The sequence below is a fragment of the Prochlorococcus marinus str. MIT 9313 genome (assembly GCF_000011485.1).
In the GTDB taxonomy this organism is placed as follows: Bacteria; Cyanobacteriota; Cyanobacteriia; order PCC-6307; family Cyanobiaceae; genus Prochlorococcus; species Prochlorococcus marinus_D.
In genome coordinates this window covers 803,448-917,784 of sequence record NC_005071.1, presented here as the reverse complement: position 1 = coordinate 917,784, position 114,337 = coordinate 803,448, and the positions used below count along the sequence as shown (strand labels likewise).

The 114,337-nt window shown below is 47.6% G+C and carries 109 protein-coding genes, 3 tRNA genes and 3 pseudogenes (1 of these 115 running past the window's edge); 53 read left to right on the top strand and 62 right to left on the bottom strand.

The features are described from left to right. Positions 1–381: 381 nt before the first annotated feature. A complete protein-coding gene (locus AKG35_RS04390; protein ID WP_041384997.1) occupies positions 382–837 on the top strand; it encodes a pyrimidine dimer DNA glycosylase/endonuclease V in 456 nt (151 codons plus the stop codon). 47 nt (positions 838–884) lie between these two features. On the opposite strand, the gene AKG35_RS04385 is transcribed toward AKG35_RS04390, so the two are convergent. Beyond that, positions 885–1,097, bottom strand: coding sequence for a hypothetical protein (locus tag AKG35_RS04385; protein ID WP_155728080.1), 213 nt, complete (start codon positions 1,095–1,097; stop codon positions 885–887). 583 nt (positions 1,098–1,680) lie between these two features. Between AKG35_RS04385 and AKG35_RS12285 the strand changes: the two genes are divergently transcribed. Further along, positions 1,681–2,025 carry a DUF1651 domain-containing protein gene (locus AKG35_RS12285; RefSeq protein WP_011130219.1) on the top strand — a complete coding sequence of 115 codons (345 nt, stop codon included), beginning with the start codon at positions 1,681–1,683 and terminating at the stop codon, positions 2,023–2,025. On the opposite strand, the gene AKG35_RS13620 is transcribed toward AKG35_RS12285, so the two are convergent. After that, positions 2,006–2,134: a hypothetical protein gene (locus AKG35_RS13620; RefSeq protein ID WP_268869577.1), complete on the bottom strand. Its 129-nt coding sequence runs from the start codon at positions 2,132–2,134 to the stop codon at positions 2,006–2,008. The two genes, AKG35_RS12285 and AKG35_RS13620, sit on opposite strands and share 20 nt — an antisense overlap. 4 nt (positions 2,135–2,138) lie before the next feature. Continuing rightward, positions 2,139–2,444: a hypothetical protein gene (locus AKG35_RS04380; RefSeq protein WP_011130218.1), complete on the bottom strand. Its 306-nt coding sequence runs from the start codon at positions 2,442–2,444 to the stop codon at positions 2,139–2,141. A 104-nt stretch (positions 2,445–2,548) separates the two neighbouring features. Here AKG35_RS04380 and AKG35_RS04375 point away from each other — a divergent pair. Further along, positions 2,549–3,085 (top strand): annotated as a pseudogene (locus AKG35_RS04375) (hypothetical protein); the annotation flags it as partial. Positions 3,086–3,154: 69 nt separating this feature from the next. On the opposite strand, the gene AKG35_RS12760 reads toward AKG35_RS04375, so the two are convergent. Further along, complete coding sequence (locus tag AKG35_RS12760; RefSeq protein ID WP_157859811.1) at positions 3,155–3,310, bottom strand: hypothetical protein; 156 nt, start codon at positions 3,308–3,310, stop codon at positions 3,155–3,157. 17 nt (positions 3,311–3,327) lie between these two features. Next, a complete protein-coding gene (locus AKG35_RS04370; RefSeq protein ID WP_080502879.1) occupies positions 3,328–3,591 on the bottom strand; it encodes a Nif11-like leader peptide family natural product precursor in 264 nt (87 codons plus the stop codon). 60 nt (positions 3,592–3,651) lie between these two features. Between AKG35_RS04370 and AKG35_RS13750 the strand changes: the two are divergent. Then, positions 3,652–4,174, top strand: a pseudogene (locus AKG35_RS13750) (DNA-3-methyladenine glycosylase). Positions 4,175–4,401: 227 nt separating this feature from the next. Here the strand turns inward: AKG35_RS13750 and AKG35_RS04365 are convergent. Next, a complete protein-coding gene (locus AKG35_RS04365; RefSeq protein WP_011130214.1) occupies positions 4,402–4,647 on the bottom strand; it encodes a Nif11-like leader peptide family natural product precursor in 246 nt (81 codons plus the stop codon). Between the two features lie 240 nt (positions 4,648–4,887). On the opposite strand from AKG35_RS04365, the gene AKG35_RS13465 reads away from it, so the two are divergent. The 4 genes and pseudogenes from AKG35_RS13465 to AKG35_RS04350 all read left to right on the top strand — a co-directional run bounded on the left by AKG35_RS13465 (position 4,888) and on the right by AKG35_RS04350 (position 8,075). After that, a complete protein-coding gene (locus tag AKG35_RS13465) occupies positions 4,888–5,076 on the top strand; it encodes a hypothetical protein (protein WP_236069658.1) in 189 nt (62 codons plus the stop codon). A 782-nt stretch (positions 5,077–5,858) separates the two neighbouring features. Further along, a complete protein-coding gene (locus tag AKG35_RS04360) occupies positions 5,859–6,620 on the top strand; it encodes a C-type lectin domain-containing protein (protein ID WP_157859810.1) in 762 nt (253 codons plus the stop codon). Between the two features lie 309 nt (positions 6,621–6,929). Further along, positions 6,930–7,202, top strand: coding sequence for a DUF1651 domain-containing protein (locus AKG35_RS04355; RefSeq protein ID WP_011130212.1), 273 nt, complete (start codon positions 6,930–6,932; stop codon positions 7,200–7,202). 78 nt (positions 7,203–7,280) lie between these two features. Continuing rightward, positions 7,281–8,075 (top strand): annotated as a pseudogene (locus AKG35_RS04350) (transposase). Positions 8,076–8,342: 267 nt separating this feature from the next. Here the strand turns inward: AKG35_RS04350 and AKG35_RS04345 are convergent. After that, positions 8,343–8,606, bottom strand: coding sequence for a Nif11-like leader peptide family natural product precursor (locus AKG35_RS04345; RefSeq protein WP_011130210.1), 264 nt, complete (start codon positions 8,604–8,606; stop codon positions 8,343–8,345). Between the two features lie 1,090 nt (positions 8,607–9,696). Between AKG35_RS04345 and AKG35_RS04330 the strand changes: the two genes are divergently transcribed. Together AKG35_RS04330 and AKG35_RS04325 are read left to right on the top strand one after the other, a co-directional pair. Continuing rightward, positions 9,697–10,035: a DUF1651 domain-containing protein gene (locus AKG35_RS04330; protein WP_011130209.1), complete on the top strand. Its 339-nt coding sequence runs from the start codon at positions 9,697–9,699 to the stop codon at positions 10,033–10,035. Positions 10,036–10,047: 12 nt separating this feature from the next. Next, entirely contained in the window at positions 10,048–10,842 is a 795-nt protein-coding gene (locus AKG35_RS04325; RefSeq protein ID WP_011130208.1) for a transposase, read from the top strand. A 228-nt stretch (positions 10,843–11,070) separates the two neighbouring features. Here the strand turns inward: AKG35_RS04325 and AKG35_RS04320 are convergent, their stop codons facing one another. Beyond that, on the bottom strand, positions 11,071–11,349 hold the full coding sequence (locus AKG35_RS04320; protein ID WP_011130207.1) for a Nif11-like leader peptide family natural product precursor: 279 nt from the start codon (positions 11,347–11,349) through the stop codon (positions 11,071–11,073). A 137-nt stretch (positions 11,350–11,486) separates the two neighbouring features. Between AKG35_RS04320 and AKG35_RS04315 the strand changes: the two genes are divergently transcribed. After that, on the top strand, positions 11,487–11,783 hold the full coding sequence (locus tag AKG35_RS04315) for a hypothetical protein (protein WP_236069657.1): 297 nt from the start codon (positions 11,487–11,489) through the stop codon (positions 11,781–11,783). 285 nt (positions 11,784–12,068) lie between these two features. Here the strand turns inward: AKG35_RS04315 and AKG35_RS04305 are convergent, their stop codons facing one another. Further along, positions 12,069–12,332: a Nif11-like leader peptide family natural product precursor gene (locus AKG35_RS04305; RefSeq protein WP_011130205.1), complete on the bottom strand. Its 264-nt coding sequence runs from the start codon at positions 12,330–12,332 to the stop codon at positions 12,069–12,071. 137 nt (positions 12,333–12,469) lie between these two features. Between AKG35_RS04305 and AKG35_RS04300 the strand changes: the two genes are divergently transcribed. Both AKG35_RS04300 and AKG35_RS12750 read left to right on the top strand, forming a co-directional pair. Then, positions 12,470–12,760, top strand: coding sequence for a hypothetical protein (locus AKG35_RS04300; RefSeq protein WP_236069656.1), 291 nt, complete (start codon positions 12,470–12,472; stop codon positions 12,758–12,760). Between the two features lie 45 nt (positions 12,761–12,805). Beyond that, complete coding sequence (locus AKG35_RS12750; RefSeq protein WP_157859809.1) at positions 12,806–12,997, top strand: hypothetical protein; 192 nt, start codon at positions 12,806–12,808, stop codon at positions 12,995–12,997. Positions 12,998–13,233: 236 nt separating this feature from the next. Here AKG35_RS12750 and AKG35_RS04295 read toward each other — a convergent pair. The 4 genes from AKG35_RS04295 to AKG35_RS04280 all read right to left on the bottom strand — a co-directional run bounded on the left by AKG35_RS04295 (position 13,234) and on the right by AKG35_RS04280 (position 15,487). Next, positions 13,234–13,307, bottom strand: a tRNA-Met gene (locus AKG35_RS04295). 48 nt (positions 13,308–13,355) lie between these two features. Next, complete coding sequence (locus AKG35_RS04290) at positions 13,356–14,333, bottom strand: asparaginase (protein ID WP_011130203.1); 978 nt, start codon at positions 14,331–14,333, stop codon at positions 13,356–13,358. Positions 14,334–14,490: 157 nt separating this feature from the next. Continuing rightward, positions 14,491–14,859 (bottom strand): ribosome silencing factor, encoded by a 369-nt coding sequence (rsfS, locus tag AKG35_RS04285; protein WP_041384343.1) that lies wholly within the window; start codon positions 14,857–14,859, stop codon positions 14,491–14,493. After that, positions 14,852–15,487, bottom strand: a complete 636-nt coding sequence (locus tag AKG35_RS04280; protein WP_011130201.1) for a DUF3318 domain-containing protein — start codon at positions 15,485–15,487, stop codon at positions 14,852–14,854. The genes rsfS and AKG35_RS04280 overlap by 8 nt, the downstream gene beginning before the upstream one ends. A gap of 120 nt (positions 15,488–15,607) precedes the next feature. On the opposite strand from AKG35_RS04280, the gene carB reads away from it, so the two are divergent. Together carB and AKG35_RS04270 are read left to right on the top strand one after the other, a co-directional pair. Beyond that, on the top strand, positions 15,608–18,916 hold the full coding sequence (gene carB / locus AKG35_RS04275) for a carbamoyl-phosphate synthase large subunit (RefSeq protein ID WP_011130200.1): 3,309 nt from the start codon (positions 15,608–15,610) through the stop codon (positions 18,914–18,916). A 35-nt stretch (positions 18,917–18,951) separates the two neighbouring features. After that, the gene (locus AKG35_RS04270) at positions 18,952–19,626 is read left to right on the top strand and encodes a DUF3386 domain-containing protein (RefSeq protein ID WP_011130199.1); all 675 of its coding nucleotides are present in this window, start codon (positions 18,952–18,954) and stop codon (positions 19,624–19,626) included. A gap of 561 nt (positions 19,627–20,187) precedes the next feature. On the opposite strand, the gene AKG35_RS04265 is transcribed toward AKG35_RS04270, so the two are convergent. Together AKG35_RS04265 and AKG35_RS04260 are read right to left on the bottom strand one after the other, a co-directional pair. Beyond that, positions 20,188–20,424 carry a DUF6447 family protein gene (locus AKG35_RS04265; RefSeq protein WP_196757459.1) on the bottom strand — a complete coding sequence of 79 codons (237 nt, stop codon included), beginning with the start codon at positions 20,422–20,424 and terminating at the stop codon, positions 20,188–20,190. A 125-nt stretch (positions 20,425–20,549) separates the two neighbouring features. After that, positions 20,550–22,328 (bottom strand): ABC transporter ATP-binding protein, encoded by a 1,779-nt coding sequence (locus AKG35_RS04260; RefSeq protein WP_011130197.1) that lies wholly within the window; start codon positions 22,326–22,328, stop codon positions 20,550–20,552. 37 nt (positions 22,329–22,365) lie between these two features. On the opposite strand from AKG35_RS04260, the gene AKG35_RS04255 reads away from it, so the two are divergent. From AKG35_RS04255 to folP, 3 genes are read left to right on the top strand one after another with little or no spacing between them, the layout of a single operon-like run. Further along, positions 22,366–22,563 (top strand): RNA-binding S4 domain-containing protein, encoded by a 198-nt coding sequence (locus tag AKG35_RS04255; protein WP_041384988.1) that lies wholly within the window; start codon positions 22,366–22,368, stop codon positions 22,561–22,563. Positions 22,564–22,596: 33 nt separating this feature from the next. Then, positions 22,597–23,328 (top strand): triose-phosphate isomerase, encoded by a 732-nt coding sequence (tpiA, locus tag AKG35_RS04250; RefSeq protein WP_011130195.1) that lies wholly within the window; start codon positions 22,597–22,599, stop codon positions 23,326–23,328. Continuing rightward, positions 23,282–24,148 carry a dihydropteroate synthase gene (gene folP, locus AKG35_RS04245; RefSeq protein WP_011130194.1) on the top strand — a complete coding sequence of 289 codons (867 nt, stop codon included), beginning with the start codon at positions 23,282–23,284 and terminating at the stop codon, positions 24,146–24,148. Before tpiA ends, folP begins: the two co-directional genes overlap by 47 nt. 23 nt (positions 24,149–24,171) lie before the next feature. Here folP and AKG35_RS04240 read toward each other — a convergent pair whose 3' ends face one another. Next, positions 24,172–28,215, bottom strand: a complete 4,044-nt coding sequence (locus AKG35_RS04240; RefSeq protein WP_011130193.1) for a magnesium chelatase subunit H — start codon at positions 28,213–28,215, stop codon at positions 24,172–24,174. A gap of 115 nt (positions 28,216–28,330) precedes the next feature. Between AKG35_RS04240 and dapB the strand changes: the two genes are divergently transcribed. From dapB to AKG35_RS04220, 4 genes are all read left to right on the top strand, one after another. Then, a complete protein-coding gene (gene dapB / locus AKG35_RS04235) occupies positions 28,331–29,182 on the top strand; it encodes a 4-hydroxy-tetrahydrodipicolinate reductase (RefSeq protein ID WP_011130192.1) in 852 nt (283 codons plus the stop codon). 17 nt (positions 29,183–29,199) lie between these two features. Next, positions 29,200–29,856, top strand: a complete 657-nt coding sequence (locus AKG35_RS04230) for a hypothetical protein (protein WP_011130191.1) — start codon at positions 29,200–29,202, stop codon at positions 29,854–29,856. 371 nt (positions 29,857–30,227) lie between these two features. After that, a complete protein-coding gene (locus AKG35_RS04225; RefSeq protein ID WP_157859808.1) occupies positions 30,228–31,418 on the top strand; it encodes an FAD-dependent monooxygenase in 1,191 nt (396 codons plus the stop codon). A gap of 21 nt (positions 31,419–31,439) precedes the next feature. Beyond that, entirely contained in the window at positions 31,440–31,652 is a 213-nt protein-coding gene (locus tag AKG35_RS04220) for a DUF2949 domain-containing protein (protein ID WP_011130189.1), read from the top strand. Here the strand turns inward: AKG35_RS04220 and AKG35_RS04215 are convergent. Next, positions 31,643–32,206 carry an adenine phosphoribosyltransferase gene (locus tag AKG35_RS04215; RefSeq protein WP_236069654.1) on the bottom strand — a complete coding sequence of 188 codons (564 nt, stop codon included), beginning with the start codon at positions 32,204–32,206 and terminating at the stop codon, positions 31,643–31,645. The two genes, AKG35_RS04220 and AKG35_RS04215, sit on opposite strands and share 10 nt — an antisense overlap. On the opposite strand from AKG35_RS04215, the gene AKG35_RS04210 reads away from it, so the two are divergent. From AKG35_RS04210 to AKG35_RS04200, 3 genes are all read left to right on the top strand, one after another. Next, complete coding sequence (locus AKG35_RS04210) at positions 32,205–32,804, top strand: DUF3038 domain-containing protein (RefSeq protein ID WP_011130187.1); 600 nt, start codon at positions 32,205–32,207, stop codon at positions 32,802–32,804. The genes AKG35_RS04215 and AKG35_RS04210 overlap by 2 nt on opposite strands. Next, a complete protein-coding gene (locus AKG35_RS04205; protein ID WP_011130186.1) occupies positions 32,804–33,421 on the top strand; it encodes a DUF4335 domain-containing protein in 618 nt (205 codons plus the stop codon). Before AKG35_RS04210 ends, AKG35_RS04205 begins: the two co-directional genes overlap by 1 nt. A 130-nt stretch (positions 33,422–33,551) precedes the next feature. Further along, entirely contained in the window at positions 33,552–33,953 is a 402-nt protein-coding gene (locus AKG35_RS04200; protein ID WP_011130185.1) for a hypothetical protein, read from the top strand. Here the strand turns inward: AKG35_RS04200 and AKG35_RS04195 are convergent. Continuing rightward, entirely contained in the window at positions 33,950–34,423 is a 474-nt protein-coding gene (locus AKG35_RS04195) for an EF-hand domain-containing protein (protein ID WP_011130184.1), read from the bottom strand. The two genes, AKG35_RS04200 and AKG35_RS04195, sit on opposite strands and share 4 nt — an antisense overlap. Before the next feature lie 193 nt (positions 34,424–34,616). On the opposite strand from AKG35_RS04195, the gene AKG35_RS04190 reads away from it, so the two are divergent. The 4 genes from AKG35_RS04190 to AKG35_RS04175 all read left to right on the top strand — a co-directional run bounded on the left by AKG35_RS04190 (position 34,617) and on the right by AKG35_RS04175 (position 39,663). Then, positions 34,617–35,342 (top strand): response regulator, encoded by a 726-nt coding sequence (locus tag AKG35_RS04190; protein ID WP_011130183.1) that lies wholly within the window; start codon positions 34,617–34,619, stop codon positions 35,340–35,342. Further along, positions 35,342–36,664, top strand: coding sequence for an ATP-binding protein (locus AKG35_RS04185; RefSeq protein ID WP_011130182.1), 1,323 nt, complete (start codon positions 35,342–35,344; stop codon positions 36,662–36,664). Before AKG35_RS04190 ends, AKG35_RS04185 begins: the two co-directional genes overlap by 1 nt. Positions 36,665–36,796: 132 nt before the next feature. Next, entirely contained in the window at positions 36,797–37,726 is a 930-nt protein-coding gene (gene ppk2 / locus AKG35_RS04180) for a polyphosphate kinase 2 (RefSeq protein WP_011130181.1), read from the top strand. A gap of 341 nt (positions 37,727–38,067) precedes the next feature. Continuing rightward, positions 38,068–39,663: an iron uptake porin gene (locus AKG35_RS04175; protein ID WP_011130180.1), complete on the top strand. Its 1,596-nt coding sequence runs from the start codon at positions 38,068–38,070 to the stop codon at positions 39,661–39,663. A 448-nt stretch (positions 39,664–40,111) separates the two neighbouring features. Here AKG35_RS04175 and fldA read toward each other — a convergent pair whose 3' ends face one another. Beyond that, positions 40,112–40,636, bottom strand: a complete 525-nt coding sequence (fldA, locus tag AKG35_RS04170) for a flavodoxin FldA (protein WP_011130179.1) — start codon at positions 40,634–40,636, stop codon at positions 40,112–40,114. A 949-nt stretch (positions 40,637–41,585) separates the two neighbouring features. On the opposite strand from fldA, the gene AKG35_RS04165 reads away from it, so the two are divergent. The 3 genes from AKG35_RS04165 (at position 41,586) to AKG35_RS04155 (ending at position 45,400) form a co-directional block, all read left to right on the top strand. Next, complete coding sequence (locus AKG35_RS04165) at positions 41,586–41,999, top strand: hypothetical protein (RefSeq protein ID WP_011130177.1); 414 nt, start codon at positions 41,586–41,588, stop codon at positions 41,997–41,999. Positions 42,000–42,767: 768 nt separating this feature from the next. Next, the gene (locus AKG35_RS04160; RefSeq protein WP_041384336.1) at positions 42,768–43,511 is read left to right on the top strand and encodes a type 1 glutamine amidotransferase; all 744 of its coding nucleotides are present in this window, start codon (positions 42,768–42,770) and stop codon (positions 43,509–43,511) included. Between the two features lie 803 nt (positions 43,512–44,314). Continuing rightward, positions 44,315–45,400: a fatty acid desaturase gene (locus tag AKG35_RS04155; protein ID WP_011130175.1), complete on the top strand. Its 1,086-nt coding sequence runs from the start codon at positions 44,315–44,317 to the stop codon at positions 45,398–45,400. Between the two features lie 874 nt (positions 45,401–46,274). On the opposite strand, the gene AKG35_RS04150 is transcribed toward AKG35_RS04155, so the two are convergent. Further along, positions 46,275–46,361: transfer RNA gene (locus AKG35_RS04150), tRNA-Ser, on the bottom strand. A 257-nt stretch (positions 46,362–46,618) separates the two neighbouring features. On the opposite strand from AKG35_RS04150, the gene AKG35_RS04145 reads away from it, so the two are divergent. Next, positions 46,619–47,071: a hypothetical protein gene (locus AKG35_RS04145; protein WP_011130174.1), complete on the top strand. Its 453-nt coding sequence runs from the start codon at positions 46,619–46,621 to the stop codon at positions 47,069–47,071. 43 nt (positions 47,072–47,114) lie between these two features. On the opposite strand, the gene AKG35_RS04140 is transcribed toward AKG35_RS04145, so the two are convergent. From AKG35_RS04140 to nrdJ, 3 genes are all read right to left on the bottom strand, one after another. Beyond that, positions 47,115–47,372 (bottom strand): hypothetical protein, encoded by a 258-nt coding sequence (locus AKG35_RS04140; RefSeq protein ID WP_011130173.1) that lies wholly within the window; start codon positions 47,370–47,372, stop codon positions 47,115–47,117. A gap of 356 nt (positions 47,373–47,728) precedes the next feature. After that, positions 47,729–47,995 (bottom strand): spectrin repeat-containing protein, encoded by a 267-nt coding sequence (locus tag AKG35_RS04135; protein ID WP_011130172.1) that lies wholly within the window; start codon positions 47,993–47,995, stop codon positions 47,729–47,731. 172 nt (positions 47,996–48,167) lie between these two features. Next, on the bottom strand, positions 48,168–50,510 hold the full coding sequence (nrdJ, locus tag AKG35_RS04130) for a ribonucleoside-triphosphate reductase, adenosylcobalamin-dependent (protein WP_197524598.1): 2,343 nt from the start codon (positions 50,508–50,510) through the stop codon (positions 48,168–48,170). Between the two features lie 126 nt (positions 50,511–50,636). Between nrdJ and AKG35_RS04125 the strand changes: the two genes are divergently transcribed. The 4 genes from AKG35_RS04125 to AKG35_RS04110 all read left to right on the top strand — a co-directional run bounded on the left by AKG35_RS04125 (position 50,637) and on the right by AKG35_RS04110 (position 54,472). Further along, the gene (locus AKG35_RS04125; protein WP_011130170.1) at positions 50,637–51,317 is read left to right on the top strand and encodes a class I SAM-dependent methyltransferase; all 681 of its coding nucleotides are present in this window, start codon (positions 50,637–50,639) and stop codon (positions 51,315–51,317) included. A gap of 410 nt (positions 51,318–51,727) precedes the next feature. Further along, positions 51,728–53,410, top strand: coding sequence for a peptide chain release factor 3 (locus tag AKG35_RS04120; RefSeq protein WP_370520991.1), 1,683 nt, complete (start codon positions 51,728–51,730; stop codon positions 53,408–53,410). Between the two features lie 76 nt (positions 53,411–53,486). Beyond that, positions 53,487–53,738 carry a hypothetical protein gene (locus AKG35_RS04115; protein WP_011130168.1) on the top strand — a complete coding sequence of 84 codons (252 nt, stop codon included), beginning with the start codon at positions 53,487–53,489 and terminating at the stop codon, positions 53,736–53,738. Positions 53,739–53,776: 38 nt separating this feature from the next. Beyond that, complete coding sequence (locus AKG35_RS04110) at positions 53,777–54,472, top strand: CPP1-like family protein (RefSeq protein WP_011130167.1); 696 nt, start codon at positions 53,777–53,779, stop codon at positions 54,470–54,472. A gap of 377 nt (positions 54,473–54,849) precedes the next feature. On the opposite strand, the gene AKG35_RS04105 is transcribed toward AKG35_RS04110, so the two are convergent. Next, positions 54,850–55,482: an ABC transporter ATP-binding protein gene (locus AKG35_RS04105; RefSeq protein WP_011130166.1), complete on the bottom strand. Its 633-nt coding sequence runs from the start codon at positions 55,480–55,482 to the stop codon at positions 54,850–54,852. 117 nt (positions 55,483–55,599) lie between these two features. Between AKG35_RS04105 and AKG35_RS04100 the strand changes: the two genes are divergently transcribed. After that, positions 55,600–56,049: a DUF3531 family protein gene (locus tag AKG35_RS04100; RefSeq protein ID WP_011130165.1), complete on the top strand. Its 450-nt coding sequence runs from the start codon at positions 55,600–55,602 to the stop codon at positions 56,047–56,049. A gap of 8 nt (positions 56,050–56,057) precedes the next feature. Next, positions 56,058–56,834 (top strand): 16S rRNA (uracil(1498)-N(3))-methyltransferase, encoded by a 777-nt coding sequence (locus AKG35_RS04095; protein ID WP_011130164.1) that lies wholly within the window; start codon positions 56,058–56,060, stop codon positions 56,832–56,834. 39 nt (positions 56,835–56,873) lie between these two features. Here AKG35_RS04095 and AKG35_RS04090 read toward each other — a convergent pair whose 3' ends face one another. Beyond that, positions 56,874–57,080 (bottom strand): hypothetical protein, encoded by a 207-nt coding sequence (locus AKG35_RS04090; RefSeq protein WP_157859807.1) that lies wholly within the window; start codon positions 57,078–57,080, stop codon positions 56,874–56,876. A 61-nt stretch (positions 57,081–57,141) separates the two neighbouring features. Between AKG35_RS04090 and AKG35_RS04085 the strand changes: the two genes are divergently transcribed. Then, positions 57,142–57,894 carry a DUF92 domain-containing protein gene (locus tag AKG35_RS04085; RefSeq protein ID WP_041384980.1) on the top strand — a complete coding sequence of 251 codons (753 nt, stop codon included), beginning with the start codon at positions 57,142–57,144 and terminating at the stop codon, positions 57,892–57,894. Between the two features lie 4 nt (positions 57,895–57,898). Here the strand turns inward: AKG35_RS04085 and AKG35_RS04080 are convergent, their stop codons facing one another. The 6 genes from AKG35_RS04080 to AKG35_RS04055 form a co-directional block, all read right to left on the bottom strand. Next, positions 57,899–58,615 (bottom strand): sigma-70 family RNA polymerase sigma factor, encoded by a 717-nt coding sequence (locus tag AKG35_RS04080; protein WP_236069653.1) that lies wholly within the window; start codon positions 58,613–58,615, stop codon positions 57,899–57,901. A 166-nt stretch (positions 58,616–58,781) separates the two neighbouring features. Further along, positions 58,782–59,459 carry a GDSL-type esterase/lipase family protein gene (locus AKG35_RS04075; protein WP_011130161.1) on the bottom strand — a complete coding sequence of 226 codons (678 nt, stop codon included), beginning with the start codon at positions 59,457–59,459 and terminating at the stop codon, positions 58,782–58,784. A 22-nt stretch (positions 59,460–59,481) separates the two neighbouring features. Then, positions 59,482–61,047: a phosphonate ABC transporter gene (locus AKG35_RS04070; protein WP_011130160.1), complete on the bottom strand. Its 1,566-nt coding sequence runs from the start codon at positions 61,045–61,047 to the stop codon at positions 59,482–59,484. Next, complete coding sequence (locus AKG35_RS04065) at positions 61,044–61,787, bottom strand: phosphonate ABC transporter ATP-binding protein (protein WP_011130159.1); 744 nt, start codon at positions 61,785–61,787, stop codon at positions 61,044–61,046. Before AKG35_RS04065 ends, AKG35_RS04070 begins: the two co-directional genes overlap by 4 nt. Continuing rightward, positions 61,784–62,683 carry a putative selenate ABC transporter substrate-binding protein gene (locus AKG35_RS04060; protein WP_011130158.1) on the bottom strand — a complete coding sequence of 300 codons (900 nt, stop codon included), beginning with the start codon at positions 62,681–62,683 and terminating at the stop codon, positions 61,784–61,786. Before AKG35_RS04060 ends, AKG35_RS04065 begins: the two co-directional genes overlap by 4 nt. A gap of 23 nt (positions 62,684–62,706) precedes the next feature. Further along, on the bottom strand, positions 62,707–63,885 hold the full coding sequence (locus AKG35_RS04055; protein ID WP_011130157.1) for a pyridoxal phosphate-dependent aminotransferase: 1,179 nt from the start codon (positions 63,883–63,885) through the stop codon (positions 62,707–62,709). Between the two features lie 309 nt (positions 63,886–64,194). Between AKG35_RS04055 and AKG35_RS04050 the strand changes: the two genes are divergently transcribed. From AKG35_RS04050 to AKG35_RS04040, 3 genes are read left to right on the top strand one after another with little or no spacing between them, the layout of a single operon-like run. Beyond that, positions 64,195–64,794 carry a uracil-DNA glycosylase gene (locus AKG35_RS04050; protein ID WP_041384334.1) on the top strand — a complete coding sequence of 200 codons (600 nt, stop codon included), beginning with the start codon at positions 64,195–64,197 and terminating at the stop codon, positions 64,792–64,794. Continuing rightward, entirely contained in the window at positions 64,791–66,011 is a 1,221-nt protein-coding gene (gene ispG, locus AKG35_RS04045; RefSeq protein ID WP_011130155.1) for a (E)-4-hydroxy-3-methylbut-2-enyl-diphosphate synthase, read from the top strand. The genes AKG35_RS04050 and ispG overlap by 4 nt, the downstream gene beginning before the upstream one ends. 37 nt (positions 66,012–66,048) lie before the next feature. Further along, a complete protein-coding gene (locus AKG35_RS04040; protein WP_011130154.1) occupies positions 66,049–67,410 on the top strand; it encodes a S41 family peptidase in 1,362 nt (453 codons plus the stop codon). 91 nt (positions 67,411–67,501) lie between these two features. On the opposite strand, the gene AKG35_RS13615 is transcribed toward AKG35_RS04040, so the two are convergent. The 8 genes from AKG35_RS13615 to AKG35_RS04000 all read right to left on the bottom strand — a co-directional run bounded on the left by AKG35_RS13615 (position 67,502) and on the right by AKG35_RS04000 (position 79,166). Further along, positions 67,502–67,624, bottom strand: a complete 123-nt coding sequence (locus AKG35_RS13615) for a hypothetical protein (RefSeq protein WP_255454360.1) — start codon at positions 67,622–67,624, stop codon at positions 67,502–67,504. A gap of 129 nt (positions 67,625–67,753) precedes the next feature. Then, positions 67,754–71,335, bottom strand: a complete 3,582-nt coding sequence (gene mfd / locus AKG35_RS04035) for a transcription-repair coupling factor (RefSeq protein ID WP_011130153.1) — start codon at positions 71,333–71,335, stop codon at positions 67,754–67,756. A gap of 146 nt (positions 71,336–71,481) precedes the next feature. After that, complete coding sequence (locus AKG35_RS04030) at positions 71,482–72,792, bottom strand: aromatic ring-hydroxylating dioxygenase subunit alpha (RefSeq protein ID WP_011130152.1); 1,311 nt, start codon at positions 72,790–72,792, stop codon at positions 71,482–71,484. Positions 72,793–73,688: 896 nt separating this feature from the next. Then, a complete protein-coding gene (locus AKG35_RS04020; protein WP_011130151.1) occupies positions 73,689–74,420 on the bottom strand; it encodes a hypothetical protein in 732 nt (243 codons plus the stop codon). A gap of 203 nt (positions 74,421–74,623) precedes the next feature. After that, positions 74,624–75,658, bottom strand: a complete 1,035-nt coding sequence (fmt, locus tag AKG35_RS04015; RefSeq protein ID WP_041384332.1) for a methionyl-tRNA formyltransferase — start codon at positions 75,656–75,658, stop codon at positions 74,624–74,626. After that, a complete protein-coding gene (locus AKG35_RS04010; protein WP_011130149.1) occupies positions 75,655–77,043 on the bottom strand; it encodes a TldD/PmbA family protein in 1,389 nt (462 codons plus the stop codon). Before AKG35_RS04010 ends, fmt begins: the two co-directional genes overlap by 4 nt. Continuing rightward, positions 77,043–78,488 carry a TldD/PmbA family protein gene (locus AKG35_RS04005; RefSeq protein ID WP_011130148.1) on the bottom strand — a complete coding sequence of 482 codons (1,446 nt, stop codon included), beginning with the start codon at positions 78,486–78,488 and terminating at the stop codon, positions 77,043–77,045. The genes AKG35_RS04010 and AKG35_RS04005 overlap by 1 nt, the downstream gene beginning before the upstream one ends. 168 nt (positions 78,489–78,656) lie before the next feature. Further along, on the bottom strand, positions 78,657–79,166 hold the full coding sequence (locus AKG35_RS04000) for a DUF2996 domain-containing protein (RefSeq protein ID WP_011130147.1): 510 nt from the start codon (positions 79,164–79,166) through the stop codon (positions 78,657–78,659). Between AKG35_RS04000 and AKG35_RS12745 the strand changes: the two genes are divergently transcribed. Then, a complete protein-coding gene (locus AKG35_RS12745; RefSeq protein ID WP_157859806.1) occupies positions 79,150–79,542 on the top strand; it encodes a hypothetical protein in 393 nt (130 codons plus the stop codon). The two genes, AKG35_RS04000 and AKG35_RS12745, sit on opposite strands and share 17 nt — an antisense overlap. A 232-nt stretch (positions 79,543–79,774) precedes the next feature. On the opposite strand, the gene AKG35_RS03990 is transcribed toward AKG35_RS12745, so the two are convergent. The 7 genes from AKG35_RS03990 to recJ form a co-directional block, all read right to left on the bottom strand. Further along, a complete protein-coding gene (locus tag AKG35_RS03990) occupies positions 79,775–80,383 on the bottom strand; it encodes a flavin prenyltransferase UbiX (protein ID WP_011130145.1) in 609 nt (202 codons plus the stop codon). Between the two features lie 3 nt (positions 80,384–80,386). Next, on the bottom strand, positions 80,387–82,780 hold the full coding sequence (locus AKG35_RS03985; RefSeq protein ID WP_011130144.1) for an RNB domain-containing ribonuclease: 2,394 nt from the start codon (positions 82,778–82,780) through the stop codon (positions 80,387–80,389). Between the two features lie 118 nt (positions 82,781–82,898). Next, positions 82,899–83,207 carry a TMEM165/GDT1 family protein gene (locus AKG35_RS03980; RefSeq protein WP_011130143.1) on the bottom strand — a complete coding sequence of 103 codons (309 nt, stop codon included), beginning with the start codon at positions 83,205–83,207 and terminating at the stop codon, positions 82,899–82,901. A gap of 8 nt (positions 83,208–83,215) precedes the next feature. Continuing rightward, positions 83,216–83,515, bottom strand: coding sequence for a TMEM165/GDT1 family protein (locus tag AKG35_RS03975; protein WP_011130142.1), 300 nt, complete (start codon positions 83,513–83,515; stop codon positions 83,216–83,218). A 52-nt stretch (positions 83,516–83,567) separates the two neighbouring features. After that, positions 83,568–83,942: a YkgJ family cysteine cluster protein gene (locus AKG35_RS03970; protein ID WP_011130141.1), complete on the bottom strand. Its 375-nt coding sequence runs from the start codon at positions 83,940–83,942 to the stop codon at positions 83,568–83,570. A 194-nt stretch (positions 83,943–84,136) separates the two neighbouring features. After that, on the bottom strand, positions 84,137–85,504 hold the full coding sequence (locus tag AKG35_RS03965; protein ID WP_011130140.1) for a chloride channel protein: 1,368 nt from the start codon (positions 85,502–85,504) through the stop codon (positions 84,137–84,139). Continuing rightward, on the bottom strand, positions 85,501–87,399 hold the full coding sequence (gene recJ / locus AKG35_RS03960; protein ID WP_011130139.1) for a single-stranded-DNA-specific exonuclease RecJ: 1,899 nt from the start codon (positions 87,397–87,399) through the stop codon (positions 85,501–85,503). Before recJ ends, AKG35_RS03965 begins: the two co-directional genes overlap by 4 nt. Positions 87,400–87,468: 69 nt before the next feature. On the opposite strand from recJ, the gene AKG35_RS03955 reads away from it, so the two are divergent. From AKG35_RS03955 to AKG35_RS03945, 3 genes are read left to right on the top strand one after another with little or no spacing between them, the layout of a single operon-like run. Continuing rightward, positions 87,469–88,227: an HAD-IA family hydrolase gene (locus AKG35_RS03955; RefSeq protein ID WP_011130138.1), complete on the top strand. Its 759-nt coding sequence runs from the start codon at positions 87,469–87,471 to the stop codon at positions 88,225–88,227. Further along, entirely contained in the window at positions 88,224–88,559 is a 336-nt protein-coding gene (locus AKG35_RS03950; RefSeq protein WP_011130137.1) for a DUF565 domain-containing protein, read from the top strand. Before AKG35_RS03955 ends, AKG35_RS03950 begins: the two co-directional genes overlap by 4 nt. Further along, entirely contained in the window at positions 88,522–89,580 is a 1,059-nt protein-coding gene (locus tag AKG35_RS03945; protein ID WP_011130136.1) for a kinase, read from the top strand. The genes AKG35_RS03950 and AKG35_RS03945 overlap by 38 nt, the downstream gene beginning before the upstream one ends. Here the strand turns inward: AKG35_RS03945 and rpmF are convergent. Further along, complete coding sequence (rpmF, locus tag AKG35_RS12265; protein WP_011130135.1) at positions 89,544–89,720, bottom strand: 50S ribosomal protein L32; 177 nt, start codon at positions 89,718–89,720, stop codon at positions 89,544–89,546. The genes AKG35_RS03945 and rpmF overlap by 37 nt on opposite strands. A gap of 86 nt (positions 89,721–89,806) precedes the next feature. Here rpmF and ftsH point away from each other — a divergent pair, with 86 nt between their 5' ends. Together ftsH and AKG35_RS03935 are read left to right on the top strand one after the other, a co-directional pair. Further along, the gene (ftsH, locus tag AKG35_RS03940; RefSeq protein WP_011130134.1) at positions 89,807–91,666 is read left to right on the top strand and encodes an ATP-dependent zinc metalloprotease FtsH; all 1,860 of its coding nucleotides are present in this window, start codon (positions 89,807–89,809) and stop codon (positions 91,664–91,666) included. 32 nt (positions 91,667–91,698) lie between these two features. Then, on the top strand, positions 91,699–94,551 hold the full coding sequence (locus tag AKG35_RS03935) for a UPF0182 family protein (RefSeq protein WP_041384329.1): 2,853 nt from the start codon (positions 91,699–91,701) through the stop codon (positions 94,549–94,551). Positions 94,552–94,573: 22 nt separating this feature from the next. On the opposite strand, the gene AKG35_RS03930 is transcribed toward AKG35_RS03935, so the two are convergent. Next, positions 94,574–95,176 carry a peroxiredoxin gene (locus AKG35_RS03930; protein ID WP_011130132.1) on the bottom strand — a complete coding sequence of 201 codons (603 nt, stop codon included), beginning with the start codon at positions 95,174–95,176 and terminating at the stop codon, positions 94,574–94,576. Positions 95,177–95,347: 171 nt separating this feature from the next. On the opposite strand from AKG35_RS03930, the gene AKG35_RS13460 reads away from it, so the two are divergent. After that, complete coding sequence (locus AKG35_RS13460) at positions 95,348–95,641, top strand: hypothetical protein (protein ID WP_011130131.1); 294 nt, start codon at positions 95,348–95,350, stop codon at positions 95,639–95,641. A gap of 348 nt (positions 95,642–95,989) precedes the next feature. On the opposite strand, the gene AKG35_RS03920 is transcribed toward AKG35_RS13460, so the two are convergent. The 8 genes from AKG35_RS03920 to AKG35_RS03885 all read right to left on the bottom strand — a co-directional run bounded on the left by AKG35_RS03920 (position 95,990) and on the right by AKG35_RS03885 (position 102,370). Next, a complete protein-coding gene (locus AKG35_RS03920) occupies positions 95,990–97,063 on the bottom strand; it encodes a peptidoglycan DD-metalloendopeptidase family protein (protein ID WP_011130130.1) in 1,074 nt (357 codons plus the stop codon). Positions 97,064–97,753: 690 nt separating this feature from the next. Beyond that, positions 97,754–97,827: transfer RNA gene (locus tag AKG35_RS03915), tRNA-Met, on the bottom strand. 37 nt (positions 97,828–97,864) lie between these two features. Continuing rightward, positions 97,865–98,872, bottom strand: a complete 1,008-nt coding sequence (locus tag AKG35_RS03910) for a M23 family metallopeptidase (protein ID WP_011130129.1) — start codon at positions 98,870–98,872, stop codon at positions 97,865–97,867. A 119-nt stretch (positions 98,873–98,991) separates the two neighbouring features. Beyond that, positions 98,992–99,492, bottom strand: a complete 501-nt coding sequence (locus AKG35_RS03905; protein ID WP_011130128.1) for a tRNA (cytidine(34)-2'-O)-methyltransferase — start codon at positions 99,490–99,492, stop codon at positions 98,992–98,994. After that, on the bottom strand, positions 99,489–100,049 hold the full coding sequence (gene cobU / locus AKG35_RS03900; RefSeq protein WP_011130127.1) for a bifunctional adenosylcobinamide kinase/adenosylcobinamide-phosphate guanylyltransferase: 561 nt from the start codon (positions 100,047–100,049) through the stop codon (positions 99,489–99,491). Before cobU ends, AKG35_RS03905 begins: the two co-directional genes overlap by 4 nt. Beyond that, positions 100,036–101,184: a proton extrusion protein PcxA gene (gene pxcA / locus AKG35_RS03895; RefSeq protein WP_011130126.1), complete on the bottom strand. Its 1,149-nt coding sequence runs from the start codon at positions 101,182–101,184 to the stop codon at positions 100,036–100,038. Before pxcA ends, cobU begins: the two co-directional genes overlap by 14 nt. Before the next feature lie 10 nt (positions 101,185–101,194). Next, positions 101,195–101,878, bottom strand: a complete 684-nt coding sequence (gene psb32, locus AKG35_RS03890) for a photosystem II repair protein Psb32 (RefSeq protein ID WP_011130125.1) — start codon at positions 101,876–101,878, stop codon at positions 101,195–101,197. A gap of 33 nt (positions 101,879–101,911) precedes the next feature. Then, the gene (locus tag AKG35_RS03885) at positions 101,912–102,370 is read right to left on the bottom strand and encodes a tellurite resistance TerB family protein (protein ID WP_011130124.1); all 459 of its coding nucleotides are present in this window, start codon (positions 102,368–102,370) and stop codon (positions 101,912–101,914) included. A 17-nt stretch (positions 102,371–102,387) separates the two neighbouring features. Between AKG35_RS03885 and AKG35_RS03880 the strand changes: the two genes are divergently transcribed. Beyond that, positions 102,388–103,011: a cofactor assembly of complex C subunit B gene (locus AKG35_RS03880; protein ID WP_011130123.1), complete on the top strand. Its 624-nt coding sequence runs from the start codon at positions 102,388–102,390 to the stop codon at positions 103,009–103,011. On the opposite strand, the gene lptC is transcribed toward AKG35_RS03880, so the two are convergent. Together lptC and metG are read right to left on the bottom strand one after the other, a co-directional pair. Further along, complete coding sequence (lptC, locus tag AKG35_RS03875) at positions 102,983–104,167, bottom strand: LPS export ABC transporter periplasmic protein LptC (protein WP_011130122.1); 1,185 nt, start codon at positions 104,165–104,167, stop codon at positions 102,983–102,985. The two genes, AKG35_RS03880 and lptC, sit on opposite strands and share 29 nt — an antisense overlap. Then, positions 104,167–105,711 (bottom strand): methionine--tRNA ligase, encoded by a 1,545-nt coding sequence (gene metG / locus AKG35_RS03870; protein WP_041384974.1) that lies wholly within the window; start codon positions 105,709–105,711, stop codon positions 104,167–104,169. Before metG ends, lptC begins: the two co-directional genes overlap by 1 nt. A gap of 657 nt (positions 105,712–106,368) precedes the next feature. Here metG and AKG35_RS03865 point away from each other — a divergent pair. Beyond that, positions 106,369–108,180, top strand: a complete 1,812-nt coding sequence (locus AKG35_RS03865; RefSeq protein ID WP_052646168.1) for an FAD-dependent oxidoreductase — start codon at positions 106,369–106,371, stop codon at positions 108,178–108,180. A gap of 42 nt (positions 108,181–108,222) precedes the next feature. On the opposite strand, the gene AKG35_RS03860 is transcribed toward AKG35_RS03865, so the two are convergent. From AKG35_RS03860 to rpmG, 3 genes are read right to left on the bottom strand one after another with little or no spacing between them, the layout of a single operon-like run. Next, complete coding sequence (locus AKG35_RS03860) at positions 108,223–110,274, bottom strand: ribonuclease catalytic domain-containing protein (protein WP_041384328.1); 2,052 nt, start codon at positions 110,272–110,274, stop codon at positions 108,223–108,225. An 11-nt stretch (positions 110,275–110,285) separates the two neighbouring features. After that, positions 110,286–110,507, bottom strand: coding sequence for a 30S ribosomal protein S18 (gene rpsR / locus AKG35_RS03855; protein WP_011130118.1), 222 nt, complete (start codon positions 110,505–110,507; stop codon positions 110,286–110,288). 38 nt (positions 110,508–110,545) lie between these two features. Beyond that, entirely contained in the window at positions 110,546–110,740 is a 195-nt protein-coding gene (rpmG, locus tag AKG35_RS12260) for a 50S ribosomal protein L33 (protein WP_011130117.1), read from the bottom strand. Between the two features lie 123 nt (positions 110,741–110,863). Between rpmG and pheT the strand changes: the two genes are divergently transcribed. Next, positions 110,864–113,311: a phenylalanine--tRNA ligase subunit beta gene (gene pheT, locus AKG35_RS03850; RefSeq protein WP_011130116.1), complete on the top strand. Its 2,448-nt coding sequence runs from the start codon at positions 110,864–110,866 to the stop codon at positions 113,309–113,311. Here pheT and rlmD read toward each other — a convergent pair. Then, positions 113,301–114,337, bottom strand: partial view of a 23S rRNA (uracil(1939)-C(5))-methyltransferase RlmD gene (gene rlmD / locus AKG35_RS03845; RefSeq protein ID WP_011130115.1) — the 3' portion only. The gene runs 361 nt beyond the window's last position; the window shows 1,037 of its 1,398 coding nt (coding positions 362–1,398); its start codon lies off the right edge, out of view — the gene reads right to left on this strand; it ends in the stop codon at positions 113,301–113,303. The genes pheT and rlmD overlap by 11 nt on opposite strands.

Sequence of the window (114,337 nt, the reverse complement as noted above, 5' to 3'; positions counted from 1 at the left end):
TTTTTGGTCTCCTCAGTTCAATTAAGTTTTACGTCGCAGTTAGCTGGATCGTCATATTGAAGTGATCAATGGTCGATCGATGGAAATCAACAGTCCCTTGGAGGGCTCTTAGTCACTTCAGTCATTGATTGAGTAGAAAAGTGGTACTGACAATCAACAGAATGATCTTTCCTCTAGCTACCGTGTTTGCCGCTCTATTGCTGTGCACTCCCATTCACGCGATGGGGTGTTCTGGAGATCACTTTCTCAAGCACGACGGTGTTTCAACAGAGAAGACGTCTGAGTCGACTGACACCACCACCAAGACAAGCATCGATGCTTCTAAGGCCAAAGTTTCAGAGAGCTCGAATAACTGAACCCTTTTCAAATAAGATCTTTTGTATGACAAGAATAAATTTGGTCAAGCCAAGTGAATTATCTGATCAACATTTAGTTGCGGAATATAGAGAAATTTTTATGGTTGGCTCCGCACTCCAACGCTCATTAAAGTCAAAAAACTGGCAGAGAACCAAAGAACAGCTACCCAAAGAATTCACCTTAAATATTGGTCACGTTAAGTTCTTCTACAACAAAGGTAAGTATTTGCATAAAAGATATTTAGACCTGATCAAGGAAATGAAATGCAGAGGTATGCGTCCAGATCCAGAACGTCAATTCAAAAAAGAGCAGTGGCCAAGTGACCTTTATAAAGACTGGGAGCCTAATGCAAAAGACATTGAGCTAATAAGAAAAAGAATCAAAGAAAAAATCAATCAAAAGCCCACTTGGTATCGCTGGACAAAAAACCAAGATGGTGATTCACCAGGGAATACGTCTGAGTCTGGGTTTTTGCTTTAGAAGATAGGTGCTGATTCGCGGATCTCGATGCCGGGATCTGCGTGGTGTCAGCGTATGGGTCTAGGCTTCAGTACCTCAACCACAGGCAGCCTAGTGGCAGCGTGGATTCTTTCCATCTCATGCATGCCTTCCAGCTGGCGATGGATGCAACGTAATTGATGCCTGAGAGACTCAGCGTCTTCTAGGTGAGCAACACCAACCATTGCCGCTTCGATGTGGTTCTTTGATTCGATCAGATGCAGGCAGGTCGCCGATCCCATCTCAACGCTCATAACTCTCCTTTGGTTGCCCCTATTCAGCCAAACTTTTTTGACTTATGTTGTGACAACGATCACGAAATGATGTCGCTCTTGGCCAATATCTGGAGGTTCTCATAAAGGTTGCCGTAACTGAAACTTTTTATGGCTTATGTCCTCACTTGAGTGTACCGGGCTCTGATTGCTCTGGTAGGCGCAACTACCAGACCTACGGTGAGCATTGTTTTTTTCTGTCCTTTTAGCAGCACTTTGCTGGGTCTTGTCAGTCTTAGAACTTCGCAGTTCAGGTCAATAAAACAGTGCCTTTTTGAGGCCCTGTCAAGAGTTTGATTTGGTAGCGGGGGGGAGATTTGAACTCCCGACCTTCGGGTTATGAGCACGAAGAAGTATGGTCAGATCCATTGGTATCAGAAGGCCGAAATTATGGGTTCCCGCCTTAAGTGCCCCTGCGATTCGGGCCCCCTCCCCATCATCCACGGGGTGTGTCTCTTGCCCTTAGCTATTCCGAGCTACACGTACTAGGCATTTGCACTCATAGAAGGCCTGGCTTCCTTGATAGAACATAAGTACTGATCGATGATGCTCGATGCTGGGGGCCGCACGACATGGCCAGACGCACTGGCTATCTGACCCTGAGGGTTATTGGTATCTCAAGTTCAAAGATGTTTTAGGTCGTAGTTACCTTGAACGCCACATTGAAGTGATCAAAGGTCGACCGATCAAAGGTGAACCAGCTCTCTTAAAAACCAGAACGATTTATCACCATGTTGATGATGCAAGAGAGTTATGGAAAAGACTTCAACGTGAAGGGTGGAGGGTCACGTCAGCCCAATGGTCAGAAATATTTTTAAGCCTCAAGTTCAGATGCATTCTTGTTAATAAAAAACCCCTCCCGGAGGAGGGGTTGTGTATCAGCTGCGTGGCGTGGTGAGCGTCCAACTCTCAGATCTGAGGATCTTGATGGCCTCGGCCTTCGGATCTCCCTCTGCTTCCAAGTCGGCTTGTAATTCGTCCAGGAGCTTGGTGGTTCTCCCCACCATGGCCTCAAGTTTCCGCACGTCCGCTCTGGAGATAAGCCTCGTCTGCATCGATCATCGCTTCCGCATCGTCGTGGAACCAGCAGCCATACATCAAGTTGAGCACCCGATCCACATCAAGATCGCGATCGCTCACGTCCTGCCATAACCTCTGCGTCAGCTCAGCATCAGCCAGTTGAAACTGAGCGTTGGCCAAATTCCTTGCAGATGAGAAGTAAATTTCACGTTCACGTGCCGCAGGCGACGTATAAGTGAGAGGTTTGGTTTGGATCGCTTGCGAAAAAACCACCGTTGTCAAAACAGCTGGTTCCATCTTGAGTATCGATGAATACAAGTACAACCAGCATTAACGCTTGTTCAAGAAGGGCAAAAAAAGACCCCCGAAGGGGCGGGTAGCTGTCGCTTGGTTAAAGAGCGTCAACCATGGCCTTGAACCGCTTGAACGGTCGTTATGGGCACTTCTGGGAGGCCAGGTATTTCTCAACGCCTATCCACCCAAAAGATCACCGGCGAATGCTGAATACCTTGAGGTATATCCATGCCAATCCCAAAGCAACAGGGCTAAGGAAAGGTTTTTATGACCCCTATTCCAACTATGGCCACTACGGCAGGTTGCAAGCAGACGGCATCAGTGAATGGAGCCCTGCCTTTTTAAAGCTCTCGGCAACGCTCGATGGATGCTCCAGGCGATATGAGCGGTTCTGCCAAAAGTATCGCCATCACAGCAAAGGGGTAGCTAAGTGCCATTGGGGCTCAAGGATGCTGAAGCGATTTGTTCAGAGCAGCAGGAGCAACAGAAGCAAGAGAAATCGAATATCACCAGGTCAACAGCAACTCCCTTTTGCTTTTGATGTTCGCCCCAATCAAATCCCAGAGGGGTGGCATCAGGTTGCGGTGAGATTTCGCAAGACGAATGGCATCCGTGATGGTGATTCACGTCTGTTGCTGTGGTGATTAAGTTAGGAATATAAGTAGTTTTAGGGTAAAAGAAGTTGAAGGTGAATTTATGATGAATGCGAAAAACTATTGATGATTTTTACCTGCTAAATAAAGCATCAAGGCAACTTTCTGCAAGGCAATGGTGCCAGGTATCGGATGCCGTTTAAAGCGAATATGGAAGTCGTTGATGAAATAGAAAGTCCCTGTCAATTCAGGGGCTTTTGAGGGTGTAATTTCCATCACAGCTCTTAAAGTTCTCAGCGGCAGCAGGGATTGAATGTGCAGCCGCCCCCAGCGTCAATTGTGGCTTCAGTTACCCCGGCACCCCCAGCGACGCTTTCAAGCTCTTCTTCAGAAATCTCTGATTGAGCGTTCTTCAAGTCATCAGCAGAGATGCTAAAGCCAGCGTCTTTCGCAATCACAAGAACTGCGTCTGAATCAGCAGCTGCTTTCAGCTTCTCCTGCAGGCTGGTGTCTGCTTTGACTTTTTCGAGGAACGCTTTGAGTTGCTCTTCTGACATCTGAAAGAAGGGAATAGATAATTCAATTGTCTCTTCTGCAAGCAGCATTGTCAGCCTTGGTTGAAGAAGGTTGTTGCTTCAGCCACTCCCATAGCCAGCCAGCTCATCGCCAAGGATTTCCCCGCTCTACCCAAGACCTTCTTCTGCCTTCCTGCCGAGATGGTGGGACCTGAATTGGTGGGCTGCCGTTTGGTCAAACGCCAAGCAGATGGACGTTTGCTCTGGGGCGTGATTGTAGAAACGGAGGCGTATTCGCAGGATGAACCTTCCTGCCACGGCTATAGGCGCCGTTCACCGCAAAACGAAACCCTGTTTGGAGAATCAGGGCGGCTTTGCCAGAAGTATCGCCATCACAGTAAAGCTGCTACCAAGTGCCATTGGGGTAGTCGCATGCTTAAACGGCTAGTCATTCATTCAAGAACTAGAAGCAGGAAAAAAGAGGGTTTCTCCAGGTCAATTACGAATACCGTTTGCGTTTTATATTCGCCTCAACCAAATCCCTGAGGATTGGCATCAGGTTGCGGTGAGATTTAGCAAGACGAATGGAATCAGAGATGGAGATCAAACTCTCAGGCTGTGGTGATTAAGTTAGGAATATAAGTAGTTTTAGGGCAAAAGGATTTAGAGGTAAATTTGTGATGAATACGAAAAACTATTGGTGGTTGTTGCCTGCTAAAGAAGACATCAAGGCAACTTTCTGCAAGTCAATTGTGCCAGGTATCGGATGCCATTTTAAGCGAATATGGAAGTCGTTGAGGAAATAAAAAGCCCCTGCTAATGCAAGGGCTTTGAGTGTGTAGGCTGGTTAAATCAACTGCAGCAAAATGCAATGCTTTCAGTGTCTACCCCAGTGAAAGCAGTAGTGCCCCCAGCCACACCCTCAAGCTCTCTATCAGACAGGGTTTGACGATGAGTGTTTAGGTCTTCTGTGGTAATCGAGAACCCAGCAGCTTTGGCAATGGCTACAACATCAGCACCTTCTGCTTTGAGCTGTTCCTGCAGTGAAGTATCGCCTTGAACCTTGGCGATGAATGCCTTCAGTTGTTCTTCTGACATCAGATGTAGTTGTCTATTCTTTATCTATAGACCAATCTAAGGCTGATGAGTTTAAGCATCGATTGAATTGTATGAAGCTTTCACTACAGCAGGCTGCAATCAGACGGCATCAGTGAATGGAGCCCTGCCTTTTTAAGGCTCTCGGCAACGCTCGATGGTTGTGCCAAGCGCTATGAGCGCTTCTGCCAGCGCTATCGCCATCACAGTAAAGCTGCTCCCAAATGCCACTGGGGTAGTCGCATGCTTAAACGGCTGGTGAGCAGTGTAAGAACTAGAAGCAAGAAGAATAGTGTTTCTCCAGGTCAACAACGATTGCCTTGGGCTTGGGATATTCGCCTCAACCAAATTCCCGAGGAGTGGCATCAACTTGCCGTGAAGTTTAGAAAAACAGACGGAATCAGGGATGGTGATATTAAGTTCAGATTCTGAGAGTGAGTTGAGGAGATATAGGTATTGGTTAGAGGCGAGAAGTTGATGGTTAGCTTTTCAGTCGCATTTAACTATTCTTAGAGCCTGCTTCTATCAACTACACGCCTTTTCAAGCATCTTATTGGTAAGAAGGTGCCAGGTATCTGTGGCTTTCAAATCGCCTACAAGGCGGTCCCAAGTGCTCTGCGATCTTTTAGGTCGTCCTGCTGCCATGTGCCTCTTAAAGCCCCTTTTTAGCCTTCCGTACAGGGGCACTTGTGCCCACGTTAACGGTAAAACTGGGTGCAAATAGGGGCAACTAGAACAGGTTGGGCCTTCCTGTCTGTTTTAGAACTTCCTAGTCCAGGACATTAAAAAACCCCTCAGAGAGGGGCTTTTAAGTGGTGGCGGGGGGGAGATTTGAACTCCCGACCTTCGGGTTATGAGCCCGAATAGACAGGGGCAGATCCCAGTGGGTCACTGACGCAAATTTTTGACCGGGTATTTAAACCGGGTACGTAGAAAAGCCCCATTCCCAACAGCCAAGAAGCGAGTATTCCTATTTTCACGCAGTCATTGCTATATTAAGAAAACCTTAAGCCCAGGTGATTCTTCTGCCTGGGTAGGCAGTTATGCCTAGAACGCGCAGTATTCAAGACAAATCATGCTTAGCGAAAAATGCTGGGTGCGGAATTGCATGGCTCATAACGCAAGGTCTGTCTGGCAGAGGCTCTAAGAATGGTTTTTGCGCCCCTAATGGCTACACCCTTACATCTGTTCTTATAACAGCCGTAATCATGGGGATGATTACTGTTCCCTTGATGAAAATCTCCATGCAGGTAGGTCGTACTCAACGCAGATCACTCAATAGGGAGAAAGCTCAATTTAATGCCTTGGTGATCTCTCAAGTAGGACGCAAAAGTAATGATATCTCTGAGGTTGAAGCGTTTGCAAAACAGAAGGATTGCACGCTTGAGAGTGCTGATGGAGTCTATCTAGCAACTTGCACAGTAGGAGTTACTAGGCAAACGTTAGGCACTGGTTCAAAAGCATTTGTTATGTGTGATTCATTATCTGATTCCAGCAAGCATCGTTTGAGCGAGTTAAGGAAAAAAGTTAAGCCCGGCAGAGAAATCCTTGAAAGAGGTAATAGTTTTTATACCATCGTAGATGGACCCAGTTGGGTAGAAGCCGAAGCCAATGCAGTGAAGTTAGGTGGTCACCTAGTAACGATCAATGATGAGGAAGAAAATAAATGGCTAGCAGAAAATTTTGACTATATAGGTAAGTGGATTGGACTTACAGATTCGGCTCATGAGGGTGTATTCAAATGGGCAAGTGGAGCTTCAGTTGATTTCACTAACTGGGCCGCTGATCAGCCAGATAATTACCATGGTATTCAGCATTATGCTATTTTTTCCGGTCATTGGAATTATAAAGGGATTAAATATGGCTGGGATGACCTACAGGATATGAAAAACGACGAAAATGTAAATCAAGGGATTGCCGAAATTCCCCGTAATTCAGCGTCTAGTGATAATCACGCGCAAAATTGTGAGGGATAGGATCTACAAAAGCCTGCAAAATTATTTCCATTAAAGGCCCCAGACCAAGTTCCAGAAACTAAAAGACCCCTGCTGGACAGGGGTCTTATTTGGTGGCGGGGGGGAGATTTGAACTCCCGACCTTCGGGTTATGAGCACGAAGAAGTATTGTCAGACCCATTGGTATCAGAGGGCCGAAATTATAGGTGCCCCCCTTAAGTGCCCCTGCGATACTTGCCCCCTCCCCACTCTGGCCCGGGGATCAGCTCTCTTGCCTTAGCTATTCCGAGGCTCTTGCTGTAGAACATGAGTACTAATCGATGACGCTCGATGCTGGGGGCTGCACGACATGGCCAGACGCACTGGCTATCTGACCCTGAGGGGTATTGGTACCTCAAGTTCAAAGATGTCTTAGGTGGTAGTTATCTGGATCGTCGCATTGAAGTGATCAAAGGTCGACCGATAAAAGGTGAACCAGCTCTCTTAAAAACCAGAACGATTTATCACCACGTTGATGATGCGAGAGAGTCATGGAAAAGACTTCAACGCGAAGGTTGGAGGGTCACGTCAGCCCAAAAGAATTTATCCGCAGAGCTTTGGTGAAGCTGGCTGTGCTCTCAGACGACGAGTGATTTAGCGATCAGTGGAATAACAGCTCTGAGGCTGTAGATGTTCGAGCAAATGAGGGCAAAGGTGAGAGCAAAACGCTTACTGCCATCTGGCTGCAGTTTTCATATCACGCTGCGCTGCAATAGCAGGCAATTCTTAATTGCCAAAGGCCTTAGGCGTGATGTGTTGTTGGCGGTACTTAAAAAGGCCAAGCAGAAATTTGCTGTGAGGGTGTATGGGCTCTGCCTGATGGCTAACCACCTTCACTTGCTCATCAAGCCAACCGATGCCAAGGAGCTGCCGAGGTTGATGCATTGGTTTGCGTGGTACTCCGCCATGGCCTTGAACCGCTTGAGCGGTCGTTGTGGGCATTTCTGGGAGGCCAGGTATTTCTCAACGCCAATCCATCCCAAAGATCACCGGCGAATGCTGAATACCTTGAGGTATATCCATGCCAATCCCAAAGCAGCAGGGGTAAGGAAAGGATTCTTTGATCCCTACTCCAACTATGGGCACTACGGCAGGTTGGCGTGTGATGGCATCAGCGAGTGGCACCCCAGCTTCCTGCAACTGGCATCAAGCCTGAAGGGCTGTTCCAGGCGTTATGAGCGCTTTTGCGAGCGGTATCGCCATCACGCCAAAGCAGGAGCCAAATGCCATTGGGGCTCACGGATGCTGAAGCGATTTGTTCAGAGCAGCAGGAGCAACAGAAGCAAGAGAAATCGAATATCACCAGGTCAACAGCAACTCTCTTTTGCTTTTGATGTTCGGCTCAATCAAATCCCAGACGAGTAGCATCAAGTTGCGGTGAAATTTAGAAAAACAAATGGAATCAGGGATGGCGATCAAACCCTCAGGCTGTGGTGATTAGTTGGGCAATATAAGTAGTTTTCTGGTAGATAAAGTTGACGTTAGATTTGTCATGAATGCGAAAAGCTATTGCTGATTTTTACCTGCCAAAGAAGACATCAAGGCAACTTTCTGCAAGTCAATGGTGTCAGGTATTGAAGAACGATTTGGGCGAAAATTTAGATCTAATTAAGAAATAAAAGCCCCTGCAGATGCAAGGGCTTTGAGTGTGTAGCCTGTGGGTTATGCTGCATCGTTTGTGTTAGCATAGCGCAGCAGAATACACTATGCGCGGCACATTTTGGTCCCGCCGTAACATCCAGCCGTGTGCAGCACCGCTTGGATGCCGGTATCGCCTCCGCCGCTAGCGGCTTCCAGCTCTTCGTCTGACAGTTCAGAAGCGGCAGCATTAAGATCCTGTTGTTTGATTGTAAAACCAGCAGCTTTGGCAATAGCAACAACATCAGCGCCTTCTGCCTTGAGCTGTTCCTGTAGTGAACTATCGCCTTGAACTTTGGCGATGAATGCCTTGAGTTGTTCTTCTGACACTTGTTTTTAGTTGCATATGCATAGCCCAGCCTAAGGCTGATGAGTTCAAGTATCGATTGAATTGTATGAAATTTCCACAACAGCTTGAGAACAGACGGCCTCAGTGAATGGAGCTCTGATTTTAAAGCTCTCTGCCTCTCTATTAGATTATCTTTGGATGTAAGCTCTCTGCCTCTCTGGATGGATGCGCTAAGCGCTTTGGCGTTTCTGCCAGCGCTATCGCCACAAGAGCAAAGGCGCTCCCAAGTGCCATTGGGGTAGTCGCATGCTTAATCGGCTCGTGAGCAGTGCAAGAACTAGAAGCAAGAAAAAGAGGATCTCACCAGGTCAAGAACGATTGCCTTGGGCTTGGGATATTCGCCTCAATCAAATTCCAGAGGAGTGGCATCAACTTGCCATGAAATTTAGAAAGGCAAATGGAATCAGAGATGGTGATATACAGTTCACGTTCTGAGAGTGAGTTGAGGAGATATAGGTATTGGCTAGAGGCAAGAAGTTGAAGGTTAGCTGTTCAGTAGCGCATGACTATTCTCAGAGCCTGCTTTTATCAATTACACGCCTTTTCAGGCATCTTATTGGCAAGAAGGTGCTAGGCATCTGTAGCCTTCAAATCGGCCACACAGCGGTCCCAAGTGCTCTGAGATCTTTTTGGTCGTCCTTGTGCCATGTGCCTCTTAAAGCCCCTTTTTAGCCTTCCGTAAAGGGCACTTAGTGCCCCTGTTAACGTTAAAACTGGGTGCAAATAGGGGCAACTAGAACAGGTTGGGCCTTCCTGTCAGTTTTAGAACTTCCTAGTCCAGGACATTAAAAAACCCCTCAGAGAGGGGCTTTTAAGTGGTGGCGGGGGGGAGATTTGAACTCCCGACCTTCGGGTTATGAGCCCGACGTTCTTGGCTGACTTCCCTTGCAGTGACTGGGTCGGTTCAACTGCCTACCACACCTAACTACCACAGTAAAACCCCCTCCCCACTCTGGCCCGGGGAACTGCTCTCCTGTTCTTAGCTATTCCGAGGCTGTCTGAGCTAGGCATTTGCACTCATGAAAAACCTGGCTTCTTCTGTAGAACGTAAGTACTGGTTCTCTATACCCGATGCTTGGGGCTGCACGTCATGGCCAGACGCACTGGCTATCTGATCCTGAGGGTTATTGGTATCTCAAGTTCAAAGATGTCCTTGGTCGTAGTTACCTGGAACGCCACATTGAAGTGATCAAAGGTCGACCGATAAAAGGTGAGCCAGCTCTCTTAAAAACCAGAACGATCTATCACCACGTTGATGATGCAAGAGAGTTATGGAAAAGACTTCAATGCGAAGGTTCGAGGGTTACGTCAGCCCAAAAGAATCGATCCGCAGAGCTTTGGTTGAGCTGGCTGTGCTCTCAGACGACGAGTGATTTAGCGATCAGTGGAATAACAGCTCTGAGGCTGTAGATGTTTGAGTAAATGAGGGCAAAGGTGAGAGCAAAACGCTTACTACCGTCTGGCTGCAGTTTCCATATCACGCTGCGCTGCAATAGCCGGCAGTTCTTAATTGCCAAAGCCCTTAGGCGTGATGTGTTGTTGGCAGTGCTCAATAAAGCCCAGCAGAAGTTTCCTGTGAGGGTGTATGGGCTGTGCTTGATGGCTAACCACCTTCACTTGCTCGTTAAGCCAACCGATGCCAAGGATTTGCCGAGGTTGATGCATTGGTTCGCCTGGTATTCCGCCATGGCCTTGAACCGCTTGAGCGGCCGTTGTGGGCACTTCTGGGAGGCCAGGTATTTCTCAACGCCGATCCACCCCAAAGACCACAGAAGGGAGTTGAACACCTTGAGGTATATCCATGCCAATCCCAAAGCGGCTGGGGTAAGGAAAGGCTTTTATGACCCCTATTCCAACTATGGCCACTACGTCAGGTTGCAATCAGACGGCATCAGCGAGTGGCACCCCAGCTTCCTGCAACTGGCATCAAGCCTGAAGGGCTGTTCCAGGCGTTATGAGCGCTTTTGCGAGCGGTATCGCCATCAGGCCAAAGCAGGAGCCAAATGCCATTGGGGTTCACGGATGCTGAAGCGATTTGTTCAGAGCAGCAGGAGCAACAGAAGCAAGAGAAAGCGAATATCTCCAGGTCAACAGCAACTCCCTTTTGCTTTTGATATTCGGCTCAATCAAATCCCAGAGGAGTGGCATCAGGTTGCGGTGAGATTTCGCAAGACGAATGGCATCCGTGATGGTGATTCACGTCTGTTGCTGTGGTGATTAAGTTAGGAATATAAGTAGTTTTAGGGCAAAAGGATTTAGAGGTAAATTTGTGATGAATACGAAAAACTATTGGTGGTTGTTGCCTGCTAAATAAGACATCAAGGTAACTTTTTGCAAGTCAATGGTGCCAGGTATCGGATGCCGTTTTAAGCAAATATGGAAGTCGTTGATGAAATAAAAAGCCCCTGCTAATGCAAGGGCTTTGAGTGTGTAGGCTGTGGTATGTCACTGGTGGAAGCAGCTGCAAGGGACAATTGTATTGTCTGCGACAGTTTGTTTGTCAGTAATCCTGATACCGTCACAGCCTCCCCCTCCCCCAGCCACACCTTCCAGCTCATCATCAGACAGATTTTGGCGATGAGAGTTTAGGTCTTCTGTGGTAATCGAGAAGCCTGCAGCTTTGGCAATGGCTACAACATCAGCTCCTTCTGTCCTTAACTGTTCCTGTAGTGAAGCATCGGCTTGAACTTTGGCAATAAATGCCTTGAGTTGTTCTTCTGACATCAGATGTAGTTGTCTATACTTTATGTATAGCACAATCTAAGGCTGATGAATGCACAAGTATCGATTGAATTGTATGAAACTTCAACTACATCAGGTTGCAATCAGACGGCATCAGTGAATGGAGCCATGCCTTTTTAATGCTCTCGGCAACGTTCGATGGTTGTGCCAAGCGCTATGAACGTTTCTGCCAGCGCTATCGCCATAAGAGCAAAGGCGCTCCAAAGTGCCACTGGGGTAGTCGCATACTTAAACGGCTGGTGAGCAGTGCAAGAACTAGAAGCAAGAAAAATAAGATCTCACCAGGCCAACAACGATTGCCATGGGATTGGGATGTTCGCCTCAATCAAATCCCTGAGGAGTGGCATCAGGTTGCGGTGAGATTTAGAAAAACAAATGGAATCAGAGATGGAGATCAAACTCTCAGACTGTGGTGATTAAGTTAGGAATATAAGTAGTTTTAGGGCAAAAGGATTTAGAGGCAAATTTGTGATGAATACGAAAAACTATTGGTGGTTGTTGCCTGCTAAATAAGACATCAAGGTAACTTTTTGCAAGTCAATGGTGCCAGGTATCGGATGCCGTTTTAAGCAAATATGGAAGTCGTTGATGAAATAAAAAGCCCCTGCTAATGCAAGGGCTTTGAGTGTGTAGGCTGTGGTATGTCCTGTCAGAGGCAGCTGCAAGGGACAGCTGAATATATGTCTGCGACAGTTTGTTTGTCAGTAATCATCCTCCCAGTAATCCTGACACCCACAGCTCATGTCTCTTCCGCGTACAGTCATTTTCCCCCCTCCCCCAGCCACACCTTCCAGCTCATCATCAGACAGATTTTGGCGATGAGAGTTTAGGTCTTCTGTGGTAATCGAGAAGCCTGCAGCTTTGGCAATGGCTACAACATCAGCTCCTTCTGTCCTTAACTGTTCCTGTAGTGAAGCATCGGCTTGAACTTTGGCAATAAATGCCTTGAGTTGTTCTTCTGACATCAGATGTAGTTGTCTATGCTTTATGTATAGCACAATCTAAGGCTGATGAATGCACAAGTATCGATTGAATTGTATGAAACTTCAACTACATCAGGTTGCAATCAGACGGCATCAGTGAATGGAGCCATGCCTTTTTAATGCTCTCGGCAACGTTCGATGGTTGTGCCAAGCGCTATGAACGTTTCTGCCAGCGCTATCGCCATCACGGCAAAGGCGCTCCAAAGTGCCACTGGGGTAGTCGCATACTTAAACGGCTGGTGAGCAGTGCAAGAACTAGAAGCAAGAAAAATAAGATCTCACCAGGCCAACAACGATTGCCTTTGGCTTGGGATATTCGCCTCAATCAAATCCCTGAGGATTGGCATCAACTTGCCGTGAAATATAAAAAAAATGGAATCAGAGATGGTGATATTCAGTTCACGTGCTGAGAGTGAGTTAAGGAGATATAGGTATTGGCTAGAGGTGAGAAGTTGATGGTTAGCTTTTCAGTAGCGCATGACTATGTTCCAGACGGGCTTGTAGTTGAGAACCCGGATTACATAGTTCCGTTTCCTCCTGACCATCCGGAACCGACACCTAGAGGTAACGAGAGCGTTGGCCTAGGTGTCGAACTCGTTGAGCTTCTTCTGCGTTCCTTTTGGCATCCTCTCGACCCCTCTAGCTGATGTGGCACTAACTTGAGAGGCACACCTCGAAATGTTCGGCATTGAACATTTTGATGGCTGTTTTCCTCACTTAAGTGTACCGGGATCTGCTTTTACTGTGGTAGGCAACTACCACACCAAACTGGTTTATTGGGGTTTATCTTGTGCGATTAGGGACAGCTTGCTCACTCCTGTCAGTTTTAGAATTTCCTAGTCCAGGACATTAAAAAACCCCTCAGAGAGGGGCTTTTAAGAGGTGGCGGGGGGGAGATTTGAACTCCCGACCTTCGGGTTATGAGCCCGACGAGCTACCAGACTGCTCTACCCCGCGGTGACCCTCAAAGCATACCTTTTGAGGCTTGTGCAACCTGGTCTTTGTTTAGGTTTCCTGGTATCGAAGAGCGCCGGCCACTTCCAGCTGCACACCTGGAGCAATGAGCAACACCTGTTCCTCTAATTCTTGCAGTCCGGTTGGGGTGAGCCAATCAAGTTGGCGAAGTAGGTGGAGCGCTACAGCGTGTTTTGCTCGTTTGGATCCGTCTTCTACTTTGATCGCTACACCCATCCCTTCACCAACGCGGCTTAGACATTGGACACCTTCTGCTCCACCCTTGCTCACGATTTGTCCGTGAGCTCGTCGCATGAGCTCAGTGTCAAATCGGCCTTCCCCTGCTACGAGTTCAGGATGGGCCAACATCGCCCTGATCACTTGTTCCATTTCTGCCTGACGTGATGCCCCGAGATGGGCATAGAGCAGAGCGATTTGGTCTAGCCGTAGGCGAAGGGTTGGTGCTCCACAGTCATCCCTGGCAGCTACGAGCTCGTCGGCCGGTAGCCCAAGCAGTTCGGCTATGCGTCGATTCACTTCGACTTGCAGAGGATGGTTGCCTTGCAGGTATGAATCAAGGGGCCAACCCATTTTCTTGCTCGTCGCAAGAAAGCCAGCATGTTTCCCGGAGCAGTTGTGCTCTAGCGGGCTCGTGCCTCCCCTTGGAATGGGGCATTGCAGCAGGCTTGGGTCTAGCTCGGCATTCCAAAGCAACCTGAAGGCTTCGCGGGCATGGGCGGGTGTCCCTGAATGGGATCCACAGCAGATTGCTAATCCTTTTTCTCCACAGTTCATTTGCTCCGCTGCACCACTACTCAAAAATGGCAGTGCTTGAAAGGGCTTTAGAGCTGAACGGATGAAGGTTTCAAAGTCTGCACAACCCGCTCGCATCAGGACGCGCCCTCGCCCATCGCAAACCACAGCATGCACGCGATGGATCGACTCCACGCTGGAGCCACGCTTAAGGCTTACTTCAAGAGGCGTTGTGCTCGAACGCTGGGAGCTTCCGAACCAGGTTGGAAGATTCATGCTCAAGCAGACTTTTGGGCTTCAGAGAGCCTGGCAGAGACTCGCCCCCTTGGATGATGAAGCTTGTGATGAAGTCCATGGTTCGTGCCAAATAACCAAGCAATGGAACTTCGAGTTGGTGTTAATTGCTACTCATTCAAAGTGGTGTTTTTAAGTCTCAGGATGCTTGAGAGAGATTCGAGCTCATGAAGCCGTGATGCTTTCCATGACTCCAGAAGGCTTCCAGGTCGTAAAAGCCTCGTTCGCTTGGCTGTAGAACATGCACGATTAATTCGCCGTAATCGAGCAGAGCCCATTTCCCTTCATTAAGACCTTCGCTTCTCAATGGCAATCGATCGGCTTCTACCTCAAGGCGATCTTCCACAGATTTAGCAATTGCTCGTACTTGGACTTCAGACAGTCCTCCGGCAATCACCATCCAGTCCGCCAGGCTGGAGACCTCATCGATTCGGATCAGTTGAATGTCTGTAGCTTTGCGATCGTCGCAGGCTTCAGCGGCCATTTCTGCTAGCTGTTCACTATCCATAGACGTTCTCACTGCTTACGGATTGGCGAGATCCTTCCTGTTCAGCCATCTCTGCTCGAGCTTTTTCAGCACTTTTTCTAAGGGCTTCCAATCGATCTTCATAGAAGCTTCGCTTCTTCTTTTTGCGGGTTTGTTCCACAAGCTCCTTTAGCGCTCCCCCAAGGCTCTTGTAGGCATTCGGCACGCTGTAATTAAAACGACAGGCCAGATCAATAGCCCGTTCATCGGCAGCGATTGCATCCTGAAGCCGCTTTTCAGAGTTGTTTTTTAAATAGAGCCGATATCCAGCGAAGCCCGAAAGACCTAGGGCCATTAATAGCAACAATCCGTCTTGAACCCAGAGTTCACCAATTGCACCGCCGAGGCCGATGGCTAGAGCAGCCATTTCCCAGCCATCGCGAGGAATGGTGTCGTTCTGGACTCGACCAACTTCATGCCAAAAAAGCAAGTTGCGATGGTCGAGCGCGAAATTGTCCCATTGTTCGAGATCGATTTGGATCTCGACCTCATCGCGTCCGATTTCCTCGAGGGTGATGAGCGGTGGATCTACCGCTGCTGCCGCCTCCACGAACACCCAGCTCTGCATCTCTGGCGGCAGCTGCCCCTTAAGGCGCTGGAGTTCGCTCATGGTCTTGATCTCTCTCCGTACTCATCAAGCTAGCGACTACATGGCGCCTGGGTGTTTTCCCTGAGCTATCTCTGACGTTGCGTGGGAAGCTAGTCGCGTTTGGCCAACACCCGAAATTCCATGCCCCGTAGGTCTGATCTGCGTCGCATCCTTCTGCTGGGGTCAGGTCCGATCGTGATTGGCCAGGCCTGTGAATTTGATTATTCCGGCACTCAAGCATGTAAGGCCTTGCGGGATGAAGGTTTTGAGGTGGTGTTGGTGAATTCCAATCCGGCCTCAATCATGACGGATCCGGAGATGGCTGATCGCACCTATATCGAGCCGCTCACGCCCGAGGTTGTGACTCGCGTCATTGAGTTAGAGCGCCCTGATGCGTTGCTGCCAACCATGGGCGGCCAGACGGCTCTTAATTTGGCGGTGGAATTGGCTGAAAACCACACACTCGAACGTTTTGGCGTTGAGTTGATCGGTGCAGATCTAGCTGCAATTCGAAAGGCCGAAGATCGCCAGCTGTTTAAGCAGGCGATGGAGCGTATAGGAGTCAACGTTTGTCCTTCAGGGATTGCTTCCAGCCTCAAGGAGGCAGAAGAGGTTGGTGAAGTGATTAATAGTTTTCCGCGCATCATCCGACCGGCCTTCACTCTTGGTGGCAGTGGTGGTGGCATTGCTTACAACCCTGAAGAATTTGCAGCGATCTGCAAAAGCGGTCTTGATGCCAGCCCGGTTTCTCAGATCTTGATCGAAAAGTCGTTGTTGGGTTGGAAGGAGTTCGAGTTAGAGGTGATGCGTGATTTGGCGGATAACGTTGTGATCGTCTGTAGCATTGAAAATCTCGATGCAATGGGTGTTCATACAGGAGATTCAATCACTGTTGCTCCTGCGCAAACTCTCACCGATCGTGAGTATCAGAGGCTTAGAGATCAATCCATTGCCATTATTCGTGAGATAGGTGTTGCTACGGGGGGTAGCAATATTCAGTTCGCGATCAATCCAGATGATGGCGAGGTGGTTGTTATTGAAATGAATCCGCGCGTTAGTCGATCATCAGCGCTGGCAAGTAAGGCCACGGGGTTTCCAATTGCCAAGATTGCTGCTCGTCTTGCTGTTGGTTATACCCTTGACGAAATTATCAACGACATCACGGGTAAGACACCAGCGTGTTTTGAACCCACAATTGATTATGTTGTCACGAAGATTCCACGATTTGCATTTGAGAAGTTTAAGGGCAGCCCTGCTGTTCTCTCTACGGCAATGAAGTCTGTGGGAGAGGCAATGGCGATCGGTCGCTGTTTCGAAGAGTCTTTTCAGAAAGCGATGCGTTCTCTAGAAATTGGGCGGGCTGGTTGGGGTTGTGATCGGCAAGAGCCAGAATTTACGCCTACAGAAATTGAGCGTTTGTTGCGCACGCCTTCTCCTGAGCGGATCATGGCAGTGAGAACAGCGATGTTGGCCGGACGCAGTGACCATGATATTTACGCTTTGAGCAAAATTGATATTTGGTTTTTAGCCAAATTACGCCACATGATCAATATTGAGACAACGCATCTGCATGGCCGCACATTAGATGAATTGGATCAGCAGTCTCTACTCTGCTTGAAGCAGCTTGGCTATTCCGATCGTCAGATTGCTTGGGCGACAGGTTCTGAAGAGCTCGCTGTACGTGCACGTCGTGAACTGTTAAATATCAAACCTGTTTTTAAGACAGTCGATACTTGCGCTGCCGAATTTTCATCTACTACTCCATATCATTATTCAACTTATGAGCGACCCCTGTACCGTCTTGATTCTGATGACCAATTGTATAAACTTGAGCCGGAAAGTGAGGTCGTTACAGACAACCGCGCAAAAGTGATGATTCTTGGCGGCGGTCCTAATCGTATCGGCCAAGGAATTGAGTTTGACTATTGCTGTTGCCATGCTTCATTTGCTTCGCAGGACAAGGGATTTGTCACTGTGATGGTTAACAGTAATCCCGAAACTGTCTCCACTGACTATGACACCAGTGACAGACTTTATTTCGAACCTCTTACTCTTGAGGATGTACTCAATGTGATCGAGGCTGAACGGCCTAATGGTGTCATTGTTCAGTTTGGTGGTCAGACCCCACTCAAGTTGGCGATTCCCTTGCTTCGTTGGCTAGAGAGTTCGATCGGAAAGTCAACAGGCACACGGATATGGGGTACATCACCAGAATCAATTGATCGGGCTGAAGATCGTGAACAGTTCGAGGCGATCCTGCGGCAGCTTCAAATTCGCCAGCCACGTAATGGCTTGGCTCGCAGTGAAAAAGATGCCCGAGCCGTAGCACTTCGCATTGGTTATCCCGTTGTTGTTCGTCCCTCTTATGTGCTTGGAGGCCGAGCCATGGAGGTGGTGTTTGATGAACAAGAGTTGAATCGCTATATGGCTGAAGCGGTTCAGGTCGAACCTGATCATCCAGTGCTCATCGATCAGTATCTGGAAAATGCTGTGGAAGTTGATGTTGACGCTCTCTGTGACTCTGATGGAGTTGTAGTGATTGGCGGTTTGATGGAACACATTGAGCCTGCTGGAATTCATTCTGGTGATTCCGCTTGCTGCCTTCCCTCCATCTCTCTTGGTGAGCAAGCCCTTCGCACGATTCGTCTCTGGAGTGAAGCGTTGGCCCTTGCGCTCAAAGTTCAGGGGTTGATCAATCTGCAGTTCGCTGTCCAGCGGGATGAAGCGGGTGATGAACAAGTGTTCATCATCGAGGCCAACCCTCGTGCTTCTCGTACCGTTCCTTTTGTGGCTAAAGCCACAGGAGTACCCCTGGCCAGGATCGCAACTAGGCTCATGGCAGGAGAGACTTTGGCGGCTATTGGACTTACGCATGAGCCTCAACCGCCTCTTCAGTCTGTCAAGGAAGCCGTATTGCCATTCCGTCGTTTCCCTGGGGCCGATTCGGTGCTTGGCCCGGAGATGCGGTCCACTGGAGAAGTGATGGGTTCAGCTTCCAGTTTTGGCATGGCGTTTGCCAAGTCTGAAATTGCAGCTGGTGATTCCCTCCCTATTCGTGGCACTGTCTTTCTCTCTACTCATGACCGGGATAAGCCAGCACTAATACTTGTCGCTGAAAGGCTGATTGAACTTGGCTTTGATCTCACGGCCACCTCCGGAACTGCTCAAGCCCTTAATCGGGCTGGATTGAACGTTCAGCCAGTACTTAAGGTTCATGAGGGACGTCCCAATATCGAAGATTTGATTCGCTCTGGTCAGATTCAGTTGGTGATCAACACACCTATTGGCCGTCAGGCCGCTCATGACGACAAATATTTGCGACGAGCAGCTCTTGATTACTCCGTGCCTACCCTTACGACGATTGCTGGAGCACGAGCTGCTGTTGAGGGAATTACGGCACTTCAACAACAGTCATTATCCGTAGCGGCGCTTCAAGACATCCATGTTTGATCTCCCATTAGGCTTGCTCAACTGAAATTCTTGCCGTGATCGCTAACGCTTCCCCTATTGTTTTGGCTCCTGGTAGTGATTGTCGAGAACTATTTCAGGCGGCTTATGAGAATCGCTACACCTGGGATCCGGTCTTTTCTGGTTATCGGGGTCGGTGTCTCTGGGTCAAGGATGATCGTGTCGTGGAAGGGAAGTTTGAGTTGGGAGCAGATCTTAAGGCCCATATTGATGGTATAGAAGATGAATTGATCGCTAAGGCTGTCTCTTCCCAGCTTTGGGAAGTTGCCATACATCGAGTACGACGCAGTTTTGAAAAGACCCATGGTGAAAACACTTTTACCGCAGGTGAAAACGATGAGGTTGGCTTAGAAGTGATCGTTGGAGGTAAAAATCTTGGTGATCGTTATCGGATCAAAAATGATGTGGTGACGATGGTTCATCGCCATATTCACGGAACAGTGGTGACCATTTTTACAAAAAGTACGACGGATACAGGTTATGGCTACCTAAGTCATACTTACAGCAGTCAATACCACGACCCAAAAACAAATGAGCCTACCAGTGGGTTAAGTCAGTTCACTGATACTTTTGTGCCCTTGGCTGATGATGGCTTGTGGGTATTGAGTGAAAGGTTAGTGAAAAAAGATGCTTTTGCTGGAATGGCTGCTGAACAGCATTTGTTTAAGTTCGTAGATCTTGAGCAGCTTTAAAATAATTGATAATGGTTGCCAATTTTTTTGAGATTAATATAGGTGCTCTTTGCTTAATTGTCAGTGATGACAGCATTGATTTTATTGGAAAAGCTAATTAATTCTTTTAAGTCTATCTGTTTTTAGGTGTTATTGTACTTAGTTTACTCGAGTAAAACTTTCATCTGTGGTTGACCAATTGTCATCCTTGTCTTGCTTACAGCCAGCTTGATGATATTAGGGGTGGGCTTTATGCCCTTGATATGCCAATGCTATTGCTGTTCATCATGCAGGTCATTCGGCTTTGCCTTTTATGAGGCTAGATCAATAGCTCGCTGAATTTACTGACTCCACATTGGGTCACCATGGCCATGGAGATGACACTGGCACTATTTCAAGTTTCGCTGGTGCAATCCCTGTTGCTGATCGAGGGTTTGTCTGGGCTGTTGCTCATACACTTATGGGCTCATGCTTGTTCTAAGCCTGACGGGCTTACTAGTGAGTGCGATAGCGAATATTCTTTGGCATAAACAAAAACTATCGATTTAAAAAAGGGGTAGATGTGAGGCTGAAAACGTCACTTCAAGACGCGTCTGGCATAGGACTGACGTCTTTGAGCTTTTCATTCAATTGCATTGCCAGAGTCTGACGTCCTACTGCCAGCACTTTTAGTGTGTCTTCGTGCATGCGTAGTTGGGCATCAGCAACTTGCATGCCACGGATCAGTTCCTTCAGTTCATCTGGTAGTGCATTCAGGTCGTAGCGCTTGCCTTCGAAGGTGAGCACTGGGTCAGATTTATTGGCGGCAGAGTCAGTCATTGTGTTTGAGTTCTGTTCTTGAGTGTCATTTGTACTTTTGGACCTACCTAAGGGCCATTTGGGAGCCATTGTTAGGGGAAACAGAGCATTATCTTTAGCATTGAACCAAAGATTGGATCTTGATCCTATGGGATGCGTACAATCCCTTTGTCTTTCTTTGAGACACTCTGCAAATCACGAATGAACTGTCGTTCGCAGAGCTCTCTATAGCGTCCCGTACGGGCCATTAGTTCGTCATGGCTGCCACGATCACTGATACGTCCTTGTTCTAAGACAACAATCTGATCGGCTTCCTGAACAGTTGCCAGACGATGGGCAATCACTAGAACGGTTCGTCCTTGCATGGCACGACGTAGTCCAAGTTGTATCGCTGCTTCCGCTTCTGCGTCTAGTGCACTAGTGGCTTCATCTAACAGCAGCACGGCTGGATTGCCGAGCACGGCTCTGGCAATGGCGATGCGTTGCAGTTGGCCACCAGAAAGGTTTGTGCCGCGTTCTTCCAATTGAGTGGAATATCCTTCCGGTAAGGACATGATGAAATCGTGAGCGTTGGCAAGGATTGCTGCTTCTTTGACCTTCTCTTTACTCACATTTCGACCGAAAAGAATGGCTTCTTCGACGCTGCCAGAGAAGACTGTTGTTCGTTGCGGCACCAAGGCCACCTGATGTCTTAGCTCCTGGGCTTTGACCTGGATGAGCTCATGACCATCTAGAAGAATCTTTCCTTGCTGGGCCGTGTTGAAGCGTAAAAGTAATGAAAACAGAGTGCTCTTTCCAGCACCAGATGGACCCACGAGTGCAACGGTCTGGCCAGCCTTCACTTCTAGAGACAGATCGTGTAGCACCTGTTTCTCATTGACATAGGCAAAACTGACGTGACGAAGCACTAGATCACCTTTTAAGCGACCCAGTGGTTCAGCCTCGTCAATGTCAGGAGGTTCCTGTGGTTCGCGTTCAATTTCTCGCAGGCGTCGTAGTGAGGCCTGGCCTTGCTGGAATTCATTGAAATTCGTGGTGAGGTGGCTAATGGGATCGATCAGCATCAGCAAGGCAGCCACATAGCTGCTGAAACTTTGCCCATCCATTCCGCCGGTTTGAATCCGAGCGGCACCAATCGCCAAGACTGTGAGGATGCCAGCGGCTTCGATGAAGCCAACGACAGGATGCTGTAGAGCTAGCAGACGCAGGGTTTGGTATCGCGCTTGACGATGAAGATCAACTTCGGCATCAAAGCGCTTCTGAAGCCAGGGTTCTGCAGCAAAGGCTCTCACCAAAGGCAACCCTTGGATTGCTTCACCAAGTAGCCCTGCAAGATCGCTCACCTGACGCTGGCTGCGTTCGGCAGCTCTCATGACTCTGGCACCAAACTGGCTTACCAAGATCGCCACCATTGGCGCTAGCAGCAGGGTGGCTAGTGATAGTTGCCAGTCAAGAAAAACCATATAGCCAAATACCGCTACCAATTGCAGAGCACTTGGTGTGGTGTCTTGAATGGTCTTGTAAATCACTTCTCCCACCCGATCGGCATCCTCAGTGAGCCGATAGGTCAGATCTCCTGAAGACAGTTTCTCGAGGGCCCCTAGTTCGACTTGTTGCAGCTGTGCAAACAAATCACGACGCAGGTCTTGGCTCACTCGCAATGCTGGCCCGGCAAGCATGGTGTCCTGTCCGAATTGAGCCAGTTTTTGAACCAGAAAAACAGTGAGTGCTATGGCAATCACTTGGACGACCTGGGCCAGCTTGCCTGCCCCGATCGCTGGAATCAGCTGCCCAGCAAGCCATGCCAGTAGCGGCCAGCATCCTACGTAAATCAGCATGCACACACCTCCCCAGATCAGCCTGCGCAGGTGAGGGCGTAAGAGGGGAAGCAGTCTGCGGAAGCCGGCTTCGGAGGAGGAAAACATCGAGTCACACTAGTTGCGTGAACGCTCTGCTTATTCAATGAAGTTGGATCAATTTCTTAAATGGCAGGGCTGGGTGGCCACTGGAGGCGAGGCGAAACAGCTGATCCAGTCAGGGCAGGTGTTTGTCAATGGCTCTGTTGAAACAAGGCGTGGCCACCATTTGAGTTCAGGCAACCGGGTTCGACTGGGCACAGATGAGGCGGTCTTTGTCGGCAATGCTTCGACAGGGCCGTAAGTTAGCCCCTGCGGAACTTCAGAGGACCCGAGCGTGCGTAAACCCGTGATCGCTGGCAACTGGAAGATGCATATGACCTGTGCTCAGGCACGGGAGTACACGGCCATGTTCCTGCCATTAATCGAAGCCACTCCCAATGACCGTCATGTAGTGATTGCCCCACCATTCACCGCTATCTCCTCAATGGCAGAGTCCGTTGGCGGCACTCGTCTGGAATTGTCAAGCCAGAATGTGCATTGGGAGGATGATGGTGCTTATACCGCAGAGGTTTCGCCAACGATGCTTCTGGAGCATCAAGTGCGATACGCGATTGTTGGGCATAGTGAACCACGCAAATACTTCAGTGAGAGCGATGAACAGATCAACCGTCGTGCTCGTTCAGCCCAAGCGCATGGTCTGATCCCGATTGTCTGCGTGGGTGAAAGTGATGAGCAGCGTGAACGAGGAGAGGCTGAGCGTGTGATTCGACGACAGGTGGAACAGGGACTCGAAGACACCGATCCAGACAAGCTTGTGGTTGCTTATGAGCCCATCTGGGCCATTGGCACGGGCAAGACGTGCGAAGCATCGGAGGCGAATCGTATCTGTGGCCTCATTCGTCGTTGGGTCGGTGCTTCAGAACTAATCATTCAGTACGGCGGTTCGGTCAAACCAGGAAATATTGATGAGTTGATGGCAATGAGTGATATCGACGGAGTGTTGGTGGGTGGTGCCTCCCTTGACCCAGAGAGTTTTGCGCGCATTGCCAATTATCAAACCAGTTAAATCTCCTTGGCCTCAGGAATGGGGACAGCGAACGAACGTGATGGGTGTGATTAATATCACGCCCGATTCTTTTAGCGATGGTGGCAATTATCTAGAGCCTGCTAGTGCCCTAGCACAGGCAACTCTTCTTATACAGGAAGGGGCTGATGTACTAGATCTTGGTGCTCAGAGCACGAGGCCTAAGGCCGAGGAGGTTGGCTGGCAAGAGGAGCTGAACAGAATGATGCCTGCTCTTCATGCAATACGTGCAGCTCACCCGCAGGCGTTGATCTCTGTGGATACATTCCTTTTGGAGGTGGCGGAGGCGGCTCTGCAAGCAGGTGCAGATTGGATTAATGATGTCAGCGGCGGCAGGCGTGACCCTGAGTTGCTGAGGGTTGTTGCCGAAGCAGGATGTCCCTATGTGTTGATGCATAGCCGTGGCAACAGTCAATCCATGGATCAACTTGCCACTTATAGCAATGTGATTGAAGAGGTTCGCCTTGGCCTACTTCGTCGAACGGATCAAGCTTTGGCTGCTGGTATTCGATCTGATCAGTTGATTTGGGACCCAGGCTTGGGTTTTGCTAAAACCACTGAACAAAATCTGATGTTGTTGAAGCATCTAGAGAGGATTTGCTCTGAAGGCTTCCCTGTTTTGGTTGGGCCCTCAAGGAAACGCTTCATCGGAGATGTTTTGCACCAACCTGACCCAGAGGCTCGTATATGGGGTACTGCCGCCGTGGCCTGCCGTTGTGTGCAGGCGAAGGCGGCAATGGTGAGAGTGCATGATGTGGGCCCAATCCATCAGACCCTTCAAATGGGTAGCAGACTCTGGTAATTAGGGTTTGAGTTACTTTTTAATCATTCGCCAGACGATTGGTTGTCTGGCGTTGTTACTCCTTCAATTCGATCTTCAATTTCCTGGTAAAGCTCTTGCAATTGCTGAATATTCTCATCAGATGTTTCCCAGTAACCTCTGCCATTAACTTCTAATAAGGTGCCAACAATACGACGGAAACTATGTGGATTAAGTTCCATGAGACGCTTACGCATCTCTGGATCATTGATGAAGGTTTCGTTTGACTCTTCGTAGACAAAGTTATCTACCTGTCCGCTAGTTGCGCTCCAGCCGAGGGTAAAGTTCAGGCGCTTGGCGACTTCGCGAACGCCTTCATAGCCTGAGTTGACCATGCCTTCATACCATTTTGGATTAAGTAGCTTTGTACGGGAATCCAATCGAATCGTTTCGCTCAGTGAGCGGACCTGCGCATTTGCTGTTGTTGTATCTGCGATGTAACTGGCGGGAGCTTTGCCATCATCTCTAAGACCCTTGATTAAATTTGTGGGGTCTGAGTCGAAGTAGTGGCTGACATCAGTAAGCGAAATTTCAGCAGAATCAAGGTTTTGGAAAGTGACATCTGCTGTTTTCATAACAGATTCAAATACTTCTCTGTTTTGGTTCATCTCTCCTGGGTTGTCAGCATTAAAGGCAAATGTCTTGCGTGAAAGATACATCTCTTGAAGTTCATTCTCTTCTTCCCATGTTGAGTTCTCTACTGCAAGATTTACGTTTGAGCTATAACTTCCACTTGAATTAGAAAATACACGGCAAGCGGCATCCCTAAGGCTTGTGCCTTGTTCCTTTGCTTGTTCAAGGGAGTGTTTGCGTACGAAGTTTTGATCCAGTGGTTCATCGGCCTCAGCTGCCATCTTGACGCCTTGATCGATTAATGCCATTTGGTTGATAAACAGATCTCGAAATACTCCTGAACAGTTCACAACCACATCAATCCTTGGTCGACCAAGCTCTTCAAGGGGAATGAGTTTTAGCTTGTTAACACGGCCTACAGAGTCTGGTACTGGATTTACACCAATAAACCAGAGAATTTGCGCAAGTGATTCGCCGTAGGTTTTGATGTTATCTGTACCCCAAAGAACACAGGCAATTGTTTCTGGCCAATCACCCTGTTCTTGGCGTTGACGTTCAATTAATTTATCGACGACTCCTTTTGCTGCAGCAACGGCAGCTCTGGTAGGAATGGCCTGTGGATCGAGAGCGTGAATGTTTTTGCCACTTGGCAGAACCCCTGGATTTCTAATTGGGTCTCCACCTGGACCAGGAAGCACATATTCTCCATCGAGGGCACGCAGAAGGCTCTGCATTTCCATGTCTGCGCATATCTTTTCAAGGCAACCGCGCAAATAAGAAAACAGTTTGTCAAGCTCAATGGAATCAATGTTGCCGAATCCAGCTTTTCTACAGGCTTGCAGCCATGCATTGGGGCGTGTTACACCAAAACGCTGAAGTAGATTAAAAAACCAATCCAAATACCAGTTGGAATTATCTTTCATATTCACGCGTCCGTCTCGTCCAGTGAGAGATTGCACCATCGCCCTAACGGCGACACGAGATGCCTCAGTGATAGTGCGATTTAGCTCTACATCAGCAAGAATGCCGTCATCATTTCCTTTGTAAATATCTTCTATTTTGCGATCTATTGCTTCTGCTAACAGCCCAGGAAGCGAGCGAAGACCGTCGTCTTCACGTTCAAGGGCGGCGATGCTTACCAGAGTCGCTATCGCTTCTTCTGCCGTGGGTGGTTTGCCGATCGTGTGAAGTCCACATGGCAGAAGGCGACTCTCGATTTCCATCAATTGGCTATACACCGCGCCTACAACGGCATCCCGTTGGTCGAGATCTAGCTCTGCCGCGTCTTGTTCTGGCAGGTCTACGTCGCGATCAAGATTGCATTGGCGTGCGGTTTCAATGATGGTATTGACGATTTGCACACCACGACCGCCTTCACGCAGTTGTTGGTAGGAACCCACCAGTTCGCCTAGCTCTTTTAGACCTTTGTAAAGTCCTGCATTTTCTGCTGGAGGAGTGAGGTAGCTGATTGTGGAGGCATAACCACGCCTTTTTGCAATCGTTGCTTCGGAGGGATTGTTTGCTGCGTAGTAATAAAGATTTGGCAGCCCTCCGATCAATGAATCTGGATAGCAGGTTTCACTCATGCCCATCTGCTTGCCTGGCATGAATTCGAGAGATCCGTGGGTGCCAAAATGGAGCACAGCATCAGCTTTCCAGATCTTTTCGAGATAGGTGTAGTAAGCAGCAAAGCCGTGATGAGGACTGGCGCTTCTTGAGTAGAGCAAGCGCATTGGGTCTCCTTCGTAGCCGAAGGTGGGTTGAACGCCTACAAAGATGTTGCCGAAGTGACGTCCATAGATCAGTAGGTTTTGACCATCACTATTGAGTTCTCCTGGCGGCTTGCCCCAGTTTTCTTCAAGGCGCTCTGAATAAGGTGTCAGGTGCTCGTACTCAGCCACACTCATTCGGTGTGCAATGGCCAGTTCTGGTGCTCCTTCTAGTGCTTCAGGATCATTGATTACCGCCTCCATCAGTGCTTTGGAGTCTTTGGGGAGGTTTTGGATGTCGTAGCCCTGAGCCTTCATTTCCTCCAAAACACGATGGATGGAACCAAAAACATCGAGGTAGGCAGCACTGCCAACATTTCCTTTATCTGGAGGGAAACTAAAAATAGTAATTGCTAATTTTTTCTCAGCTCTTGATTTGATTCTTAGAGATGACCAACGGATTGCTCGTTCAGCAATCGCATCAACCCGGTCTTGAAGTGTGTGGGCTTTGCCGGTGGCATCATCCCTACCAGAGAGCACGATTGGCTCGATGGCTCCGTCTAATTCGGGGATGGCGATTTGTAGTGCAACCTGAACTGGATGCAGGCCTAAGTCACTAACTTCCCATTCCTGAGTTGTCTGGAAGACAAGCGGGAGCGCAACCATATAAGGGCGGCTAAGGCGCTTGAGAGATTCGATAGCCTTGGGGTGATCCTGTCTGGCAGGGCCACCTACAAGGGCAAATCCAGTGAGGGAAACCACCCCATCGACTAGGGGTTGGTCAGGGTTGACTGGGTCGAAAAAGAAGGCATTGACAGGCTTAGAGAAATCAAGCCCACCGCAGAAAATGGGGAGGACACGTGCACCACGGAACTCAAGCTCTTGAATGACAGCGACATAGTGGGCATCGTCACCAGTGACAATGTGGCTTCGCTGCAGGACAAGACCGATCATTGGGCCTTTGCGAGCTTTCTCTGAGAGATCTGTGCGGCTGGTCGTCCAGTTGAGGTACTCCTTGAGGTCTTCAAACATCGACGGGGCCATCGGATGCCAGATGCCCAGGTCTGGGAAGATCTCTGGCTCCACGATGTCTAGTTTTGGACGATCTTCTCCTTCTGTCGCTGGAAAGACATACTTATCCGCCAGCATTAATAGGAAGTTGCGTAGGTTGTCAGGCGTACCTCCTAGCCAGTATTGAAAGCTGAGCACGAAGCTTCTTGCATCTTGTGCTTTATCAACCGGCAGATATTTAAGAACGTTGGGGAGTGTATTTAATAGTTTGAGCATTGCGTCTTGGAATCCAGCACCGTTTGATTCCTTTCGCTTTTTCATGAAGTTGGCGATAACACTATCGCTCTGTCCCAGCTGGGCCATGGTGAAGGTGCCAAGCTTGTTGAGCCGCATCACCTCTGGCATGGAAGGGAAAACAACAATGGCTTTGAGCCGCTCGCGATGGGGGGTGACAGCGTCCACCACTTTCTGAGCTAGGTCTTCAATGAAAATCAGCGAGGCGATAAAAACATCGGCTTCGGCTACATCGGCTTGGAAGTCTGCAAAGTTGCTTGGATCGCGCAGTTCTTCGATGAGGTAACCACTCAGTTCAACGCCAATGGCTCCATTTTGTGCATTGAGGCTGTTTGCGGCCTGGGAAAGCGCACTTTGGTACTGAGGTTCGAGTACCAAATACACCGCTTTCATGACAGCTTGATGGCTGTGGTTCTCCGCAGGAGCAACTCGGCGATCGGCTGAGCGAACCTGCGTGAACATTGGAGTACTGCAAAGTAATTCGATGAAGCCTAGGTTGTCTGGGGCTCAGAGTGAAGTTCGCTGCCTGGGTGTTACATGAGTCGACCCATAGGCTTTATTCAGCGATCGCCCTCCCATGACCTCAGTCCCTCCAGAGTTGATTCCTGTTGTGGTTGTTGGCGCACTGGGCCGCATGGGGGCTGAGGTCATCAAAGCTGTTCATCTCGCTTCGGATTGTGAGTTGGTTGGTGCAGTCGACACAACGCCAGGCAAGGAAGGTGTGGAGATAGGCGAGGAGCTTGGAATTGGTGTTCTTGATGTTGCTTTGACGTCCGACATTGAGGCTTGTCTTTGTTCTGTCAGCCAGTCTTTTCATAGGACTGGCCCTGGACAAGGCGCTGTGCTTGTTGATTTCACACATCCTTCAGTGGTTTATGAGCACACCAGGGCGGCGTTTGCCTATGGGGTTCATCCGGTCATAGGCACCACAGGACTCTCACATCAGCAGTTGGTTGATCTCAGTGAATTTGCAGCAAAAGCGTCGATGGGAGGCGCTGTGATTCCAAATTTCTCTGTTGGCATGGTCTTACTGCAACAGGCAGCAGCTGCGGCTGCACGCTTTTATGACAATGCAGAACTCACTGAGCTGCATCACAACCGTAAGGCTGATGCCCCGAGTGGCACATGTATAAAAACTGCAGAGATGATGGAGGAGCTCGGTAAAAGTTTTAATTCGCCTGAAGTTGATGAGCATGAATCGCTGACTGGTTCCCGTGGTGGCTTACGAGCTAGTGGCTTAAGACTCCATTCGCTTCGTCTGCCTGGATTGGTTGCCCATCAGGAAGTGATGTTCGGAGCTCCTGGAGAGAGCTATACACTCCGGCACGACACCATTGATCGTTCGGCCTACATGCCAGGTGTGTTGCTAACCGTTCGTAAGGTGCGACAGCTTCAAGGTCTGGTTTATGGCCTTGAACGCCTCATCTGAAATTCATTTGCGTGTCGATGTTGGTCCCTTTGCGTCCAGGAGAGCTTCAGAGGCTTATCCCTGCAGTGGCCACCAGTAATCAATTCGCAGCGGCCCTTGGCAACCCTCGCAAGATTCTGCAGAGGGTCATGATCGCCGCCATTGGAGGTGTGATCACATTATTGATTAGTCAGAGTCAGCTGGCGAGTCGATGGGGTGCTGTCTGGCTTGTTGTTGGAGTGGCTCTTCTGCTTTATGTGCTTTGGGGCCCAATCGTTGAAGCGGGTCAGCGCAATGCAGGCCTTCGTCGTTATCCGGCGGCGGCCATCTTCGAAGGTGAGGTAGCCAATGTGTTCACCCGTGAAAGAGTGCTGGACCGTCATGAGCAAGCGAACAAGCTTGGAGAGTTGGAGCTTGTTGAGAACAGACGTACTTGGATTGTTCTTGAGTTAGAGGATGAAGATGGATATTTGGGTCAACTGAGCTTTCCGATGTCCAAGAAGCATCAGTTCATCCGAGCTGGATCTCTCATTCGTTGCCTTGTGCTGAGCGATCGCAAGGATTTCAGCCGTATCGCTGCACTGACTGATGCATGGTTGCCAGGGCAGCGGTTGTGGGTCGGGGAGTATCCCTTTTTGCTAAGGCCTGCATTTGAGGAGTTGTGTCAGTTGCGTTTTGCTCGCCAGACCAGCTGAATCGCGCTAAGAGATTTTTCTTGCCACTAGCTTGAAAAGTCTTAGGAGTGCAAATGGCATCGTTCGTTTGACTTATACAATTAATCGATTCCTCTGTGAGGTTCTCAACAAGAGAATGGTTGATCAATCAATACTTTTAAGATTGAATACTTTTAGGATTTGCCACTGAAATACCGGGGGGGGTGCCAGCCAGTTAACATCTCTGTGGAGGCTTCGCAATGCTCAGGGATATTGCATTGCCCTTCACTTTTTGCAGAGATGGTTGGGAAACTGCTTTGAGGAGCTTTAGAACATGATTGATCAATTCACAGCTATTGGCGAACTTGCAGCAAAATCACTAGTGATCTGTTTCTCATTTTTTGGTTGACCACTTGAACCGGTTCCACTCTGCAGCAAAAGGGTCTTTGCCAGTTGACATACGAGTGAAGATCCTTGGCGCTGGTCCCACTGGGACCCTTTTGGCGCTTGCTCTTGCTCGGCTAGGTAACAGCGTCACCCTCTGTGACCCCTTAACAGTGGAAGAGTTGCCAGCACGAAGTAGAGCCTATGCCCTTACGCATTCATCAAGGCGATTGCTTCAATCACTTGATCTATGGGCCTCACTGATTCCTCATCTCGCTCCATTTACAAGATTGCGGCTAGATGATCAGGAGCTGAATCGTCATACCTATTTTGAGGTTGATGATCTTTCAAGCCAAAATCAGCTTCACGGTGCCGTCGGCTGGATTCTTGACCATCGACCATTAATGGAATTGCTGATTGATCGTCTTCAGACATCTCCAAAGGTGCTTTTGAATTTGGGGAGGTTTGATGATCATCATCTTGATGGTCACGATTTGGTTGTTGCGGCTGATGGTCCGAGATCTCTTACCCGGCAGGCATGGGGTATCAACACTTGGAACCATCCTTATCAAAATGGGTGTTTAACCGCCAAGGTGCTGCTTCGGGGTGCTGATCCTTTGATGGCATATGAGCTTTTTCGTGCTGAAGGTCCTCTAGCTGTCTTGCCAATGGGAGGTGAGGTCTTCCAGATGGTTTGGAGTGGTCCTTTGAGACGATGCCAAGAACGTGCTGGTCTGTCTCCTTCGTGCTTTCTTGATCATCTTGCTGCGGTGTTACCAGATGGCCTTCAGCCAGATGTGCTCTTGGATCGTCCTGCGGCATTCCCTCTCCAACTCGCCTTTGCATTTCGTTTGCAGCGAGGTCGTGGCGTCCTTGTGGGTGAATCGGGGCATCGCTGTCACCCTGTCGGAGGACAAGGGTTGAATCTTTGTTGGCGTGACGTAAGCACGTTGATGAACCTTGTGAAGAATGTCGATGAGGGCAAGTTGCCTGTTGAGAAGTTGCCTCAGGTCTATGCCCGCAAGCGCATTTTTGATCTCGTGTTGGTTGGTTTATTTACTGATCTGATCGTGCGCTTTTTCTCCAGCCGAAACATTCTGTTGCTGATGGTTCGACTGCCGCTGATGTTTCTTCTGGCTCGCCTCTCGTTGTTGCGTCAGTTGCTTTTGAAGGCCATGACAGATGGACCCATCACAGTTATCAGATTGTTGCCAGAATGATCGTCTACTGCAGTTGGTTAAATGGTGATCAGTAGCCATCCGCAGCCCTCATTCTCACCCCAGTTACTGCAGTTTTTGCAACAGAAACTCGGCCTTAGCGAGAACGCTCTGAACTTGGGCTTGCGTCAGGCAGAACTTGAGCAAGCACCTCTGCCGGTCGTGCTTTGGAGTTTCGGTTTACTCAGCTTGGCTCAGTATCAGCAGGTTCTCGATTGGGAAAATGATCAGGAGTAGATAATCAGTGACTTCACTGGTATCTCAACTGGAAGTTGCTGCCGCCCGCCGAGAGCGGCTAATTCGATCACAAAACCACATCCCACCAGATCGCCACCAGCTTTCTCGATTAACTCGACTGTGGCTCTTGCAGTTCCTCCAGTCGCCAGAAGGTCGTCCACCAATAAGACACGGGGATGACCTTGCAGAGCATCCGCATGAATCTCGAGCCGATCGCTGCCGTACTCCAGGGAATAGTCGATGCCAAGAACATCACCAGGCAATTTGCCAGGCTTCCTAACCGGAACAAAGCCGATTTTCCGATTCGTTGCTAAAGCTGTTCCCACAATGAATCCACGTGATTCGATTCCGACAATTAAATCGGGTTTGAGTTCTGTGCAGAGATCTCCTAGCTGTCGCATCACTTCATCCCAGCCATCGGGATCACGCAGCAGGGGACTGATGTCCCGAAAGAGAATTCCAGGTTTTGGAAAGTCTGGTACGTCTTGAATGAGGTGGCGAAGATCCAAAGAGTGGTGACGCAGGGGCCTTAGGCCTGGCATCATCGCAGCCATGATTAATGCAACAACCACTTCAGATCCTTCATCAACTGTTCAGCCACAGAAACCCTTTGAGCAAAAGCAGAGCGGCGTGCAGAACAACACCGTTCTTGGCAGGAGAGGACTTGAGCGTCTAGACCTTCTCTTGCTTGTGGTCGAATCACTTGATCTCAATGGTGGTGAGGCGATGCTCTGGGCAACCAATCAGTTGGGTTTGCAGAAACAGTTCCCCAACCGGGTTGAGCTTTGGAAGCGACGTTGTCACAATCCACTGAGACGCGCTACCCGTCGAGGTGACCTCAGTTCTATTGATACTGAGGCTTTGCTTCGCCTGCTTTGTTTTATGGCAAGCCGTCTTTATCCCCTTCTTCATCAGCTGCTTTCATCACGTGAACCAGAAGAACTCAATTTGCAGCGCTGGACTTTGCTGGATCAGCGACTGCGCGATCTGATCGAGGAGAGGATGAATCCTCGGCGCGGAGCTGTTCAGCGTCTGTTGAGGCCAGAGCAATCTCAGCCTATTCAGCGTGAGCTGGTGCTTACGCTTGCTCTTGCTGCTGGTAATGGAGGAGTCGATCGCCTGCGCGCCAGCCTGCTTGATCCGACACCCTGATGCTGAATCTCTCTTTCCGTTATGACCAAACGGCAGTCCGCCTTCAGGTGGAGGGCCTGCCAGATTTCTCCGCAGGTCACGGGGATGGTGTTCTAGGCATCCTGTCGAGTTGGCGGCTGCAGTTGGTTGGTTCACCAGAGCTAGAAGGCAAACGTGAACATTTGCAGGCCTTGATGGCTGCTGTGCTCCCCTATTCACGCCACCGCATTTCTGGTGTCAGTCGAGCTTTTGGTGACGAAACCAGTGTGGTTGTTATGTCTCCTGTTGGGGACAGACATCAACTGCTTTTGCGTAGTAGTCAGCCGAATGTCCCTCCTCTCACTCTTAACCTTGATGATGCAGAGCTTGCTGATCTCGTGCGTTGTCTGGATGAACTTCGTCTTGACTCACGAGTGCAGGTTCACTGGGAGTTGCCAATTGATTACCCATTGCCTCGACAGGAATTGGCCGAGCGAGTCCCTCTTGGCCAACGCTTAGGAGCTCCATTGATTGGTGGCGCAGCATTGGTTTTGATTGCAGGTCTTGGTCTGTTGCTGCCTGTTCCACGCAATCCAGATGGAACGCTGTCCCCTGCCACTTCTAATGCGCCAGAGTTGCAATCACGTTCTGATCGTTGACGAACAGATCTTGCAGGCCAGAATTACGGTCTATTGAAAACACTTTTATACCTCCCATTGGCAGGTATGCAGGCTTGAAGATCGAATTAATCGTGTCCTGTTGAAGCGGACCCCCCTACTGACTTATCCCATGAGCAGTCCTCTTCGAAAATTCAATAACTCAGATCGTCAACGTCAGGTTTTCCGCAGATCTCGACCCAGAAAGGTGCTTCCTCTTTGGCGTCAATGTGTTGAATCGATGCTGATGTTGGTTGGCGGCATCGGTTTATTGGCTTTTTTGAACTGGATTCCTCAACGACTCGATGGGGTGGTGATTGTCAGCGAAGCAATCGCTGATCTGATTCGCGGAATCACTCATCTGCTTGAGGCCCTTTTGGGTCTTGGTTCGGTGATTTTGTTGGCTGGACTCGTGATGCTTGGACTAATCCTTCTCCTTGGTGGCAGCTGGCGGATGTTGAGGTTTTTTACACAACTATGGAGTAGGCCGAAGAAGGTTTCCAGAAGGCCAATCCGTCGCCAGATGCGTCGTTAGTGCTTGCGAGGATGAGGATGCGGCGCCAGCGATCTTTGCAGCATCCAAAGTTCCTCCATCGTTATATCTCTATCGTTGTTTAAATCCAGTTTGTTGAAGTTGTTGGCCAGCCAGCGGATTGATTGAGCTTCATCGCGATTGAGTTTCCCATTGCCGTCGATATCGGCTTGCTTGAAACGTTGTTGGAGACGTTTACCGTTTGGATGAGTGCCGGGAGGTCGCAAGTCCTCTAAAATTAAATAACCTCGTGAATTCTTTCTATTCAGCCTTCTTATCAGGTAAGTCTTTTCTCCAACCTCGCTTGCATCCAGCCGACCATCGCCGTTGAGGTCCAGTCGTAAGAACATGGCTTCCATGCGCTGGCCGTAATACTCAATGCCATCTGGTAGTGCTTCGGCAGCGGTTTGGTTTAGCAGAGCTCCAGTGCTGATCAGTCCTGCAGTGATCAACCTGAAAACCTTTGACTGCAATGATTTCGGCCAGCAAAGAGGGGACCTTGGCTGATTTGTCATGCAATCAGCCTATGGATCGTGTCCATCAATGTCGATGACTGAACTATGACCAAAGCTCTTTGAGCTGTGACATGCTCCAACCCCTTTAAAAAAAGCGATAGAGATTGTCTATACCATCGAGGAACAGTGGCTTCTAGAGCACGCAATAGTGATGGAACGCTCCTCGATGATCTGGGTTGTGGACGATGACCCAGAACTGCGTCAGATGGTGGGTACCTATCTGATTGACCAGGGTTATGACGTTCGCTGTCTCAGCGATGTCAAGCAACTGGAAGCACGGTTGGAATTTCAACGACCTGATCTTGTTGTCCTTGACTTGATGCTGCCGGGTGATGATGGCCTTTCCGCTCTGCGTCGTTTGCGTGATGCAGGGGATGATTTGCCTGTTGTGATGCTTACCGCGAGGGGGGAGGCCGTTGATCGGATCATCGGTCTCGAGCAAGGTGCAGACGATTACCTCGGCAAGCCATTCCTTCCACGAGAGCTTTCTGCTCGTATTGAAGCCGTTTTGAGACGGCGCTGTGCGCTTCCCGCTGGCACCCCTTTAGCCGAGGGTGGCGATGTGGTTTTTGGTGGGAATGTGTTGAATCTTTCCGCTCGTACCCTGACCCAAAATGGTTCTCCAGTTGTGATTACGAGTGGAGAATTCAGCTTGTTGTCCGCCTTTGTACAACATCCTCATCGCCCTCTTTCTAGGGAAAGATTGATTGAACTCGCACGTGGGCCAGCTTGTGATACAGATAGTCGAAGCATGGATGTTCAGGTTTCGAGGGTGAGAAGGTTGGTCGAACCCGATTCCAGTCGACCTCGCTATATCCAGACGGTATGGGGCTATGGATATGTTTTTGTCCCTGATGGTGAGCCCAGGTCTCGCTGATGACGCGGACACAACGCAGGGCGGCGATCGTGTTCACTGCTTTGGGCTGGAGTGGCGTTGGTCTTGGCAGTTGGGCGCTTTGTTTATTGGTTTTGCAGGTGCTCTTTGGCCGACAGTTAGAGATGCTTCAGACCGTTCAACTTGGTCGTGATCTATCACTCAACGTTCGTCTTACTGAGTTAGCTCTTGAGCGGTATCCCCCTGCTTTGGTTTCTGAGCTAACAGGGCTGGATCTAGCAGTGATCGATCGACCACCAGATCCGCCCAGATTTGATCATTCTCTTCAGCGGCAAACAGATGCGCTTCAGAGGCAGCTATGCCAACGACTCTCCCATTGTCCAATTTTGGTTCCTTTCTCGGCTGAAGCTGCGCAACGTGGAGCTTGGATTGAACTTATTTCCCCTTTAGAGCCCGTTTGGCTCCGAGTTGGACTGCGTTCCGCGTTTGGTTGGCCACCGGAGCCAATCATGTTTGGGCTGGCTTTGGTTGGTGCCGTGGTGATTTGTGGTGGTCTTTTTCTTCTCTTTCAGGTTGATCGACCGTTGAGGGGGCTGGAAAGGGCTCTCGCTCGTGTTGGCGATGGTATTGATCCTGAGGCTGTAGCAGCAGTTGGCGCTCCTGAAGTTCAACGCCTCACACAACGTTTCAACGCCATGCTTTTACGCTTATCGGCCAACCGCCGTGAAAGGGCAACGATGCTTGCAGGCATCGCCCACGATCTGAGAGCCCCCATAACTCGACTCAGTTTTCGGCTGTCTTTGCCATCCCTCAGTGCTAAGGATCGTGAGCAATGTTCAAGGGATTTAGAGTCTCTTGAGCGAATTACTGGCCAGTTTCTTCTTTTTGCCGGTGGTGGTGATAGCGAAGCCTTGGTGGAGTTGCCTCTAGAGGCGTGGATGGCAGAAGTCTGCGCTGCTCATTCTGCCGACTTGCTGAGGCTTGATCTTCAACCTCTTATGGCCAAGGTGAGGCCTGTTGCCTTGGGACGAGCAGTTGTCAATCTCATCGACAATGCATTTACCTACGGTTTAGCCCCCGTGACTGTGTCACTGCGTGGTTTTGAAAACAGCTATCACATCGAAGTTTGGGACCAGGGGAAAGGCATGCCAATGGATCAGTGGGAGCGAGCCTTACAACCTTTTCAACGCTTGGATGAATCACGCCGGGAACAGGGGCATAGCGGCCTCGGGTTGGCGATCGTTGCTCATGTTGTTAGTCGACATGCAGGCCAACTTAGTTTTGTTGCTTCTGATGGAACCACTAAAGATCAACCTGGTCGATTTGCCGTAAGGCTTCAATTGCCTTTTAATCCTCCTGACTAGTCATTGGCGGAAAACGCCGTTGATATTCTCAATTGTTTTTGTCAGATTGCTCAAGGATTGAGAAAACTTGATTGATGTTGTCTTTTTGTCACTTTAGCAGGCAATACAAGTTTGCTTTGCTAGAAAGATGAAATGGGCAAAGACAAGAACAAGAAACAGAAGAAGGCTTCTGTGTCATCAGAGAGAATCAGTGAGCTGGATATGGAAAGTCTGGATGCTGCTGATCAAGATATCCAACATCCATCAGCATTTTCAGATGGCCTTCATTCAAGTGTTCAACGTCTCAACAAGAAGCTATATGAGTCTGAATTGAAGAAGTTTCAGTCTGATTTGGTGAGGATGCAGTACTGGATAAAAGCCACTGGTTTTCGCATGATTGTGCTGTTTGAAGGCCGTGATGCAGCTGGTAAAGGGGGCACGATCAAACGATTGACAGAACCTTTGAATCCCCGAGGTTGCCGTGTTGTTGCCTTGGGAACTCCATCAGATCAACAAAAGACTCAGTGGTATTTCCAGCGATACGTTGATCACTTCCCTAGCGCTGGAGAAATTGTCGTGTTTGATCGCAGTTGGTATAACCGCGCTGGAGTGGAACGGGTCATGGGTTTTTGTACACAAGATGAGCTAGATCGCTTCTATCAAGCTTGTCCTCAATTTGAAAGGATGCTCGTACAAAGTGGCATTCTTTTACTCAAGTATTGGTTTTCAGTTAGTGACGTACAACAGGAGGCCAGATTCCAGTCAAGGATTAACGATTTTACGCGTCGTTGGAAGCTTAGCGAGATGGATCTTGAGGCTCGTAATCGTTGGGTTGAATTTTCCAAAGCAAAGGATGTGATGTTGACTCACACCAATATTCCTGAAGCTCCATGGTTCACCGTAGAGGCTGATGATAAACGTAGAGCTCGTCTAAATTGTATTCGGCATTTGCTCGGCAAGGTCCCCTGGGAAGACATGACACCGCCGGCCATCAAACTTCCAGCTAGGCCTGAACAGGGTGAATATGAGCGCCCACCAATTAATGAGCAGTTTTTTGTACCCAATGCCTATCCTTATGATTGATCTTATTGGACTCCTCCCCTTAATAATGTTTCTACTAGTAGTCAGTGCTCCTCAGTCTCAATACTATCTTGCCGAATTTGATGGCGTTGCCTATGTGTCTAAAGTTTTATTTTTACAAGGCTAGCTTTCAAGCCTAACCAATAATTAAGCCAGGTCTTTCGTAGAGATTGATTGATTAGAGCGCCTTCAATTGCATGTCAAGTGTTACATGTAGAATCCGATGCTTGATCTTGATACTATCGCAATTTCTGTCGGTATAGGCACTAATAGTCTTTCAAAGGCTAATGCTAATAACAGATCATTATCATCCGCCTTTCTCCCCTATCTGTGTGAGGAACCTAATGAAACTCTTCCAGCAATTGCTGGTGGCACCTGCTGCTTTGGGCCTTATGGCACCAATGGCTGCTAATGCCGCAGACCTAGACATCAAAGGTGTGTCCGATTATTCGGCCTCCAGCGAGCAGGTCACCAGCATCTCCCAATTCCAAGATGTTTACCCAACCGATTGGGCTTACCAGGCGCTGAGCAACCTGATTGAGCGCTACGGCTGTGTAGCTGGCTATCCAAGCGGAAGCTACCTCGGCAACAGAGCAATGACCCGCTTTGAAGCGGCTGCTCTATTGAATGCTTGCCTCGATCGCATCACTGAAGTCACCGACGAACTGCGTCGTCTGCTCAACGAATTCGAGCAGGAGCTCGCAATCCTCAAGGGCCGTGTTGATGGGCTAGAAGCCCGCGTTGGTGAACTCGAAGCCACTCAGTTTTCCACCACCACCAAGCTTGTTGGTCAGGCTTCCTTTGTTCTCGGTGCAAATAGCTTTGCTGGCTCACTTGACGATGTAAGAGATATCTATAACAAAGAGTGGGGTGCAACCAGCTTCAACTATGACCTTGAGCTTGTGCTGAACACGAGCTTTACAGGTAAGGACTCACTGTCTACTACTTTGCGTGCAGGTAACTTCGGAAAGACTGTATTCGGAGGAGATGGACCCACAAACCTCTCGACCTTGGAAGTTGCGTCTGAGTCAGAAACTGGTGCCGATCTCGTGTATATCGACAAGATTTTTTACCAATTCCCGATTGGTGAGAACTTCACTGCAACTCTTGGCGCAATCGTTGGCCAGGAAGACATGCTTGCAATTTGGCCAACGGCCTATGCAAGTGATGGATCTTCAACGGTTTTGGATGTCGTCACATTACCTGGTGCATCAGCTGGTGCTTTCAACAAAAACCTGGGTCAGGGCGCTGGCATTTGGTGGGAGAACAATGGTTGGGCAATCAGTGTCAATTATGTTGCTGCCAATGGACGTAACGGTGATCCCAATTCCAATGATTATCTTTGTGGTGGCATAGCTAATGATTGTTCAGCTGGAACAGGAACTGCTCAAATCGGATATATCGATGAGCAGTGGGGTGTCGCTGCGACCTATAGCTATCTTCAAAATAATGATCTTGTTCTTTACTCGAGTATGGATGTAGCTGATAGCTACGGATTCACTTCTGGAACCGATAGCTATACAAATGCCTTCGCATTGTCTGCATACTGGATGCCTCAAGAGAATGGTTGGATCCCTTCAGTTAGCCTTGGCTGGGGCATCAATTCAACCAGCTTTGAGGATGACCATGATGTTTACAAGGGAGAAGTTTCTCAGTCGCAGTCCTGGATGGTTGGTCTCGAATGGAATGATCTGTTTGTTGAAGGTAACGCTGGTGGTTTCGCGATCGGCCAGGCACCATTCGCAACCAGGCTTAAAGGTGGTGGCACACCTCATGATGGAAACTATGTTTCAGAGCTTTGGTATAAGTTCCAGGTGACTAACAACATTGTTGTTACCCCAGGCCTCTTCTATCTGAGCCGCCCTGCCTCAGGGCTTATGGATACTGATGAAACACTCAACCAGCTTGGTGGTGTATTGAGAACGACATTCAGCTTCTAGATCGCAAGCTTTGACTTGCATCAACAGCTTGATATTCTAAATTTATGTTTGACGATAATCCAGAGCGTTTTTTACACTCTTTCATATGTAATTTAAGATTCCAAAAGGCGTTTGCAATTTTTACTTGATCAACTATTTGTTTAATCCATATAGTCATTACACATTTCAGGGTAATAGAACCTAGCGAATTTAATGTTTAATAGATTATCCTGCTTATCGCTTTAAGGCACTAGCAGGCCTGATTAGGCTCGTGAACAATCTAATAATCTCAGGGCAAAGCATGAATCAGTGATATTTGATTTTTTATCTTTACTGTGGTGATGAAATATGTTATTTCTTCATCGATTAATGCCAGGCTATTAATCGATCGATGTGATGTAAAAAAAAGAGTGGATGAGTTGTTTGCAATTGTGATCTCTTGTTTAATAGAGATATCTTGTAAGTATCATTAATTTAACGCAGGTATCTCTTGCTTGAGCTGAATTGCCCATGACATCAGTCGATCATCCGTCATGTCTGATTCGCTGTCTTCATCGAGGGGTAGACCACAAAACTTGTCCCCTATTAAACTCTTTGAATCTTCAAATGTATAACCATCTTTTGAGACATATCCCACCATTGTCGCTCCTGCATTTTTGAAGCATTGATGCAGCTCTTCAATAGCATCACAGAAGTTTTCGGTATAAGTCGATGAGTCTCCGAGCCCATAGATTGCGACTTGTTTACCACTAAGGCTTAGCTTGGAGATGCCTTCGAGCATGGAATCCCACGCTGTACCAGATCGTTCACTATCTGCACCTGTGTTCCATGTTGGAATACCGCAGATAATCGCATCTAAATCGTTTAGCGGGCTTAAGTCCTGTAGATCAGCTAAATCCTGAGGTGTATTAGTGCCATTGAGGAGAGGATGAAGCCGATCAGCAATATCCTCAGTTTTACCTGTTGTTGTTGCAAAGTAGATACCGACAGCCATGGATTTAATACAAGCAAACCAGTCTTAATGCATCAAGGCTTATTCAGGTCGTCCATTATTAACTCAATCCCGTGCTTATTTATACAAATTATTGATTGTTCTAGACGTCTCTATGATTTTCCTTTGTAAGCAAGCTCTGTTGTAGGCATTTTATCAATGAAGGAAATGTGGTTTTTTATGAAACTTAGGGTGAGAATAGATAATGATTTGTTCAATCTTCTCTCTTTAAGAAACTAAATCATTAGTGAGGCTTGTTAATTGAATGAGGCTCTTGCTAGATGAGCCTTTGAAGAGATGCAGGATTTGAATCAAATGAGTGATTTACGTTCCTTTAAAACAATATTCTATATGCCTTCAGCATGATTTTACTTCTTCGGCAGAATGCGTTAATAAGACTTTCTATTTATTCTTAAATTAATAATCATCTTGTTTATATTATAAACCTCTGCTGACAGTGTTTATTCACTATCGCTTGGTTTATTTAATTTCTAATGACTTAGATTCAATAAAGCTAGTATTGACATTGTTCGATTCATGTCTCATGGTTAACGAAATCAGGATTGTCATTGGTTGTGGGGATTATTGTTAAAGGATTCTTTTGAGCTTTGCTCTATAGGCAGCAATCTTTATACCTTTGTGCTTTAACTCAGCTGATGGCTTATCCGTTGAGGCGTTCCATCCAAAATCCGGCTAACTGCCAGCTGGTCCAAAGAAATATACCTAGGAATGCCCAGTTCATCCATACAGGGCGTTCTGGGTTGTCCATCCTCGTACTCATGATTAATTCAAATCATGGCAGCATTCCCTCATTATTCAATCTGGATGAAGGAATTGATGCACTCTCTGGATTTGGCAATGTCTCCTTAGAGTGATTTCAATACAGCCTTTTTGCTTTTCTTGCCATTGCAGGCCTGTTAACCCGTCATGATGGAGGATCCGATGATGCCTTATGGCAGATGCTCCCTATCTAATCGCCTTGGCCTTGCTTGAGCAAAATGGTAAGCGGGCACTACCACTTTCAGGTAAATCACAGTCTCTCCCACCGAGCAATGCGGACGTTTGTGGTCAACAGGCGCGTCATGACATGCCATCAGATGATGGCAAGGCCCTTGCGTTGGAATTATTGCTGCGCATATGGCAACGTACAGATGACGGCCCCTTGAACCGAGCTGTTGGAGCAAACAGCTTCCTACTTGTAGAACTGCCAATGGAGCGTTTACCGGAGGATCTACCTGCAATCAAGGCAGCCTGGATCCAAAACGGAGACTTCTCGAGCTTCCTTCTGGATTTAAAAAAAATAGCCGAAAGAGGCTGGACCCTAGAGTTTGCTAAATATCAGCCAGTTAGCTTCAAGGCTTGGTAATGGGTCGGCTAAGCAATTATATTCTGCGATTATTTATGATTACGGTTTTAGACTTTATCACTATCAATGCTATTGTTCATTGACTAGACATTGATTTTCACCTACTTGGTGAGGTTGATTTTTATACATAAACCAGCATCTCTATAGAAGCTTTTATTCGATTGCGACTTGTCGATCATAGATGCAAGGTGAAAAATGATTTCTGCTGTGAATCTTATCGATTGATTAACTATAATCTTTCTATTCGATATTGCGTACTTAGATCATTGTCCTTCATGATCTTCCAATAGATGTTACTTTCAGAGCCCCGATATTGAAGAAAAAACTCCTACTGACTCTATACCTTATTTTCCCTGTGAATTTTACTCGAAGCACTCGCTCATTTACAATTGGCTGCTTGATTCTCTCACTTTGCATGTCTAAGATCAGTCATGCTCATCATGATGCTGATTAAATCCTCCAGACAGACGCTGAATTATTATGTAATCAGCAGCTTATATCTTTTTATGGTTGAAATGCTTGCGCATTGCTTTCGTCCAATGACCTTATTGCTTTTCGTGATTCTATAATAAATCAAATCTGCCTGTTGTAAATGTCATTGATAACCACAAGGTATTATTTTATAGCCACTGTTTTTTTCTTGCTTTAGTTGCATTTATTTGTTTATTGAGCTCGTTTCAGCAGCCAACCCTTATCAATCAGGCTGTTGGTACTGCTGTAGCAGTTAACCTCAACAATATTAGTGTGACAAATTCATTTTCTATTCAAATGACACGCCTCTTTGTTGTTCAACATTTAGACCGTGAAACTCCTGGCTTGTTTGAAGACCTTGCACAACAACACGGGATGTCAGTCCACGTCATCCGTGTGGACCTAGGGGAACCTTTGCCTTCTTTGGTTAAAGGAGATGGTTTGCTGGTCCTAGGAGGGCCGATGGGCGTAGGCGATCTGCATAACCCAGCCTTCCCATGGTTAGAGGATGAGGTTCTTTTAATTCAACAAGCCTTGGAGCATCAGATCCCTTTTGTTGGTGTCTGTCTTGGCGCACAATTACTTGCACATGCTTGTGGTGGTGGCGTTGAACCGCTGTTGGGTGGCGATCCACCGCGACCACTTGCGGAGGTCGGGTGGGCACCAATTACATCCACGCTCGAGGCAGGAAATCAGTCAGTCATCAGGTCTTTAATCCAGCCACTGGATGTTTTGCATTGGCATGGCGACAGGATAATTCTGCCTAAAAATGCCAACGTTCTTGCCAGTAGTGTTCGCTGCCGTGAGCAATTGTTCAGAATTGGCCCATTGGCTTATGGACTCCAGTTTCATCTAGAAGTCGAGGATGAAGATGTTTTTCGTTGGATTGCTGAAGACAATGATTTCATCTGTGCAGCCCTTGGCGATAACGCAGCAGATATTTTGCGTGATCAGCAGCAATTGTATAGTAGTAGCAGTAGACCTAGGCGGCTAAAGCTACTTTCAGATTTGTTTAGCGAGCTTTGGCCATCACAATTTTAGATCATTGGATATTCTGCAATCTATTGCTGCAGAATCTTAACTACTTAAAGTTTAATTGAGCAATTTATACTTAAAAACCAGTCTCTATGCTTTTTGTATATATAGCGATTGCATTCTTGTTAGACTTTAGATAGACCATATCTTGCGCCAATGATTGCTTTCTCGCAAGTGTTAGTTGGTTTTCATGCTTTTACGTTGACAACTTGATTCACGCCTGTCTGGAATTCTTTTAAAACAAAGAAAACTCCGCAAAAGTATTAAGAAGCTCTTTCATGGTTTTTTCGTGCCAGATTCTATTATTGGCAATGTGCATTTTGCCTATTGCTGGCCTGTAAGGATTTGCCTTTGCCTTCATGATTATGTCTTTATGGCATTATTTTCCTATCTCAGCATGAATTTCTTGGAATTTTTGCTAACACTCTAATTCGGATTCGCTTATGAATTACAATCGATTTATATCCTGATCTTTTATAGGTTTAAAACATGATGCTTTGTCGTCAATATATTTATTTTAAGAGTATTTGGCTTGGATCTCTGCTTCTCCTGTATTGTTACTCAATGAAGTTCTCAATACCTTTTAACTGCTGCTTGCCTAGCCATCATCTCCAGATCAGTTGCACTATATGTGTTTAACCCGCTTAGTGATTTCATCCACCTCTATGCAAAGGCACAGTTTGCTGATAAAAGTGGCATATTAGAGGGACACTTCAAACGTTAGCCAGATCCCAACACAATCCTACGATCCACCAATCCCACCAGAGAACAGGCCTCTAAACAGGACTGATTTCGTCATTGAGCCCTACTTGCAACGCAGTGACCCTTTGGCTTGTTGGCAGTTGTTCTCCACTCTTGTTCCGATCGCTGGATTATGGCTGATGGTGTCATTGATTGGGCATGCATCCTCTCCAGTTGGCCTGAAGGCCGTTCAATTTTTTATTGTTCTTGTCCTGTTGGTTTTGCTGTCGTCTCGTTGCTTTGCTTTAATGCACGATTGCGGACACGGTTCTCTTTTTCACTCCCGATGGCTCAACCGTTCAGCCGGTTTTTTTCTTGGAGTGCTGAATGCGATACCTCAACACCCTTGGTCACGAGGCCATGCCTATCATCATAAACACAATGGAAATTGGCAGCGTTATCGAGGCCCTTCAGCTTTACTAACTCTTGCTCAGTATCAATCTCTATCTAAAATCAACAAGTTTATATATTTTATAAGTCGGCATCCATTGATGTTATTTCCTGGTGGTTTCTTTTACCTCATAATTAAGCCTCGATTGGCCTTAATCCTGGGATTAATAGAATACTGTTGGTCTAAGTGCCGTCAATTTGTTTTAGGTCTTCGAGATGATGGCTGGAAAAGTATCAATATTTTTCGCTCTCAATTACTGAACCATCAGTCAAGTTATTGGTATACCTCTGGAGAATTAGCTGATCTTCTGGCAAATAACCTCTTAGTACTAGCAAGTTGGTTTTTAATGAGTCGATGGCTTGGAGTCGGTCTGTTTTGGATCTGTTATTCGTTGGTGATGACAGCTTCGGCAGCAATCTTTATTTGCATCTTTTTTGTTCAACATAATTTCGAAGGTTCCTATGCTCATGGTAATAACGACTGGAGCTATTTTACTGCTGCACTTGAAGGGAGTAGCAATTTAGATATTCCACTATGGCTTAATTGGTTTTTTGCAGATATTTCTTTTCACAGTATTCATCATCTTTGCGAGCGTATCCCTAATTATAGATTGAAGGCATGCCATGCACATAATAAAGCACTTCTGCATGGAGCAAAGAAATTACGCATTAAAGACATACCAGATTGCTTTGCTTATATTCTTTGGGACTCTGACTCCAATAAGTTAGTCACACTACAAGAGGCAAATCTACAACCAGTTTGATTAGAGCATCTAAAACGTAGATATTCTATTTGCTTTCACCACAATCAACATAGAATCTGTTTTGAAATCTAATAACCTGCTGTTACGGTAACTAAAACGGAGAAGGTGGCAGTTGGTTTAACCTGAAATTACTTCTGATGTGACGTTATGAGAGTTATTTCCAGGTCTTTTCGAATTTCACCAACACCAATAATGCCGTTTAAGGAGACGACCTCATACCCCCTGAAACGAGACTCAGGTAAGGGCCTCTGACAGAAAAATACCCCTGGGTGCTCAACCCCAGAGCTTCCGTTCTCTCCTGAGTCGTTCGATGCCAAAAGAGTGATGCGGCTCTTCGTGTAGGTAGGAGAGGGGAAACCTACACCTGCAATATCACTATGCGTCTTCAGTCATAAAAAAGAAGGGTCAGGTTCCACACAAACCCCCAGCGTAAATTTGCTAAAAGATAAGGTGCTTGTTCAATGCATGGGTTCACCGCTACTGAGTCGCATCTTCCTGCAAGCGGGAAGTTATTTACCTTTCAAAAGGGCAACCTTTTCCAATGTCCTCGCCTTTTATTGCTTCGACTGCCGCGTCTACAGCTGCTATGGGTGCACTGTTCTCGAGTTCTTCCATAAAACCTTCGGTGAACCCCTTCACGCTATTTTTAGAAAAATTCCCTCCTGTAGAAGCCCGCAGACTGTTCCGCCTGCGCCAGCGACAAAGCCATACCAATAGCTATAGTTGTCGAAATGAGCTCTAGCGCTATTGGCTGTTGGCGCGATGAGCAATGACGCTGTGGCTAATGCTGCTGAAAAGGTTCTCTTCAGGATTCCTGGGTTTTCCTTTGACTTTTTAACCAATCTGCCTCATCCGTAAGGAGTACGCCTCAAAACGGAGAGGGTGGGATTCGAACCCACGATGCCCTTGCGGACATGCTGGTTTTCAAGACCAGAGCCATCAACCACTCGACCACCTCTCCCTGAACTGACTCTATCAAGTCAGCATTGATATTTTAAACCATGATATTTGCCTTTGCTTGAAAATGCACCCCCCAAGCTTTTCGTTCAGGATCTTTGCTTGGGCTAATCTCTCAACCTCTCCTTTTTGGCAATAGCAAGAGCTCATTTATATTGTAGAGGTGTATTGACTATATTCCATCGATATGTCAACCTATTAAATTGCTAGCAGATCCTTTGACCAATGATGTTTGCTAATGCATGACTTGAGAAGTTACTGATGCCTAGTAAGCCTCGAGATCGGCTCGGAGAAGTTTATGGTCGCCTAACTGTTGTTCGTGCGTCCGATCGCAGAACCGCAGCAGGCAATTGCTATTGGTGGTGCCGTTGTAGCTGCGGCAATGAACGTGAAGTTCCGAGTGACTCTTTATCTCATCGGTTGAGAAAGAAAAAGAATATTACCGAATGCATTGAATGTTCTCGTGAACTCACAACTGAGGCTGTTTGTGATAAGAATGATCGTGAGGAGAACTTAAGAAGAAAGCAGGCGCAAATTAATCGAAAGAATCTTGTCGGCAAGGTTCCAGATCAATGGCTAAAACTTCCCTTAACTGATGCTCATGCTAGGGAAATTGGAGTAAAGAAATTTTTCAGAGGCACTTATTGTCTTAATGGTCACCTTTCTCCTTATCGAATCAATGGTGGCTGCTTGGCTTGTAATAGAGCTGAATAGGATGCCTATTAACCAATATTCCATGTACTCTGATTAGTATTGCTTACCAAGCAGCCATAACATTCATGCCCGTAGCCCATATCCCCATGCCTACCAGGCAAGCGCTAATGGCTCCCATGCCTACGCAGCCAATGCTCACTAAACCCATGGATACCACTCCAATACTTACAAGGCCCATCGGCACGATGCCGATTGCAATGATTCCGCGCGAAGCAACCCCAATAGCAAAAATCTTTGCTAAAGCGGAAAACTCTTCTCCTCGTTTCGATTGATTTGGTCCATCAACAATTTTGGGCTTCATGCTTGTATGGCTGCACGTTAATAGTAATACCCTAAGGCTACTTGCCCATCTCTAGCCATCGAAAAGATCAATCAATTAATTTGATAGGAGGATGGTTAATGTATTTATCCGACGATTAAGGCTATATCAGTTTTTAAACTTTCTTTTGGGTTTGTTAGAGGCATGTGATTGATAGTTTTTCCAACGTAGAGATCAGTGATGAAAAAAATACAGAATGAATTCCATGCTTCTTAGAGTCTCTGCTTCATTCTTCTTGTCAAACTCCTATTGAAAAGTTCTTAACTATTGATGTGTTGGTCTGTCTATCATTCTTCAGGTTTATGAGCATCGTGTTTACGTGTATCTAAGGCAATATTTTAGGTTTTTACACTCACCATTCGAAGTTTATTTTCGCGGTCTTCCAGTAGTGTCCTTAGCCACTTGGCGGCGATCGCACGAGAGATGGTGCGATTATGTAGAAATTCGCAAATCACCAGATATAAGGGGCCTGTATTGGATTCAATATTGAATTGAGCATCGTATGCAAGTAACTGCTCATCTGTTTGACAAGCCCTGAGTTTGTCGACTATTGCTTCGCGTGTGCTTTTACTCATCGCATTGACCTTGATCTTGGCAGTGCTCATTGGCTTAAGGAGGTGTAGATCGAACTTGCCTCACCCCATAAATAGCCACCTATCGCTTTTGGTTGCAATGGTCTTTACCAACCAATTGATTTGGTTTCGTCAGGATTTTATGCTTCTTGCCTAGAGATCCGTCCTGGTGAACCATCCAGCACGGATCCCATCAGCGTTTTTGTCAGCTCCCAGGTTTGGCAAGTGGAAGTAGGCATTTGTCTGAGTCACAGCCTGCCGGCCCCGCCTCCATCAGTTCACCTTGGTCATAGGAGTGAAGAGCTTCGAAGAAGTTACTCCTCACCCTCCGATTAACCACCTCTGCTTGCAGGCGCTCGAATGTGTTTGCATCGATCGGTTCAAACGGCAAGCGCGGGAAGGTGGCATTGTGGGCATCGAAGCGAGCAAGCAGCGCAGCAGAGATGTAGCCCTCACTGTTGTCAATGGCCTGATGCAATGCTTCGCCCAGACTCTCTATCTCATCCTCACGCAGTTCGATCGTCGCTGAAGTGTTGTGGGCCGTGTAATGGCTTTGCACTTGCATGTAGAAATCAAATTGAGCCAGTGCTGAGAAGTTATTGATATTGACAGCATCGGCTCCAGGCAGGTTGGCCCAGCTGACTTCCGTGGGGATTTCAACCAACCATTCGCTGCAGCGTGGATCAAATGGATCATCCAGCAAGCGACCCTGCTCATCTTTATCAGATTGAGACGGCACAACGGTGTATCCGTAGTCCATACATGCCATCGCCACTGGATCATTCTTGCGGAAGGTAATCCGACGAATGAAACGCTGGGCCTTAGGAGGATGCCATCCCGGCGCTGCTCCTGTAAGCAGACTTTTCGTTCCGGCTGGTTGAACTGTGGTGCAACGGCTAGGGCGACGCAACTCGTGGCGATCGCAATAGTCCCAGACAGTTTCGTTGACTATTTTTTTCCAACGGATCAAAAAGGATGCTTCCTTTTGCTTGAATTGGCGACCTTCATCTGTGTCTGGTCGACCGTTTTCCCACCATCTGAGCCAGGCAGTACCGAAGGCATGGACGAAGAAGTCAAATAAACCAGTAAAACTCACGCCCACAATTGGATCCCAGGCACGGCTTTGGCGATATCTGGGAACTTCAAAGCGATGGTTTAGTAGGCAGGCAACAGATAGAGCAGCAGCTTTGAAAGCATCGGCTTGACCGTCTTCATCGCAAGGGTCGATTTGGTTGAGATGGATCTCGGCCAAATTGCAGTGAAAGTCGGCTCCAAGAATTTCCCCGCATGGGTTTAGGCCATAGCGGCCTAGTCGATGCTCTAGTTCGCTGGCATCGATCGGACCGTGGTTGGTCTGCAACCAGCGACCTGCTTCGTCTTTTCCCTGATCGCAGTAGATCCCAATGAATTCCTGGCGTAATTCTTGTGTGGTGAGCAGGTCTGCATTGGAGCGAGCAATGGCCTCTGGTGCGAATTGAATGGCACCCTCTCCAGAATGGAATTGTTTTCTTACGGCTTCAACCACAATCGATCGGCTCGGTCTGTTGTGGTAAACCCTGGTGTGATTGGCCATGCGTAGCGCATCTTTTTCGGGATCGATGCGCCAATTACCTTCGGCATCTTGTTGCCAGAGATTTTCTTTGGCTTCTGCAGCCGCAAGATCTTCCGCCGAGAACTGACGCATGCCAGCACTGCGGCGAATGTTGCCTGCCACGATTGTTACTGCGGCTTCGTCGATTAAGAGGCAACACTCCACTGAAGTGAGGCGACGGCCGACTGCTTTACCAAGCAGTCGAGCGACACGGGTATAAAGATCCTTCAGCTTCACTGGATTGGCCATGCCACCAAAGCCCTTGAGGGTCTCGCCTACTGGCCTTACGTCTGAAAGGTCAATACTCACATTGATGGTTCGTCCAGCGAAGCGCTCATCGCTGCATAGTTCGAGTAATAACTGATAGCTGTCAACCCAGCCACGACGTGTGTCTCCAACCTTGATCAAGACGTTGTCGTTTTCAATGCTGTGCGTTGTCTGCTCTTGTCTTTGATGTGCTGCTGTTAGGCCAATATCTGTGACGCCAACGATTTTGATGGGGTTGCGAACCACCGGAAGCTGATCAATCAAGTGAGGTTCAATGACAGCACCAGTTCCGCAGCCCATCATCGCAAGGTCCATCATTAGACCAAAGGCTTCCCAGTCCACCAGGTTGGTGGATGTGCAGTTATAGGCACCTGAGAAATTCTCTGCTCTTTCGATCCAATCAGTTCCACCGATCCATAGCCAACGACCAGAGGGGAGAGCCTTTTTCTCGGCTTGCATGCGCGACATCAGCGCTACCTCCTCAGCTCTGAGTTTGCCGAGTTGCTGCAGTCCTTGGAGGTTGCGTGTGCTGACTTCGTTCCAGCTTTCTCGTCCCGACGAGGTGCGGCGGCTGTAAGTGCGATAAAAAACCGGGTTAGCCGCTGGAGCCGTGGCAGGGAAATCACCACGCTGTCCGCTGGCTTCTAAGGCTGTCATTGCTATCTCAGGTCTGCTCGAAGTCAGGGTCATAGGTTGGCTTATGCCGATAAGTATGGGAACGCTACCGCCACTCATGGTGTCTGCAAGCTTTAGTAACACCATCGACAGTGCCTGGTTGAGACTAGTGAGAAATCTGATTGAGATCTTGTGAAGCGTTTGCCTGAGCCGGAGTTAATGGATGATCCGCTTCAGGCCAGGGCCTATGCCGAAGCAGATTTCTCCTGTGGTGATGAGGCATTAATCCAACGCTTGCAGGAGTATCTGATCAGCTTGTGCAAGATTCCTTCTCCAGGCAGCATGATCGTTGATCTTGGTTGTGGACCTGGAAATATTTGCGAGCGTCTCCAGCGGCTCTGGCCTGAAGTGATGGTGCTTGGCATCGATGGTGCTCAAGCGATGCTTGATCACGCTTTGCAACGGCAAAAAGCGATGGCCGCTGAACTTAAGCGACTGACCTATCGCTGTTCCAATCTTTCATCACTCGTGAACCAATGCGTCGATTTGAAATGTTCGGCTGCTCTCGTTGTTAGTAATAGCTTGCTTCACCACCTTCATGACCCCAATCTTTTATGGCAGGTCACTAAGTATTTAGCAGCCCCAGGTGCGTTTGTTTTTCATCGCGATTTGCGTCGACCCTTATCGACGAAACATGCTATTGCGCTTCAACAAAAACACATGCAGGAAGCACCTTCTATTTTGATTCGTGATTATTTGGCGTCTCTGCACGCAGCCTTCACCTTGGAAGAGGTGCAGTCACAGCTTGTTCATGCAGGTCTAGATCATTTGCATGTGATCGAAGTTGAGGACAGGTATCTCGACGTATTTGGCACGATCTAACTGCATAGGGTCAGTTTCATTTATGAGGTCTTCTCGCCTGTTTTCACAAGTGAGAGCGCAAGGCTTTTCCCATTGAATTGAGTTGTCGCTGAAGAAAGTATTGAGATCAACGTTGGTGTTGTTGCCTGGCCCTCAGGTAGGGCTCAGTACTAGAAATTGATGATCTTGGTTGCTTCGATGGATCAAAATGATTGAGTACGCTTAAGCACTTTGCCAAAGCAGTATTTCTCACTGAGATGAGTTGAGATTGCAACACTGATCACAATCAATCATTGACAGAGGCTGAAATATCACCTTTACACCTGCCGCGAAGTGAATTCCTTGTCTTATGAATCTTAGACCCAGTCAAAGGCTTGATCATTTATCGCACCTTTAATATGCACTTGCACCCGCCAGATCTTCGTCACAGCTTGACCTCTCTTCCCGATTCCACGAGCCCGCCGATTGATTCGGCTTCTTCAATCGATATAGATCAAGTCCTTGAGGCCTCGTTGGCTGAGGCCATTAGCCGTCGCCGCAATTTCGCGATCATTTCCCATCCAGATGCGGGGAAGACCACCCTTACAGAAAAATTGTTGCTTTACGGAGGTGCGATCCAGCAAGCAGGGGCTGTTAAAGCCCGTGGTGAGCAGCGCAAGGTGACCTCCGATTGGATGGAGTTGGAGAAGCAGCGGGGTATATCGATCACCTCCACCGTTCTGCAGTTTGATTATGCAGATAACACAATTAACCTTCTTGATACCCCCGGACACCAGGATTTTTCCGAAGACACTTATCGCACCCTGGCGGCTGCAGATAATGCAGTGATGTTGGAGGATGCAGCTAAGGGTTTAGAACCTCAGACCAGAAAATTGTTTGAGGTATGTCGCATGAGAAACATTCCAATCTTTACTTTCATAAACAAGATGGATCGTGCAGGGCGGGATCCTCTGTTGCTGTTGGATGAGATTGAAGCAGAGTTGGAGCTAATACCTTGGGCCGTGAATTGGCCTATTGGTAGTGGGGAGTTGTTTCGTGGTGTTATTGATCGTCGAACTAGAAATGTTGTTCTTTTTACAAGAGCGGAAAGGGGCCGGCAAGCCAGTGAACGCCACCTTCATCTTGACGATCCGGAATTGCCAAGCCTTGTCGAGCAGGAGCTTTTGGACCAAGCTTTGGAAGAGTTAGAGCTCTTGGAAGCAGCAGGTGCAGAGCTTGATCTGGAATTAGTCCATGCAGGCGAGTTGACACCTGTGTTTTTTGGTTCAGCAATGACCAATTTTGGGGTAAGGCCTTTCCTTGATGCCTTTCTTGAGATGGCGCAGCGTCCGGTAGCTCGTTCTACAAGTGAGGGCCCTGTTGATCCTCTGCGACCATCCTTTAGTGGCTTTGTTTTCAAATTACAGGCCAATATGGATCCTCGCCATCGTGATCGTGTCGCCTTTGTAAGGGTCTGCAGCGGACGTTTTGAAAAGGATATGACGGTGCGCCTAGCACGAACCGGTAAATCCATACGTCTATCTCGCCCACAGAAGTTATTTGGCCAAGAACGTTCGGTCGTTGATGATGCCTATCCAGGTGATGTTATTGGTCTAAATAATCCTGGTATGTTTGCGATTGGTGATACTCTGTATACAGGATCTAGAGTTGAATACGAGGGTATACCATGCTTTAGTCCTGAGATATTTAGCTGGTTACGTAACCCGAATCCTTCAGCATTTAAAAATTTTCGTAAAGGAGTTAATGAGTTAAGAGAGGAAGGTGCTGTACAAATTCTCTACGATACTGATCAGAGCAAGCGGGATCCGATTCTTGCTGCAGTAGGTCAGTTGCAGCTTGATGTTGTTCAGCATCGTTTAGAAAACGAATATGGCGTTCAGACCCGTCTTGAGCCTATGGGCTTCCAGGTGGCACGGTGGGTCAGTGATGGTTGGCCTGCTCTAGATGAGATGGGACGGATCTTTAATTGCAAGACCGTTCAGGATGCCTGGCAGCGTCCTGTTCTCTTGTTCAAGAACGAGTGGAACCTTAACCAGCTTCTTGATGATCACCCTGCGTTGGAACTTAGTGCTGTTGCGCCTGTGGTTAGTGGTGTAGAGCCGATCAGCCTTTGATCGTTGGGCTTAAATCTGCTTTCCTGACAAAAAGAACTCGCGATTCACTGGTCTAGTTAGCCAGAATCGTTAAAGAATGTTTTCAGTGGTAGTGGACAACCAATGGCTGATACGCCCCTGTGTTGATGGTGGCACTGAGTACGTTTGCTTTCGTGCTGCAAGCAGCAATGATCAACCTGAAAGGGTTGAAATGCTTGTTGGCTTCCACCTTCCACCACAGATGCCGTTGCTCAAGAGTAGGCAGTGGATGGGACAGCAAGAGGCTTTGGTTTGTTGCAAACAGCTCCAGAACAGCCATGGCTATCGCTATGGTTCACCACTCTTTTGAGCTGGTCTCGATACGCTCAGAGTAGTTCTCGTAGATCCATGGCCTCGGGCATCGGCTCCAGTTCGAATCCAGGGTCGCAGGATCCCTACTCCATCCTTGGTCTTGAACCAGGAGCCAGCTTCGAATCTGTGCAACAAGCAAAGGAAAAGCGGCTTTTAGAGGTAGGCGATGACCTTCAAGCCAGGGCAAGGGTTGAAGCGTCTTATGACGCTCTGCTCATGTCCAGTCTCAAGGAACGTCAGCTTGGCAAAGTGAGCAATGCTGCAGTTAATGCCTCTCAGCGAGAGGAGCTGCAGGTCGAGACAGCTGCTCGTAGTGGTGGAAGCAATGCTCTGCTTACACGTTTACGCAATATCAATTCATCAACTGCTAACACCAAATCAGGAGAATTCTGGCCGAATCTCTCTCTACCTGAAGGACAGGGCCTCACGGTTCGATTGGTCTTGGGAGGACTTGCCTTATTGCTTGTGATTGTTGCTCCTGTTGGAAGTACGGAGCTTATCCTTGCTGTATCAACAATTGCTCTGTTTCTCAGTCAGATCAGACGAGGTCGTCGCCCACTTGCATCATTGGGCTGGAGTGTTCTCTTGCTTGCTAGCGGCTTGATTCTTGGGGGACTCCTCCTGCAAGCCATGACAGCTATACCAAGCGTTACCCTGCCGATTACAGGAGACCAGCTTGAAGCGGTGCCAACAGTGTTGTTGCTTTGGGCTGGTGCACTCCTTTTGGATTGAGTAGATAAGACCCATGCGAACAATGGCTTGCTTTCTCGATATAATTAACTGATAAAAAGCTCTTGATTTACTTTTGCCAGCAATTAAATATTCCTTTTGAATTGTTGTTTGATTCTATATTGCGAGCTTCCTGAAGAATGCTTTTGAGTTCTTCAGCAAAAAGACTTAGTGTTGCAATACTTGTCGGCCCTCAAGCCGTCTTGGAAGTAATTTTTTTAACTTCAACAACTACCTATTGATTTAAAGATCAAGACATATTTATAGATCGCTGACCCCATTCACTTTTGAAGCGTTACTTATCAATGGTTGGCCATTGTGAATTGCTTTTCTGTGACTTTCGATTGCGAAGGCAGCTAGTTATCTAAGTTGATTGAGAGTTATTGAGGCAGCTTATGAAGCCGACCTGAATCGAGCCGATACGCTGCACTTGACAAGCCCACAAAGAGTTCTGGCTCATGAGTGGCCACGATTAACAACTGTTCTCGTGCAAGCTTGGAAAGCAGTTCTAATACCTCATCACGTACTGACCAATCAAGCCCGGCGGTGGGTTCATCAAGCAGCAAAATGGTTGGCTTGCGCAGCAACTGAACAGCAAGGGCAAGCCGTCGTTGTTGACCTCCACTGAGACGTTCCGGTGCTTGCTTCATGTCGATTTGAGCCAGTCCCACCTTTTGTAGCGCTTGTGTTTGTTCCACACTGGTGAGTCGCCGATGCCCTAAGCGCAGCTCCTGGGCAACAGTTAAACCAAGAAAGTGCCGCTCTGGGAATTGAAAGACGACCCCACACATCCAGCGTCGTTGACGCTGATTTAAGGGTTTGTGTTCCCAGTAAATGGCGCCTTGTTGAGCACTTGCAAGTCCACTGATCACCTCTAGCAGACTGGTTTTGCCACTTCCACTAGCGCCAGCTATTACAACGGGTTGGCTCGCATGAGCAAGGAGATCAACTCCCTGCAACACAGGTTCTTCAGATGTTGAGGGACGGTATTGAATGTCTTTCAGCTCCAGCATGAGCACCTCACTTCTCTGCTCACAGCAGCTAATGATCCTCCAATTTGATTGATGAATGCTTGCTTATGCAGACGGATCTGTCGAATGCCGCGATGATGCAGCCATCGTCGAGCTTTCATGGACGTTCGTTTCCGCGAGGTTGATCCATTCAACTGTTGGCTATGGCTTCACTTTGCCGATGTACCAAGCCAGGGTGAGCAAAATTACGTCGATGGCATCTTTGATAGTTGGTACGTGATTGGCCGTTTGGGTGGATTTAATGCTGAGAACCTACAAGTCCATGAGGAAGGTGCTGATCTCAGCTGGATCACTTACGACAATGAAGACGCCAGATCCGTGATCCCTGCGCTGATGCACAACATGGGCCAGTTGGAATATCAAGGCTGCTGGGCACGTTGTTGGGTTGATCTTGGTACAAGTGATGCTGTAGCACTTGATGTCTTGATCAACGCTCTCCAACAAATTGACTCCGATGTGGTGCAGTTGGATGAAGTGTTGATTGGTGGTGTCAATGATGACTGGCCTGTTGAGCCCCATCCCGACAGCATCTTCCCTGTGGAGGCCTAGGCAGTCTCTTGGCTGAGCTCAGGCGCCTTTTGGTTGAATCGCAGCGGTTTGATGCAATCACTGCTTCTGACCATTTGTTATCTCTCAAGCAAGACGAAGTCCATTACCTGCGCAGAGTGCTTCGCCTTCGCAATGGGCAAGCGGTTGCGCTTGTTGATGGTGTTGGCCATTTCTGGGAGGCCCATCTACAAGCAGGTGATTTTTTAAAACTTGACACGTCACCTTCGTCTCCTTCTCTACAACAACCTCGCCATCGTCAACAACTCGGTTTGGCTGTTGTTCTCCCAAAGCGTGGCTTTGAGGAGGTTTTGAGGATGAGTTGTGAACTAGGCGTCAACCTGATTCAGCCTCTACGTTCTGATAGGTGTACTCCTCAGGCGGAGGAGCGACCATTGCGATGGAGGGTGATCCTTAGGGAAGCAGTTGAGCAATCTGAGCAGCTTTGGCAGCCAGAACTTTTGCCGATAGCAGAAGCTTCAGCCTTGTGGAAAAGTCCACCAGATCATGCAGTTTTTGCTTTGGCCACCACTCGTCGGCAGGGACTGATTGATCTACAACTTTTGATGGAAGGACTGACCCCAGAAATCAACCAAGTCACAGTTGCGATTGGTCCTGAGGGTGGTTGGAGCCCACTTGAAGAGTGTGCCGCTGAGGCCGCCGGTTGGGTGCCTGTGGCGTTGGGAGATTCAATCCTGCGCACTTGCACAGCTGCTGTGGCAGCAGCTCAAACAATGGTTTCAAGTCGACGGATCAGCTTGTCAAGAGATCAGTCAAGATCTGATTGAATTCCTGCAGGCTTGTTTTTGATCTAAGCGGCTGCATTTTTACTCACGAATGTCAGCGCTTATCGGCGTCTTTTTCAAGCAAACCTTCATTTCATAGCGGCTTCCTTTGGCTCGAGGGCTTGGACTTCTCCAGTGATTTTCTGCACAGTCTTTTGAGGTGATAATTTTCTCAATGCTGAGATTGAGAAGATCAAAACCGTAGGCTGTTTTTTCTGCTTCATGCTCTGGTCTGCCAGACAGCGTCAAGCAATAGCCCACGCTTGCTGTCTCTTGTCCAATCTGGCCAAAGGCAGTGCTATCAATGTTGATGCTTTTTTCTAATCCGACTCTGGTTCAATGGCTCTGGGCTTTTGCTCTCAATGCTCTATTGATTGCGCTGGCCCAGAGGCTGCCATTACTCACTTCCGCCGGATGGATTCATGCCGGGGCACTAGGCACCATCCTCTGGGGGTGTCTGGGCTGGCGTGGGTGGCTTGCGGTAGTGATTTATCTCGTACTGGGATCGATGGTCACCCGTCTTGGCATGGCCCAGAAGAAACTCGCTGGCCTTGCTGAGGGACGTGGTGGCAGGCGTGGGCCTGAAAATGTCTGGGGATCTGCAGCCACTGGTGCTGTAGTGGCAATCCTGATCAAACTGGGCCTTGGTTCCCAGTCTTTGCTGATGATCGGTTTCGCAGCAAGTTTTGCTGCGAAACTTGCTGACACCTTCGGCAGTGAGATAGGCAAACGTTGGGGCCGAACCACTGTGCTCATCACCACGCTGCGTTCTGTACCTGCTGGTACGGATGGAGCCATCAGTCTCGAGGGCACTCTCGCAAGTGCCCTTGGCAGTCTTTTGATGACCTTCGTGATGGTCTCCCTCTCTCTGTTGCCTTTTGGTTTCCAGGCGATCTTGGTTGCTTTGATTGGCTTATTGGCCACTCTTATGGAGAGCCTTTTAGGCGCAATTGCTCAGAACAAAATTAGTTGGCTGAGTAATGAACTTGTTAATGGTTTACAGACAAGCTTTGCTGCTGTTTTTGCCATCGCAATCGCCGCTTGGCTTGGTTTGGCTGCTTAACCAGCTAATCAGATTTCTTTGTGGACCAAAGTTGAAGTTGTTTAATTAAACCTTGCAAAACTCTTCGCAGCTTGTTCTCCTTCATCTTTTCGCGCTTTGCTAACTGTCTCAAGCTGATGTCATCGATGTAATGGGCGTAAAGCAAGTGTTGCTGGTGGGATGTTAGACGCTGAATAGCCTTTTTTAGCCATTGGTATTGCAGATCCGGTTCTTTCTGCTTTGGTGACTTGAGCCGTTCCAATAATGGGACTCTCTTCTCAACATGATTGCCACCTGTTGAACTCTCTTTGGCATCCAGAGATACAAGGTGTGTCTGCCATATGGCTTCCGCAGCTTGATGCCAGCGGTCTGAACTTACATTTAATTGTGCAGCCAGTTGCTCTTCGGTGAAAGGTTTTAAGCCATCATTCTGCTGCTTCTGCTTGAGTCTCATGCCGCGGGTATATAGGTCTCTCAGTCGCCAGGGCACTCTCACAATCTGGCTTCTGTCTCTGCGGAAATGGAGGATCTGGCCGTTGGCACGGGCCATTGCATAGCTACTTGCTTTAAATCCAAGATTGGCATCGAAATTCTCCATCGCCATGATTAACCCCAGCCTTGCTTCTTGAATGAGATCATCCAGTTCTTCACCGCCACGGGTGGCTTGGCGAGTTGCTGCAAGGTGCGCCAATCCAAGGTGTTCAACTACAGCCTCATTGCGTTTTTGTATCGATTTGGGCAATGAAAATGAACGCTGATTCCCAGAGCACTCTGCTCTCTTTCTTCTCAAGGTTTTGCAAGAAGTTTGCGCCATGACTTGACTTTCTATTGACATCCTTAACTTTCTTCTTTTCTGCAGCACTGGTAAACCAACTAAAGGATGAACATCGGATTCCTTAGGGGTGATTTCAGCCAACCGTAGGAGTGAAGTTTGTTAGTGGTTCGAGCTCTGCCCACTCCAGCATCGATGTCCATGCCATCACCCGTTGGTGGATCCAGTCATGTCCCTCTGAGTTGAGATGGATACCATCGGGTTCGATCCAGCTGAGCCAGGCAGGTTCATTGAGCATGGCGTTGTGCAACGGCAGAAATGGCACATCAACCTCAAGACAGGCTTCCTCAAGCTGGGCTTCATAAACCGACCCCGATTGGTTTGAATACCAGAGGCATTGCGCAAATGGCATTACAGCTTCATCGACAGGAGTGAGGCCCATCACCATCACCTTGGTGAGGTGTTTCATCTCTGTCAGCATTTGCTGCAGGCCAAAGCGAAAGGCCTCTGCCGTGAGTTGGGGCCGGCCATCGGGGCGTCCAATACGTGCTGTGTCATTGAGGCCCACCGCCACAAGAACTGCATCAGGAACCTGACGACGGAGTTCGCCTCGACTTTGCCATTCCTTTTGCCAGCGTTTGGCAACACTTTCCAGTCCATCACCACGAATTCCAAGCTGGTAGACCACTGGGGCATCAGGGAGGCTCATCCATTGGCATCGCAGACGTTCACACCATCCGCCACCCTCTCGATCTCCCCATCCATAAACACCACTGTCACCTATGACAACGAGTCTCTTGTATGTATTGGCCATCACATCGAGAAGTGGAACCTGATCAGCTTTGTAGGTCTACAACCATAGGTAGCTTTTTAGTTGAACCAGTCCAGTGATATCGCAAGCGATCAGTGATCGATTCTCCGATCAAGGTCAGAGCTGTGAACACCGCGATTAGGACACTGACCTGTGCCCAGTTGAACGAACCAAGAGATTCGATTAACTGCCAACCCAGTCCAGTGCCTCCAACCATGCCAACTACCACGGTTTCACGCAAAATCACGTCCGTTCTGTAAGCGGCATAGGCTAAATAGCTACGGCTTTGGCCGCTAAAGCATCCATAGAGCCAAGCCGATCGTTCTCCAGCGCCAGTCGCGCTTAAGGCTTTCAAGTTGTTGTCGCTTTGTTGGTCAAGCCCTTCTTTTAAGAGGCGACCCATCACTCCAATGTTGTGGGCTCCAAGTGCAAGAGCAGCAACAGCCACACTCGGTTTGCTGAAGAGCAGCAAAAATAGAGCAGTAAGAGGGGTTGGCATCAGTCTTAGCAGACCCCAGATGATTCTTTGTATTGCTATTCCCAGTCGGCTTGGCCAAAGCATCATTGCTAGTGGCGGTGTTCCGATAGCGATTCCTGCTGCTAACCCTGTTAGCAACATCGTGCTGCTGATTAATTGGATCCATGGGAGAGTGTGAATAGCAATTATTAGCTCATCAACAGTTGGTAATGGAAGGGGGCTCCAGTGAAGAGGTTCTCCTAGATCAAGATCAACTGCATTTAGCCAGGGAATACTTAGTGCGCATAGAATCAATAAGACAATCAATATACTGGCAACTTGCCAAATCCCATTCTTCGATAATTTGAAATATCTACGTGTCAAACTTAATATCTGCTCAAGACTAACCATTACTGCTGCTAGTAACCATAAAGCTGTCCATACGTCATGGAATTGAAGAGATTGAAGTGCCAGTTGAAGGTCAGTGCCAATACCACCCAATCCAAAAACCCCCAACACGGTTGCACCTCTTAATGCACATTCAAGTCGATATCCGACATAACTCAATAAGACAGGCCCCATCGCAGGGCCAAGAGCTGTAATTAAGGCGGAAGAGGAGCCCGCCCCAGCCTGTTTTAAGCCCCTTAGGGCTCGACGATCCTGGGTGTCAAGTTGATCACTTACGACTCGAGCAACAAGTGAGGAGTAAGGAATGACGATTGCAACAATTGCTACCCAAGGGCTAAGTCCAACCATTTGAAGTAACAACAAACCCCAGAGGAGTTCATGAATTGCGCGCGGGATTGCCAAAAGTCTGCGAATCACAATCGCTGGCCAGTTTGTCCCTAAAAAGGTCTCCCATACCACCCTGGCGCTGGCTATGCCAAGACAAATTCCAACTATTGAACTTATTGACCAGCTAAGAAGAGCTGTGGCCAAAGTGATCTGTATTCCTCTAAATGCACTTTGAACGACCTCTGCTTGAATAGATGGATGAACGGCAGCGCAAATAAACTCCCATAGGAGAGTGACTCCACCATTGTGGAAACTTATGAGTATAGAAATAAGTACAGGCAATAAAGCCAGTGCTGGCAAAAGGCTCAGGATTGGAGGAGTTGGACTGAGGCGACTCATGCAGATCCGTAGATCAAGGCTAAAGCTTCTTCATCAAGACATTCAGCAGGTTGATCAAAGACAACTCTCCCAGACTTAAGTGCGATTACCCTGTCAAAGTGCCGAAAAAATGATGGTTGATGCAGGCTCATCAAAAGGGTTCTTTCTTCGCCCATATCACTAGTCATCGTGTTGTCCAAGAAAAGATGGAGGATTTCCTCTGCAAGGATTGGATCGAGACTGAATAAAGGTTCATCAGCGAGAATGAGCTCTGGTTTTTGACGTAAGAGGCGTGCTATTGCCACTCGCTGTCGCTGTCCCCCCGAGAGTTCGCTTACCATTGCAGAAAGGATGCTCGATGAAAGACCTACTTTTTTAAGACATTCACTGCAGGCATTTAATTCGATTGGCTTGAGTAAATTAGCTAGAGCCCATAGTAAATTTCTGTTAGCTAACGCACCACAGTTGATGTTTTGTGCAACGTTGAGCTCTTCTACAAGGCGAAGATCTTGCCACAGGGTTCCTATTTTTTTTCGTTGACGTTGCTCTAAGTTTGAGGTTGAATAATCTTGCCAAATCACCTTCCCCGAATCAGGAATAAGAGTTCCGTTGGCAACCGCTAATAAGCTACTTTTTCCTGATCCGTTGCTGCCTACAAGTGCAACACGCTCTCCAGAAGAAATGCTAAGGTTGATATCATTAAGCCGATTCCCTCTACTACTGTGTACAAATACGCCCCTTATTTCGAGTAATCTTCTCACTGAATCTTTCCTAGTTGCCTGCCTATTTTCTCGATTGTTATGTATTGATTTTGGTCTGCATCTACAAAGCTACTTGCCCCTAAAAGTTCAAGTATTTTTTCTTGTGATTTTGAACTTTTCTTTAACCCAGTTAGAGTAGACTTTAGTTTTTCAGTGAAACCATCGCCAAACTTTTTATCGAGATTGGGTTGTGCTAGCCAGTGATAGTCTGCATATGGGGGCGTTCTCCAAATCACTTTCACTTTGGCTGGATCGATGCGGCCATTTTTCTGAGCCGACTCCCATACACTTTCGTTCAGGGCGCCAGCATCAAAAGAACCACTTTGCACCAAAGCAATTGTTGCATCATGACTACCACTGAAACCTGGTTTGCCTCCAGAAAAATCATTCATTTGCACACCTGCTTGCTGAAGGAAGTGCTGAGGCATTAATCTTCCAGAGGTTGAACTTTCGGAGCCAAAAGTGAACCGCTTCCCATTAAGTTGCTGAAGCCCAGATTGGCTTTTTAATGGCTTAATTCCGCTCTTTGTATTGGCTATGAATACACTTGTGAATTTGGCATCAATATCTCTTTGCGCGATAACTTCTGCTCCTGGCTTTTGCAACCTAGCTTGTACACCTGTTAGGCCTCCAAACCAAACAAGATCAAGGCTGTCGGTGCGGAATGCACTGACTGCGGCTGGATAGTTCGTGACTGCTTTGTAGCGAACGGGAACATTTAATTCTTTGCTCAGTTCAGACGAGAGTAGGCCGTATAAACGGTTCAAACGCTCAGGATTCTGATCGGGAATTGCCCCAATACGAAGTGTCTTCTCAGTTTGATTGGTGCAGCTCAGCAACCCAATCAAGCAGATCAATGCAGTGCGGACCAACGCCCCGCCTGGTCTTGAAGGCATGTTGTCTTTGTTGCGTTTGTTGTTCAGCTCTGTTTGAGAGCTTTGCGGAGACGTTCTAGTCCATCGCAAATCGTTTCTGGTGAAACCGCACAGGTGAGGCGTACGCAACTGTCGTCTCCAAATGCTGCACCTGGAACCATCGCAAGCCCATGGTTTTCAAGAGCTTGCTCACAGAAACTTACTGAGTCGAGGCTTTCAGGTGGCAGTTTTGGGAAGGCGTAAAAGGCACCTTTTGGAGGAACCAGGCTCATTCCCTCAAGGCTAAGCAAGCCAGAGGTGAGGAGTTCGCGGCGGGTGTTGTAGCTCTTGACCATCTTTTTCACACACTCCCTTGAGCCTTGCAGCGCGGCCAAGGCTCCACGCTGAGCGAAACTGCAGACATTGCTAGTGCTCTGGCTTTGGAGGGCAGTAGCAGCTTTTACAGCATCAGCGGGGCCGGCTAGATAACCCAAACGCCAACCGGTCATTGCCCAGCCCTTGGCAAAGCCGTTAACGATGAAGGTTCTGTTTGAAAGATCTGGTGCTATGGCCGAGAAGCTGTAATGCTGTTGCCCTTCTTCAAGAATGAACTCGTAGATCTCATCACTCATGACCAGGATCTGGGGATGATCTCTCAGCAGATCAGCCAATGTTTCCAGCTCCTTGCGTGCCATCACACGGCCGGTTGGGTTGCCAGGGGAATTAAGTAATAAAAGACGGGTTTTAGGGCCGATGGAGGCTTCTAGGTTGTTGAGATCTAGGCAGAAACCGTTTTCTGGAGTGGAGGGAAGTGTTGTCACCTTTGCACCAGCTAAGCGGGCCATTTCTGGATAACTCAGCCAATAAGGAGCAGGGATTAAAACCTCATCGCCCGGATTGAGGATCACCTGAAACAAGTTAAAGATTGCTTGCTTGCCTCCATTTGTCACCAACACTTGCTCTGCATTGGTTGGCACAGTGTTTTCTTTGCTGAGCTTGGTTGCTATTGCCTCACGGAGTTCGGGATCTCCGGCGGCAGGGCCATAACGGGTGATGCCATCACGGAGTGCCTTCACCGTGGCATCAATGATGAATTCAGGGGTATTGAAATCTGGCTCACCAGCACTCAGGCTGCAGATGTCGCGGCCTTCTTGCTGAAGGGCCTTTGCTCGAGCACTGATTGCCAGTGTGAGTGAGGGCTGAAGGGCAACGACTCGGTCGGAAAGATGAGGCGGGAGTGGCATTGGTGCCGCATCCCCTTGCGGGATGCCCGTAAGGACCATATCTTGCCTGATGCTCTGACATGGACAACCAACATCTTTCGATTGGCTTTTTAATGCTCATGGTTGACTTGGGTCGCACAACCACTGGCCTCTGAAGGTCAATCGATCTTGCCAAGAGCTTGTTTTTGGAGACTCTTCGCGGTTTTTTAGTCTGAATTCGCCTAGATCTGCTCAACGCAATTCGATGCTTTCCATCAGAGAGACGTTGCAGCTGTTCGCAATTAATTAAAATAAAACTCACAAGGATTGACCCATGTCTATGGGGCTCATATGGAGCGCACTAATGGCTGTGGTTCCTGTGACTTGCCTGTTAACCAGCCTCAGGTTGTTGTGAGTCGTGGAAACCCACATGCCTCTTTGATGCTGATCGGGGAAGCGCCAGGCGCTCGCGAGGATGAGCTAGGGAAGCCCTTTGTAGGACGTTCTGGTCAACTTATAGATCGTTTGATGGAGAGTGTTGGCCTTGACCCTCAAACTGATGCCTACATCTGCAATGTTGTGAAATGCCGGCCCCCTAAGAATCGGCGACCGACACTTGTTGAGATTGCTTCTTGCCGTCCCTGGTTGCAACAACAGATTGAGTTGGTTGATCCCTGCGTGATTGCCTTGGCTGGCTCGACAGCAGTCGAAGCCATCCTTGGTATCAAGGGAGGAATTACCCGTCTTCGTGGTCAATGGCAGCATTGGCAAGGCCGTTTACTGATGCCGCTTTTGCATCCTGCCTACCTCCTTCGCAATCCATCTCCAGTAGATGGTGCTCCTGTTGCCCTCACCAGAGGCGATCTGCTCGAGGTCCGCCAAAGGCTCATACAAGTCAATAGGAACGCTGTTGTGCCAATGTTGGATTCATCTAGGCGCCGTCTGCCATGAGTGCAACCATGGCTGAGTATCAATCCAGCACATCCAGGAGATACGACACCCAGATCCACCGACGTGTAACGCGCACTGTCAACGTAGGAGGTGTCTTGATCGGTAGTGATCATCCTGTCAGGGTGCAGTCGATGATCAACGAGGACACCCTTGACGTGGAGGGGGCAACAGCAGGCATACGACGCTTGCATGAAGCTGGTTGTGAAATTGTTCGTCTAACTGTTCCATCTCTCGGTCATGCCAAGGCCGTCGGCGAGATTTGTCAACGGCTTAGGGAGACCTATCAACCGGTACCCCTTGTGGCTGATGTCCATCACAACGGCATGAAAATTGCCCTTGAGGTGGCAAACCATGTCGACAAGGTGAGGATCAATCCTGGCCTTTTTGTGTTTGATAAAGCTGATCCAGATCGAACCGAGTTCAGCGGCGAAGAGATTGCTTCTATCAGAGAACGCATTGCCGAGAATTTTGAACCGCTTGTCACTCGTCTCAAGCAGCAAGACAAAGCCCTTCGTATTGGCGTGAATCATGGTTCGCTTGCTGAACGCATGCTCTTTGCCTATGGAGATACTCCTCTTGGCATGGTTGAGTCAGCAATGGAATTCGTGCGAATTTGCGATTCGCTCGATTTTCATAACATCGTGATTTCGATGAAGGCCTCTAGAGCGCCTGTGATGTTGGCGGCTTATCGATTGATGGCTGACACGATGGATCAAGAGGGTTTCAATTATCCCCTTCATTTGGGCGTAACCGAGGCTGGTGATGGGGATTATGGAAGGATTAAAAGTACAGCGGGCATCGCAACGCTTTTAGCAGAAGGTCTAGGCGATACCATCCGAGTTTCATTGACCGAGGCGCCTGAGAAAGAAATTCCAGTTTGTTACTCGATTCTTCAATCCATCGGGCTGCGCAAAACGATGGTCGAGTACATCAGCTGCCCAAGTTGTGGCCGAACATTGTTCAACCTTGAAGAGGTTGTTCAGAAAGTGCGCGATTCCACATCCCATCTTGTTGGTTTGGATATTGCGGTAATGGGTTGCATTGTGAATGGTCCAGGTGAGATGGCAGATGCTGACTATGGTTATGTTGGTAAAGGCCCAGGAGTCATATCCCTCTATCGGGGTAGAGATGAGATTCGCAAGGTTTCTGAGTCTGAGGGTGTAGATGCGTTGATCCAGTTGATTAAGGATGACGGTCGATGGGTGGATCCGCCATGAAGTCGTTATTGTGTGAGATCAGTCCAATTTGGACGCTATGCCCATCTCTAGAAGTCTTCGCTCATTAGGCCGCCAGCGCAGTTCATGGCTGGTCCTTCTGGGCGCGGGAGGAGCTGCTACTGCAATTGCACTTGCCTCTCCAAGTTTGGGTTTACCAAGGAGTTCTTCTTCCGCTATTAGTGATAGCCCCAAAGAGGTGATTGATCAGGTCTGGCAGATTGTATATCGTGACTATCTTGATTCCACAGGTAAATATAACCCTGAAGTATGGAAGGGACTACGCAAGGACTTATTAGCCAAGAACTATTCAGCCACTTCAGAATCCTATGAAGCGATCCGTGGCATGTTAGCAAGCTTGGATGATCCCTATACACGATTCTTAGATCCAAAGGAATTTAAGGAAATGCAGATCGACACCTCAGGAGAATTAACAGGTGTTGGCATCCAGCTTTCTCTAGACAAGGATACAAAAGAATTAGTTGTGGTTTCACCAATCGAAGGAACTCCTGCCTCTAAGGCTGGTGTCCAACCTAAGGATGTGATCGTTTTCATTAATGGACAATCCACTAAGGGCATGTCTACAGCGGATGCTGTTAAGTTGATTCGTGGTAAAGAAGGTAGTGAGGTCACCCTTGGTCTGCGTCGCAGGGGTGAAGTTATCCAGGTCCCGTTGATACGTGCACGCATTGAGATACAGGCAGTTGATATCCAGTTAAATACGACAGTAAGTGGTACAAAGATTGGTTATATCCGCCTGAAACAGTTTAATGCCCATGCAGCTAAAGGAATGCGAAGTGCTATCAAGAATTTAGAAAAAGAGGGTGCGCAAGGCTATGTACTCGACTTGCGTAGTAATCCTGGAGGTTTGCTTGAAGCCAGTATTGATATCGCACGCCAATGGCTTGATGAAGGTACAATTGTTCGAACAAAAACTCGTGATGGCATTCAAGATGTACGCCGAGCGAATGGAAGTGCCTTAACCCAACGCCCTGTTGTTGTTTTGGTGAATGAAGGCTCAGCAAGCGCAAGTGAGATCCTCTCTGGAGCACTACAAGACAATCATCGTGGTGTACTTGTAGGACAGAAGACCTTTGGCAAGGGCTTGGTTCAATCAGTTCGAGGCCTTTCTGATGGCTCTGGTCTTACTGTCACGATCGCTAAGTATCTCACTCCAAGCGGAACGGACATTCATAAAAATGGTATCAAGCCAGATATTAAGGCCGTGATGTCTGAAAAAGAAATCAATAATCTTAAGCTTGAGGATCTTGGTTCTGGGAAGGATAGTCAATACAAGGTGGCCGAAACAACACTAATTAAAGCCCTAAGCAAAATACTTGATGGACCAATGTATAAGCCTGTAGGAGTTAAACTTCCTCAGGCTATTCCATCAACGCTATAATATCTAAAAGTTAGGCTTTCTGTTAAATAATGATTAATGTATGACCTTGCAGGATGTGTACGAGGGCATATAATTACGCCCCGTTTGATCTCTAAGTAACAGGTTGCATTAAGCCACCATCTCCACCTGAATTCGAGTCGTCGTCATCGTTTTCTGCTTCGCTTTGAAGAACAGCAAAAATGGCAATGGCGGCGAGACTCAACAATCCGCTCATTAATCCCATCATTCCCTGATTGTTCCCGATCTCAGTGAATTCCCCCAAGGCACTTTTCGCTATTTCCGCAAATGTAACGAAGAATTGCGCTTTTGTAAAGACTTCTTAATATAGTTGCGCTGGAAGGGCTTAGGGGGTAATGACGGCCTCGTCTCGCTCTATGGCTTGCTGCTTTTGCTGAATTGCAGTTAATCCATCCTCGCAAGGAATCTGTGTGGCCATGAGACGCAACCACTCCATCAGTTGTTCAAGCTGTTTTTCCATAGGCAAGACGCTTAGACCTCGTGCCAGCACCTTGGCTTTATTTCCACTTCCAGTCTGGTAAATCAGTCGGCCGTGCAGGTGTTGCGGTAAACCTTGCCTAAGTAGCCGGAAGGCGGGCTCCTCCATCGGCGTTTCCATCGCAATATTTGGCTTTTCTGGCTTAATTCTCGAGATCCCGCAGCGACGAGCTAAGAGTTTGAGCTCCATGAGTTGGAGAAGTGATTGCACAGGACCAGGAATGGCTCCGTATCGGTCTGTCCAGCTAGCTGCCAACTCAATCAGTGATTCATGAGAAGCACAATTTGCGGCAGCTCGGTAGGCAGCGATCTTTTCGTCACCATCAACAATCCATTCCGCTGGCACGAAAGCTGTTACCGGCAGATCGATTTGAGTGTCATCTACAGATGGAATGCCCTGTCCTTGGATTTCAGCAAGTGATTCCTGCAACATTTCCATGTAAAGATCGAAACCAATGGTTTCCATTTGGCCGCTTTGTTCAACGCCGAGAAGGTTTCCCACACCACGGATTTCCATGTCTCGCATCGCTAGTTGATAGCCACTTCCTAGCTGTGCAAATTCCTGGATTGCCCTTAGGCGTTGTCTAGCGGTATCACTGAGGGATGCGTCACCCGGATAGAACAACCATGCATGAGCCTGAACACCGCTTCTACCCACACGTCCACGTAGTTGGTAGAGCTGTGCTAGTCCAAATTTATGAGCATCCTCAATGAGAATAGTGTTCACACGTGGGATATCGAGGCCACTTTCAACGATCGTGGTGCATAGCATCAAGTCGGCCTCCCCTGCATTAAAGGCGACCATCGAGCTCTCAAGTTCGCCTTCTGCCATCTGACCATGGGCTACCAACAACTTCAAATCGGGCAGCATCTGTTGAAGTTGACGAGCTACATCTTCAATACCCTCAACACGAGGAACGACATAGAACACCTGTCCGCCTCGATCAAGTTCCTGGCGGATAGAACTACGAACTGCTTCTTCATCAAAAGCGGCTAGGTGGGTTTTGATAGGCCGGCGCAATGGTGGAGGGGTTGTGATCAGACTCATTTCCCTTACCCCTGAAAGGCTCATGTATAAGGTTCGCGGAATTGGTGTGGCTGAAAGGGTCAAAACATCTACATCCTTACGAAGAGCTTTGATCTTTTCCTTTTGATTGACTCCAAAACGCTGTTCCTCATCAACAACCAACAACCCTAGTTTTTGGAATGTTGTGTTTTTACTGAGTAGCTGGTGGGTACCGACAACTGCATCGATTGTCCCTTCTTTGAGGCCATTAAGTATTGATTTTCGTTCTGAGCTTGTTCTGAATCGGTTCAGTAAAGCGACCTTGATTGGGTAGGGAGCGAAGCGGTCTGAAAGTGTTCTCCAGTGTTGTTGGGCTAGCACTGTTGTGGGCGCAAGCATGGCTATCTGGCGTCCAGACGTAATTGCTTTGAAGATCGCTCGTATTGCTACTTCCGTTTTTCCGAAACCAACATCTCCGCACACAAGCCGATCCATAGGTTGTGCTGCTTCCATATCGCGTTTTACATCAACGACTGCCTTGACCTGATCAGGTGTTGGTTCATAGGGAAAGGATTCTTCTAGTTCAATCTGCCATGGTCCATCTGGTGGGAAGGCATATCCAGGGGCCTGGAGTCGCTCTGCATAGAGCTTGACCAGATCCATCGCAACTTTGCGAACTAACTTTCGGGTGCGCTCTTTAACTTTTTGCCACGTTGTTCCTCCCATGCGATTAAGTTTTGGTGGCGATTCACTTGTTGATCGATACCGACCAAGGCTGCCGAGCTGATCGGCGGCCACGCTGAGTGTTCCATCCAAATACTCGATAACCAAATAGTCACGGACCTCACCACTTATGGCTAGTTTTTCTAATTTCAGAAAACGACCGATGCCGTGATTGCGATGCACGACGAAATCCCCAGAGCACATTTTATTGGGGTCAACCGTACGACTCGCCGCCCGTCGTCGTCGTCGAACATAACCGGTAGAGCCAAGGGTTTTTTGACCAAAAAATTCACGGTCAGTCATCAAAACAACACGCCAGGCTGGCAAGATCAGCCCCTCTAAATCCACAGAACCAGTTGTCTTTAAAGCTACTGGGGTGTTTTGCTCGAGCAAACGTTCAATGGCTGGGTGATCTTTAGCGTTTGGGACGAAGCGTGTGATGCAGTCATGCTCCTCAAGAAGAGCCACAGCACGGCTTGGTTGTGCTGATAAAAGCCAAACGGGATGATGTTCTTTTTGATAATTTTTGATTTGCTCTCCTAACCTGCCGAACTGGTTTGGGTTGGCTGGAATTGGCCGACTGGCAAGATCAAAACTATTTGCATAACCATCGTCTTCATGGAGTTCGGCAAGATCAATGCCAGCAAAGCGATCTGTGGTTGCATAGCTTTCTTTGATGCTGCGATGAAGCAATGGAGGCCAATACTTTTTTTGTTCATCAGTCGACAATCCCATTGATTGACCCACATCAATGTGATGTTCTTCTGCATGTTCAAGCCATAGTTTTCCATGTGCAGAGCCATGACGCTTCTCATCTATTGCGATAAAGGAGTTGGCAGGAATGTAGTCAAGTAGCGAGGCAGGTTTGTTCCATGCAATACCCATTAACCTTCTTATACCATCTGGTGTAGAACCTTCTAATAGTTGATCTAAAGTCTTCTCACTAACAAGACGGTCAAGCCCATCGGGCATGGACTCTCGTAGTTGATGAGCAATTAATGGACTAAACCCTGATGGGGTTAGGCAAAGCTCATTAACTTCATCCAGGGAACGTTGACTGATTGGGTCGAATTCTTTTAATTTGTCAAGTTCATCACCGAATAACTCGAGGCGAACTGGTAATTCACTGCTTACTGGAAAAATATCAACGATGTCACCACGACGACTCCAGGTAGCTTCCTGATCAACGGTTGTAACTCGATCATATCCAAGTTTGCTAAGAGTATTGGCTAAGCTTTCCAGGTCTATATGCTCTCCACGACAGAGTATTTCACACTGTGATGCGAGTGCATCAACAGGAGGTAGATGTGGCTGCAAAGCTCTTTCTGTGGCCACAATGGCTCGATCCCAACTTCTGGATGATTCTCCAAGAAGTTCACTTAGAACCTGCAATTGCCCCCATACGATTTCTGTTGTGGGGTCAAATGGCTCATAAGGTGATCCTTCACTTGTTGGGTAGAGATGATTATGCGACCAACCCATCATCGCAAGCAGCGAAGACCAGCGATTGGCCTCTTCTAGTGTCGGTACGATCACAACCAGTGGACGGTTCTGCTTACGAGCTATTGCACTTGCAATCAATGCGCGCCCGACTCGCCCGGCTCCCCGCATCAGTAAGCGGTCGTTTCGATTACTTCTATCCACCAACTCACCAGTGAGAGTCGACTTCTGAAGCTGACGAACTAATGAGCTCAGAGGCATGGTTGCTAAATAATCATCAAAATTGACAAGTTATAAATATAGCTTGTGAGGCCCAAGTGAAGTGTTTTGTTCAATTGTTAGGCAAGGCCTAATTCTTGAACAGAACTCATATCAATAAAAATCAAAATCTCTAAGAAATTAGATCTTTATTCTTGAGTTCCAACCATGGGCATTGAAACATTGCCAGACTTTATTTGTTGAACTAAGTCTGGCGCAAAAATTAACGCGAGTATGATCAGTATTATAGAGAATAGTCTAACGGCTACTTTGCGATCAATTATACGTTTAATATCATGAGATAACTGTGGGTTTGCAGGAGGGTATAGCATCAACATATCTTGATGAATTGTATTTGTATGTGCGGTTGTGGGGTGTATATCCCATGGGTGTTCTTTTTCAAGTGAGTGTTGATGCCAATCCCAAAAAAGATTAATCATCTTGTCTTCTGCTAAAAGTTTGGTTTGACCTTGGTTCAAGTATCCCATTTGCTCATTAAACGTTTGAGTTTGTAAGACGAGATAATCTTCCGAGAAAATTTTATAAAACACTTTTTGCTGCCTTTGTTTAAAGAGAAGTAATTTGCACAGAAGCTTATTCCTAAGAAACTTTCTATAATGACGAACAATGATTCGTGCTCTATTATGTGACAAGGGGATATGATCTAAAACTTGTACATATCTTGCCTGCTCAGTTGCTCCCTTGAAAATAATCACACGGCCAGGAGGGATGAAGATTTGAGAAATGAATTCTTCTTTGTTATTTTCTTTCTCATGGTAGACACTTCGAAGATGATATTGGTCTTTATTAATTGACTGGTTGAAGCTTTTAATTGTTTTTCTGTTAACATCATTTCCTGGCAATGTATTGCCATGTAGCCAAAAGATATGTAAGATGTCCAAATGATTTTCTATGATGCGAGACCAATCGCATTTAAAGTCTATAAATACTTCTTCATATTCGTAATCTTTCAAGTCAAAGCCATATGCCTCTGGAAGACTATTCTCTAGGTGAGATTTTATCTGAAAATCATTTGGGCTAGGCTGTGCTTCTCCTGTATAATAAATATATATATAGTCACCTTGCTCTACACAGGGATATTGCCTTAGGTGTAAATGGTTCGCGAAGTTATCATAATGAGAGTCAATAATATGTTTGCATGTGATTCTGTCTGATCCATCCTGATTGCAGGATGTCGTAAAGCGACCTCCATGATATGGACAAACAATTTCACCGTTTTCATTTTCTCCTCCACGAAAAGATGCCGATCGATGCGGGCATGAATCTTTGATACATCTCGGTTTGTTATTCTTGTCTCTGTATATCACTAATGGCTCATTAAACATGGACAAATGATATAATTCATTTTCTTTTAATAACTTACTAGCACAGACGGAATACCAACCCAGTAGGCCTACTGAAGGACGTATGGCTTTCTCGATTGGAGACTCAACTGTCAACTTGGTCTTTTTTTATTAATTCGATTTTATCGTGCAGGCAACTGGTTTGTAAATTCTGCAGTTATGGCGTAATAATATTGATATTCTGGTGAGCTTCTCATTGGCCTCTTGGATGTGACGTTAAGACTCATAAACCCTTGCGCTGCAGGCGATCATACCGGTGACACCTGGGCCTCACCCTCACCCCCCCCCTGACAGGACGTTCGTGGCACTTAGCTCACCGTTTTCTGGTAGATCTTTCCTGCCTTGAGGGCACGGGTTGCGGAACCTTCGTATTTTGACACCCCAGTTGATTATTCAGGCTAAAATTACTTAACGCTTACAATTTATGCAATATACCAATTCTGACGAATCAGCGAACAGACTAGCAGTATCTCTTTGCCTGAATTTCAATTGGCTGTTTAACTCTTATCTAGCCCTTCTAATTATGCTGCCACTGATGATAACAACTTATTGTGGATCTTTTGACTGCTTAAGAGTTTCAGATTCATAATATTGTGCAAGATGCTATTCTCTGAGGCCTGATTCCGTGCCATTGATTCTTTCCGATGCAACAGGATATTTCGGTCTAATTGTTTCCGCATGCTCAACAGCCTTATTTCTAGGCATCCAATACTCTTTTCAGGCTTCCAATTCTGATTGTCTATCAAGCTCACGTTGACCTAGAGTATTGATACCTCTTGAATTTATCTGTTGAGCCTTTGGCTTTTGTGTATATTATTTCCAGACTAACTTAAAAGCCACTCTTGATTGGTCTGCATTGATACTATTCTATAGCTTTTATACAGCCTTTAACGATATATTTACTATTTCTGTCTCAATAATCGTTAGCCTTGTTTTTTTCTTTATGAATACATCAACATATACGAATCATGTAGGCAATATATTTATTTTGATTATTGCCTATTTGATATCAGCTCTGCTTCTAGAAGCATGTTGAAACTCAGCAATTGTTGATCATTTAATTGTTGTCGACTTCTCGCTTTTAGTTGCTCTTGTAGGTATCTTCTGCCTTGCTCTGGTGTCCATCTAAGTTTCTCGAGCAATTGATCACATTGGCTCAAAAGATCTTTGCGGCGTAATGGTTGGCTAGCCTCATTAGGGTCTTCTCCAGGCTTTAATCCTTTTAGTTGATTCAGAAATGAAGTTAAATCACTGTAGCGAGTGATGCGATGACGACTTGAGTGACCAAAGCACTTCTGCAGGTAAAGCATCTCCTGTTCTCTATCCCATCCGATTCTTTGTAGCTCATGATCTATTGCTGCCAATTCATCACTCCAGTCTTCGGGATCTGTTAGAGCCTCTACTTGATGCTCTGATGTTGATAATTGTTCTATATTATTTGGTTGATGATTCTGCTCATCTTTTTTGAATGGCACGCTGATTAATCTTTTATTAGTGCTTGAATCTGAATCAGTTTCTTGAGTCTCAACTAAATCACTATCATTGAGATGGCTTGTCTTGTTGGCTAGTCGTTGGATCAGTCTTTCTATGGCTCGGTCTTCTGCAGACTCAGCTGTCGGTCCCTCTCCTAAGGCACTTCCTAGAGGCTCACCACCTTCCCAACCCGAAACGTGCACAATGCAACGATTTGGGTCTGTGTGGCACAACTTTACCTGGATCTGCATCACCAACGGCTAAAGCGAGTCTTTCTTGGCATTATTGACCACGCCAACTCATAACTGCGCTGTTTGTGATTTCTCTATTCCTTTCGCCTTTTGACATTGGTCTTCTAAGCATGCTCCTGTCAGGATTGGTCAAGTCTGGTTTGAACCTATGACAATTTTTGAAACTCGCTAAAGGAGGACATCTGGCAAAGATAACCCTTGTGTTAGATGTTGAACCCCACCCCAAGACCCTGGCCAACAGTCGCTTGCAATTGTTGTATTAACACCTCTCCAAGTGCCTTGCTTTTGCCTTCCAATTGGCCTTGTCGAATGAGTAAAGGGCACGTTTTTGTACTTACGACTAGGCCCAGATCGGATTCGCAAGCCAGGATCTTTCCTGGTTCATGTTCTCCATCTTGCCATCGTCCAAGCAGTGGCCTTACTTCTTCCGAAAGCTTGGATTTCAATTCCTCATCAAGTGGCTCAGTGGCTTGTACTTTCAGCCTTTTGTTATTCCAGCTGCTGAATGCGTTTGGATAAAGGCCCATAACCCTGCGATGCAAATCCATTGCAGATTGATTCCAATCAAGAATGTGGTCTTTTTTCGAGAGCATTCGGGCATATGTCGGGTCACCTTCAATCTCTTCCTGTTTGATGACTTCCAATTGTTTCCAACGTTCCGATTCGATTCCAGGGCCTGCTGCTGCAATCCTTGGCATTGATTCTAAAAACAATTTTGCTGTTATAGAGCTCAAACGATTAGACAGCTGATTCGCATTTTCGAGTAAGCCGATAGCAACCCTTTCCTGGACTAAAACAGGGCCTGTATCAAGCCCCTCTTCCATTGCCATGATTCCAACGCCTGTCACGCTGTCACCACTTAGCAAACTCCATTGAATCGGTCCTGCTCCTCGCCAGCGGGGTAGCAGTGAAGCGTGACCGTTCCAGCAACCGAGAGGAGGTTGATTGAGAACTGTTGAAGGAAGAAGCTGCCCAAAGGCGACTACAACAGAGATATCAGCCTTTAGTGATTTTAATTCTGCTTGAATGTCGCCCTCATCCCTAATCCGTTCAGGGGTGAATAAACGCAACCCCTGATCCATTGCTCGTTGTTTGACGGGTGACGCCATTTGCTGATTACCACGCCCACGACGACGATCAGGCTGACTCACCACGCCAACAATTTCATAGCCTGAGTCATTTAAGGCATCCAGAGTTGGCACTGCATAGCTGGGGGTACCCCAGAACAGCACCCTCATGCTTCACCAGTAATTGATAAGCCTTCGACCCACACATGAGGAGATACCCCACCAGGTGTGATTACCTGTTCAGCTTCCATATTCACAATGCTATTCAACAGCGTACGGATGTCTCCAGCAACTGTCGCTGCTTCGATCGACACCCTTTCCCCTTTGATGACCAACCAACCATTAAATGGCAAAGAGAATGAACCCTGACTTGCTTTAACCCCAGCATGTAGAGCATTTAACCCTTCGATTAACACGAAGGTTTCTTTACTCCTGCTGTGTTGCAGATGAGTATTTGCACTGTTTTGACCTTCAGTTTTGCTCACTTCAAACCAATCGGGTCCCACTGATACCTTTGCTCCCAGTCCGGCATGGCCAGTTGGTGGTACACCAAATGCCCTTGCGGTAGCTTCCGAGTGCAGGAAACTCTCAAGTCTTCCACCGTTGATTAAGCAAAGTTTTTGAGTAGGTGTGCCTTCACCATCGAAACTAGAGGCACCTACATGTGCAGGATGTAGGCCATTATCATGAAGGGAGAAGAATGGAACGGCGATATTTTTGCCGATTGTTTCTCGTTGGCTGAGGCTAACGCCATCGAGCACTGCTCTGGCATTGAACATGCTGCTGAAGGCACCGATCAAGTCTAGGAAAGCCTCTGGTGTAAAGCAGACGAGATAACACCCAGTGTCGATCGGCTGATAGTCAAGATGACTGATTGTTCGTTCTGCTGCTTCATCAATACATCCATCAATATCCAGATCGTGACTACCTAGAGCAAGGCGAATTGCACCACCACTGCGTGGTTTACGTCCACTTTCTTCTGCGCGGGCAAAAAGGTAAAGGCTGGCTTGACTACGCTTCATTTGACGAAGCGCACCATCGCTATTGAGATAAACTCGTTCGTAGGTTGCTTCTCCTAGACCGTTGTAAGGAATGCTCTGTATAGCAGGATGTCGACTAAGAAGATCAGCTTCGGCCTCTTTAAGAACCTCAAGCATTCGTTGAATTCCCTGTGCTGGTCTTAGAGGTCGCTCTAGCTTTGGTAACGGAGATTTAGCGAGTGTTGAGAAGGCAGGAACGTCATCGGCGTTGCCAAAGTCACTTGCCTGACGAGCACCAATAAGCGCTTTCTCTATTCCTTTTTCTGAAAGATCTGACGTGCTTGTGATTCCTACAAGCCCTTTGTTGTTCCATACACGTACTGTGATTGAGCTGCGTTGCGCACCCTTCATTTGCTTGGCTTCGCCACGATCAATTTGAACAGAACTATCTGTGCTGCATGATGCTCCTAAATCCCATTGGTGGATACTCTCGCGGCTAGCAAGTTGACTGAGTTTATCCCGTAGAGAATGAGTGTCGAGTTCGATTGCATTTGCTGCTTGTATTTCGGACATCATCAACGCCCTCCCACGGTGATTGAATCGACTTTGATATGAGGCTGCCCTACGGTGACAAAAATGTTACCGCTTATTGACCCGCAGAAACCGGCTGCCAGCTCAAGATCCTTGGCACACATCGAGATCCGTGGCATCACATCCTTTGCTTCGCCAATCAGAGTGGCTCCTTTAACAGGTTTGCCGAGCTTGCCTTTCTCGATCAGATAGCCCTCTTCTACAGCAAAATTAAATTGACCTGTGGGTCCAACGCTGCCTCCACCCATTGATTTGCAGTAAAGGCCTCGGTCGATCGAGGCGATGAGTTGTTCCGGTGAGTGCTGGCCGGCGGCGATATAAGTGTTGCGCATGCGGCTAGCTGCAGCGAATGTGTGGGACTGACGTCGGCCGCTGCCTGTGCGCTGGTGACCGGTACGGAGCTCACCGGCTCTATCGCTGATGAATTGCTTGAGCACACCGTTTTCAATTAATACCGTTCGCTGACTTTCCATGCCTTCGTCATCCATGCTCAGGGAACCGAAGGCCCCATCAGTAATCCCCTCATCGATTGCCGTTACAGCTTCATGGGCGATCGATTGGTTCAACTTCTCGCTGAAAGGTGTTGTACCGCGCTCGATCTGAGTGGTCTCGAGCAAATGCCCACATGCTTCGTGAAAAATCACACCACCAAAGCGGTTGGCGAGTACTGCTGGCATTTGACCGGCGTCCACGTAATCGGCATAAAGCATCGTGCCTGCGCTTTCGCAAACTTCCTTGGCGCTCGTTTCGGCATCCCACTTGCGAAGATCGTCTGGACGTCCCGATGTGCCATAACGGCGACCAATGCTTGAGCGGTGCTCGCCATCTGTAGCAAGGACATTAAGTCCTATGGACTGATGCAAACGGATGTCGCGTCCAAAGGTGCCATCACTTGCAGCCACGAGAACCTCCTGCCAGTCGCGGGCATAACTGCCTCGCCGCACCTGCAGATGGGTTCCATATTGATTAAGCAATTGAGTTCCATTTAGAAGGCGATCACTTGCTTCATACAGCTCTGGGCATTGGTTGAGCCAGTCGGCCTTATCGATGGCGAAATCACGAAGGTTCGGCAGACCATTAAATGATGAGCGACCAGCCTCATTAACCTCAAGCCCAAGCATGCTGAGAGCTTGCTCTAATGCATGCTTCAGGCCTGCATCTGAAAGATCATTGGTACTGACAAAGCCATCTTGTTTGCCCAGGAACACCCTGATCCCAGCACCCCTGCCGAAGGATGGAGTGACACTGGTAATGGTGTCTTGTTCAGCAAGGACGCTGAGATGATCAATTTGCTCCAGGTAGACCTCCACCAGATCAGCACCGGCAGTTCGACCACGCGCTAGTAGTAATTCCAGTTGTGGTTGCCAGTGGCTATTCAAGGCTTCTGCCTTATGCACCAGGCTTTGATCTGGGGTGTAGGTCGAGACCAACCATTTCTCCTGCAGCTTGCGTTGATTATGGAGAGAATTTGCGTAGATATGTAGATGGACAGCGCCGATCCAGGCGAACCGCAAAAAAAATGCTTATTTCGTTCTCTGCATCGTGGCTTCGGAAACGGCGAAAATACGTTTAAAAGCCTGAACAGGCTAATAAGTCTCTCAGTTTGCAGTCAACCATTTCTGACCATTGAGCCGCTGCAACAGACGTGAGCGCAATAAAGTCAATGTCATCTTTTTTTCATCAATTAGGAATGGCTCTATGAGACTTGGTTCTGTTCCAGTCTCAGCTAGAGAAATAGTCTTTTTAGAAGCGATTGAATCACTTGCAAAGCAAAGCCAAAAGCGACGACCGAGGGGGATCTCACCACAGACCATCCAGCAAGGATCACCGACAACTGGTCGATCTCCCTGAATCAGCTCAAGAGTTGATGGTGGCATACCTCTTTCAGTAAGTGCCTGTTTTATGTTTGGAAGAAAGTCATCACGAATAAAGGTCTCAAAAGGTTTGTCTTCTACCTTTGCAGCTGGAGGTTTGGCGGTTTGGGGCTTTGCTCCCTCCTGTTGATCTTCAGTGGGGTTGGTTTTCACTGGATTCTCTAGAGTTGGTTTTTGTTCAGCTGGCTTTTGACCATCAGCATTAGGATTTACGCGGTTGTCGTTGTCGTTCACTGGATCAGTACAGACGAATGAACTTTATACAGCTTGGCGACGAACTCAACGATCCGTTGAGTTCGATGCGCTATTGGTTTACCAGTCCTCACTGAGTGAATCTCCCCAAGAATCATTTTCTGTTGATGAATATCTATGTGGAACGTTGCTCTCGACAGGTGGACGCTGGGGCGATTTCTCAGCATGCGTTTGCCGCCTTACTGATGATCTTCGTACGACTCGGAATGGCACAGCCACCGTGGGAGATGGATCTCTTAAATCCCGTTCTGGGTTCTCATCATGCTTTGGTCTTGATTGGGATGGTTCATCGTTGGCTGCCTGCCAGTTTCGTTGCCACGTCGTGCTGGTATTGGGCGAAGCCTCTCTTACCCCTTGATGGAAATGATCATGTAAGGGGTCTCTGCTTAGTGGTAAGGAGAGACTTGTGGTTAGGGCGAAAATTGCCCCTGCGCTGCTGCCAAGGACCATCCACCCACCTAGTGTCCAGCTTGGAGATCGCCAATTCAATATCCGTAGGTTGACAGGTTGGTTGAGATTGAAACCTGCTACTACAACCACAGCCAGCAGAGGACTCAGGCAAGGCAAAAGTAAGTACTTTTGCAGTCTTGTCATTGTGAAGGACCATTCCAGCGGTTAATGGGGGCGAGCCTTTCATCAAAGAGGTCGAACAATCTCACAACAAGAAAATCAACCATCTCTTCAATTGTGTTTGGTTTTGTATACCAGGCAGGAATTGGTGGCGCAATTTTGGCTCCTGCTTCTGCAAGTGATGTGAGGTTGCGAAGGTGAATGATGCTCCAGGGCATGTCCCTTGGCGCAATCACCAGAGGCCGCCCCTCTTTGAGGTGAACGTCTGCACAACGCTCGATTAGATCGATTGATACACCAGCATTGATTCGACCAATTGTGCCCATACTGCAGGGCACGATTGCCATCCCGCGGGTGCGGAAACTACCGCTTGCGATGCAGGCAGATTGATCATTCCAGCGATGGCATGTCAGATTGCCATTTTTTACTTGTAGATGATCGCGCCAGAATTTCTCCTGATCAGAAGGATCCACTGGAACTTCAATTCCTCTTTCGGCTTTCCACACCTGAAGAGCCCCGTGGCTGAAAATCAAATGGACGTCACGGTTGTTTTCAAGCAAGAGCTGCAGCGATCTTTCAGCTAGAGGTTGAGCTGATGCTCCAGATACGGCAAGGACATAGGGATCCACAAACTATGCCTCACTTGAGCTGACTAGTTGTTCATTATTCTTGGTGATTTTGCCTTTGACCTCACTTTTTTTTGTTGTTGTTGCTTGATTGGTTGGATCAGAATTAACATTCATATTGGCTTCAACAGTTATTGCTGATCCATTGACTTCGAGGTCAATTTGGTTTCTTAAGGCGTCTACTTTAACAACCTTAACGTTTACTTGATCACCAAGTTGATAGATCTTGCGATTCTTCCGACCCACCAATCGGTTTTGACGTGAGCGATATTCGTACCAATCGTCATTTAAAGAGCTGACGTGGACAAGGCCCTCTGCCATAGAAGGTGGAATTTCCACAAAGAACCCATAACTCTGCACTCCGCTTATCACCCCCTGATGCTCTTCCCCAACAAGGGGTTCCACGATACGTGCCTGAACCATAGCGATCAGGTCTTGTCGAAGCTCTTCAGCTTGACGGCGCAGTGTGTTGAGGCGATGCACGAGGCTTTTACTGCAAATTTCTTCTAGGTTCTTTGCTTGGCTTGTGCTGAATAGTGGCCACTTGATTTGTTGCCAGCATTCACGGGACCCCAGAACCACTTTTTCCTTTTGTCGGACATTTGGACGATCTTTACCGTTACTTAAAAGTGTCACTATGATCTCTTGATTAACAAGATCGGTGTAATGGATAGTTGGACAGCACCAAGGTGATTGTAGGTTCGAATCCTTTGTCTTTGTGTCTTCATGGTCGGATTCAATGTTTCCATTCTCTTTCTGACTATCATTAATTCCCAGTCTTAACAAAGTTTCTGGCAGTGCATGGCGTAGTTGCTGATCCAGCACTCTTCGACAGGCTGTTGTCGAAAATGCTTTTGCAAGCTCTGTGGCAGCAGGTCTACCTTCTTCATCAAGTTCCAAGGCAATATCAAGAGCTAATGCTGATTTAGCAACGTCGTTCAAGGTGTTGTTGTCTGCTTCTGAAGCCTCAATCACCAGGCCAGGGAGTTGCAAGTTCTGGGCATGTTGCGCCCAGGCACGATGAGCAGCTCTAATCATTGGGCTCAAAACTGATTGGGGGTCAGTTTGATCAAGAGGAAGAGCCCATTGATGATGATATGAATCAGGGTCTGCCCAGCGGAGGTCGCCAAGACATTGAAGTTCTGGAACAGCCAGATCAAGCTCTATAGAGCCACTGGCCTGTTCTCCCATTTGCAATGTACGAGCACAAAAGATTAATGTCTCGAGTTGGGCTAAGTGATCCTTAACGGGCTTCAGAGCAGCAGGGACTGTTCTTGCCTTTGGTTTTCTGTTGCTAAGAGCTGTGAGGGTCTTAGGTCCGATTTCGGCTACTGGCTTGATTGAACTAAGGCTGAAATGCCAATTAGTTACCTCACCATCTGCCGAGATGTCGAGAGCAACGCTTACTGCATCGTTGATTTCCCCAACTTTAAATGAACAGGCTTTTGAAAGAATTTGGCCGAGTAGGGGATGCCAAACTTCTCCAAGGCAGAGAGCTTCCGCTCGATCTCTTAGCCAGAGATCCAGGTTGTTCCCAATAGTAAGACGTTCTGCTACAGCAGGCGCATGAATCCACAGACGTGTGCCACCTGCATGGGGCTCCACATACACCGCTGGTAGGGGTGGCGCATCAGATACCTGCCAGCTACGCAGTAGCAACGCTGGTTGCGAGCTCAGATCTTGCCGATGTTTAGCCGTTGGGGTCTTTAGGCTGCTGCGTGGTGGAGCAGGTCGATCTTGAAGGTTGGCTTTGGTAAGAAGAAGATCACGATCACTTGAGGGGCCTCCATTCAAGGGAAGTGACCGTGCTACATGCCCTTCAGCGGGGAACTGGGCAATGGGATAGCGATCAAGCTTCACCTCCACCACGCTTGTCTGCTCCCCATCATTCAGATGGGCTTGATCACCATCTGGCAGTTGGATCGTTGCAAGGATGCGGTCATCAAGAGGTATTGCAAGGATATTTTGATCTTTGCGTTCAACATGACCAAGCAAGCTGGTGGTGCTCCTTTCGAGGATGCATTGCACACCACCTTCTGGCGATCTTCGACGTCCCCCATCTCTTGTGATGCGGACTAGTACCCGATCTCCGTTCCAGGCATGGTTGAGCTGATGATCGCGAATATAGATATCGTCTCCCCCATCATCTCTTAGGGCAAAGCAAAATCCTTTACTGCTGCAGCGCAAACGAGCTTCAATCAGTGACTCGTCATCACTACGCTTTATTGCACCGGCTTCTTCGTTGTTGACAATGCCGAGCTTCAAGAGAGCCTGAAGGGCTGTTTCAAGACCGTCGCGATCGGCCTTTGTGGTGAGCTTGAGAATTTTTTCGAGTTTTTTGATCTCCAGTCCCCCAGTGGGGGGTAACTGGTCAAGCAGGTCAGCGACCGTGAACTTCATTGAGATAGGAAGGTAGAAGACCAGTCTTCATGACCGGCGGTGCCATCACCAAAGAGGAATCCGAAGACAGCGCAGAGTCAACATTGGCTGTGAGTTAATTCTAGACATTTAATGGCATTTATTTCTTAGGGGCTTCCTCCTCTGCAGAAGAAAGACTCAGGTTTGAGAACATAAGGCGTAGGCCAATGATCAGAAAGCCTAACGAAGCCAGCAATTGCAAAAGGTTTTCAGGGATTAAAGCAGCCATCGATCCTCCGGCCATGGCCCCCAACAGGCTTGCAAAGACCAAAGCACTTGCAGAACCAAGAAAAACAGCAAAAGGTCTGTTTGTTGTTCCACTGATGGCTACGGTTGCCAGCTGTGTCTTGTCACCGAGTTCGGCAAGGAACACTGTGATGAATGTCGATAACAGCAGGGTGAAATCCATAGTCTTAATTATTGGCTTGCGATTAGCAGAGACTGTGTTGCTTGTAGTCCAAGCCATAACCCCAAGCCCACCATCAGCACCCCGGCCATTTTTTGCAGGCGTTCTGGTGGCAGGATTCCAGCCAGCCAGCGACCCACCAAGACGCCCACCAAACTGGAGGAGATGAGAGCTAGGGCAGCCCCGAGAAACACAACCCATGGTTGGCCTGACTGAGCTGATAGCAATAGGGTTGCTAGCTGGGTTTTATCGCCAAGTTCAGCCAAAAAGACTGTGGTGAATGTCGTTAACAACACCGTTGTGAAACCCATTGCTCCGTTCTCAGGAGCGGGTTTTGCAATTGTGTCCTTAGCAGTTGGTGCCTTAACCATCTTTTTGAAGTGGAAGGCGCAGGCTACGTTCAAAGGCTCGTAGCTCTCGGCTTCTACCGCCATAGACAGATCGAATCTGCTGGTGGCAGCAGTGGATTGCAAATGATTCTGATTTGTCCTGCGGCAGATTGAAAAGTGATGCCAGTAAACCAACCCTGCAGAAATCAGGGCGGGAGTCATAGATGCGACAACGACGTCCACCAGTGTCGTAATGCTTGCACCAGCCGTCGGGGTTGACCATCCCGAAATAAATCTCTTGCTGCCTTTCATTCAGTACTGCGATCGCTTCTCCTCGATCAGTGGGATCTAGACGGCAGCAGGCTCCGCAATTTTGTATACATTGCCACTTCGTCCAGGCATCGCTCATCCTTCATGCTGTGACAAGGCATCACAGAGTCGGTAATCAGTCACACTTTATGTGAGGGCAATCTCGTATTCTCTATCAGTCAAAAGGGATCATCTCTAAGTCGCTATGGACACTGCCATCCGCATTCTCGAGATCTTTGGGCCACTTGGCGCAGTCGCCCTAGCCGGTCCAGCAATTATATTTCTATGCTTCTATCAAAATCGATTAGGTCTTTGAAGTTCGGCAAGAGCGTGATAGACGGGCTTACGTGCCACCAACCGTCCTATGTAGGCGGCCAGCACTGAACAAAGAATCACACCTGCAAAAAGTTGCTGATCGCCAACTAGTCTCCAGGCGAACACAATCGAGACAAGTGGAAGCTGTGTGGCACCAGCCAAACCAGCAGCCATTCCAAGCGCTAAGCCGAGATGAGTGCTTGAACCAACCAATCCACAGAACGTGTAACCGAGGAGGCCTCCAAACGCAAGTGAAGGGTCAATAAGGCCTCCAGGTACACCAGGTGAAAGTGCAATCATCGGAGCCAAGACGCGAACCAAGGTGATCCATATAGACGTTATTCCTTGTGAAATAGAGCCACCATCAGGGAAATGGTTCGGCATGCCTTCTTGAATCAACAATTGCAGAAGCCCCTCTCCATCACCTGTGCTTGTCCCCCAGCTGCTTAGAGCCAAGGTGCTTAGGCATATTCCAAGCAAAAGCCCAGTGCGGATTGGTCGTTGACGCACCCATGGTTCAAGAAATGAAGAGCACCAGATAAGGCCTCGATTAAAGAATCCCCCCACAAGCCCAGCCAAAATCCCAATTGGAATAGCAATTAAGAGCTGCTCGGATTCTGGAGCCATTACATTGATCATGCCAAGACCGAAGATTGGTTCTCCGCCAACGCTGCTAAACCAAGCCGCGGAGATTCCAATCACAAGAGCAGGCCAAATCAAAGTGAGGGAATATTCAGTTGTGAGTTCCTCAATCATGAATATTGGTGCTAGTAGAGGCGTATTGAAGCCTCCTGCAAGTCCGGCACCGCCACCAATAGCGACAATCTGACGCTCATTCAGTGAAGGGAGCCAACGCTTAAAACGTTTGTGAATTGCACGTGCAACAGCTGCTCCTAAATGCACCACTGGCCCTTCCCGTCCAAGAGGGAAAAGGGCAACCGTTGCAATAGTCCAGAGAAGGCCACGTTGAATCGTTCTAGGTGCAGCGAGAGCAGGTGCTAGCTGTGAGTGATCTTCAAGAGCATTCATCGTCTGGGGTATCCCAGAGCCAGCTGCATCTCGCCATGGCCCCCGCTGCAGTAACAAGAGGATTGGCATCACTCCTATCGGCAAAAGTGCCAATATCAGACCAATGGGCCGCCATGCACTTCCTGTTGTTGCTGGTAACTGCTGAAATAGAGACTTTTGAATTCCATCAATCAGGTTGAGTGGCAGGCATGCAAGGCCGATTAGAAGGCCAATAATCAAAAGACATAAAAGATGTTGAAAGAGCTGAATAATCTCAGATTGTTTTCTTCCAATCACTCCTGGGATTAATTGTTCGAGCCGTCGTAGATCAAAACTCATGGGCGAAGTCCCAGACCTATTAATCCCTCTTCGATCAGGTTATGAATGTAAGGATGTCTAGCTCGACTGTCAGTGCATTTAAGCTTTCCATTGCTTGACAAGATGGCTTTTAGAACCTCACCTTTAGGATTAACTAGTACCATTTGACCTTCTTTGTCGATAAGGCAGCGATAGGTTTTATCCTTGCGATGAAGGTTGATTTCAGGGCAATATGCCCGTAGGGCGACAACCTCCATCTGCAGGCGGTCCTCCCCTTGCCAGTGGTTCATGTTGATTCGAAATGCTACGTCAATCCGTTCAGGAACTTGGGCTTCGCTTATCAATCGCCACGCAATTGCCCTTCTCTGGCAGTCACCTTGGGCCAAAATTAGTTGCAGGTGACCACCACGCATTCTGTGCTGGTCAACAACAAGACAATTCCGTGCCCAGAACAGTGGAGCTGGGTGACCAATGCCAAAGGGCTCTAGTTGCTGAAGGCTATTCCATAGATCCAAGTTGATCTCATGAAGCTTTAAAAGTGTTTCTGGTGAAATAGAGACCCCACCACCAACAGTTGCATGCCAATTGCTAGCCAGCTTATTTAATGCTTCATGCAGTGCTCCTACTTTTTCAGCTCGAATCGTAAAACCACCTGCTGCTGAATGGCCACCAAAGCGATCAAGATGAACAGCACAGGCCTTGAGAGAATCATTCACAGCGAACCCAGATGGTGCACGTACAGAGGCACGTAGACGTCCGTCTCCCTCACCAGCAAGTAATGCAGTTGGGCGAAAATATCTTTCCATTAGACGAGCTGCCACGATTCCGATCACGCCATGGTGCCAATGATTCTGAGCAAGCATCAAAAATGGTGGAGGTGTTGCACCCTCGGCCTCAACCAGGGCAATAGCTTCTGCCTCAATGGCATTACAGAGATCCTTGCGCTGCCGGTTGAGCTGGTCACATTGACGAGCAAGGGTCATGGCCTCGTCTTCGTTATCGACAGTCAAAAGTTTCACCACGAGCTGCGGATCACCTAGACGCCCTACGGCATTAATCCTTGGGGCTAGCTGGAAGCCGATGTCTTCGGCTTTAAGGGGACGTTCTTCTATACCAGCCAGCCGTTGGAGAGCTCTAAGGCCTTTACATCGGGTTCGATGCAGATTGTTCAGACCTTCTCTCAAGAAGGCTCGATTTGCACCAGTGAGCGGTGCCATATCCGCTACTGTTCCAATACAGAATAAATCTCTTGCAGGCCCTATTGCTTCTTTGCAATCCATCGCTTCAGCAAGAGATGAAGCAAGCAGGTATGCCAGACCTACGCCTGCCAGGCATCGGTAGGGTGAGTCTTGAGGTGTTACTGATGGATGAAGCAGGCAGAGCACATTAAGAGGTGAGTCTGGGAGTGTGTGGTGGTCGGTGAGGATCACCTCCATAGAGAGGTTTTCTGCCTGTTGCAGTGCATCTTGGGCTGTTACACCGTTGTCGACGGTGACAATCAGTCGAATTCCCTGTTCATGAAGCCTTATCACCATGTCGCGATTGAGACCGTAGCCTTCACTTTTTCGGTTCGGGATCGCAGCTATTGGTTGAGCGCCAAGACACTTCAACGTCACCATTAGCAAGGCTGTGCTGGTCATCCCATCGGCGTCGTAGTCGCCACAGATGGCGACTGATTCTGCTATTTGACAGGCTCCCTGCAGACGAACAATGGCCTTCGCTAGATCAGGAAAGTGATCGCAAGGATCTGGTGGTTTGGGTGGTTCCAGGATCGTTGTAGCTGTAGAGGAATCCAGCACGCCTCTGCGAACCAGCACGGCCCTTAGAGGCAAAGGAAGAGGAACTTCTGGCAGAGGGTCAGAGGGGATGGGCTTCGGCAGCTGCCAGCTCCAGGTGGGATGTTGGGATGATGACAATGGTCCTAGGCAACCTTTTGCATTTTTAGCGTTGCTTCAAGCTGTCAGGGAGTTGTATCGCCGCTAGACATGAACAAGCTTTGTTCAGTGTTCTGGGACGTTGATGGCACCCTTGCTGACACAGAAATGGAAGGCCATCGCGTGGCCTTTAATGCAGCGTTTGCCGAGGCGGAACTTGCATGGTTTTGGGATCGCCACCTCTACGCTGAACTTCTACGAATACCAGGTGGGAGACAACGTGTTGAGACCTATGCTGGGCACCTGGGAGAAGAGTTCAATGAAGAGTATTTGGCTCAGTTGCGTAGACGTAAACAACACCACTACATCGAAAGAATACGTTCTGGATACGTCCCTTGGAGACCGGGTGTGCGGCGTCTTCTCAAGGAACTCCAACTGAATGGAGTGGAGCAATGGGTGGTAACCACAAGCGGTCGCGACTCTGTAAACGCCTTGCTTGAGGTGAATTTCCCTCATGGTGATTCACCATTCCAGGGATGCATCACCGCTGAGGATGTTTGCCTTGGCAAGCCACATCCAGAGGGCTATCTGCATGCACTTTGCGCCAGTGGTTTCAACAAGAATGAGGTGATAGTGATCGAAGATTCTGCAGCTGGACTTGCTGCCGCTAGAGCTGCAAATCTGCCATGCCTGCTCACCCCATCCCCATGGGATCAGGAACTGAAATCACAGTTCCACCAAGCCAATGCGGTGTTCGACCATCTTGGTGACAAAGAGTTGCCCTGCAAAGTGCTCGTAGGCCCCCCTTGTGTTCAAGAGCAGGTCAAGCTGGAGTACTTACAAAGACTCATCGATATGGCTCCTTCATGAGCCTACAAAACACACGCTTTGCACGATTCCAGCGTCAGCTGTGGGGGCATTTTGCTCAAGCTTGGCTTGGATCATGGAGGCGGCGCAGCATTGCTCTGATCGCTTTGTTGCTTGGTTTTTATCTCGGTAGCAACCTCACTGTCTATTACCTGCAGAAGATTGATATGAGACCGCTTGTTGTCATTGTGATGGTTTTGATCATTGAGCTATTGGTCTTCTTGCGCAGCCGTGTTGAGATTGAGCCTTGGCCGTTGCACTGGTTGGCTTTGGACAACCTGAGGATTGGCGCGGTTTATGCAGTTGTCCTCGAGGCCTTCAAGCTTGGTTCTTGATCATCATCAAAATAAATTTTTAACGCCTTGGTCTGACCCTGCCGACCCCCATATTCTCTTTCCAATTCAACCTCTTGAACAGTTACTCGTTCAATTGGGTTGGCCTGATCCACAAGCTTGGCTTATCCATTGGCAAAAGCGAGGCGGCATCTCGCTAAAAAGGCCTTTCTGGCATCCATCTACCCGCACCGATTGGATTTGGGGGCTTGGTTTGCCGTTACTCACACTTGTGGAAGGGTGTCTTGGCAAAAGCGATCGATCATTGCTTGGTATAACAGGCCTTCCGGGTTGCGGAAAGACGAGCCTTGGTTGTTGGCTCGAAGCCGCTGCTGGAGAACTTGGTTGGCCGATCAAGGTGATTTCATTGGATGATTTTTATTGGCCATTCCCTCAGCTCGATCGAAGCATGAGCGGTAATCCTTGGAGAGTGCCTAGAGCGCTTCCAGGCAGCCATGATCTCGATTTGTTGGCCAGTGTGCTGGATACATGGCAGTCAACTGGTCACTTAAAAGCACCGATGTTCGACAAAGCGCTCCGCCATGGTCGAGGTGATCGAGATGGCTGGCACCTTTCTGATCCAAAGGTACTTGTCATAGAAGGATGGATCCTTGGTTGCTTGCCTTGCAAATTTGCAGAGGCAGGCCAATTTTCGGATCAGCTCGTACCACCGCTGAACAAGCTTGAGCATGATTATCGCCTTGTTGTCCAAGAGGCGTTGAACGGCTATGTGCCGATATGGGACCGTTTAGATACTCTCTGGCACCTGAAAGCAATCGATCCAAGCTCTACACGAATTTGGAAAGCTAACCAGGAGAGCTTGATGCAATTAAATCGTGGTGTTTGCCTTGATCAAGAATCGTTTGAGGGTTTTGTGCGCATGATCCTTGCCTCTATTCCCTTAACTTGTCTCGATGGGATAGAGGCTGATGTCGTCGCTACCCTTACGCCTGCACGCCAGTTGATGTGGGTCGGTCAGCGTGGATATCAAGACTCATCATCATCAGACTCTTGCATTGGATAAACAAATCCTTGTGCTCGACCACTTAGAACCGATTTACCGATTGATAGAGCGCGTTGAGCCGCTGTGGCGGCTTTAGCTTTCCAGATGGCATGACGCTGATTACGTTTGCCTTTGGAGGTTTTTTTCTTCGGTACAGCCATCTCAGGCAGGAACAGCCAAACGATAATCCTCCCCTTTAGTAAGGCCTTGCGTCAAATAGCTAGGCTCTGGACACCGCAACGTTGCTGTGAGTTCAGGTCCATCGGCACTGCAGGGGTCGCCATCTCTGAAGCGTTCATCTCTGGAAGCAGATCAGTCTCAGCATTCATCTGAAGCTGTATCCTTTGCGCCCTTCAAGCAGAAACCCACAATCAGCTATAGCCAGCTGCTCAATCAGATCAAAGAGAAAAAGGTTAAGTCGTTGGAGTTGATACCAGCTCGGCGAGAAGTCGTGGTGGTTTTCAAGGATGGACACCAGGAGAAGGTGGCGATCTTCGATAATTACCAACAAATCCTACGAGTCGCCGAGGCTGCTGATACCTCTCTGACGGTGAAGGACATTCGTCAGGAACAGGCATTTGCAGGAATGGCCGGCAATCTTGTATTGATCTTGATGGTTGTTGTTGGCTTGACGTTTCTTTTTCGTCGTTCTGCTCAAGTGGCAAACAGAGCAATGGGATTTGGACGTAGTCAACCTCGGTTGAAACCGCAAGAGGATCTACCTATTCGCTTTGATGATGTAGCGGGGATTAAAGAAGCGAAAGAGGAGCTGCAAGAGGTGGTTACTTTCTTGCGGCAACCTGAGAGTTTCATCAAGCTTGGCGCCCTGATCCCAAGGGGTGTTCTTCTAGTGGGTGCTCCTGGAACAGGGAAAACCCTCTTGGCCAAGGCAATTGCTGGTGAGGCAGACGTGCCTTTTTTCTCTATGGCGGCCTCTGAATTTGTGGAATTATTTGTTGGCGTGGGTGCTAGTCGAGTAAGAGACCTATTCCGCAAAGCTAAAGAGAAAGCCCCATGCATCGTGTTTATAGATGAAATTGATGCTGTGGGGAGACAGCGAGGGGCTGGCATTGGTGGTGGAAATGATGAACGAGAACAGACTCTGAATCAGCTTCTGACAGAAATGGATGGGTTTGCAGATAATTCTGGCGTCATTCTTCTTGCAGCTACCAATCGGCCAGATGTGCTTGATGCGGCACTGATGCGGCCTGGACGCTTTGATCGTCGTATTGAAGTTTCCCTTCCTGATCGTCGGGGTCGTAAGGAAATCCTCGCTGTTCATGCTCGAACTCGACCCCTTGCGGAGGAGGTATGTTTGCAAGATTGGGCACGTCGAACGCCTGGTTTCTCAGGGGCTGATCTTGCCAACTTATTGAACGAAGCTGCCATCCTCACAGCAAGGCAGGAGAAAGCATGCATTGGCACTGAACAGCTTGAAGCGGCGCTTGAAAGGATCACGATGGGACTCTCTGCAGCACCTCTACAAGACAGTGCAAAAAAGAGGTTGATTGCCTATCACGAGATTGGACATGCCTTGGTTGCAGCTTTAACCCCTCATGCCGACCGCATAGATAAGGTCACACTTTTGCCTCGTAGCGGAGGCGTTGGCGGATTTACTCGTTTCTGGCCAGATGAGGAAATCCTTGATTCAGGCCTGGTCACAAAGGGATATCTCTTCGCAAGGCTTGTGGTTGCCCTTGGCGGTCGGGCAGCAGAGTTGGTGGTTTTTGGACTCGATGAAATCACCCAGGGTGCAAGTGGCGACTTGCAGAGCGTTGCGCATCTGGCTCGAGAGATGGTGACGCGGTTCGGCTTTTCGAGCCTTGGGCCTATCGCTTTGGAGATAGAGGGCTCAGAGGTTTTCCTAGGACGTGATTTGATCCATACACGCCCGAGCTACGCGGAATCGACTGGCAAAGTCATAGACGAGCAGATACGAGCTTTAGCGGTTGAAGCCTTAGAGCAGGCAATTAACTTGCTTTCGCCAAGAAGGGAAGTGATGGATCTGTTGGTTGATACTCTGATTCAGGAGGAAACTCTCCATACTGATCGTTTTCTGCAATTGGCTGGATTGACTGTTGATCAGTCACAGCCAGTGGGCGTGTAACTAGAACGGCTTAGCCTGTGTTGATTGAGTCGATGGGCTTGGCTTGTTTCGCCCGACCCTTGCAATGGTTCAAGAGCCAATGGCTTTGGCTCTTGCTATCTATTGCAGCTTTCTGTTTGTTGATGCGGGTTCAAGTCGAATGGTTGTGGTTCGGTCAATTTGATTGGCAAGGGATGCTTCTCCGCCGTTGGCTCTGGCAACTGGGAGGACTTCTCCTCGCCCTTCTGGTTGTCGCGACTTGTCAGCTTTGGCAGCGCAACTGGATCAAACTCGAAGTTGCAAGCAACTTGGGAGAGTCATCCCTTTCCCTGCATGGATGGCGTTATGGCTTGGGGCTACTTGGCTGCTTCGTGGTGGTGGTCGGTGATCTTGTATTACTCAGTCGATTGGCGTGGTTAGCTTGTTTCAAGCCATTTGACCTTGGGCATTGGTGGAGTGAACCTTTTGAAGACATTTGGGCGCTGGTGATTCCGCTGTCCTGCGTATTCATCTCAATTTGCGTGATGCTTGGCAATGCCCGAGGGGGAAGGATTGCTCATTTAATTGGTTGTTTTTGCTTCAGTATCTCGATTGCTAGAGGCTGGGGGCTATGGGCACTCGCCCTTGCTATACCTCCTACAGGTATTAAAGAACCACTACTGGGTGGCGATGTAAGTTTTGGGCTCGGCCAATTTCCAGCACTAGCCTTTGCTTTGGTTGTTCTATTGGCCCAACTAATCTTAACAACATGTACGACTATATGGATGAAGTTAGCCCAGCCTGAATCGCTTTCGGATTGGGTTTTCAAAGGTTTATCTCCTAGACAGTGCAATTTCTTAAGGCCACTAATCGGCATCATACTTTTAACACTTTCAGCACTTTTATGGTTATCACGTCATGAACTTCTGTGGACGCAGAACGGTACGGTGGCCGGAGCTGGCTGGTTGGATGCTCACCTGATACTTCCTCTACGAAGTTTGGCAAGTTTGGCAATTTTGGTTTTCGCATTTCTGGTAATTCCATTTACATGGATACAACAAAGGCGTCTATTGAGATTAATTGCTTCAATTATTGGCGTAGGAGCAATTCTTCTCGAAGTACTTTTGGCTCCGTTTGTGCAGTGGATGGTCGTTAAACCTAGAGAACTGAAACTAGAAACCCCTTACATCATTCGAGCAATTAAAGCCACGAGGAAAGCATTTCAGCTTGACTCGATAACAACCACACTTATTAATCCTCAACCTCAGTTAACTCAACTTGATCTTGAACAAGGTGCTAGCACACTAAGGAATATTCGTCTATGGGACAGTCAGCCTCTATTGGCAACCAATCGTCAATTACAGCAATTGAGGGTTTACTATCGCTTTTCAAATGCAGCAGTAGATCGTTATCGCTTTGTGCCTGACGTAGCGAACCGTCAACAGGTCATGATCACAGCACGCGAACTTGATCAGGCTGCACTTCCAAAACGTTCACGTACTTGGTTGAATCGTCATTTTGTATTCACGCATGGATATGGCTTTACTCTCAGTCCAGTCAATACAAGAGCACCCGATGGTCTACCTGACTATTTTATCAGTGATCTAGGAACCTCAACACGTCTTGAGGGTAGTTCTGAGCTAGGCATTACTCGTGAAGATGTCAAAGAGGCTGTCCCTATTGGGAGAGCAGCTCTCTATTTTGGAATGCTACCCTCTCCTTATGCTCTTGCTCCGAGCAAACTAAAAGAACTGGATTATCCAGTAGGTGATAAGAATATCTACAATCACTATTTAGGATCAGGAGGTGTGCCGGTGGGGCAGCCCTGGCAACAATTAGCAGCAGCTATGTACCTTTTCGAACCCCGTCTTCTTAATACAGGATCGCTAACGATTAATTCCAAACTTCTTATTAGGCGCGAAGTAAGGCAAAGAGTGAGGGCAATAGCGCCATTCCTTGAAGTCATTGGTGACCCATATTTGGTCTCTACTTCAGTTAGTTCTAAAGATCTTAATTATGAAGCTAAGCAAAACCAATACTGGATTGTTGAAGCTTATACAAGCTCACGCACATACCCATACGCAGCAAACCTCCCAGATGGTCGCCCGCTGCGATATTTACGTAACTCAGTCAAAGCTATTGTTGATGCATACAGTGGTCGTGTTCACTTGTATGTGAGTGAACCGCGGGATCCGATAATATTGGGTTGGCAGCGATTGTTTCCAGATCTATTCAAACCTCTTGAGGAGATGCCTTCAAGCTTGCGAGAGCATCTCAAGGTGCCTACAGACTTGTTTAATGTACAGGTACAGCAATTACTAAGATACCACGTTACTGATCCTCGTATATTCTATAGCGGTGATGATGTTTGGCAGGTTCCAAAGGAACTCTATGGTAGGCGGCAGGTTCCTGTTGATCCATATCACATCACTGCACAATTAGGTACTCAAGAAAGTTCAGAATTTCTCTTATTACAACCACTAACACCACTTGCTCGCCCCAATCTTTCAGCGTGGCTCGCTGCTCGCAGTGATGGTGAGCATTATGGAAAATTAGTCTTGCTACGTTTTCCAAGTCAAACGCCAATCTTCGGTCCTGAACAGATTCAGGCCCTTATCAATCAGGACCCACAGATCAGCCAACAGTTTGGACTTTGGGATCGTGCTGGATCTGAAGTTGTGCAAGGCAATCTTCTTGTTGTACCCCTAGGCAAGGCCCTTCTTTATGTAGAACCTGTTTACCTAAGGGCACGTCAAGGTGGTTTGCCAACCCTTACCAGGGTAGTTGTTAGTGATGGCAAAAGGATTGCCATGGCTGAGGATCTCGGTGAAGGCCTAAGGGCCTTGGTTGACGGATCAAGCAATAAAGCAGTGTATTTGAATAGAAATGATCTGCCACCAATTAAGGCAGCAGATCAATTAAATTAATGATGTATTGATAGATTAATGATTAATTTATTGAGGCGAAGAACTCCTTGCTTCCAACTGGATCTGGTTTCATTGTTTTCTCTCCTGGTGTCCAATTAGCAGGGCATACCTCATCTGGATGTGACTGTACATACTGAAAGGCCTGCAGTACACGTAATGTCTCATCCACGTTCCTTCCTACTGGTAGGTTGTTAATTGTTGAATGCATTATTACTCCATCTGGGTCAATGATAAACAAACCACGTAGGGCTACTCCAGCTTCATCATCTAAAACGTTATAGGCTGTCGAAATCTCTTTCTTGAGATCAGCTATTAGTGGATAGTTGATGTCACCAAGACCTCCTTCCTTACGTGATGTCTGGATCCATGCAAGATGGCTGAACTGACTATCAACTGAAACACCTAATACCTCTGTGTTTCGGCTTGAGAAATCAGTGTAACGATCACTAAATGCTGTAATTTCTGTTGGGCATACAAAAGTGAAATCTAGAGGATAAAAGAATAAAACCACATACTTCCCCCTGTATTGGGATAGGCTTATTTCCTTAAACTCTTGATCAACAACAGCTGTAGCGTTGAAGTCTGGGGCCTGCTGACCCACCCGTAGGCATTCGTTGGTCGTCATGATGGAGAGTTAAGAGTTGATGGCTCTGCAAGAGATGTGCTTAACCAGAGCTAAAGTGAAGTCGGTATGACTTCTAGTAGGCTACTCAAATTTATCATGCCATGCCTGTTTTGATCGCTAGCGCTAAGCGTAATCAATATGGCTGAAACGGGAATCATCTAAACTTCTTACATGCTCAAACAAACAACAGCCTGGGACCAAGCCTTGCTACGTAAGTTCAGTAACACAGGCCATTTTCGACTTCTAAATCAGCTTAGGGCTGAACTTAAGCTCCAACCACTAATTCGTGATCCCAACACTAGAAAGCTAACCCTTCAGGCGATGCCGATTCGATCTGGGAGCCACCGAGGCAATAGGCGCCCCTACACGCCTGAGCTCTCCCAAAGCGATAAAACACAGATTGCAGAAGCGAAGGAGAACCAGAGTTCATTTCGACAAAGACTTAATGCAATTGAAATGCGTTAGAGTTTTGATTGTAAACTATTTAAATTAACTATGACAAATGCCAATATAAATTGATTCATTCATGATAACCCTAATGAAAAAGAAATTACCGTGCTGGGAGCATGTCAATTTTGGTTTAAGCTAGAATCTGGATTGGCCCCTTATAGTGATCGAATAATGAGACCAGGCAAAGTTGTTAAAGTCGGAAAAAACAATCTTACGAAAAATCTTTCACTGTCTGATCAATATTATGTGCACTTATCTGTTGCTTGAATACATGCTGGCAATAGAGACTTGCAAGTGTTAGTTTCCCTATATTTCTCTGATTAAAATAGGAAAAATGGTCTAATTCAGGGATTATATATCTAATCATGCATGATGTTCGTGGAAGGATTTGTGATGATAGCAATAGTGAAGATTGGGCGCTATTGTCACTATTTTTGAGGGTAGGAGTGTTGCTGGATTGATTGCTGTTCCACTCTTCTTTCTTATCTCAAAGTGTAGGTGAGGCCCGGTGCTTCGTCCTGTGCTCCCCATTGTTGCGATTGTGGCTCCTTGGGGTAAGATCTGCCCCTTTTTAACAAGTAGTCGATTGTTGTGAGCATAACGAGTTGAATCTCCGTTTACATGTGCTATTTCTACAAGATATCCGTAAGCTCCTTTCCAGCCCGCATAGGAAACAATGCCGCCTTTTGCCGAAAGGATAGGTGTATTGACCTTATTCGCGATATCAATACCTTGATGCATTCTTCCCCAACGCCAGCCATATCCTGACGTGATTACACCCTTTGTCGGCCAAATATAAGAGTTAGTATCACCTAGATCTATCCATCCAACTCCATTACTTATTAGAGATAGGGATTGAAGGTTGTTACTGCCAAGAGTTGTAGTTAATTTCCTCTTTTGAGGACGTGTTGCCTTGGCAACTCGAATATTCCCACCCACTGTGAGTTGATTGAACTGAAGTCCTGGATTTAGCTGACGAATCCTCTGATGTGTTTGACCATGCTGCTTGGCAATTGATGCAATCGAGTCTCCGCTTTCTATTTTGACCAAGCTTGGAGGTGGAGCAGGCGCGGTCACTGGCGGCAGGTTTTGGCTGACTGTTGTTATGTCTAAAGACTTGGACTGCTGCAAACGAGCCATAGCTGAGACAGGTAACACAATCCAACTGCCAGCCATCAGCCTGTTGGCTGATGGCTGATCATTGAGCGCTGAAATCTCAGACAAAGAGATGCCAAGCTGATGAGCAATGAATTTAATCGTTGCTGGTCTGTTGACTTTGACCCATATTTGTCCATCAGGTTGAGGGAGAACAGGTGGTGGTAATGGATGGGAGGAGGGATGATGATATTTACTGGCTTGGCCAGGCAGGTGGATGAGTGTCCCGAGTGCAAGTACTGGCGCGGCGATGGTTGAGATCAGCAACGGCAGCGAGTTCATGGGACCCAATCAACGTGATGCACCCCTTAGACATTCAGCCTTGAGGAGTTTGCGCGAAAATTAACGTTTGAGTTAGAGATCCGCAAGGGGTGCATGAACGCTATTGATGATTTGATCTCATAGGAAAGCTAGACATTTTTCCGCAAGGGCAAGACTGAACGAAACGCGATTAACCCCTGGAGCAAATCAATACCTTGCAGGTGTTTTTACTCACAGGTGGTCGTCGCTGCTCTGGTCTGCTTTCCCTCGTCAGCATAAAGCCCTTGATGTTTCATTTAATGCGAGTATGATTCAAAAATTTCTTATTGAGGCAAAAAAAAGGCTAAGAGCCTAAAACCTGGCTAATCAGCTCTTTCCGGAGGTTGATATCTTTTTTACTCGACGTCAGTTCGATCTCGATATTTTCGACAATCTTGCCGACATTTACCTGGATTCACTTTCTACTAACCCTTGATTTCCGTTTAGGCTTTGTGGAATGATATTCCTTTTATTATTTGGTCTGACTTGATTTGTTGTGGTGAAGGCTCATTGTTTTCTTTGAAGAAGGTATAAATCCTATTAGTGAGCCCTTTAAATTTTTGTCAGATGAAATAATTGAGATTGAGATTTCGACTAAAGTTATACTTAGTTTTTAGATTCAACAACAAAATAAATCAATTAGCAGAAGATTGACTATTTGAGAAGATAAAATGGCTCGGGGGAGACTTGAACTCCCGACCTTGGGGTTATGAATCCCACGCTCTAACCAGCTGAGCTACCGAGCCTTGTCGTTAACAACAATAAACGATGGGCATTTTCCGATCAGACCATATCGGCTGGAAGTAGCGTTCTTGGATTCATGGCTATGCCACCCTTCTTTCTGATCTCAAAATGAAGATGTGGCCCAGTACTACGCCCAGTACTGCCCATTTTTGAGATGGTAGCTCCTTGGGGTACAAGCTGGCCTTTGCGGACTAAGAGTTTGCTGTTGTGTGCGTATCTAGTCGATGCACCGTCTGAGTGAGAGATTTCCACAAGATAACCATAACCAGCCATCCAACCAGCATGGGTCACAATTCCGTCTTTAGAAGCCACGATGGGTGTGCCCGTCAGATTGGCGATGTCAATACCCTGATGCATTCTCCCCCACCTCCATCCGAAACCAGATGTGAACACACCTTTAGTAGGCCATATGTAGGAATCAGAATCAATGGTTCCTAGCCGGAGCATGCCATTGCTACTGGTGAATAGATCTGATGGGTTCACTTGTGATTCAACAACTAAGCAGGTGGGGCAGTTGCATGGAGACTCAATTGAACACTGCTTTTTGAGGATGTTGTTGCTACTTATCTTTGTTTGGACCTGGACTTGATTTTTATTCTTATTTAGACCATTGAAAGAGTAAAAATTATTTTTTTTCTTAGTTTCATCAAGTTGTCGATTCAAGCGATTGGTTTTGTTGCTTGAGTTGTCGAGTATTTTAATAGGGTCATGCAGCAGTGCCTCATCTGAATCCAGGTAACTGATTCGACCCAAGCGGCCATGAACAGATCTTGGCAAAACAACCCAACTGCCTTTGTTCAGTTCTGTATCTGATGAATTTTTATTGAGTTTTGACAGTTCAGTCGCTTTCAGTCCGAGCTTGCCTGCAAGTTCCTCTATGGTTATTGGCAAGGCAACTTTTATCCATATCAGTTGCTGTGAGGTTGTGCTTGAGATCTTGACCTTCTCCCCTACAGCACTATCTGCATAGCCAGGTAAGGACCCAAGGTTTCCTAACGCAAGCACTGGTGCTGCAAAGGAAGAGATAAGCAACAACAGGGGCTTCATTCAATAAAGTCGATGTTCAAAACCCCTATCAAGCCGAATTTGGCCGGAGTCCGGGAGAAGTTAGCTGATCTCCCTTCGATTAGGCAAGGGGGGGCAGAAGCAAGTTTGGTTCGGTTTACTCACCACAGCCCCAGTTGCCGGCCAGCCTCAAAGCTCACGATGGCGCAAGCCACAGACAGGTTTAGGCTCCTTACTCCGCCCTGCCCCTGTTCACTTGCTGCTCCAGGCATGGGAATTGTCGTGATCTGATCACACTGCTGACGGACTTTGCTAGGAAGACCGGTGTCCTCACGGCCGAAAAGCAAAACATCTCCGGTTTGGAAACGCATCGAACGGAGGGGGATTCCTCCAAATCTGCTGCAACCGATCAGTCGATGATTTAATGGCAGGCACTTGCGAAATGTATCCAGGTCAGAATGAACTGATAAATCGACGTGAGGCCAGTAATCAAGTCCTGCTCTACGTAGATAGCGATCATCAAGGCTGAACCCAAGAGGTTCAATCAGGGCTAGTGGAATGCGGAAGGCTGCACAGGTTCTGGCGATATTTCCTGTATTTGGTGGAATACGTGGCTCGTATAGAGCTACGCGTAATGGTGAACGTTTATTTGGATCGTTCATGGCACCGCAATACCAAGTTGTTTGAGATTCAATGCTCGACCCTGTATGACAAGCCAGCTGTTTGATGCCAACGGTTCCAGTTCCTGAGATAGCTTCCCAAGACGATCTCTAAAAAGACCTCCATTGGATGTACTGGGTACAACACCCCAGCCAGTTTCCTCAATGACAATCACGATGGATGCATCATGTTGTTTAATCGTTTGTAGTAGATCGTTCTTCAGGGCTCTCCAATTGCTCGAAGGTTGGTCGAGATGCCATGCAACAAAACCACCCAACGCTTCAATTAAAACAATATCTGATCTTGGCATTTGAATGATTGCCTTTTTAAGGTCTGGGCCAGATTCAATTACTGACCAGTGCTTTGGTCGACGATTACGATGTTTTTCAAGCCTTTGCTCCCAATTCTTGTCGCCAGCTCTTCTCGGCGAGGTGGCGATATAAGTTACAGACTTGAACTGTTTGACCAAGTGTTCAGCCCATCGACTCTTTCCACCTCTGCTCGGGCCTGAAACTAGGGTAAGGCCATTAAGTATAGGAATAGTGTTAGCTACTACCATTCATTCCGCGTAGGGTTGCAACAGAAGAGGGAGAGACACGATTGAGATAACGGAAAATCCAGTACTTAAAGATGGTTGCAAGTATCACAGGGAAGGTGGCAATGAATAAAAGTATGAAATTTTCTCGAGCTGGAAATCCAAAATGATTTGCAATCCCCTGCAATAATACCTGCCACCCTTCGGGACTGTGGAAGCCTACAAACATATCTGTAAAAAGAATGATTGCGAATGCCTTTGCAGAGTCACTTAAGCCGTAAATTGCTTCGTCTAGAAACCCTCGGAGAACTCTCAACTCTTCCCGATTAATTATACAAACAAAAGCAAAAGCAATCAGTGCTGCGAGATCTGCTAGGACATTTTTTATTGCATGTGTGCTTTCCTTATCAGCTTCATCCTTAAGTTGAATTGCTTTTATTGCCAGAGCCTTCTGTAGTTCGTCTTGACTTGGGATTGAATCACCTTTGAGTAGGGCATCAAACTCTATCTCTGCCTTAAATACTCTAAGTTTTTCAACAGCCTGTTCTTCAAGTTGGGGTTTGGGATAACTCAGAAATGGCAGCTCTGGGGCCAAGTAGTCAATCGCCGGAGTAATGAGATAAGTTCGGCTGATCTGTTGCACTAGTAACGGCACCAGAATTAGCAGCAAGATGATCTTTAATGAGATCAGAGTGGAATCGCGACGGCGGCGAAAACCTGCAACCAATGTCGCCTCGGATGTTGGATCAAGCTGTCGTCGCACCTTATCAACTAAACCAAGAAGTGATCTGGGAAGAGCGTCGGGTGCCCTGCTTATAGATGTTGATCTTGACGAACGCTTCGGGGCATAGCGATTAACAATCGTCTCAATTAACTGATATTTTCGATATTCCTGACTGTCAAGTTGGCTGACATTAGGCTTAATAGCCTCAAACGTTAAACGACAGATATTTGCGGCAGTATGAAATTTGCGCAATATGGTTGACTGTAATGATCGAGGAACAGAAAGTTGCAGGTTGGGTCTTATAGGCCGATCGCCGTAGTATTCAAGCTCAAGTGTCTGGATCAGAAGTGCTGCTTCGTAACCACGTTCAAGGTCATTATTGATGTCTATCGATCGAGCTTCCCCAAATGTTCTCATCCAGTCCCTAAGCGTCATGGTGATTGAGTCAGCGAGAGAACACCCACCAAGTGGCCATCGGAACGATGGTGCCTACAACCATCAAGACAACGACCACTAGTGTTGCATTACTGCTTTGTGTTTGTTCTTGTGATGGGATATTGGTTTCCTTAATTGCGCTAAACGTTTCGATAGGAGGTCCTGGGTCTTCCCCTCCATCCAATACAACTTGTAAGCGAGCAATTGCTTCAAAGGATGCTTGCTGGTAGCGCTCGCCTCCCACCACTGGCTTATTCATTGTCGTACGGCCAGTGCTCTGCAAAAGGGCGTCCGGTAATATGCTTCTTAAACTTGTATCTGCCAAGACAACAGTTTGCTTGGTTTGTGCATCTATCAACATCACTAGCAGGGGCAGCTCTTTTTCACCAGCGTTTGTGGACCATCGATCGATCAGCGAAATACCGAAGTTGGAAAGGGAAACACCATAATCAAGTTTACGAAGAGTAATCAAGCGAGCATCAAGTCTTTCGTTTCCGAGCTCAACAAGACGTCCTTCAATCTGAGAACGAGACACTCTGCTTAGGACATCAGCAGAATCGAAAACATGGCCTTCAGGCCTTGCAACAGGAAAATCTTCTGTTGTTATGGCAAAGGCTCCTGGTACAAGGAGAATCAGACCCAGGAGGATGCTGATCAGAACACCGAGAAAGCGGCTTGATCTCAGCACAGGCATCGGTTCAACAACAGCTCATATTGCAGTCTGACGTCAGCTGAGCAAGCTGTCTCGATTCAGAGCAGAAATTGCTTGAATCACAATCCTTGCTCGATCAGAAGGTAAGTCAAGCTTGCAGGCTAGATCCTCCAGGAAAGCAGCTTCCTCCTTTGAGACCTCGCGATCTGAATGGACTAGTTGGGCGGCAACTGCCAAGGCACTTTCCTGTTGAAGCAAAGACAGGGCAGGTAAGGCTTTGCTAATCAGTCCATCTACACCCTCCTGGCGCAACAGGCCTAGGAGTTGATCAAAAAGCTCGCCCATAGCGGCTTCCGAGCTCTCCCGATAGGGGTGTCTGAATTCAAGTAGGCGACGAAGGGCATGGGCTTCGTCGCGACCGAGAACCCCGTCACAAGAAACGGCAGCGAGGGCCACTGCTGCAAAGGCTTCAGCGTCGGTCATGAAAGCTGGAACAACACAACCCATTTGAGCAAGAGTGCCTGCATCTGACATCGCTTTTGTTTCGTTCGATGCGACCAGTTGCGCTTATTTCCCTGATTGCTGGGCTGTTGACCCTGTCTTTGGCAGTATTTAATGCTTTGACAGTGGACCTTGTTACGCCGAGCTTTCAGCGTGCTGAGGTCCTGGCTGGCGTTGCCGCCGTGGGGTTGATGCTTATGGCAGTGTTATGGACACAAGCGAGCCCGATGGCTCCCAGTAAGCAGATCCTTGAGGGAAATCAGAGATTCGAATTAGTAGATGGATTGAACGATGAATTACAAAAAGAACTTGCCTGGGGAAGTCATTTATTACTTACAGCAACCCCAGCGGCAGTGATCCTAGTGTATTGGAATAATCAGGTTCTTTTACGTCGAGGAATAAGTGGTAATGGTAAATTCGTTCCAGGTGAAATCTGTAGACAGGCTAGAGATCGAGGCGAATTGATTTCATTAGTTAACACATCATTGTTTCCTGGGAGAATCGAATTTAATCCAATTATTGAGAACTTGCCTGCTGTCATGGTCTATCCATTAGCATCTAATGGATGGGTTGTTCTGGGGGGATGTTCCGAGCGATGTTTTAGTCGTTCAGATGAACTCTGGTTGATTGGATGGTCGCAACGTCTTAGAACTGAATTGGAGGAGAGGACTTAGAGGAAAGGATCGATTTTTCCTTGCCTGCTTCAATTGTTAGTTGTGATCTCACTTTAGAATCAGATGACGAGAAAGATACTGTTCCCTCTTCTCCAATTCGCCCTTCTAGTTTATCACTTCGAGTAATATGATTATTTGCTTCTCGCTTTAAGATTACATCGCCAATTGCCTGAACCTCCTCCGTGCTCCAATTCCAAATACATTTTTCAGCCTTGAGTTGTTCGCCAGGTTGATTAAGTTCACACTTCTGAGGAATTTCTACTTCTGTACGGGCAAGATCAACTTTGAAACTGTTTCCGCGATAGGTTGATCTTTCCTGAGTTGCGGTGAATGGTTGATTGCTTTCAATCTTTTCGCTATTGAATTTCCAACGCGTTGTCTGTGCAAGTAAACTTGCTTTTTGTTCTGGAATCGTAAGTGTAACAGGCGTGATTAAATCAAGGTAACCCTTTTTCGTGTTTCCCTGCAAGCTTGTAGCTGTAAGTTGCTGTGGAATATCACTTTTATTTACAATTCGGTGGCCAAGGATTGGCCCCATAGCATTAAGTTTGCCGCTGTCTAAATTCCAGCGGCCATTGTGTCCGCGGATCACAATGGAGGGTTCATAATTGTAATTGCGTTGTTTTTTCCAACGTTCAAATTTTGTTGGACCTTTAAATACTATTTCTTGGGTTAACTGTTGAAATAATACTGTCTTGGCACTAATTCTTGAAAGATTATCAAGAGCTTGTGGTCGTTGCTCAATCACCATCTTCGATTCTTTAGGTGTCCAACGCAAACGGTCACCAGTGATCAACACTTTTTCTCCTTTAAGCTGCTGAACCTTTACATTTCCTTCTAGCAGCACTGTCTCACCATCATTTAAAACTGTGGCGGCCTGAGCACTAACTTCAAATGATGGTTTGTTTCCTTTGTACAGAACACCTTCTGGGTTACGAGCCCTTACAACTCTGCTACCTAATTCATAGCGAGCTAAGGGGCTGTTTAGGTCCCAGTCTCGTGATCCATCAGCTTGCTTGTGGCGAAGCTCTAGAGATTTAAATACGAAAGGAACTGATGATTTCTTCTGTGGTGATGGCGATTCCTGACATCCCACCATCGTTATGATCAGCAGCAGACTGCCAAGATGACGTAATGGTAGAAGGTTGAATTGCATTAGAGGGAAGAAGAGAGTTCTAGTCTTTGCATTACGGGTTGAGATGGTGGCAATAAAGCTCCACTTTGCAATTGTCCCCAAGCTAAACCTTTAGACCAATCGTTGCCATCAATACTTAATCCCAATTGGTTGAGCAAGCGTTCGCTTAGAGAAGGTACAAGAGGATTAATTAATAGTCCTACAAGTCGGCATGCTTCCAAAACTGAGTAAAGATCATCAGCCACTTCGGCTTCATTGCCAGGCGTCTTCATTCGACTCCAAGGTGCAGTTTCGTTGAGGTAGACGTTGGCTGCTATAGCCAATTTAAGGATCGCCTCAGCTGCATCATGAAAAGCCATGGATGGCATTGATTGACGTACGATGGTAATTGTTGTTTCAGCAGTGGTCACTAAGGGATGAGCGTAATCTATTTCATCGCGATGTGTAGGGACAGATCCTTCAAACCATTTTCTTGCCATAGTCGAAGTTCGGTTCAGCAGATTTCCGATTGTATTTGCCAAGTCGTTATTAACTAAATCCATAAATCTTTTCTGCTGAAAGTCACCATCATGACCGAACTGGATGTCACGCAATAAATACCATCGAACAGCATCTGCACCACATATTTCTAGCAGTTTCTCTGGATCAAGAACATTTCCTAGTGATTTACCCATCTTTTGACCTTCACGAGTGAGAAAGCCGTGGCCAAAAACTTGTTTTGGCAAGGGTAAGCCAGCTGAGATCAGCATTGCGGGCCAGTAGACTGCATGAAAACGGAGGATATCCTTGCCAATTAAATGTACTGATGCAGGCCATCCGCACTCCTCAAGACGTTCTATTCGAACCTGGCCACCATCATCTAAAAGAGCACTCAAATAGCCTACAAGCGCATCAAACCAGACATAAAAAGTGTGTTTTGGATAACCAGGTACAGGTAGGCCCCAATCAACATCAACTCTTGAAATTGAAAAATCCCTAAGACCCTGAGCTACAAAATTCTGTATTTCATTGCGGCGCATGACTGGCCAGATGAAATCCGGCTGCGAAATGAGATCTTCGATTTTTGATTGGAAACGAGAGAGTTTGAAAAAAAGATTCTCCTCATCCCTCCATTCAAGAGGCTTCTGGTGAATAGGGCAACATGGTGACTGGGCTTGTGGAGGTTCGTCCTTGTATTCTTCACAACCGACGCAATACCAACCCTGCTGCCGACCAAGATATACATCGCCGGAGGTCTCGACACGGTGAAAAAAAGCCTCTACTAGTAACTGATGGCGGTGGCTGGTTGTACGAATGAAGCGATCATTTGAAATACCCCAACGAGACCATAGATTTTGATAACTCCTTGTGATCTGATCACAATGATGTTTGGGGCTGATGTTATTGCCTTCTGCTGTGCGTTGAATCTTCTGGCCGTGTTCATCGACACCTGTAACAAACATGACCTGCTTACCTTCTAGTCTCTGGAAACGAGCCAGTGCATCACTGGCCATGGTTGTGTACAGGCTGCCTAGATGGGGCTTGTCATTGACGTAGTAAAGAGGGGTCGTAATGGTATAGGTCATCATTTTGGGGAGTTTCTGCTGCTGCGCAGAGCGGCCGGATCATAACCAGACAACTCATTTCAGCTTATTGATCGTCTGCCGTCATCTCTCAGACCAAGCCGACGGAAATTTTGCCCCCTCAATCCTCAACGACTTGCTGAAAACCTAGCTGAGATGCAGCCGGTTGCACCCCTTGACTGGGATTCTCAAGCAGCACACGATACAAAAAAAAAATCGTCAAGCACTTTGCGGCGGCACCGATTTAGTCCCCAGAGATTCTGCCTACAACGATTGTGGGAGCCAAACGTAGATATGGCCATATCAGAACAGATGAACTGACTATGGTTAAGGTTTTGGCAGCAGCGGATGAGATTCAGATGTTCTCACTCTTGGCCTGACGAAAGTGATCAAGACCTTCGACCTTTAGCTTCCATCTGGCACAGGCTTGATAATTTGATCCTGATGACCCTCTTATTTCCAAATTCATCGTGCACATGAGAGTGGGGCAATGTTCTTTTGAGAGTGACAGCACAATGTTGGGCTGGAGATTTTTCTTATTTCGACGATGATCAAGTCAAATCGCCTCTATGAACAATTTGTTGCGCTTCGCCAGCGTTGTCTAAGCAACCTTTGTCATGAAGCTGAATTGCTTTCTGGCAAAGATGATTATGTTTTGGGATGACAGTGTCTGCGAACAAAATTTTTTCCACTACTCAGGTGCCCTTGGTGGTCTGGGGTGGAGGCACAGGAGGCGTCGCCTCAGCCGTGCAAGCTGCTCGACATGGAATTAGAACTCTGCTGTTAACACCAGGCGCGTGGCTTGGTGGAATGATCAGTGCAGCTGGCGTTTCGGCTCCAGACGGCCATGAACTCAGTTGCTGGCAGACAGGCTTGTGGGGGGCCTTCCTTCAAGACATCGCCAAAGTTGAACAGGATGGCCTGGATCAGAACTGGGTGAGTTGCTTTGGTTTTAATCCCGCTCGCGCAGAAGTGGTTTTGCGGAGCTGGGTTGTAGATCTCCCCAATCTCGAATGGTGGTCTGACGTTCAGCTTAAATCAATTTTTCGTGAGGGAGATCGCCTTGTCTTGCTTGAGCTGGAGCTTGAAGGGCGACAGCATCAACTGCGCTTCGACTTATTCATTGATGGAAGTGATTTAGGCGACAGCTTTTCCCTCGCAGACATTTCTCACCGTTGGGGTTGGGAATCACAAGAACTCTGGAATGAGCCAAGCGCCCCTTCGGCAAAACAATTGAATTCCGATCCATTCTTTGCCAGCCAGCCTGTTCAATCCCCTACTTGGGTTGTGATGGGTCAACTCGATCAACATGCACAATCACCTTCATCACCAGGGTGCTTGCCTCGACCATTCGAAGCTGCAACTAAGGCGTTTGGTTTTGAGCGCACCGTTACCTATGGCCGCCTTCCAGGCGGTTTAGTAATGCTCAACTGGCCCCTTCATGGAAACGACTGGCATAAAGGCTTGGAGCGTATTCGCAGCTCAGACGTCAAAATTAAAAACCAGCTTGCTGTTGAAATGCAGCTTTATAGCTTGTCATTCCTACAGGCTCTTCAAACAGTTAGTGAGGGTTGGCTTAATCCTGGCAAGGTGTTTCCAGGGATCAATCAAAGCCTGGCATTGATGCCCTACTGGCGTGAAGGGCGACGCCTTAAAGGTCAATACACATTAGTGGAAGGAGATCTTCTGCCATTAGCCTCTGGAGCAGCCAGAGGACCAATCCCTTTAGATAAACAGGGACGTTGCACCAGTATTGCTGTAGGGACTTACGCTAATGATCATCATTATCCTGGTAAGGATTGGCCGTTAGCCTCAAAAAGTTGTAGATGGGGTGGGAGATGGACAGGTACTCCATTCTGCATTCCTTACGGGGCTCTACTTAGTAGCGAAGTGGAGAATATTCTGATGGCTGATAAGGCCTTTAGTGTGAGTCATATAGCTAATGGTGCAACTCGATTACAGCCAATGATTTTCAATCTTGGTCAGGCTGCTGGAATGGCAGCAGCTATAGCCTTGAAAAAGAGGATTCAACCAGCAGAAGTTGATATTTCAGAACTACAGCATGAACTATTGCATGATATTTATGCCCCAGCAGCTATTGTTCCGATTTGGGATTGGCCGGCATGGCATCCTCACTGGCGTAATGCTCAGAAATTTGTTTTGGCGCAACCAGACTGCCTCAGCAACCATAGTTTGATTGAAGGCTTTAATCTTAAAGCAAATGTAGGAGAAATGCCACTGCCAGATCAAACACCACTCAATAAACATGTGAAAAAGTTTTCAGGTTGCCTTCGTGTTCATTCTGATCAGACATTCTCTCTAGACACCAAGTCTAAATCATGGCGATTAATAACACTGGAGCCGGCATTAAACCGGTGGCTAGAATCATGTGAAGACCAGCAGAATGTACACCTTCTAGCAGTTGCTAATCCATGGGGACCATGGCTGAGGTTGATTCGCGTTTTAGATTAATAACAGCTTTTGGTAGTTTGTTTGTTTCTATGATTTGAGAAGCTACTTGGCGACCAGCTCAATCTGATCAGTCAATGGATCAATAACAAGAACTCTCATTATCAATGCAAGACCTGGACTAGGGTCGATCAAACCATGGATCTTGCAGGCAAGATCCATAGCCAGGCATTCCACATGCACAAGTGCAATCTGATCTTGAGGCTTCAACCATCGCAGAAATAGGGCAGGCCATTGTTCATGGCGATGTTTTAAAAACCACACCTTTTGCCAGTGTCGCTGGTCTTCGCGTTGAATTTGCTGTGCTTGGCGAAGAGGGTCTTCAAGTACATCCAACTGCTCCATGAGAGCGTGCTCGCTTAATGGAACTGAGCCTCCTAAGTGAGCCACCACTTGTCGATGGGCAAGTAAATCTGCATAGCGACGGATCGGCGAACTGGCTTGTACGTAGGCAGAGAGGCCAAGACTGAAATGGGCCATCGGACGAGTACCAAGGACACCTCGGCTAAGGCAACGCTTGATCGCAGCATGTCTTACAGGTCCTTCAATCAACTGTGATAATTCAGTTGCACTGGGTAGTTGAGTCGGAGGTTGGCTGCGATAGGGCAGAGCAATGTTTTGACGCTTTCCAAATTCAGCAATAACAGTACCCATCAAAATCATGGCTTCGCTGACTAGCCGTCTGGCTGGACTTGACTCAACAATATGAAGTTCAGGCTGATCATCCTTGACTTTGAATCGCCCTTCAGATTGTTCAAGCAGCAGTGCACCTTGTCGCTCACGCCATAATTGGCGTGTTGTGAGTAGGCTTGCGAGTGTTGAAAGATCTTCATCACCAGGAGGCGCAAGCTCTATCAATTCATCCCCATCTTCATAAGTGAGCCGATAGCATGGGCGAATCCAAGTACGACAAACACGAGTGCCGGCAATACACCCTGATTCGTCTAGAACCACAGCAACACTCAACGCTGCACAGCGACGGCCAGCTCTAAGACTGAGAACTTCTACTGCAACACTCAATGGCAGCATTGTTCTTAGGCCATCAGCCAAGTAGAGGCTGGTTGCTCTTGCACGAGCCTCAAGATCTAAGGGACTGTCCACAGGAATAAGTCTTGCCGGATCGGCGATATGGATCCAAATCCAGTTGTCTTGATCAACACACTGCAAAGAGATTGCATCATCAATTTCCTGAGTTTGATGATCGTCGAGGGTGTAGGTTCTTAAATCACTCAAATCAAGACGATTATCATCGCCACCGAAAGATAGTTGCTCAAACTTATTGAGTAATTGGTCCGCTTGAGCTTGTACACTCCCTTCAAATGATTTTGTCCAGATACTGCCTTTGAGAGTTGTTAGATCGTGTGGATCGCGCCAGCCTTTCTTGATCAACCAATAACGGAGGTCGCTCAGCGATCTACCCAACTTTAAATCTTTAATCAACTGAAGAGCTTGTTCATCTGCCAAAAAAGCATCCTCTGGACCGTCAGCCAGCTCGATTAAACGGTTGATAGTGAACTGAAGATCCGAGGGTAAATCCTGCCACTGATCTTTGCTCAGAGGTGAATCTGCTATAAGCAATGCAAGAGCATCTAGGCGTTGCTGCGCTCGAGATTGTTGCTTACGGCGCAGCTGGCGGATGCGGCGTAGGTCAATAAGTTGACGTGCTTCAACCATGTGGTCACGTCGAACTCGAAATAAAGGTTGGTCGCTATTAAGCCAAAACCACAATGCTGCGAGATGGATAGGATCATCATTATTAAGTAGTAAACCAGCTAGTTCTGTGATTTTGAGTGCTGTTGGTGAAGTCTTGCTTTTACGCCTTTCGCCTTCGAGCAATCGCCAACCAGCAATTAAATCGCGTGAATTAAGACTAAGTTTGCGAACTTCACTGATGGTGGGTAGAGATGTCTCCATCTCTAACATGTTGTGATTTTGCTTTAGAATGGATAGTTCTCGACTGGCTAGCTGTTGTTCTCGCCGTGTTCCTGCAACTCTTAGGATTGCTCGGCTTCCCTTCAGTGAAGTTAGCAGTCCAATTTGTGGTTGACCTTTTAAAACAAAGCCAACTAAATCACCTTGCTTTAGAGAAGGCGTCAAAGCTGTTGCAGTCAGCCTTCTGGATTGACAAATGGTAAAAGTGCAATAATACGTGCACGTTTTACTGCATTAGTAAGGTCACGTTGTTGCTTAGACGTTAGACCTGTAAGGCGTCTAGGCAGGATCTTGCCACGGTCAGTAATGAACTTCTTGAGAAGATCAACATCCTTGTAGTCAATGGGATCGCCAGGCTTAATTGGCGATAGCCGCTTTTTAAAAAAGGAACTTGACATGATTTAACAGGGCTGGAATGTGTGTTGAAACTGCTGAGTCACTTGATCTCCTTGTGAGGAGTTGACTTATTGCAGTGAGGACAGAACTTCTTGATTTCCAGCCGTTCGGTGGTGTTTCGACGGTTCTTTTCAGTGGTGTAGCGAGACACCCCTGGAGACCTCTTGGCGGGATTGGACCGGCATTCGTTGCACTCAAGAGTGATCACGATCCGGACGCCCTTGTTTTTGGCCATAAAGGACGTTGCGCCGCAGATGCGAAGCGTAGTGAAGAACTAAGATCCTACAGGGCAGCCTCACATGACATGACGCCGTCGTTCTCTTGCTTCGTAAGATCTTTGGCTGCATCTAGCTGATCCATGCGGGTTCCTCTCTCCTGGCTGCAGGATCTAGTACAGCTGAATGAGACCGTCGAGATCCTCGCCGAAGGCTTATCGATGGCTGGATTTGAGGTTGAGGCTATTGATGATTTAGCTAGTCATGCACAAGGCGTGGTCGTTGGGTTGGTGAAAGACCATCAACCCCACCCCAATGCCGACAAACTCAGTGTCTGTCAGGTGGATGTCGGGTCGGGCGAAGGTCTTCAGATCGTCTGTGGGGCTCCAAATGTTCGGATTGGTATACACGTACCTGTTGCCATGGTTGGAGCAACCCTCCCTGCTGTCGGAATCAAGATCAAGGCCAGTGAGCTTCGGGGGGTTCCAAGTCAAGGAATGATCTGCTCACTCGCGGAATTAGGGCTGGAATCAAATGGTAATGGAATCGCCATCCTTGAAGAGATCGCTGAAAACGTTCCAGACCTCGGCCAGCCTGTAGGCCCTCTGCTCGGACTCGATGACACAGTGCTTGAGTTGGCAATCACAGCCAATCGCCCCGATGGAATGTCGATGGTTGGTATCGCAAGAGAAGTTGCTGCTTTAACAGGCGCAAGCCTGCAGCTTCCGCAACTTGATATGGCACCAATCCATAAGTCTTTTGAGCCTGATTCCACCAGCTCTGCGTCCATGCTGAAGGGTGGTCTTTATGGCTTAACCGCCTTAGAGAATGTGGATGGTGAATTAACTTCGCCAGCCTGGTTAAAGCAACGCTTGGAGCGTTCAGGATGCAAATCAGTGAATGGTGTCGTCGATATTACAAATCTCGTGATGTTGGAGCAAGGTCAGCCATTGCATGCTTTTGATATTGATGCTCTTGAAATGATCACAGGTCAAACAGTTTCCGCAGAATCTTTTGGCCTTCGACAAGCAAGAAATAATGAACTTTTTAATGGACTAGATGGACATCAACTTCAACTTAACGAAAATTGCCAGATCGTCACCTGCCATGACATTCCTATAGCGCTTGCGGGTGTTATGGGTAGTGCTGAAAGCGGTGTGTCTGCCAAGACAAGGCGAGTATGGCTGGAATCCGCAATGTTTACCCCAACGGCCGTGAGAACTACGTGCCGAGCTGTTGGCTTAAGGACCGATGCAAGCAGTCGCTTTGAGAAAGGGTTGCCTGTTGAAATGACTTTGGCATCAGCCCGTCGAGCTGTGACACTAATGGAGGAACATTTAGGTATTAAATCAAATGGATGTTGGGTATATGGTGAGTCCCCAAAATCAGCTGAGCCTGTAAAACTTCGCCGCGAAGCTATCCATCGCTTACTCGGACCAATAGGTGTTGAGAATGACAACAGATACCTAGAAGACGACATTATCGAGACTTCGCTGCTCGCTCTCGGATGCGAGTTGTCTCCTTATAACGAAGGGTGGTTGGTCATAGTTCCACCATCACGACGTAGAGATCTCTCGCGAGAGGTTGATTTGATCGAAGAGGTATCTCGCCTTGTTGGCTTTGATCGTTTTGAGGCCAACCTGCCAGATCCACTTGAACCTGGTGGGCTAACGACTGCTCAGACAGCTGAACGCCTATTGAGGCAGATGTTGTGCGGAGCAGGATTGCAGGAAGTCACGACCTTGTCGTTAGTGGGTGCTGATAGTGATGAACCACAACGAATTGCAATTAGCAACCCTTTATTGGCTGAGACCAGCCACCTGCGTACCAATCTTTGGGAGGAGCATCTACGTATTTGCCAACGCAACCTCCAGTCATCGCAGCCTGGTTGTTGGTTATATGAAATAGGCAATGTCTATACAGTCACTGACGAGCTCATCAACCAACGCGCTGTTCTTGGTGGCGTGATCTGTGCAGAGCGAAGCTTTGAACGATGGAGTACAAGCGGCAAGATCAAGTCAATGACATATCACCAGGCACGCGGTCAGCTTTCCCAAGTCTTTCAAGGGTTGAAGTTGGACATTAACGACCGTCCACTCAAGGACAATCATTCACTTCATCCTGGGCGGTCTGCAGAGTTATTTGTCGAAGGCAAACTGCTCGGGGATTTTGGGCAGCTTCATCCAGCACTATCGGAACGTCTTGATCTACCTGAAGCAACCTATCTATTCGCTTTGGACTTGCAGTGCATCATCCAAGCTGCGACACGATCTAATCGATGGAACCCTACCTTCCGACCATTCCCGACAGTTCCAGCAATGGAACTTGATTTAGCTGTGATCGTTTCAAAGGAATGTAGTTGTTCAGATTTGATCCAGGCCATCAGAAAAGCTGGTAAACCGCTTCTAGAGCATGTAGAGCTGATTGATCGTTTTGAGGGTGGACAGCTTGATCCTTACTCTTGCAGTCAAGCGTTCAGGTTGCGCTATCGGAGTAAAGACAGGACTCTTAGTGAAGACAAGGTCAACCCGATTCACGAGAAGGTACGTCAAGCACTTGTCAAGCAGTTTTCTGCAGAGCTTAGGAGCTAATACGAGTTAACAGTGCCAGACATTCGATATGCATTGTTTGTGGAAAGAAATCAATGGGTTGTAATTCATCAATCTGATAGGGTCCATTTGGTACGATCAATTGCTTGAGGTCACGAGCTAATGTGGCAGGATCACAACTAAGATATGCCACTCTTTCAGGTTGAATTGAAAGGATTGTTTTAATCACCATTTGATCTAAACCTTTACGCGGTGGATCTAGCACCAACACATCATTACGTTGAAGTTTTTTGGCCAATAATAAGGAAACATCACCGCATAAAAACGAAACATTATCAAGACTATTTCGTAAGGCATTTTTATTTGCTTGAGTAATAGCTTCTGCATGAAGTTCAAGACCTATTACATGATAGCCAGTTGCTGCAATGGGGAGAGAAATTGTGCCAATTCCACAATATGCGTCAATTATATTAATGTCGAGCGAAGCAGTGGATAGCCATTCAATTAATTTTGAGACAATGCGTTCTGCCTGAAGAGTGTTTACTTGAAAAAATGTTGTGGTGGACAGCAATAAGGAGAGATTGTAAAAATGCTCCTCAATTTCAAGATCACCAGCAAGCAATATAGTTTCTTGACCAAGAACAAGATTGTTCCTCTGTCGTTGGATGTTTAAAGTTATTCCTCTTACTTCCGGCCACCGACTATACCATTCCTTGGCTTGTTGATGGAGGCCAGAGAGTTGAGTGGTACTACTTACCAGTGTGATCAGCACTTGTTTTGTTTTTTGGCCAATACGAATGCCTAGATGCCGGAGTCCTTCACCAGAAGATAGGTCAGAATCTGCAGGCCAATTCTGCTGTTGAAGATCATCCTTAATCGAGGCCAGATATTGATCGATTCCTCGATCCAAAACCGGACATCGATTGAGATCAATAATTTGGTGACTGCCGCGTCGGTAATAACCCATATGTAACTGTCCTTCACTATTGCGATATAGAGGAATTAATGCTCTATTTCGATACCCCAGAGCTCTATTATAATCCGTCATGATTGGTTCTATCTTATGAT

Bases quoted from the DNA above. Each gene is read 5' to 3' on its own strand.
- AKG35_RS04390 (WP_041384997.1), top strand. From the start codon at position 382: ATGACAAGAATAAATTTGGTCAAGCCAAGTGAATTATCTGATCAACAT.
- AKG35_RS04385 (WP_155728080.1), bottom strand. From the start codon at position 1,097: ATGGGATCGGCGACCTGCCTGCATCTGATCGAATCAAAGAACCACATC.
- AKG35_RS12285 (WP_011130219.1), top strand. From the start codon at position 1,681: ATGCTGGGGGCCGCACGACATGGCCAGACGCACTGGCTATCTGACCCT.
- AKG35_RS13620 (WP_268869577.1), bottom strand. From the start codon at position 2,134: ATGGTGGGGAGAACCACCAAGCTCCTGGACGAATTACAAGCCGACTTG.
- AKG35_RS04380 (WP_011130218.1), bottom strand. From the start codon at position 2,444: ATGGAACCAGCTGTTTTGACAACGGTGGTTTTTTCGCAAGCGATCCAA.
- AKG35_RS12760 (WP_157859811.1), bottom strand. From the start codon at position 3,310: ATGGAAATTACACCCTCAAAAGCCCCTGAATTGACAGGGACTTTCTAT.
- AKG35_RS04370 (WP_080502879.1), bottom strand. From the start codon at position 3,591: ATGTCAGAAGAGCAACTCAAAGCGTTCCTCGAAAAAGTCAAAGCAGAC.
- AKG35_RS04365 (WP_011130214.1), bottom strand. From the start codon at position 4,647: ATGTCAGAAGAACAACTGAAGGCATTCATCGCCAAGGTTCAAGGCGAT.
- AKG35_RS13465 (WP_236069658.1), top strand. From the start codon at position 4,888: ATGCTTAAACGGCTGGTGAGCAGTGTAAGAACTAGAAGCAAGAAGAAT.
- AKG35_RS04360 (WP_157859810.1), top strand. From the start codon at position 5,859: ATGATTACTGTTCCCTTGATGAAAATCTCCATGCAGGTAGGTCGTACT.
- AKG35_RS04355 (WP_011130212.1), top strand. From the start codon at position 6,930: ATGCTGGGGGCTGCACGACATGGCCAGACGCACTGGCTATCTGACCCT.
- AKG35_RS04330 (WP_011130209.1), top strand. From the start codon at position 9,697: ATGCTTGGGGCTGCACGTCATGGCCAGACGCACTGGCTATCTGATCCT.
- AKG35_RS04325 (WP_011130208.1), top strand. From the start codon at position 10,048: ATGAGGGCAAAGGTGAGAGCAAAACGCTTACTACCGTCTGGCTGCAGT.
- AKG35_RS04320 (WP_011130207.1), bottom strand. From the start codon at position 11,349: ATGTCAGAAGAACAACTCAAGGCATTTATTGCCAAAGTTCAAGCCGAT.
- AKG35_RS04315 (WP_236069657.1), top strand. From the start codon at position 11,487: ATGCTCTCGGCAACGTTCGATGGTTGTGCCAAGCGCTATGAACGTTTC.
- AKG35_RS04305 (WP_011130205.1), bottom strand. From the start codon at position 12,332: ATGTCAGAAGAACAACTCAAGGCATTTATTGCCAAAGTTCAAGCCGAT.
- AKG35_RS04300 (WP_236069656.1), top strand. From the start codon at position 12,470: ATGCTCTCGGCAACGTTCGATGGTTGTGCCAAGCGCTATGAACGTTTC.
- AKG35_RS12750 (WP_157859809.1), top strand. From the start codon at position 12,806: ATGGTTAGCTTTTCAGTAGCGCATGACTATGTTCCAGACGGGCTTGTA.
- AKG35_RS04290 (WP_011130203.1), bottom strand. From the start codon at position 14,333: ATGAATCTTCCAACCTGGTTCGGAAGCTCCCAGCGTTCGAGCACAACG.
- rsfS (WP_041384343.1), bottom strand. From the start codon at position 14,859: ATGGATAGTGAACAGCTAGCAGAAATGGCCGCTGAAGCCTGCGACGAT.
- AKG35_RS04280 (WP_011130201.1), bottom strand. From the start codon at position 15,487: ATGAGCGAACTCCAGCGCCTTAAGGGGCAGCTGCCGCCAGAGATGCAG.
- carB (WP_011130200.1), top strand. From the start codon at position 15,608: ATGCCCCGTAGGTCTGATCTGCGTCGCATCCTTCTGCTGGGGTCAGGT.
- AKG35_RS04265 (WP_196757459.1), bottom strand. From the start codon at position 20,424: ATGACTGACTCTGCCGCCAATAAATCTGACCCAGTGCTCACCTTCGAA.
- AKG35_RS04260 (WP_011130197.1), bottom strand. From the start codon at position 22,328: ATGTTTTCCTCCTCCGAAGCCGGCTTCCGCAGACTGCTTCCCCTCTTA.
- AKG35_RS04255 (WP_041384988.1), top strand. From the start codon at position 22,366: ATGAAGTTGGATCAATTTCTTAAATGGCAGGGCTGGGTGGCCACTGGA.
- AKG35_RS04240 (WP_011130193.1), bottom strand. From the start codon at position 28,215: ATGTTCACGCAGGTTCGCTCAGCCGATCGCCGAGTTGCTCCTGCGGAG.
- dapB (WP_011130192.1), top strand. From the start codon at position 28,331: ATGACCTCAGTCCCTCCAGAGTTGATTCCTGTTGTGGTTGTTGGCGCA.
- AKG35_RS04230 (WP_011130191.1), top strand. From the start codon at position 29,200: ATGTTGGTCCCTTTGCGTCCAGGAGAGCTTCAGAGGCTTATCCCTGCA.
- AKG35_RS04220 (WP_011130189.1), top strand. From the start codon at position 31,440: ATGGTGATCAGTAGCCATCCGCAGCCCTCATTCTCACCCCAGTTACTG.
- AKG35_RS04210 (WP_011130187.1), top strand. From the start codon at position 32,205: ATGATTAATGCAACAACCACTTCAGATCCTTCATCAACTGTTCAGCCA.
- AKG35_RS04215 (WP_236069654.1), bottom strand. From the start codon at position 32,206: ATGGCTGCGATGATGCCAGGCCTAAGGCCCCTGCGTCACCACTCTTTG.
- AKG35_RS04205 (WP_011130186.1), top strand. From the start codon at position 32,804: ATGCTGAATCTCTCTTTCCGTTATGACCAAACGGCAGTCCGCCTTCAG.
- AKG35_RS04200 (WP_011130185.1), top strand. From the start codon at position 33,552: ATGAGCAGTCCTCTTCGAAAATTCAATAACTCAGATCGTCAACGTCAG.
- AKG35_RS04190 (WP_011130183.1), top strand. From the start codon at position 34,617: ATGGAACGCTCCTCGATGATCTGGGTTGTGGACGATGACCCAGAACTG.
- AKG35_RS04185 (WP_011130182.1), top strand. From the start codon at position 35,342: ATGACGCGGACACAACGCAGGGCGGCGATCGTGTTCACTGCTTTGGGC.
- ppk2 (WP_011130181.1), top strand. From the start codon at position 36,797: ATGGGCAAAGACAAGAACAAGAAACAGAAGAAGGCTTCTGTGTCATCA.
- AKG35_RS04175 (WP_011130180.1), top strand. From the start codon at position 38,068: ATGAAACTCTTCCAGCAATTGCTGGTGGCACCTGCTGCTTTGGGCCTT.
- fldA (WP_011130179.1), bottom strand. From the start codon at position 40,636: ATGGCTGTCGGTATCTACTTTGCAACAACAACAGGTAAAACTGAGGAT.
- AKG35_RS04165 (WP_011130177.1), top strand. From the start codon at position 41,586: ATGGCAGATGCTCCCTATCTAATCGCCTTGGCCTTGCTTGAGCAAAAT.
- AKG35_RS04160 (WP_041384336.1), top strand. From the start codon at position 42,768: ATGACACGCCTCTTTGTTGTTCAACATTTAGACCGTGAAACTCCTGGC.
- AKG35_RS04145 (WP_011130174.1), top strand. From the start codon at position 46,619: ATGCCTAGTAAGCCTCGAGATCGGCTCGGAGAAGTTTATGGTCGCCTA.
- AKG35_RS04140 (WP_011130173.1), bottom strand. From the start codon at position 47,372: ATGAAGCCCAAAATTGTTGATGGACCAAATCAATCGAAACGAGGAGAA.
- AKG35_RS04135 (WP_011130172.1), bottom strand. From the start codon at position 47,995: ATGAGCACTGCCAAGATCAAGGTCAATGCGATGAGTAAAAGCACACGC.
- nrdJ (WP_197524598.1), bottom strand. From the start codon at position 50,510: ATGACCCTGACTTCGAGCAGACCTGAGATAGCAATGACAGCCTTAGAA.
- AKG35_RS04115 (WP_011130168.1), top strand. From the start codon at position 53,487: ATGTTTTCAGTGGTAGTGGACAACCAATGGCTGATACGCCCCTGTGTT.
- AKG35_RS04110 (WP_011130167.1), top strand. From the start codon at position 53,777: ATGGCCTCGGGCATCGGCTCCAGTTCGAATCCAGGGTCGCAGGATCCC.
- AKG35_RS04105 (WP_011130166.1), bottom strand. From the start codon at position 55,482: ATGCTGGAGCTGAAAGACATTCAATACCGTCCCTCAACATCTGAAGAA.
- AKG35_RS04100 (WP_011130165.1), top strand. From the start codon at position 55,600: ATGGACGTTCGTTTCCGCGAGGTTGATCCATTCAACTGTTGGCTATGG.
- AKG35_RS04085 (WP_041384980.1), top strand. From the start codon at position 57,142: ATGCTTTTTTCTAATCCGACTCTGGTTCAATGGCTCTGGGCTTTTGCT.
- AKG35_RS04075 (WP_011130161.1), bottom strand. From the start codon at position 59,459: ATGGCCAATACATACAAGAGACTCGTTGTCATAGGTGACAGTGGTGTT.
- AKG35_RS04070 (WP_011130160.1), bottom strand. From the start codon at position 61,047: ATGAGTCGCCTCAGTCCAACTCCTCCAATCCTGAGCCTTTTGCCAGCA.
- AKG35_RS04060 (WP_011130158.1), bottom strand. From the start codon at position 62,683: ATGCCTTCAAGACCAGGCGGGGCGTTGGTCCGCACTGCATTGATCTGC.
- AKG35_RS04055 (WP_011130157.1), bottom strand. From the start codon at position 63,885: ATGCCACTCCCGCCTCATCTTTCCGACCGAGTCGTTGCCCTTCAGCCC.
- AKG35_RS04050 (WP_041384334.1), top strand. From the start codon at position 64,195: ATGGAGCGCACTAATGGCTGTGGTTCCTGTGACTTGCCTGTTAACCAG.
- ispG (WP_011130155.1), top strand. From the start codon at position 64,791: ATGAGTGCAACCATGGCTGAGTATCAATCCAGCACATCCAGGAGATAC.
- AKG35_RS04040 (WP_011130154.1), top strand. From the start codon at position 66,049: ATGCCCATCTCTAGAAGTCTTCGCTCATTAGGCCGCCAGCGCAGTTCA.
- AKG35_RS13615 (WP_255454360.1), bottom strand. From the start codon at position 67,624: ATGAGCGGATTGTTGAGTCTCGCCGCCATTGCCATTTTTGCTGTTCTT.
- mfd (WP_011130153.1), bottom strand. From the start codon at position 71,335: ATGCCTCTGAGCTCATTAGTTCGTCAGCTTCAGAAGTCGACTCTCACT.
- AKG35_RS04020 (WP_011130151.1), bottom strand. From the start codon at position 74,420: ATGCAGATCCAGGTAAAGTTGTGCCACACAGACCCAAATCGTTGCATT.
- fmt (WP_041384332.1), bottom strand. From the start codon at position 75,658: ATGAGGGTGCTGTTCTGGGGTACCCCCAGCTATGCAGTGCCAACTCTG.
- AKG35_RS04010 (WP_011130149.1), bottom strand. From the start codon at position 77,043: ATGATGTCCGAAATACAAGCAGCAAATGCAATCGAACTCGACACTCAT.
- AKG35_RS03985 (WP_011130144.1), bottom strand. From the start codon at position 82,780: ATGAAGTTCACGGTCGCTGACCTGCTTGACCAGTTACCCCCCACTGGG.
- AKG35_RS03980 (WP_011130143.1), bottom strand. From the start codon at position 83,207: ATGGATTTCACCCTGCTGTTATCGACATTCATCACAGTGTTCCTTGCC.
- AKG35_RS03975 (WP_011130142.1), bottom strand. From the start codon at position 83,515: ATGGGTTTCACAACGGTGTTGTTAACGACATTCACCACAGTCTTTTTG.
- AKG35_RS03970 (WP_011130141.1), bottom strand. From the start codon at position 83,942: ATGAGCGATGCCTGGACGAAGTGGCAATGTATACAAAATTGCGGAGCC.
- AKG35_RS03965 (WP_011130140.1), bottom strand. From the start codon at position 85,504: ATGAGTTTTGATCTACGACGGCTCGAACAATTAATCCCAGGAGTGATT.
- AKG35_RS03955 (WP_011130138.1), top strand. From the start codon at position 87,469: ATGAACAAGCTTTGTTCAGTGTTCTGGGACGTTGATGGCACCCTTGCT.
- AKG35_RS03950 (WP_011130137.1), top strand. From the start codon at position 88,224: ATGAGCCTACAAAACACACGCTTTGCACGATTCCAGCGTCAGCTGTGG.
- AKG35_RS03945 (WP_011130136.1), top strand. From the start codon at position 88,522: ATGCAGTTGTCCTCGAGGCCTTCAAGCTTGGTTCTTGATCATCATCAA.
- rpmF (WP_011130135.1), bottom strand. From the start codon at position 89,720: ATGGCTGTACCGAAGAAAAAAACCTCCAAAGGCAAACGTAATCAGCGT.
- AKG35_RS03935 (WP_041384329.1), top strand. From the start codon at position 91,699: ATGGGCTTGGCTTGTTTCGCCCGACCCTTGCAATGGTTCAAGAGCCAA.
- AKG35_RS03930 (WP_011130132.1), bottom strand. From the start codon at position 95,176: ATGACGACCAACGAATGCCTACGGGTGGGTCAGCAGGCCCCAGACTTC.
- AKG35_RS13460 (WP_011130131.1), top strand. From the start codon at position 95,348: ATGCTCAAACAAACAACAGCCTGGGACCAAGCCTTGCTACGTAAGTTC.
- AKG35_RS03920 (WP_011130130.1), bottom strand. From the start codon at position 97,063: ATGAACTCGCTGCCGTTGCTGATCTCAACCATCGCCGCGCCAGTACTT.
- AKG35_RS03910 (WP_011130129.1), bottom strand. From the start codon at position 98,872: ATGAAGCCCCTGTTGTTGCTTATCTCTTCCTTTGCAGCACCAGTGCTT.
- AKG35_RS03905 (WP_011130128.1), bottom strand. From the start codon at position 99,492: ATGAACGATCCAAATAAACGTTCACCATTACGCGTAGCTCTATACGAG.
- cobU (WP_011130127.1), bottom strand. From the start codon at position 100,049: ATGGTAGTAGCTAACACTATTCCTATACTTAATGGCCTTACCCTAGTT.
- pxcA (WP_011130126.1), bottom strand. From the start codon at position 101,184: ATGACGCTTAGGGACTGGATGAGAACATTTGGGGAAGCTCGATCGATA.
- psb32 (WP_011130125.1), bottom strand. From the start codon at position 101,878: ATGCCTGTGCTGAGATCAAGCCGCTTTCTCGGTGTTCTGATCAGCATC.
- AKG35_RS03885 (WP_011130124.1), bottom strand. From the start codon at position 102,370: ATGTCAGATGCAGGCACTCTTGCTCAAATGGGTTGTGTTGTTCCAGCT.
- AKG35_RS03880 (WP_011130123.1), top strand. From the start codon at position 102,388: ATGCGACCAGTTGCGCTTATTTCCCTGATTGCTGGGCTGTTGACCCTG.
- lptC (WP_011130122.1), bottom strand. From the start codon at position 104,167: ATGCAATTCAACCTTCTACCATTACGTCATCTTGGCAGTCTGCTGCTG.
- metG (WP_041384974.1), bottom strand. From the start codon at position 105,711: ATGACCTATACCATTACGACCCCTCTTTACTACGTCAATGACAAGCCC.
- AKG35_RS03865 (WP_052646168.1), top strand. From the start codon at position 106,369: ATGACAGTGTCTGCGAACAAAATTTTTTCCACTACTCAGGTGCCCTTG.
- rpsR (WP_011130118.1), bottom strand. From the start codon at position 110,507: ATGTCAAGTTCCTTTTTTAAAAAGCGGCTATCGCCAATTAAGCCTGGC.
- rpmG (WP_011130117.1), bottom strand. From the start codon at position 110,740: ATGGCCAAAAACAAGGGCGTCCGGATCGTGATCACTCTTGAGTGCAAC.
- pheT (WP_011130116.1), top strand. From the start codon at position 110,864: ATGCGGGTTCCTCTCTCCTGGCTGCAGGATCTAGTACAGCTGAATGAG.